The sequence below is a fragment of the Marinobacter sp. F4216 genome (assembly GCF_019931195.1).
GTDB classification, from domain to species: domain Bacteria; phylum Pseudomonadota; class Gammaproteobacteria; order Pseudomonadales; family Oleiphilaceae; genus Marinobacter; species Marinobacter suaedae.
This window is the reverse complement of sequence record NZ_JAIOUO010000009.1, coordinates 1-115,343: the sequence shown is the minus strand read 5'-3', so window position 1 is coordinate 115,343 and position 115,343 is coordinate 1. Positions and strand designations below refer to the sequence as shown.

Below are 115,343 nucleotides of genomic sequence, written 5' to 3'. Positions count from 1 at the left end.
TGCCCCTGAGCCGTGAACTGGCTACGATCAAAACCGATGTCGAACTGGACCTTGGCCTGGAAGAACTCAGCCCGGAGGATCAGGACGACGAGCAACTGCTGAGCCTGTTCAAGGAATACGAATTCCGCTCATGGGTTGTCGAGCTGGAAAGCAACGACAAGGCGCAAGCGTCGGATAGCTCGACCGACAAGACCGATACCCCTCTCGCTGAAAAGCGCTACAGCATCGTCACCGAGCAGAGTGAGTTCGATGCCTGGCTGAAACGCTTGAAGGAAGCAGAACGCTTTGCGTTCGACACCGAAACCACCAGCCTGCGCTACATGGATGCAGAAGTGGTCGGCGTATCCTTCGCCATCGAACCCGGGGAGGCGGCTTATGTGCCTCTGGGTCACGATTACATGGGCGCGCCCGAACAGCTGGACCGGGATTCGGTACTGGAACAGCTCAAGCCACTGCTTGAGTCGGCCGAACACCAGAAAGTTGGCCAGAACCTGAAATACGACAAGAATGTGCTGGCCAACCACGGCATCGCCCTCGAAGGCATTGCCGCCGACACCATGCTTGAGTCCTACGTACTGAACTCGGTTGCGACCCGACACGATATGGACAGCCTCGCCATGCAATACCTGGGCGAGAAAACCATCAGCTTTGAGTCAATCGCCGGCAAAGGCGCGAAACAACGCACGTTCAACCAGATTGATCTGGAAAAAGCCGGGCCGTATGCCGCGGAAGACGCCGACATTACCCTGCGTCTGCACCAGACTTTGGCACCGCAACTCAAGGCGACCGGCAAGCTGGCAGCGGTCTACCAGGACATTGATCTTCCGCTTGTTCCCGTACTCTCCCGTATGGAGCAGCGGGGCACTCTGATCAGCGCCAGCACCCTGCGGCAACACAGCCAGGAACTGGCAGAACGGATGGCGAAACTGGAAAAGGAAGCCCACGAGGTGGCGGGTGAAACCTTCAATCTCGGGTCTACCAAGCAACTGCAGGCCATCTTCTATGACAAGCTGGGCCTGCCGGTGATCAAGAAAACGCCGAAGGGCGCGCCGTCCACGGCCGAACCCGTATTGCAGGAACTGGCCCACGAGCACGAACTGCCCCGACTGATTCTGGAACACCGCAGTCTGAGCAAACTGAAGTCGACCTACACCGACACCCTGCCCGAGCTGATTCACCACCGTACCGGTCGGGTTCATACCTCCTATCATCAGGCCGTTACGGCCACCGGTCGCCTGTCATCGTCGGAACCGAATCTGCAGAACATCCCTATTCGAACGGAACAGGGGCGCCGCATCCGGCAGGCCTTCATCGCGCAGGATGGCTACAAACTGGTAGCAGCGGATTATTCCCAGATCGAACTTCGCATCATGGCTCACCTGTCCGGTGACAAAGGCTTGTTGACCGCCTTTGCGCACGGGGAAGACATTCACAAGGCGACGGCCGCCGAAGTTTTCGGGGTATCGCTGGAAGAGGTTTCAGCCGATCAGCGCCGGAGCGCCAAGGCCATTAACTTTGGTCTGATCTATGGCATGTCGGCTTTTGGCCTGTCCCGCCAACTGGGTGTGGAGCGTAAAGTCGCCCAGCAATACATCGACCGCTATTTCGAACGGTACCCGGGCGTTTTGAGCTATATGGACAACATACGGAAGCAGGCCCATGAGGATGGCTTCGTTGAAACCCTGTTTGGCCGGCGCCTCTACCTGCCGGAAATCAATGCCCGGAACAAACAGATGCAACAGGCTGCCGAGCGCACGGCCATTAACGCACCAATGCAGGGCACAGCGGCAGACATCATCAAACGGGCGATGATCGAGATCGATCACTGGCTGACCCAGGAGCATGCCGAGAAGGCCCGAATGACCATGCAGGTGCACGACGAACTGATTCTTGAAGTTCAGGAAGACTGTGTCGATGCAATCCGTGAAGGGTTGGTCGAGAGAATGTCTGCCGCCGCAGAACTCGATGTCCCGCTGCTGGTGGAGGCTGGCGTCGGCGACAACTGGGACGAGGCCCACTAGGACTGGAGCTCACCAAAACCGGGCAAAGTGATATAGGCGTGCACCGAAATTTGACAGGCATCGGTGCACCCTGCCCGCAACCTCTCTGCCCAACTGTCACGCAAAACCGCCCCACAACGGCCCTGCCGGCCTTTTTGTGAAAAGCGGCACACTTCCTGCCTTACTTACTGTGTCGGGTGACAAACGCTCAATTGGATGAGTGCATTCGCCACCCTTGTTGTGACACTAGAGACCGAGGCAGTATCCATGACATCACTGGCATCAGAACGCCACTGGTTGCTGGACCCGAGCCTGCTCAAACTGTTTCACCAATGCCGACGCCTGATCCAATCAGAGTTCGGCGTGAAACTGCACCTCACGGAAGAGCACCTCGAACAGCAACTGGCAAAGTACGCGAGCAAATCGCGCTCCTCTCACCTGACACGCGCCTTTGAGACCCTTCAGGAGAAGGTGCCGCAACTCAGCCTGCCGGAGGACGAGGAAACGTCCGAACAGCCTCCCAAGAGGATGTATCGCGGGCAAGTTCTTGGTGGTGAGGAGCCAGCTTCCTCGAGATCAAAACAGGAGGTATCAGAGTCACCTCCCCCGCAAAAATCCAAAAGAATGTATCGCGGGCAGGTCGTGGGCTGATCGGCAAACCGGTCAACCCACTTCGGCAGGTCGTTCCTAGAACGACTTGCTGACCTGTATGGACGCGCTCCATGCGCTCAGGTCATATTCAGCCTGGTAGTTGGCAGGGGTGCTCTGCACCGTCGGATTCTCATGGGAGTATTCACGGTCATCGACCTTGCCATCGTCAACAAAAATCAGGGTGCCCAGCGCCCCATCCACCGTCCAGCCGCTTTGCGCGTCCTTCCACTGGGCTCCCAGGGTTAGCCAGTGTCGGTCTTCTGAGGGGATGCGCGCAGTCACAAAGTCCTGAACCGGCGACTCATCCCATGCATAACCCGCCTTGAAGGCCCATGCCGGTGTAGCTTGCCAGATACCACCCAGATTGAACTGCCAGGTGTTTTTCCAATCTTCAGTAACATGGGAAATCGGATCGCTCTCGGTCTCTCCCGGCGTGAGTCCCAGAGCGGAAGAAACCTGCCCGGCATTACCCTCGCGACTGCGAATGTCCAATTCTTCGAACCGGCTCCACCTGGCGTAGGTCGCACCCGCTAACAGCGTCACGTCAGAGGTTAAGTCATGACGAGCGCCGAAGGTGATGCTCTCCGGGATGGCCGCCGGAACTTCAACCTCTTCCGTCAGGGTGGTGGTCGAGATTCCGGTCGGACTTACGACGGGAAAGTTCGACACGCTGATATCGCCTTCTAGCTTAAGCTCCGTCCCGGTCTGTGCGGTCAGACCAAATTGGGTGCGGTCCGAAAGTTCATAGAGGAAGCCCACTCGGAAAGTGCCCCCCACGTCGTCCCCTTCAACATCAGAGTAGGGCTCCGCCGGAAGGCTCCCCACAACGGCAGCTGCGGTTGCGGCGGCGGTTGCCGGATCAGCACCACCTGCGAGAGCCTGGCGAAATACTATCCCGCTCGGATCTGAGTATCGGGACAGCCTACCCTCTGCGTAGATGATATTCAGCCCAACCCCCATAGACAGGCCTTCACCGTTGCTGAGAGCGATCGACGGCGTAAATGCGATGGCAGTCAACTCAGTCTTATCAGCAAAAAAGCGCCCGGCGAAATCGTTCTGATAGTCCGCAGCCAAACCGTAGGGAGCATGAATACCAAATCCCACATCGATGGACTCATTCACTTCATGGGTGAGATAGAAATTCGGCAGAACGGCCAGATCAGCAATGTCCCCGCCGTTACCTGCCGGCTCAATAGGCACCTGAGGAACCTGACGCTGGGCGGAAATCGTGCCAGCCTTCGCTTCCGCATCAATATCCAGCAGCGCCGCACCAAACGAGAGATTGGTGCCCGAGAGCTGGCTCATGCCGGCGGGGTTAAACAGGACGGTGGTGGCATTTTCTGGATTGGCAGCGACACCGGCATTGGCTACCCCGATGGCACTGGCACTCTGCTCGTTCAGAGCAAAGCCGCCAGCCAGGGACGCAGTCGGGGCAACCAGGGCTGCCAGTGCGGTAAGGCGTAAGGTCTTATGCGGGCAGGAAGTTTTCATATGCGCAGTATCCTCCGGACAGTAAAGGGCGCGGAGTATACGCAGCACATGCCTTCGGCCTCAAATATGAAACCTACTGATTCAGAAACTACCGATTAGTGAGCTGAAATTAATCGTCCTGAATCGACAACCGGTCGACCGTGGATGACAACTTATCCGCACCTTGGGCATCAGCACCCAGTTTGATCATCAGACGCAGGTCGTTCGCCGAATCGGCGTGTGCCAGAGCGTCCTCGTAGGTGATCGATCCTTCAGCATACAACCTGTAAAGCGCCTGGTCGAAGGTCTGCATGCCGCCTTCATTGGATTTGGACATCAACTCTTTGAGCTTATGCACCTCGCCCTTTCGGATCAGATCCGCCGCCAACGGGGAATTAATCAGGACTTCCACCACCGCCTTACGTCCCTGGCCGTCGGGTGTCGGCACCAACTGCTGGGCCACGATGGCCTTCAGGTTGAGGGACAAATCCATCCAGATCTGGTTGTGCTGCTCGGCCGGGAAGAACTGGATAATCCGGTCCAGCGCCTGGTTCGCGTTGTTCGCGTGCAGAGTGGCCAGACACAGGTGCCCGGTCTCGGCAAACTGAACGGCGTATTCCATGGTCTGCTTGGTTCGTACCTCACCGATCAGGATGACGTCCGGCGCCTGGCGCAGAGTGTTCTTCAAGGCCACCTCAAAGCTCTCGGTGTCGATACCCACTTCCCGCTGGGTGACGATGCAGCCCTGATGCTGGTGCACGAATTCGATCGGGTCTTCGATGGAAATGATGTGCCCGCGACTGTTCCGGTTACGATGCCCCAGCATGGCCGCCAGCGAGGTGGATTTACCGGTACCGGTAGCGCCGACGAAGATGATCAGGCCACGCTTGGTCATTGCCAGATCCTTGATGACGTCCGGCAACGCCAGATCATCAATCTGCGGGATCTTCACCTCAATACGACGCAACACCATGCCGCACAGGTTGCGCTGGAAGAACGCGCTCACACGGAAACGCCCGATTCCCCGGGCACTGATCGCGAAGTTGCACTCATGGGTTTCTTCGAACTCAGCCCGCTGCCTATCGTTCATAGAGCCGTAGACCAGCTCCCGGGTCTGCTCCGGCGTCAGCGCGTTCTTGGTCACGGGAAGCACCTTGCCATTGACCTTCATGCTGGGCGGAACACCGGCCGTAATGAACAGGTCCGAGCCCCCTTTTTCCACCATCAAGCGAAGCAGCTTTTCGAATTCCATGAGAACACCTGTAGTACTTGTTTTAGTTCAATCTCAAATCAGAAATTATCCGGCATCTTGGCCTTGGCGCGCGCCGCTTCCCTGGAAATCAGTCCCTTCTGCAGCAACCGCTCGAGGCACTGGTCCAGGGTCTGCATGCCGATTGACCCGCCGGTCTGGATAGACGAATACATCTGGGCGATCTTGTCTTCCCGGATCAGGTTCCGGATGGCTGCGGTGCCGATCATGATCTCGTGGGCTGCCACCCGGCCGCCCCCCATCTTTTTCATCAGGGTCTGGGAAATAACCGCCTGCAGAGATTCCGAGAGCATGGAACGAACCATGGACTTCTCTTCGGCCGGGAATACGTCAACCACACGGTCGATGGTCTTGGCGGCGGAGGTGGTGTGCAGGGTGCCGAAAACCAGGTGACCGGTTTCCGCCGCGGTCAGTGCCAGGCGAATGGTTTCCAGGTCCCGAAGCTCACCCACCAGGATGATATCGGGGTCTTCCCGCAGCGCTGAACGCAGTGCTTCGTTGAAGCCCAGGGTGTCCCGGTGCACTTCCCGCTGGTTCACCAGACACTTCTTGGAATCGTGTACGAATTCGATCGGATCCTCGATGGTGAGGATGTGTTCGTACCGGGTATCGTTGATATAGTCCATCATCGCCGCCAGCGTGGTGGACTTACCGGAACCGGTCGGCCCAGTCACCAACACCAGACCGCGCGGTGTTGAAGCGATGTCCTTGAACACCTGTCCCATGCCCAGGTCTTCCATGGTCAGAACCTTGGACGGGATGGTCCGGAAGACTGCACCGGCGCCCCGGTTCTGGTTGAAGGCGTTAACACGGAAACGGGCAACACCCGGCACCTCGAAGGAGAAATCGGTCTCCAGGAACTCCTCGTAGTCCTTACGCTGCTTGTCGTTCATAATGTCGTAGATCAGCCCGTGCACCTCTTTGTGCTCCATGGGCGGCAGGTTGATACGACGTACATCACCGTCAACACGAATCATTGGCGGCAGGCCGGCAGACAGGTGCAAGTCAGACGCACCCTGTTTGGCCGAAAAGGCAAGCAGTTCAGTAATATCCATAGGGTTCCTCGGAAGGCATTATCTTTCTTATCTGGGAGCTATCGCCCGATGGAGTGTCCGCCTCAGATCACTTGGCAATTCAGCAACCTGCGGGTAACGTGTCACCCCCAAAAGTGACCGATCGGACCAGGCAAACTCGCACGATGAGCAGCATAGCAGACAACATCGGGAGCGTAACCCGACGCATACAAAAAGCAACATTACAGACAGGCCGCGAGCCAGGCGCCGTGCGCCTGCTGGCGGTGAGCAAGACCCGCCCTGCGGAGGACATTCGCGAGGCCGTTGCCGCCGGGCAAACCGCCTTCGGTGAGAACTACCTGCAGGAAGCACTCGACAAGATTGAAACGCTGTCAGATCTGCCGGATATCGAGTGGCATTTCATCGGTCCGATCCAGTCCAACAAGACCCGGCAAATCGCCCGGGCGTTCGACTGGGTGCACAGCGTCGATCGCCTGAAAATCGCCCGCCGGCTCAGCGAGCAGCGGGAATCTGATCAACCGCCATTGAATATTTGCATTCAGATCAATATCAATAACGAAGACACCAAGGCCGGGTGTACTCTGGACGCACTGCCTGAGCTGGCGAGGGACATCGGCGAACTCCCCAACATCGCCTTACGGGGCCTGATGGCAATCCCTGACCCGGATCAGCCGGAAGCCGATCTGCGGCTGAGCTTCCGTCAACTCGCCAATGCACTGCGGGAACTGAAGCACTCATTCCCGGAGGCCGGTCCGCTGGACACACTGTCCATGGGCATGTCCGGCGACATGGAACTGGCGGTGGCTGAGGGTTCAACCTGGGTCAGGGTGGGGACCGCTATTTTCGGAAAAAGGCCAGCCAAGGACTGAGGCCAGTCGTTCCTGCTATGATCAGCACCAACGACGCTATCGATTTACACGACCAACCTGTGGAGTAAACCTTGAGCAAATCACCAACCATCTCGTTCATTGGTGCCGGCAACATGGCCAGCGCCATCATTGGCGGCATGCTCGATCACGGCTACAAAGCCGAAAACATCTGGGTCAGCGCTCCGGACGACGGCCACCTGCAGTCCGTTCGCAAACAGTTCGGAGTGAGCGTCACCACCGATAACCGTCACTGCGCCCAGCAGGCGGATATAGTCATCCTCGCCGTCAAGCCACAGGTGATGGCCGACGTGTGCCATGACATCGCACCGGTGGTCCAGAACACTCGACCGCTGATGGTTTCCATCGCCGCCGGCCTGACCGCCGACACACTGGATCAATGGCTGGGCGGCGGACTCCCTGTCGCCAGGGTGATGCCCAACACCCCGTCCCTGGTCGGCAAAGGCGCGGCAGGCCTTTACGCCAACGACCGCGTTAGCGATGAACAAAAGACCATGGTACAGAAGGCCTTTGAGAGCATTGGCATTGCACTGTGGGTTGAAGAGGAAAACATGCTCCATGGCGTAACCGCGCTGTCTGGCTGTGGCCCGGCCTACTTTTTCCTGATGCTGGAAGCACTGGAAGAGGCGGCGAAGAATGCGGGCATGGCGGATGACACCGCTCGCTCACTCGCCATTCAGACCATGGCGGGCGCCGCCGAGATGGCCGCCCGCAGCGAGCACGACCCCGCACAACTGAAACAGAACGTCATGTCCCCGGGCGGCGTGACCGAGCGCGCCATCCACGCGTTTGAAGAGGGCGGTCTTCGTGACCTGTTCCAGACAGCCTATACCACGGCCTTCAAGCGATCAGAGGAAATGGCGGAACAACTGGCAGGCAAACAATAACCGTTAACGGAGATACGGCTACATGCTGGCAGAAATCCTGATTACCATCCTGCTGATTGCATCCACGTTCTACATGACCATCGTGCTGCTGCGCTTTCTGCTGCAGCTCGCGCGAGCGGACTTCTACAACCCCATATCCCAGTTTGTGGTGAAGGCCACCAATCCGTTACTTCGGCCCTTGCGACGGATCATACCCGGCTGGGGTGGTGTTGACGGCGCTGCGCTGGTGTTGGCGATACTCATTCAGGCCCTCACATTCTTCCTGATCCTCATCGCCATGAACGGCGGTATCCCGGCGATCAACCCCCTCACCTTGCTGGTCTGGGCCTTCCTGAACGTGCTGGACCTGATTGTGAAGATCTATTTCTGGTCAGTCATTGCCGTGGTGGTGGTGAGCTGGATCGCCCCGGGCAGTTCACACCCGGCCATCCAGCTTGTTGCCCAGATAACCGAGCCGGTGATTCGACCGATCCGGAACATCATGCCGTCCATGGGCGGTCTGGACCTGTCGCCGATCCTGGTGTTCCTGATCCTCAACGTGGTCTCGGTGGTGATCAAGCACATGAAGCTGGCCGCCGGCCTCGGCTCAATAGGGTTGGGAATGTAAACAAATTCTCAAGAAAACAATTTGTTACAACTATTCCCGCCGAGTTGAACTCTCGCAAGCTGCATCATCATGCCTATGATTTTGCAGCTTTTTTACGCTCCCACCGACAAAAAAGCCAATCATATCCGACAATTGACGACCTTCCATGCGCTGCAGAACCGGATATTATTGCCATTAATTAATCCGTCACCCGTGAGTTGTCGCCAGCACGCACTTGGAAGTCGCGCAGAAGGATAGTCCAATGAATCAACAGGGAACTCTCTCGCAGCAGGTCGAGGCGTACCATAACTGGAAGAAAGATCTGATCCGGCAAATTGGCCGGTACCGGCTCTGGCTCCAGGATAACAACCTCTTCTCCGACGATATCAGCACCCGAATCCGTCATGGTCTGGAACTGTTGATTGAGGACGAACTGACCATCGCCTTTGTGGGGGAGTACTCCCGGGGCAAGACCGAACTGATCAACGCCCTGTTTTTTTCCGAGTACGGCCAGCGCATGCTGCCTTCCCAGGCCGGCCGTACCACCATGTGCCCGACCGAGCTCTTCTTCGACCGCAACGCCAATCGGAACTACCTGCTGCTGCTGCCAATCGAAACCCGCACCGAAGAGCAATCCCTGCAACAATTGCGCAAACAGCCTGACCTGTGGATTCGCCACGAGCTGGATGAAAGCGACCCGCAGGTGATGCGCGAAGTGCTGGCCGAGGTAGCCCGCGTCAAGAGCGTGTCCCCCGAGGAAGCCCGCCAGCTCGGCTTTGAAGAAGACATGCTGGAGCACGACCGGGAGACCCCGGGCAACGTGTTGGTGCCAGCCTGGCGCAATGCCCAAATCAGCATCCGCCACCCGCTGTTCGAACGGGGCCTGCGGATTCTGGACACGCCGGGGTTAAATGCCCTGGGTTCGGAGCCGGAACTGACCATCAGCATGTTGCCACGGGCCCACGCGGTGATCTTCGTGCTGAGCGCCGACACCGGTGTTACCGCCAGCGACATGACGATCTGGAAGGATCACATTGATACCGAGCACGCCGACCACCGGGCCGGCCGGTTTGCCGTGCTCAACAAGATCGACGTGCTGTGGGATGATCTGCAGGGCGAGCAGCACACCCTTGATGCTATCGAGCACGTCCAGTCGTACACTGCCGACCATCTGGACATCAACCGCAAGGACGTCATTCCGCTGTCCGCCAAGCAGGGCCTTCTGGCCCGGGTTCGCAAGGACGAAGAACTGTTTGAGCGTGCCAACATCGGGCACCTGGAAACCCTTATTATCCAGCGCATTCTGGCCCACAAGGAGCAGTTGATCACCCAGAACCTGATTAACGATCTTCTGGGCATGCTGCAAAACAGCCAGGCGGCCATGAAGAGCCGCCTCGCCGGCTTACAAGAGGAGCTTCAAGCCTGCTCTGGCGCCACCATGGACAAGCAGGCACTGAGCCGTCTCGCCGAGCGCGCCCAGAAAGACTATGACTTTTACTACAAGAAGCTGATCACCCTCAGGTCCAGCCGCCGGCTGATGGATTCCCAGGGTGATCTGCTCAAAAAGCTGGTCAGTGAAGAACGTTTTGAGGAACACGCCAGACAAATCCGCCAGTCCATGAGCAAGAGCTTGACGACCGTCGGCATGAACCGGGCCATGGACCGGTTCTTCGAGTTGCTTGAAAGCGACCTGACCAATCTGCTGAGCGAAGGCCACCTGGCGGAGAAGATGGTGGGCGCCATTTACCGACGCTACAACGAAGACACCCGTGCCCGGCATCTGGAACCCATTCCGCTGCGCGCCGGGCGGCATGTGATCGCCATCCGGGAGCTGCGCAAGAAAGCGAGCCGATTCCGCATCAGCCCCAAGAACCTGCTGACCGAACAGTCCCTGCTGGTGCGGCGTTTCTTCAACGTCATGGTCGGCGAGGCCCGCACCCTGCACGCCCGCGTCCGGGCGGATGTGGAACGCTGGCCGAACGAAGCCCTGCTGCCCATCATGCAATACTCCATGGAGCAGAAACAGTTGCTGGAACACCAGATCCGGCGCCTGCGCGACATGGTGCGCAGCGACCGGGACAGCCGTGCCGAACGCACTCGCCTGAACCACACTATTTCTGACCTTCAGCGGCAGCTGGAACTGGCGGATGCAATGCAGCGCCAGATCCGCAAACCCGCCCCGACCCTGATCCAACAGAAAGTGGTCACCATCTCCGGCGCCGTCTGACGCTTCTCGCTACGAGACTCGCTCAGTTGCAGCGATGCCAGCCCAGCTTTAAACTGCTGGGCTGGCAATGGATCTATCATTGCTGTTCCCGCTTATCACGGACTGAACCAGGAACCTGTCGCGCCAATGACCGATTCGTTGCCCGCTGACTCTGTTGGGGTTGTCACCCCTCAGACCTACCGTTTTGATTCGCCTCTGGACCTCGCCTGTGGCCAGACCCTGGACAACTACGAGCTGGTGGTCGAGACCTACGGCACCCTGAACGAAGACGCCAGCAACGCTGTGCTCATATGCCACGCTCTCAGCGGGCATCACCACGCCGCGGGCTATCATTCGGAAGAAGACAAAAAGCCCGGCTGGTGGGACAGTTGCATCGGCCCCGGCAAACCGATCGACACCAATCGTTTCTTTGTCGTCAGCCTGAACAATCTGGGTGGATGCCACGGCAGCACCGGGCCGAACAGCGTCAATCCAAAGACCGGCAAGCCCTTTGGCCCGGAATTCCCGGTGGTTACCGTCAGGGACTGGGTAAACAGCCAGGCTTGCCTGGCTGATCGGCTGGGTATTGAGTGTTGGGCCGCCGTCGTTGGTGGCTCGCTCGGCGGCATGCAGGCCCTGCAGTGGAGCCTGGATTATCCGGACCGCCTGAAACATTCGGTGGTGATTGCCTCCACACCACGGCTGACCGCACAGAACATTGCCTTCAACGAAGTGGCCCGGCAGGCGATCACCTCCGACCAGGAGTTCCATGGCGGCCGCTACTACGATTACGGCGTGGTTCCCCGGCGCGGCCTGATGCTCGCCCGCATGGTGGGCCACATCACCTATCTGTCGGACGCCTCCATGGGCGAGAAATTCGGTCGAGAACTCCGGGATCAGGCCTACAAATTCGGATTCGACGCCGAATTTCAGGTGGAAAGCTACCTTCGGTACCAGGGCGAACGCTTCTCCGAGACGTTCGACGCCAACACCTACCTGCTGATGACTCGCGCCCTCGACTATTTCGACCCGGCCCATGAATACGGGGGTGACCTGGCCCGCGCCATGACGACCGCCCAGTGTGAATTCCTGGTGCTGTCGTTCAGCACCGACTGGCGTTTCAACCCGTCCCGTTCGGAAGAGATGGTCAACGCCATGATCGCCGCCCGCAAGCAGGTCAGCTACGCGGAAATCGACGCACCCTGGGGCCACGACGCGTTCCTGATCCCGACCCCGAGGTACACCGCCGCCTTCACAGCTTATATGGATCGGGTCGCACGGGAGGTAGGCGCATGAGACCAGACCTCGAAATCATCCAGAAGTGGATTGAGCCCGGCCACCATGTACTGGACCTGGGTTGCGGTGACGGCACCCTGCTGGATTTCCTTCAGCGGGAGCGTGGTGCCAGTGGTTTTGGCCTGGAAATCAATCCGGAACACATCACCGCCTGTATGAGCAAGGGTGTCGCGGTGATCGAGCAGAACCTGGACACCCAGGGACTGGACAATTTCGGCGACGACAGCTTCGATGTGGTGCTGATGACCCAGGCGTTGCAAGCCGTTCGCCGCCCGGACAAGGTGCTGGATGAAATGCTCAGAATGGGCCGCGAAGGCATCGTCACCTTCCCGAACTTTGCCCACTGGCGCCTTCGCTGGGGGCTGGCTCTGAGTGGCCGCATGCCCGAATCCGAGGCGCTGCCGTATAAGTGGTATAACACCCCCAACATCCGCCTGTGCACGTTTAAGGATTTTGAAGCCCTGTGCCGCCAGAAAGGCATTCGTATCAAAAGCCGGCGCGTGGTGGACGGCCAACACCAAAATAACTGGCTGGCCCGGTTATGGCCTAATCTGTTGGGAGAAATCGCCATTTATCGAATTACCCGGGAGAACGAGACATGAACACCGCCATCCCTCGACTTCTCACACGAATCGCCGTCATGGCCTTGGCCTGGCTTGCCCTCAGTTTCCAGGCCCAGGCTGCCGGCAAAAAGGACTTCGGCGACTACCGCGTGCACTGGAGCGTGCTGCCAAGCACCTTCCTGGCACCGGAGGTGGCCCGGGCCAATGACCTTAGGCGCAGCAAGGGCATTGGCATCATCAACATCTCGATCATGAAAGAGAACGAGGACGGCACCCTGTCCCCGGTGAGCGGACAGGTGGAGGGCAAGGCCACCAATGATGTGCAGCAGGTGCGCTTTCTGGCATTCCGTCGGGTGCAGGAGGGCGATGCCGTGTATTTCATCGCTGAGTATCAGTATTCACCGGGCGAGCTGATGACCTTCAACATCACCGCCCGACCGACGGGCGTACAGCAGGATATGCCAGTTCGTTTTTCTCACACCCTGTTCAGCGACTGACACGCCCATGAGCCAGAAACTTGTTATTGCCAGTAACAACCAGGGCAAAATCGCCGAGCTCACTGACCTGCTGGGTCCGCTGAACCTGCAGCCGGTGGCCCAGGGCGAACTGGGTATTTCAGAGGCCGAGGAGCCGGCCGTTACCTTTGTGGAAAACGCCATCCTCAAGGCCCGCCATGCGGCCCGTGAAAGCGGCCTGCCAGCATTGGCCGATGACAGCGGCCTGGCTGTGGACGCGCTGGGTGGCCAACCCGGCGTTCGCTCGGCGCGCTACGCCGGTGAGCAGGCCAATGATTCAAACAACATCACCGCCCTCTTACAGGCCATGGCGGACATCCCGGAAGGCCAGCGCAGCGCCCAGTTCCACTGCGTACTGGTCTACCTGCGCCACGCCGATGACCCCACACCGGTGATTTGTCATGGCCGCTGGCCCGGTGCCATCCTGACTGCCCCACGGGGAGACGGCGGCTTCGGCTATGATCCGGTGTTCTGGGTCGAAGACCATCAATGCAGCGCTGCCGAACTGACCCGGGAGCAAAAAAGCCGGATTAGTCACCGGGGGCGGGCCCTGGCCCAACTGATAGAACAGCTGAGAGCGGGAGCCTGAGCCGGTGACCGCCCCTACTCCGGTGGCGGTCAAGCCGCCGCTCAGCCTGTACATCCACGTACCCTGGTGCGTGCGCAAGTGTCCGTACTGTGACTTCAATTCCCACGCCATTCGGGGAGATATTCCCGAAGTCGAATACCTCAATGCCCTGATCGAGGACCTGGAGCAGGACCTGCTTTTCTGCAAGGACCGGGAAATCCAGACGATCTTTATCGGCGGCGGGACGCCCTCGTTGATGAGTGGTGGGTTCTATCAGAATCTTTTTCGGGCACTGAAGGCCCGGCTCGCCATTGCCAGTGACGCCGAAATCACCCTGGAGGCCAACCCGGGCACCCTGGAACAGGGCCGCTTTGAGGCGTTTCGGGAGTCAGGGATCAATCGGCTCTCCATTGGCGTCCAGAGCTTCAAATCCGAGCATCTCACGCAACTCGGGCGCATTCATACCCGGGAAGGTGCCCATACGGCCATCCACGCCGCCCGCCAGGCAGGCTTCGACAACTTCAACATCGATCTGATGCACGGCCTGCCCGGGCAAACACCCACCGATGCGCTGGCCGACCTGGAGGCTGCCCTGAGCCACCAGCCCCCTCATCTGTCCTGGTACCAGCTCACGATCGAGCCCAACACCGAGTTCTTCAGCCGACCGCCCACCCTGCCAGATGACGAACACCTGTGGGAGATTTACCGGCAGGGAGCCGAGTTTTTGCATTCACACGGGTTCAAGGACTACGAGGTGTCAGCCTGGTCCCGGCCGGGAATGGCATCACGCCACAACCTGAACTACTGGACCTTCGGTGACTATCTGGCACTGGGCGCCGGAGCCCACGGCAAAATCAGCCTGCCCGACGGTAGCATCCGGCGATACTGGAAAACCCGCCAGCCGGACGCCTACCTGAACCGAATTGGCAGCCGAACGGCGGGATCGGAAGCCATAGCTCCGGCTGACCGGCCACTGGAATTTCTGATGAATGCGCTGCGACTAACCGAGGGCGTAGACGAAAGGCTCTTTGCCGAACGCACCGGTTTCCCGCTATCCTCAGTTGAGAAAACCATCAACGAACTGCGTGATGAACAACTGCTGGCGCCCAGCCGGTTGCAAACCACCGAGCTTGGCCAGCGTTACCTGAACAGCCTGCTGGAGCGTTTTCTGTAATGGAAGAGAGTCGAGGATGGGCAGCTGTACCGCGGAACCTCAAGTCACTGCTGGTGGCAACATTGTTGTTACTGACGGCATTGTGGCTGATCAACCAGCCTCTGCAGACAGCCTCAGCACCTCAGGGCGTGGTTAGCTTCCAGGTAGCCGGCACCGCGGACCAGGCCCATGCCATCCTTCTGAGCTGGCAACGTGAAGGGGAAACTTGGGCGAAGAGCTATCTGTGGCTGAGCCTGCTGTTCGTTCCCGTTTACCTGATCACCCTGCTCCGGTTGACCGGCCACCTGATGCGAGACCGCCCCGGAGTCCGGGAGCGGACGGTCGCCCGCTGGGTGCGGGCGTTGTTTGTCGCTGCCGCCATGACTGATCTGGCGGAAAATGTTCTGCTACTGAACAACTTCAACCCGCCCAACGATACGGTCAGCCTTTGGGCGACCATCTTTGCCCTGATCAAATACACCGGCCTGATCCTGGGTCTGGCGGGGCTGATCATCATCCGGGCAGCCCGCCGTCACCCGTTGGAGCACCACTGATCGCCGTCGATCAGTTGGTCCGGTGGAACAACAGGTCCCAAACACCGTGGCCCAGCCGTTCACCGCGCTTTTCGAACTTGGTGATCGGGCGACTGTCCGGTCTGGGTGAATAGCCACCGTCTTCCTGGGTATTGGCGAAGCCCTCGGCCTCCACCATCACTTCCATCATGTGCTCGGCGTAGTTTTCCCAGTCCGTGGCCAAATGAAGGATGCCGCCAACCCTCAGCTTGTGACGGATTCTCTGAACAAATTCAGTCTGCACCAGACGGCGCTTGTGATGTTTCTTTTTCGGCCACGGGTCCGGGAAGAAGATCATCACCTGATCCAGACAGGCATCCGGCAGGCACAGATCGATCACGTCGTTGACATCGATGCTGTAGACACGAACGTTTTCAAGGCCCCGCGCTTCAACTTCCTTGAGCAGGGAGCCCACCCCCGGCAGATGAACCTCGACACCGATAAAATCCTGCTCCGGCGCCGCTTCGGCCATCTCGGCCAGGGACTTGCCCATGCCGAAACCAATCTCCAGGTTCAGCACGGCATCGCGGCCAAATACCTGACGCGGATCGATCATGCCCTGTTCACGAGTCAGACCGTATTTTGACCACAGGCGGTCAAAGGCCTTTTTCTGGCCCTCGGTCATCCGGCCCTGACGCAGGACGAAACTGCGAATCCCCCGACGCGTCGTGACCGGAGAATCCGACGCTTTGTCGTTCGGTTCCTGCGGTGTTTTCTGATCGGTCATTTGAAATCCTCAAACGCTGGCTGCGAGTTTAGTAAAGATAGACAAACGCACAGTTTACCAGAGTCCGCCGTATCAGGAGGACACCGGCGACCGGTTTGCCTGCTGCCGATCCAACTGTCGATAGCCCAGCGCCTCCGCCACATGCCGCTGGTTCACCGAGTCGGCGCTATCAAGGTCCGCCAGCGTGCGGGCAACCCGCTGGATCCGGTGCAAGGCCCTGGCTGACAACCCGAGCCGATCCATCGCGCCGGCGAGCATCTTCTGGCAGGCTGAATCCAGGCGACAGGCCTCTTGCAACTCACGCCCGGCCAGCCTCCCGTTGACGCAGCCTCGATAAACCTGCCGCTCTCTGGCCACCAGTACCCGCTCGCGCACTACAGCACTGCTCTCCGAAGCCTCTTCTATCTGCCCTGCTCCATGATTGTGCATGAGCACATCGGCACCCTGTACAGGCATTTCCACGTGCAGGTCAAAGCGATCCAGCAAAGGACCTGAAACTTTCGAGCTGTATCGCAACACCTGCTGAGCCGTGCACTGACACTCCCGGGTGGGATGGCCCAGAAAGCCACAGGGGCAGGGATTCATCGCCGCCACCAACTGGAAGCGAGCCGGAAACTCCACCTGACGCGCAGACCGGCTGATGGCAATGAAGCCGGATTCCATGGGTTCCCTCAGAACCTCCAGCACCCGTCGCTCGAATTCCGGTAACTCGTCGAGGAACAGTACGCCACCATGGGCCAGAGAGATTTCACCGGGGCGAGGATGGCTGCCCCCACCCACCATGGCGACGGCAGAGGCCGTATGGTGCGGTGCGCGGTAGGGCGGCTGTCGCCACACTTCGGGCGTGACCGGACGGCCGGACACCGAGTGAATGGCCGCCACGTCCAACGCGCTGTCCGGATCCAGCACTGGAAGAATACCCGGCAGGCGACTGGCGAGCATGCTCTTGCCTGTACCCGGGGGGCCAAAGAACAGCAGATTGTGTTGGCCGGCGGCGGCAACCTCCAGCGCACGGCGAGGCACATGCTGACCGCGCACATCCGCCAGATCCGGGATTCCACCGTGAAAGACGCTGGACTCCGCCTGGACTGTCGCAACGGGACTCAGCTGTTCCTGCCCGGTGAGGTGGGCACACACCGCGAGCAGATGGTTTGTCGCAAAGACATTACCCTGACTTACCAGAGACGCTTCAGAGGCGTTCTGCTGGGGCACCAACAGCCGCGTTCCCGTCTTGGTGACGGCAATGGCGGCCGGCAGCACCCCATTCAGTGGACGGAGCGCCCCATCAAGCGATAGTTCCCCGATGAACTCAAGCTGTGCAAGGGGCTCCAGCGGCAACTGACCAGAGGCGGCCAGAATGCCGATGGCAATGGGCAAATCGAAGCGTGCGCCCTCTTTGGGCAGATCCGCAGGCGCCAGATTAATGGTGATACGACGGGCAGGAAACTCGAAACCGGAATTCAGCAGGGCGCTTCGCACCCGTTCCCGACTTTCCCGCACCGCGGTTTCCGGCATTCCTACGATAGACAGCGCGGGCAGTCCGCCCGACAGATGGACCTCGACGGTTACGGCAGGGGCCGTAACGCCAACACTGGCCCTGGAATGAACAATAGCAAGCATGACAACCTTCCCTGGTTTCATGAATTATGAACATCTCTGGCCCGACGTCCTGTCAGGCAATGGCGACTACTTCGCCTTGAGCTGCTGCTCCAGCTCGGCCACGCGCTGCTCCAGTGCGTCGACTTTTTCACGGGTCTTCAGCAACACAGCCTGCTGGGCATCGAACTCTTCCCGGGTAACCAGCTCCAGGCGGGACAGCACCGACATGACGGTCGCCCGGGCATGAGTCTCAAAATCTTCCCTGGCAGCACGGGCCATATCCGGCACGAACTGGCCAAACTGCCCCTGCAACTGGGCGAAAATATCCTGTGGACCTTTCACAAGCGCTTACCTCTCTTATGGAACACTGACTACTGGTTCAGACGGATCCCGCCGGGCGGGCTCTGACACTGTAATGCCAAAGCCCGGAGTGTATCACACGGCGCCCGGGCAGCACTGAAATCAACGCCCCAAAGTCGACGCTCACACCCATCTTGACACCCATGGAAAATGGTGGTGCCAAATCGAGCCATTTGTGTGCACAATGCCCATTATTGGTGCGCCCTTTTGCGCCAATCTGGGACAAGCAATAATCAACATACTGATATACAATGTTTTTTTTGCGTTGGCACACCCAATGCTTTCACACCTCGTACGCAATCCGCACAGTTGATGTGCGAGGTGGCAGCATCCCGAACCCATCAGTTGGCCGTCTGGCCCCCACTGCTGGGACGGCTTTACCAAGGAGACAGCAATGAAACTTGTGACAGCGATCATTAAGCCTTTCAAGCTGGATGATGTCCGTGAGGCACTATCCGAGATTGGCGTTCAAGGTGTAACCGTCACTGAAGTCAAAGGCTTCGGTCGGCAGAAAGGACACACAGAGCTCTACCGTGGCGCGGAATACGTGGTCGATTTCCTTCCCAAGGTCAAAGTAGAAGTTGCCATCGGCGACAACCTGCTGGACCAGGTCATCGAATCCATCACCAAGGCAGCCAACACCGGCAAGATCGGTGACGGCAAAATCTTTGTAACTGAACTGGAGCAGGCCATCCGGATCCGGACTGGCGAAACCGGCGAAGAAGCGGTGTGATCCAGCTCTGAACAAAAGTAGCCAACGCAAAATTTTATAACCTGATCAAGCCTTGTGCGGAGGGCTTAAAATGGAAAGCAACCTTAATCATATCTTTGAATTGCAGTACGCAATGGATACGTTCTACTTCCTGATTTGCGGCGCGCTGGTCATGTGGATGGCCGCGGGCTTCGCAATGCTGGAAGCGGGTCTTGTCCGTGCGAAAAACACCACTGAAATCCTGACCAAAAACGTCGCCCTGTTCGCGATCGCCTGTACGATGTACCTGATCTGCGGTTACGACATCATGTACGGCGGCGGTCTCTTCCTCGACGGCATCACCACCGTTGCTGAAATGGATGACGCGGCCGTGGCCGGCGTTATCGCTGCTTCCACCGAAGCCGGCTTTGCCGACATGGGTGAGTACAGCGGTGCTTCCGACTTCTTCTTCCAGGTTGTGTTCGTAGCCACGGCCATGTCCATCGTGTCTGGTGCGGTTGCCGAGCGTATGAAGCTCTGGGCATTCCTGCTGTTCGCGGTTGTTATGACCGGCTTCATCTACCCGATGGAAGGTGCCTGGACCTGGAACGGTGACGCGGTATTCGGCATGTACGAGCTTAGCTACAGCGACTACGCCGGTTCCGGTATCGTTCACATGGCTGGTGCCGCTGCTGCCCTGGCGGGTGTTCTGGTTCTTGGTCCTCGTAAGGGCAAGTATGGTCCGAACGGCCAGATCAACGCGTTCCCCGGCGCCAACCTGCCGCTGGCTACCCTCGGTACCTTCATCCTGTGGATGGGCTGGTTCGGCTTCAATGGCGGTTCCACTCTGAAGCTGGGTGGCATCGGTGTTGCGAACGAAGTAGCTAACGTGTTCCTGAACACCAACGCTGCCGCTGCCGGTGGTCTGATCACCGCACTGGTTGTCGCTCGCATCATGTTCGGCAAGGCCGACCTGACCATGGCCCTGAACGGTGCCCTGGCTGGCCTGGTTGCGATCACTGCAGAGCCGGCTGATCCGTCTCCGCTGCTCGCTACCGTCATCGGTGCCATCGGTGGTGCGATCGTGGTCTTCTCCATCGTGTTCATGGACAAGATCCGTATCGACGACCCGGTCGGTGCCATCTCTGTACACGGTGTAGTGGGTATCTGGGGTATCTTCGCGGTGCTCCTGTCCGACGCCGACGCGACCTTCATGGGCCAGCTTGTTGGTACTCTGACCATCTTCCTGTGGGTCTTCGTCACCAGCCTGGTTGCATGGCTGGTCATCAAGGCGATCATGGGCATCCGTGTCAGCGAAGAAGAAGAGTACGAAGGTGTGGATCTGTCCGAGTGTGGTATGGAAGCCTATCCGGAGTGGGTAAACGGCCGTCAGTAATTGACGACCGGCATACGACAAGGGGCGCCCATCGGGCGCCCCTTTTTTGTCTGGTCGAACTGAGTGATTCAGAGATCCCCGGCTTCGCTCACTAAAAACGCGCCTCCTGATACAGCATGTCATCCGAATGGCGCAGGTATAGCAGCAAGACCTGCTGGGCCTCCTGATGAGAATCATACGGCCCCTCCACGGTTCCCTCGCGGGTCTGGAAGAACCACTTGCCATTCACCAGTGCATACCGGTCACTGCGAAACCAGTGACGCTCCCCTTCTCCTTTTCGCATTTCCATCGACAAATCCCCTTGCCTGACCAGCAGACTTTCCATCCGAGCGATCCCTTCCTGACCGCTCATTTTTTCAGTCTAGCCCGGCACGGGGCTTTGTCTAACGCGAGCGCTTTCAACCCTCGCCAGGCTGCACCGGATCCCCGAGAGCCTCAGCCATAAACTGAGGCATGGCCAGGGCGCCACGATGAATGCCAGCGTTGTAGTAACGGGTTACAAACGGGCGGTTGTCGGCGTCTTCCTCGCGGAAGTACTTTACCGGTTTGTCCTTGCCGGCCATGGTGCAACTCCACCATCCGGTGGGATAGACCGGCTGGGGGAACGGCAGCGTCTGAACGTGATCGAATCCGGCCTTGCGCAAATCCATGTGTATAGACTTGATGATGGAATCGGTATGCAACATCGGCGATTCGCTCTGCTGCACAATCAGCCCCCCGTCTTTCAAGGCCAGCAGGGCATCCCGGTAGAAGTCGAGGGCAAACAGGCCCTCGGCAGGCCCCACCGGGTCGGTGCTGTCGATGATGATCAGGTCCAGGCTGCCCGGCGCCACATCGCGAATCCATTGGATGCCGTCACCGAAAAAGAAGTTAGCCCGCGGGTCCTCGTTGGACTCACACAATTCCGGGAAATACTTTTCCGACATCTTGGTGACCCGCTCGTCGATCTCCACCTGCCAGGCCTCTTCCACCCCCGGATGTTTCAGGACTTCTTTCAGCGTTCCGCAGTCCCCGCCGCCGATAATCACCACTTTTTTCGGATCCTTGTGGGTGAACAGGGCCGGGTGGGTCATCATCTCGTGGTACAGGAAATTATCCCGGCTGGTCAGCATCACGCAGCCGTCCAGCACCATAAGGTTACCAAAGGTTTCGGTCTCGTAGATTTCCAGCTTCTGAAAGGGCGTCTGCTCTTCGTGCAGCTTTCGTTTTACCTGCAGGGAAAACGCTGTTCCCTCGTTCTGAAATATTTCGGTGAACCAACCTTCATTCAACGCTGACATAACAGTGCCTCCCTGAAATCCTTGGGTTTGTGAGTTGACGCTATTGTAGGAGTGCATTGCCCCCAGCTAAAGCGATAATGCCCCGCCACGGGTAGATTTTTTGTAGCCCAGGTGCTTTTAGCAACAGGGGTGAAGCCCTACAATGCGGACCATAAGCAGGCACGCCACGTACCAGCGTCCCCGGTTTCCTGACAGGATGACAAGCATGAGCGACACCAGTCGTACTCCGGCCCACAAGGTCTACAACATCGGCCACTGGAGTGATGGATACATCGATGTGAATGCCTCCGGCGAGGTACTGATCCGTCCTAATCGAAGCCAGGATGCCCCTGCCATCAATCTGCCGGAACTGGCGCATTCACTGGTTGCATCGGGCGTTGCGCTGCCTGTCCTGATTCGCTTCTCGGATATCCTGCATGACCGGGTGAATGCATTGTGCGATGCCTTCAATTCGGTGGCGGAGGCCCAGCAATACCAGGGACGCTATACCGCGGTCTACCCGATCAAAGTCAACCAGCAACGCCGCGTAGTCGAAGAACTGGTATCGGCGGAGCCAGCCGCCAGCAAAGGCCAGATCGGCCTGGAGGCCGGTAGCAAACCGGAACTCATGGCCGTGCTGGCCATGGCTCCCCAGTCCGGCTCGGTGATCGTCTGTAATGGGTACAAAGACCGTGAGTACATTCGGCTCGCTCTGATTGGCCAGACGCTGGGACACCGGGTCTTTATTGTGGTGGAAAAACGCTCCGAACTGCCGCTGATCCTGAGCGAGGCCAAAAGCCTCGGAGTGTCTCCGCTAATCGGCATCCGGGCCCGGTTATCCACCATCGGCAAGGGCAACTGGCAAAACACCGGTGGTGAAAAGTCCAAGTTTGGCCTGTCAGCACACCAGGTGCTGGACGTGGTTCGCACTCTCAGGGACGCGAATGCACTGGATACCCTGCAACTGCTGCATTTCCACCTGGGTTCCCAGATCGCCAACATCCGCGATATACAGACCGGACTGCGGGAATGTGCGCGGTTCTACAGCGAACTTCGCCAATTGGGCGTTCCCATCAACACCGTCGACATCGGCGGCGGGCTGGGCGTGGACTACGAAGGCACCCGCTCCCGCAGCAGCTGCTCGATGAACTACAGCCTGCACGAATACGCCGCCAACGTTATTCGCACACTGCAGGCGGAGTGCGAACGGCACAACCTGCCGCACCCTGACCTGATCAGCGAATCCGGACGCGCCCTGACGGCCCATCATTCGGTGCTGGTCACCAACGTGATAGACAGGGAGACCACGGAAAGCCAGTCCCTGTCAGAACCGCGAGCGGAGGCGCCCACCCCGCTGCAGGATTTGTGGCGGGACCTGCAAAGCCTTGAGGAAGCCGAGTCATCTCGCTCACTGCCGGAAATCTACCACGATGTTCTGCACGCCACTGCCGATGTAAACGCCCAGTTTGCCCACGGTGTTCTGTCGCTGCAGGACCGTGCCGATGCGGAGAAGCTCTACATCCGTTGCTGCAAGCTGTTGCGGGAGCAACTGGATAGTTCCAGCAGGGCCCACCGGGAAATCATCGACGAACTGAATGAAAAACTGGCCGAGAAGTTGTTCGTCAATTTCTCGCTGTTCCAGTCACTGCCGGATGTCTGGGGCATTGACCAGATATTCCCGGTCATGCCCATCAACGGCCTGAACCGGCCGCTCGACCGCCGGGCCGTGATTCAGGACATTACCTGTGATTCCGATGGCCGGATTGACCTGTACGTAGATGGCCAGGGTATTGAAACCACTCTGCCATTGCCGGAAGACAGCGCCGATGAACCCCTGCTGATGGGTTTTTTCATGACCGGTGCGTACCAGGAAATCCTTGGTGACATGCACAACCTCTTCGGCGACACCCACTCGGTGGATGTCCGGCTCAACGATCAGGGCGAATTCAAGGCCAGTACGCCGATGATCGGCGATACCGTCGCCAGCGTCCTGCGTTACGTGAATTTCGAACCGGACAGCCTGCTGGAAGCCTACCAGTGCAAACTGGCCAACTCGGATCTTCCCGAAGATCGCCGCGCCTCGCTCATGGCCGAGCTGGAAGCTGGTCTGGACGGCTACACCTATCTGGAAGACTGACCTTCGCCCTGGAATTTGAGGCTGGCCTGGCGCCAGACGCTGGGCGCCATCCCTTCCCATTTGCGAAACGCACGGGCGAAATTGGACGGGTCGCTGTACCCGAGCGCGTCAGCCACAGTATCGAGGGTGAGTTCCGGTCGGCGAAGCAGTACCAGCGAACGTTTGTGACGAATTCGATCCTGCAACTGCTTGAATTTGAGCCCTTCCTCAGCGAGCTGCCGGCGAAGCGTTCGGGGCGAAACCATTAATTGCTCTGCCACCTGTTCCAGTCCCGGCAACCGGCCCTCCCGCGTTGAGGCCAGCAGCCGTTCGACGCGCTCGGCCGCTGACGCCGCTGCCTCCATGGTGCGCATCTGCTCTTCGCACTGGGCTTCGGCAACCCGTCTGGTGACCGGATTCGACAGCACCAGGGGCAGATCAAGAAACTCTCGCTGGAAGCGCAGCTGGTTAGTCTCACAGCCAAACCTCACCCGCTCACCAAATAGGGCCCGATAGGGTGCCACATCCTCAGGCTCCGGAAACGCAAACTGGCAACGGCCACCCCGGGTCAGCTGGTTGCCGAACAGCAGTTGGTTCACGTCCATCAGCGATGCCATCAGGACATCCACGCTGAATCGGTGCAGATCATCCACCTCATGCATCACGTCCAGTTGCAGTACCGCCTCCTCACCGTCGGTAAAAAACGAAAGCGCCATATAGACGAACCGGATGCGACAATATTTGATGAGCACGGCAATCGCCTGCTTCAGATTCTCCGAACTGACCGCGGCCTGGGAAAGCGGGCCGTGGGTGGTGAATTTCAGTCGCAGGCCAAGTTCCAGTCCCAACGCAGGATCTCCGCTATGAGCCAGGCTTTCACGACACAAAGTGATGAACTTCGGCGCGGAAATCAGATTGTCGGGATGTTCAAGCATGGCAGGGCGAATGCCGGACCCCGTCAGTAGTGTCTGACGGGAGACACCCTTGTCCTCGGCCAGCTGGCAGAGAATGTCGGCGTAGTGGGCGTGAATGAATGGTTGACTGGCGGACGTGATCGGGGCGCTCATAACACGAAAGCCTCTCTGCTTATTGTTGTTTTTCTAGCCTAATGCCAGTAAGGAGCTTCGGCATTCTCCGGACCGACACAGGGGCTCGGGCACTTTTGTCACTCGGCTGTTACCGACATCCTATCTATCGCTCTTTTTCTGGCAATTTATGATCTGGCAACACTCGCTCACCGTAAATCCAGACACTGACAAATACGGGACGAGTGCATAGAATGACCAGAACAGTAGTTAACCATGCATCAGTCAAGGAGCGTCCAGTGAGTACACTGGAGCAATCGCCATCTGGCTCTGAGGGGCGCAAAGATCCCTGGAGCCAGTTGTTGCAAAAAGTGGGTAGCAGTCAGGATCGGGAGGCGTACCACAAGCTTTTCGAACACTTTGGCCCACAGATCAAGTATTACGCCATTGCGAACGGACTCGCCAGCCACGCGGAGGAGCTGGTGCAGGAGGTGTTCGTGTCTATCTGGCGTCGTGCGACGCTGTACGATTGGCGGAAAGCAGCGGCTTCCACATGGATTTTCACCATTGCTCGGAACCAGCGGATCGATATGCTGCGAAAAATGCAGCGGACGAGTGCAGAAATGGCGATGGAAACTGAGGATTTGTGGCAGATCCCAGGCGAAAACGAGGATGAACCGGTGACCTCCCTGCATCGCCTGATGTCAGAGCGACGTATCCGCGAATCCCTGAGCCATCTGCCGGAAGAACAGATTACCGTTATTGCCAAGGTGTATATGGAGCACAAGTCTCACCAGGTGGTCGCGGACGAGCTCAACATTCCCCTTGGCACGGTAAAAAGCCGGGTCCGCCTGGCGTTGAACAAGTTAAAAGTAATATTGCAGGACCAGAACGTATGACACGGCATCATCCCGACAGCTTGAGTTTGATGGATTACAGCGCGGGCAACTTGAGTGAGCCTCTGGCGCTGTGCATCCGTCTGCACCTGGACGAGTGTCCTGAGTGCCGGGGCCGGGTCGACATGCTGGAAAGTCTCGGCGCCGTCATGATGGAGCAGCAGCCCAAAGTGGCCATCAAGGAGGACATGTTCAGTGCCATTCTGGCGCGCATTGACGGTGATGACACGGAAGCGGACTCGCCGGACGGAAACGTAGGTGTGGCTCCGAAAATCACGCCCAAGCAAAGCGCCCTGCAAAAATTGCTGGGTGAAGACATCAACCAGCTTCCCTGGAAGCGCCAACTAGGGGACGTCAGCGTACTCGACATCTCCGATCGGTTCCCGGGCCAGCGCCAGCAAGTCGTGTTGCAGAAGCTTGCCGCAGGTGGCAAGGCGCCCGCACACACCCATCGCGGCGAAGAGACAACCATCGTGTTGCAGGGTGCGTTCGCCGACCAGAACGGGGTGTTCAACCAGTGGGACTATGTCGTACTGAACGAAGAACACGAGCACAAACCCGTGGCTGTGGGTTGCGAAGATTGCATCACGCTGTCCGTCCTCAGTGGACCGGTGAAGCTGACGGGCACCTTTGCCCGCATGCTCAATCCATTCATCCGGTAGGCACGTGGCCATTAAAGTCAGCAATTAAAAAAGGGGCGCCACAACGGTGCCCCTTTTTTGAGCTGTATCCCTTACCAGGGAAGCTCGGTCCCATCCCAGCTCAGGAAACGACCATTATCCTCAGCGGTCACGTTGCGGATCACCCTGAGCAGGTTGCTGGCGGTTTCCCCGGGTTTGTGGACCTGTAGCTGGGCGAGCGACTGCCGGAACGGCGCACTGAGGGCAGACTCGGTGGTGCCGGGATGAAGCGCAACACAGGCCACCGGTTTACACCGACGGGGCAGTTCCACCGACAAGGTTCGAACCAGCATATTCAGCGCGGCTTTTGAGCTCCGGTAGGCATACCAGCCCCCCAGCCGATTATCGGAAATCGAACCCACTTTGGCCGATATTGCCGCAATCCGTTTGAACTCCCGATGCTGCAACCAGGGCAGAAGCGCCTGCGCGAGGACCGCAAAGCCGGTGGCGTTCACGGCAAAGGCTCGGGCCATGGCCGATGCGGACACGTCCTCCAGGCGCTTCTCGGGAAACAAGTCCTCCGAGTGAAGCAACCCCGCCGCGTAGATCAACGTATCAATACCCTCTTTCGCGGGCATGACCGCTTCCAGTTCGCTCAACACATCCGCAGGCACCTCTTCCTCTTCGGCATTCCAAGCCAGCAGCCTGACTTTTCCGGAAGCCTGCAGCCTCTCGGCTGCCCGGTCCGGATTCCGGCATAGCCCCACCACGCGACTGTCCGGACTCTGATCCAGTATGGCTTCAGCCATTGCCCCACCAATGGCCCCGGATACTCCCGCAATCACGATACGATTCATAGCCTCCCCCGCTTCTGTCGCCCGTTCTGCCACGGGGCTCAGAGAAGAACGCCCGTGGGTAAACGCCCATCGCTCCAAGGTGATACGACAACTTTCGTCCACAGACCGCCAAGCGCGGTGAACCACAGAATTAAAACGGCCGTATGAAATGGTAGTTTAAATTCCTGACAACCCCGGGAGTTGATCCCGAACGCTTTAAAAAAACAGGTATGGTAAGGAGAGCAAGGCATGCAATATCAGGCTCCGGCGAACGACCTCCGGTTTTTGTTGTTTGATGTTCTGGGCGTGGACAAACTCCACGAACTGGAGAAATACGCCGATGCAACCCCTGATCTCATTTCAGCGGTCATCGACGAGGCCGGAAAACTGGCGGCGGAAGTCATACAGCCCACCAACCAGGTAGGCGACCGTGAAGGCTGCCAATACGATCCGCAAACCCGCTCAGTGACCACGCCAGACGCGTTCAAATCGGCCTACAAAACCTTTGTCGAAGGCGGCTGGACCGCACTGGACGCGCCGCTGGAGTTTGGCGGCCAGGGCCTGCCCCACACGCTGAAGTTCGTGGTGGACGAAATGGTGTGCTCCACCAACCTTTCCCTTGGCATGTATCCGGGCCTGACCCACGGAGCGATTAGTGCTCTTTATGCCCACGGTTCGGAGGAGCTCAAGCAGACTTATCTGGAGAAGCTCATTTCCGGCCAGTGGACCGGCACCATGTGCCTGACCGAACCCCACTGCGGTACCGATCTGGGGTTGATCCGTACCCGGGCAAAACCCAACGACGACGGAAGCTACGCCATCGAAGGGACGAAAATCTGGATTACCGGTGGCGAACATGATCTGGTGGACAACATTGTGCATCTGGTTCTGGCCAAGTTGCCGGGCGCACCGGACACCACCAAGGGCATCTCCCTGTTCGTCGTCCCCAAGTTCCTGCCGGACTCCGGTGAGCGTAACCCGGCGTTCTGCGGTGGGCTTGAGCACAAGATGGGCATCAAGGGATCGGCTACCTGTGTGATGAATTTCGAAGGCGCGAAAGGCTGGCTGGTGGGCGAGCCCAACGACGGCATGCGCGCTATGTTCACCATGATGAACGAGGCCCGCCTGATGGTAGGCATGCAGGGTCTCGGCCTCGCTGAGATGGCCTATCAGGAAAGTCTCGGCTTCGCCCGTGAACGCCTGCAGAGCCGCTCCCTGAGTGGCCCGAAAAACCCCGAAGGCCCCGCCGACCCCATCATTGTCCACCCGGACGTGCGGCGGATGCTGATGCGCCAGAAGGTCCTGAACGAGGGCATGCGCGCGCTGGCCCTGTTTACTGGCCACCAGCTGGACCTGTCGGTCGCCCATCCGGACGAGGATTCCCGTGAGGCTGCCGATGATCTTGTCCAGATCCTGACTCCGGTCGTAAAAGCGTTCCTGACCGACGAAGGATTCAACAACGCCAATACAGGCCTGCAGGTGCTGGGTGGTTCCGGCTTCACGACCGACTGGCCGCTGGAGCAGCTGGTTCGTGACGGACGCATCGCGCGGATTTACGAGGGCACCAACGGTATTCAGGCGATGGATCTGGTGGGCAGAAAGCTGGGGCTGAAAGGCGGCCGGCTGGTACGCACCCTGTTTGGCACCCTCGCCGGCTACCTGAAAGATAATCCGGAGGCGCCTCACCGGGATCAGCTCAAGGAAGCCATCCGCACCCTGGAAGAAGCCACCGGCTGGCTGGCGCAGAATGCGCCATCGGACCCGGAACAAGCCGGTGCTGCCGCTACGCCCTACCTGCGACTGATGGCTCTGACGGTAATTGGCTACCTGTGGTCCCGCATGGCGTCAGAAGCCAAAGCGCAATTGGACAACCAAACCGAGGGGAACAATCCGGCCTTGCTGGAAAGCAAACTGGTCTCGGCCCGTTTCTACTTCGAAAAACTGCTGCCGGAAATTCACTGGCTGCTGACCGACATCCGCAGTGGCAAGGACAGCATGATGGCCTTTGAGGACGACCACTGGTTTGCCTGAGGATCCCTTTCCGGTCACGGCAACAAGCCGTGACCGGAAATGACCGATGAATGGCTATTTGTGACCTTCAGAGGCCGGCGCCGGCGCGAAATAATAGATCCCGTTGATTAGTGTCTCTGAACTAGTCCAGCTCAGGCCCGTATCGGACTGGGCCTCTCCTTCTCCGCCACGCCCTGTCGTGGCTTTTTTTTGCCTGTTTTACTGTCCCCCGCGGGCGTGGGTTACAATTGCCCTCTTTTCACCGACACAACCGCGCACCGGACCGATACTACCGGAGACCTGATGAACGCCGACGATTACGCTTTCCGCTTTGGCGGCATTGAGCGCCTGTATGGCCGCCGCGCCCTGAATGCCTTTCGCAACGCCCACATTGCCATTGTCGGCTTGGGCGGCGTGGGCTCCTGGGCAGCAGAATCCCTGGCCCGGAGCGGCGTGGGCAAGCTCACCTTGATCGACATGGACGACATCTGTGTGTCTAACACCAATCGCCAGCTTCATGCCCTGGAGCAGCAATACGGTCGAACCAAGACCGATGCTATGGCGGAGCGCCTGCAGGCCATCAACCCCCACGCCACCATCAACGTTCACTTTGGCTTTCTGACTACAAAAAATGTCGCTGAACTGATCACGCCCGAGATGACGGGTGTGGTGGATGCAATCGACAGCGTCAAAGCCAAGGCCGCCCTGATCGCCCACTGCCAGCGCCGGAAAATTCCCATCGTCTGCGCCGGTGGCGCCGGCGGCCAGATGGATCCGACCCAGATTCAGGTGGCGGACCTGAGCAAGACCACCCAGGACCCCCTGCTGGCCAAGGTGCGCAACATGCTGCGGCGGGAGTACGGTTTTTCCCGCAATCCGAAGCGACGCTTCGGTATCGAGGCCGTATACTCGTTGGAGCAGCTGACGTATCCTGCCGGAGACGGCGAGGTGTGCCTGCAGAAGCCGGATTCCTCAGGCCCGGTGCGACTGGATTGTGCGTCGGGGTTTGGTGCCGCCAGCCCGGTTACCGCCAGCTTTGGTTTCTTTGCCGCCTCACGGTTACTCAATCGTATTGCGCGACGAGCCAACCAATAACCCAAAGGACTTGACCTGAATATGCCCGTCAGCACCGTGATGCTCCTTGCCAGCATTGGCATTCTTTCACTCTTCTGTCAGTGGCTGGCATGGCGGGTTCGTATGCCGGCCATCCTCTTTCTACTGGCCGGCGGCGTGGCAGCAGGCCCGTTGCTTGGATTCCTAGCGCCGGAGGCGGTGTTCGGCGAGCTCCTGTTCCCGGTTATTTCCCTGGCAGTGGCCATCATCCTGTTTGAAGGCAGTCTGACACTGCGCTTCGAGGAAATCCGCGGCCACGGCAAGATGGTGCGTAACCTGGTGCCTATCGGCACGATCGTGACCTGCCTTATCGGCACCCTGTCAGCCCGTTGGTTACTGGATGTGTCCTGGGCTGTGGCGCTGCTGTTCGGCGCCATATCAGTGGTCACCGGACCTACCGTCATAGCCCCACTGCTGAGATCAGTTCGGCCGGATGCCAAACTGGCCAACATCCTGCGCTGGGAGGGCATCATCATCGACCCGGTGGGCGCCCTGCTGGCCGTCCTCGTGTTCGAGGCCATCGTATCCTGGGGTCAGGGGGATGTGTTCAGTCATTCCCTGTACATTTTCGGCAAGACCATTGCCGTTGGCCTGCTGATTGGCGCGGTGGCGGGTTACCTGAACGGCCTCGTCCTGCGCAAGCATCTGGTCCCACAGTACCTGCACAACGCCGGCACACTCACGTTCATGCTTGGGGTCTACGCGGTTTCCAACGAAATGGCCCACGAATCGGGTCTGCTGACGGTGACCATCATGGGTATCTGGATGGCGAACATGAAGCAGGTGCCCATCGAGAGCATTCTGGAATTCAAGGAATCCCTCAGTGTTCTGCTGATTTCCGGCCTGTTCATCATTCTTGCGGCCCGCGTGGAGTTCAGCGCCATCGCGGCCCTGGGCTGGGAACTGGTTCTGGTGCTGGCGATCCTGATTCTCGTGGCACGCCCACTGAGCATCCAGCTGTCCGCCATTGGCACCAAACTGAACTGGCGGGAAAAGCTCTTCCTGAGCTGGATCGCGCCGCGGGGCATAGTGGCCGCGGCTGTGTCTGCGCTGTTCGCCTTCCAGCTGGAAAACCTCGGATACGAAGGGGCCGAGGCCCTGGTGCCGCTGGTGTTCGTCCTCATCATTACCACCGTCACTTTGCAGAGCCTGACCGCCCGACCGTTAGCCAAGTTGCTCGACGTGGCTTCACCTCCGGAATACGGCTTTCTGATCCTGGGCGCCAACCCGGTGGCACGCATGATTGGCCAGGCGCTGCATAAACAGGAAGTGCCCGTCACCCTGTGCGACACCAACTGGGAAAACGTTCGTCAGGCCCGGATGGCCGGTTTGCGCACCTACTTTGGCAATCCCATATCCGAGCATGCCTCCACCCACCTCGACCTGACCGGCGTTGGCAACCTGCTGGTGGTTTCGCCCTACAAGCACATGAACTCCCTGGCCACCTACCACTTCCTGGACTGGTTCGGCAACGGGCATGTTTTCAGCCTGGCAGAAGGCGACCAGGATCAGAAAGCCCGGCACCAGACCGCTGAGAAAATCCAGATGACACGGGGTCTGTTTGGCGGCGTCAGTTACGCCAAGCTGGCCAGCCTGGCCAGCCAGGGCTACGCGGTCAAAACCACTCAACTGAGCGAAGAATTCAGTTACCAGGGTTTCCTGACCAAGTACGAAGGCCAGGCGATTGTCATGTTCGTGTTCGATCAGAAGGGCCGGGTACAGCCGGTGATCAGCATGGACTCCTTCAAGCCTGAAGAAGGCTGGATGCTGATCAGCCTGGTGCCAGCCCAGGCGCCGAAGGAACGAAAGACCAAAGAAACTTCAAACGGGGACCGCCAGACCTCCGGGCCGGACGGGGAACCCGGAAACTAAGCGGTTCAAGAGGTAATATTCAGTGCTGGACCGAGGTTAGCGACAGTCCAGCACCAGCTTGCCGCGCACATGACCACCTTCCAGCTTTTCATGGGCATCCACCACACGATCCACCGAGAATGACTCGTCGATGTGCACGCGGACGTCGCCGTCTTCGATCAGTTCGGCGATTTCATCCAGATGAAAGGCATCTGGCCGTACGGTCATGCCGTGGGCTCGCAGCCCCATGTCTTCCGCGGCACTGACGATCTCGTCAGCGGTGACCGTGGGAATGGTCACCAGTACACCCTGTTCACCCAGCGTGTGCAGTGAGCGCTTGCCGGCTTCGCCACCCACCAGGTCCAGCACCACGTCCAGCCCGTAGCACTCCTCGGCGACATCCGTGGTGTGATAGTCGATGACCTCGTGGACACCCAGTTCCGCCAGGAAATCCCGGTTACTGGCCGATGCCGTGGCAATCACGTGTGCGCCGCGCTCAAGGGCAAACTGAACGGCAAAATGACCGACACCGCCCGCCCCGGCGTGGATCAGAATCTTCTGGCCAGACTCCAGCTTGGCCACCTCGAACAGCGCCTGCCAGGCAGTCAGGGCCGCCAGCGGCAGTGCGCCGGCTGTCATCAGGTCCAGCTCCTCCGGCACGATGGCCAGTTCATCCGCCTGGGCCAGTGCATACTGAGCGTAGGCGCCACCGACACCGGGAAAGCCGATCATGCCCATAACCCGGTCACCGGGAACCAGGGTGGTCACCCCTTCTCCGATCGCGATGACTTCGCCCGCCATATCGTATCCGGGCGTCCACGGCAGCGAATTCTCGATCTGGCGTGCCGCAAAGCCCAGTCCCTTGCGGGTTTTCCAGTCGATCGGGTTCAGGCCGGCGCCATGAACGCGAACCAGAACCTGTCCGGCATCGGGCTGGGGAATCTCGGACTCTACCACCTGCAGGACATCCCGCTCGCCGAACCGGTCATAAATGACGTGGCGCATGGTGGATTCTGGGAGGGTATCAGTGGAATTCGCCATGGAGTTCTCCGGACTTCTCGGGTGACGGAAACAAAACTCTGTTCAGACTAGCAGAAGATCTTGCCAAGGAGGCGTTAATCGACGCGAAGCCCCTGGCCACCCGCCACAACCGCCGAGGCAAGAATGTCACGAAAGGCATCGGGTGCCCGGGCAGGCCGTTGGGTTTTCAGGTTCACACAGGCGTGGGTGGAGGTGGCCCGGACCAGCGTTTTGCCATCGGCCGGGCGCACCAGCTGGAACCGGCGTTCTGAACGGAAGCGACCATCAAAGCCGGTGATCCAGGTGCCCAGGATCAGGTGATCGCCGGCATTGGCGGAGGCCAGGTAGTCGATCTCGGTGCGGGTAATGGCCATGGCTCGCCCGGTACTTTCGTGTACCTCCCAGGTCATGCCAAGACTCTCGATGTGGGCCCAGCTGATTTCCTCCAGCCAGCGAACGTACACCACATTATTGGCGTGCCCCAAGCGATCTGTATCCTGATCGGTAACCGTGATATCCATAGTGAACGGATCAGCAAGATCCCAGTTGATCGGCGCGTCAGCCGTCATGCGTCGTCTCCAAGTCCAGGTATGGCGTGTAAGGGCAGCCGGCCAATCCGATCATTGTGCAACGATCCGAAGTACAGATACCCCTCGTGCGGGTTGACCGAGGTGATCTCCTGCAAGTGAGTACCCCGTGTGTCATGCAGACTGGTGATCATATTCCCATCCCGGTCGAACGCCACCACCAGTCCGTACTCCTGGGGCTTGGGCTTGAGGCTGTCCGGCAACTTGGCGACCAGATCCTTGAGCCACGGAGTGCGATGCAAGGCATCGACCTGGGAATTACGAAGCGTGGGGAACGCCACCCAGTAACGCCCTTCGGAATCGACGGCAAGGTTATCCGGAAAGCCCGGCAGATTATCGGCGAAGACCTCAGCCTGACCGGCCTTGGGCCCGGTAATCCAGTACCTCAGAATGCGGTATTTCCAGGTTTCGTTTACCAGCACGAAGTCGCCGTCCGGGGATACGGCTACGCCATTGGCGAAGTGCAGGTTGCCCAAAAGCACCTCCGTCTTGCCGGTGCGGGGGGTGTAACGGAGGAGTCGACCCCAGGGGCGCATTTCCAGCAGATCCAGCCGATAATCCGGCTGCTGGAACCGGGAACTGGCATCACTGAAGTAGATGCGACCGTCGGGAGCGATATCCACGTCATCGGTAAACCGGAAAGGGGTCCCTTCGGCTTCGCGAGTGAGCACTGTGATCTCACCCTCTGGCGTTACCGAAAGCAGTCCTTTCCAGGCATCGGCAACAATCAAATCACCATTCTGGTCGAACACCATACCTAATGGTCGGCCTTCGGTTTTCAGCCAGGTTTCAATCCGGCCATCGGGAAACAGGCGGATAATGCGCCCATCCTGAGTGCCGGCATGCAGTACGCCTTCCTCGTTGACGGCGGTATCTTCGGGCCCATAGACCTTGCCACGGGCCAGGAGGTCCGCCAGCCTGAGCCGCTCGTTGGGTGTGAGGGGGCCGGTCAGCGGTGGCGGTGACGGGGGGGCCCAGGCCCGGCTATCAATCGGAGACGGAGCCAGGAGGAAACCCCCCAGCACCGCAAACAATACCAAGCACCCGATCATCAGCCATCTCATAGACCATCCCCGCCTGAGTTGTTCATTCCCTGCTGTTTGTCCCTGTACTTTAGCAGACTGAACTCACGCCCTGAACTCGCAGGCTATGATTTATCAAGCATTTTTGGCCAGGAAACGCCGGCTCAGGGCAGCAAAGGTATCGGCTTTCTCCGCGTGCAGCCAGTGGCCGGTGTCTTTGATAATGCGGAGTTCGGCGGAAGGAAACAGGCGCTGTATCTCATTCCGGTGTTTCTCCTGGATGTAGGCGGAGTTCTCCCCTTTGATAAACAGAACCGGCCCGGTATAGGGGCCTTCGCCTTCCGGCGCCCTGGTGAGGTTATCGTAACTGGCTTGAATCACCGGCAGGTTCAGGCGCCAACGGAACATAGCCCCCCCTTCAGACTGTTCTTCACGGGGTACCCGCTCCAGGTTCTTGAGCAGGAACTGGCGGGTCGGAGCTTCCGCTACATGAGCCGACAACGTCTGATCGGCGTCCTGGCGGGAACGAACCGCTGCCGGGTCGATACTGCCCAGACCTTCCAGTACAGCATCGTGGCGGGGATGGTAATCCACCGGCGCAATATCGGCGACAACCACCTGCTCCACCCGATCCGGCGCCATCAATGCAATTTGCATTGCCACCTTGCCCCCCATGGAGTGACCGAGCAGCGAGACCTTGTCCAGTCCCTGGCTGTCCATGTACGCGAGAACATCACGGGCCATGGATGGGTAGTCCATGCTGTCCGAATGGGGAGAGGCGCCATGATTGCGCAGGTCCAGAGCGTGAATGCGCCATTCGTCCTGAAGCCGGCGGACAATCCCTCCCAGATTCTCCAACGACCCAAACAGGCCATGCATCAGGATCAGCGGCTTGCCTTCGCCAGTGATTCGGTGGTTCAGATCGACAGTCATCAGGGCTTGGCCTCCGGTTGGGATTGGGTCTGCGCGAGAGCCGATACATTACCATCCGCATTTCCATGGGCAAGCCCTACCAGGGTGGTATTTCACCCACAAAAAAGCCGGGGAAGTCCCCGGCTTTTGATCGGTGCCTGATTCGAGCGATCAGCAGTAGAAGATGCTGTTCAGGTACTCGGCCAGCGCCATGACGTTTTCACGTTCTGACTGGGTGTGCGGTACAAAAATTTCCTGTTCCATTGTGACCTCCTGCTACGGCTTGTCCATTGCTTCAACCTGATACCCATAATGCTATCGTTAGAGGCATGACAAACCGTTGACAGGCTGTCCCAACTATTTGACATTTTGTACCAATCTGCGGGGCAGACTGTTAACGTGGGGATACATGACCATGAACGCGCACCTGGCTGAAAACAATGACAAACCGCTGGTTGCCGCTTCCAGCACCCTTGCTCTGGTTCACTACCTGGAGCGCCAGGGTGTTCTGGACGCCGCAAAGGTGGAGACCATCCTTGGCCGGTCTATCCAGGACTTGTCCGCCCCTGACCTGCGCATTCCCGCCGAAGATCACTACCGGCTGTGGGAATACGCCGAGCAAGTCACCGGGGATCCCGGGGTGGGACTGCACGCCGGCCAGCTGGTTGACCCCGAGCGCATGGGGCTGGTCGGCCATGTCTTCTTCAATTGCGATACCCTGGGCGAAGCCGTTACCCAGTATGTCCGCCTGCACCGGCTGATCAACGAGTCGGTGACCCTGAGCTTCGAGCAAACCGGCAACGAGGCCATCCTGACCTGGCAACCGGACTGGCCAGACCATTACTGCCGGCAGGATATGGATCGCACCCTGGCCTCGGCCCTGTGCCGTACCCGACACTTCATCCACCAGACCATCACTGCCCAGTGGGTCGAACTGGCCCACCCCAAGCCCAGTTACGCCGACGAATACGAGGCCCTGCTGGGGGGACCGGTGAGCTTCGACTGCCCGACGACCCAACTGGCGTTCAGCAGTGAACACCTGAGCCACCCCATTCCCAGGCGCAACCCCTACGTGTATTCGGCCGTCCTCAAACAGGTCAACGGCCTGCTGGCGCGGCTGGGATCACGTCGCTCGTTCGGCCGTAAGATTCGCCGCCTGATCTCGAAGCAGATGTCCACCGACAAGATCGACGCCGACACCCTGGCGAAGAAGTGCCACATGAGTCGTCAGACCCTTTACCGTCGGCTCAAGCGGGAAGGCCTCAGCTTTCACGAATTGGTTGAGCAGGTGCGACAGGATAAGGCCATGCGTTATGTGGCTGGCGATCATTACGCCCTCGGGGAAATCGCCTTCCTGCTGGGATTTTCCGAACTGAGCGCCTTCAGCCGGGCATTCAAACGCTGGACCGGCCAGTCTCCCGCCAGCTATCGCGCCAGTCACCAGACACGAGAGGCCTCAAACACCGGGCGGCCCCGCTCCAACCGGGGCTCACGCTGACATGGTCGATTCCTGGTGGGTCATCACGACCATCGCAGCTGTCTACCTGGCAGCCCTGGCCTGCATCTACCGCATCCTGCTGACCTACCGCACCGCCCAGGGCGCCATTGCCTGGATTATCGGCCTGCTTGGCCTGCCCTACCTGACGGTCCCCCTGTTCCTGCTGATCGGACGCAACCGATTTGGCGGCTACGTCAAAGCCCGGCGCATGGGCGATGAATCGCTCACCAGCCTGCTGGACTACTTCGAGCAGCAAACCACGTCGATTACCGAAGCCACCGACAGCCACTTTACCGATGAACTCCAGGTGCTGTGCAGCCTGGGGCGGCAACCCTTCACCGAAGGCAACCAGTGCCAGCTGCTGCGCGACGGTAACGACACCTTCGACGCCCTGTTTGAAGCCATGGAAAACGCCCGCCGGTATATCCTGCTGGAGTTCTACCTGGTGCGCTCGGATAAAGTGGGCCAGCGCATCAAAAGCATACTTGAGCGGAAACTGGCCGACGGTGTGGAAGTCTGGTTTCTGTACGACGACATCGGCTCGGTGTCGCTGCCGAAAAACTACCTCAAAGAGCTAAGCAAAGCCGGCGCCCACGTGGCCTCATTCGGCGATGGTAATGTTCGCCGGCGCCGTTTTCAGATCAATTTCCGGAATCACCGGAAGCTGCTGGTTTGTGACGGGACGGTGGGCTTCGTCGGCGGCATCAACCTTGGTGATGAATACCTGGGCACTGTCATGGACCAGGAGCCCTGGCGTGATACCCACTGCCGGATTAAAGGCCCGGCGGTGACCGGCCTGCAACTGGCCTGGCTGGAAGACTGGAACTGGGCCAGCGATGAGGTGCCGACGCTGGGCTGGGATCCCCACGAAGCCACTCCCGGTAATGACAAGGTACTGATCCTCCCCACCGGCCCGGCCGATGATTGGGAAACCTGCACGTTGTTTTTCCTCAACTGCATCAACAACGCCCGGCACCGCCTGTGGATTTCCTCTCCCTATTTTGTCCCCGATGTTCAGATCATGCATGCCCTGCAACTGGCCGCCTTACGGGGTGTGGATGTACGCATCATGATTCCGGAGAAAGCCGACAGCCGGATCATTGGCCTGGCGGCCTACTCCTATCTGAGCCAGGCCTCACAAACCGGCATCAGGATCTACCGCTACCAACCGGGCTTCATGCACCAGAAGGTGGTGCTGGTGGACGATCGCTATGCCGCCGTGGGAACGGCCAACCTGGACAATCGATCCATGCGGCTCAACTTTGAAATTTCCATGGTCACCACCGCCCGACACTTTGTCGAGGAGGTGACCGCCATGCTGCAAGACGACCTGGATAATTGCCGGCAAATGACCGAGCAGGACTACAAGGAACGTTCGATTCTGTTCCGGCTCACCTGCCGGGCGGTCAGGCTGCTCGGGCCACTGTTCTGATCCTGCTCGTCACGACTGGTTTCTTTGCCTCGGAATATGCGAGTATTCCGTAACAAAACAGTGGTGCAGTAGCGATATAACAATATGAATGCGTTCAAGCCCAGAGAAACCCTGACCGAGCAGGTCGCCCGCCATATCGAGAACCTCATTGCCTTCGGACAGCTTCACTCCGGCGAGCGGATTTACGAGGCAGCCATGGCCAAGGAAATGGACGTCAGCCACGGATCCATCCGCGAGGGCCTGCTGCTGCTGGAGAAGCGTCACCTGGTCAGGAACGTGCCCCGCAAGGGCGCCTTCGTGACCCCGCTGGATGAGTTTTTTGTCCGCAGCCTGTACGAAACCCTGCAACTCTACCTGACCCACACGGGCAAGAAGCTCACCCGGAACAGGCAACCGGAAGACATGGAACGGCTGGAATCACTGCACGCTCAAATGCAGGACTGCTATGACCGCAGTGACCTGATGGCGTTTCTGAACCTGGGCATTGAATACACCAAGGCGTCGCTGGCATACGCCGATAATTACTTTATCGTGGCGGCCATCGAGGATCTCTGGCCGTCTGCCAGGCGATGTGCCTTCGTTGCCTTCCAGCAAGGCGGCAAGCATGTTTTGGAGGACAACCTGGAACACATGCGCGAGTCCATTCAGGCCATCCGGGACCGGGACGAACGACGCCTGGACGATATTCTTAGCCGCTACGCCCTGCAGCAGTGCCAGCAGGTGCTGGAAGCCCTTCGCAGTAGTGACCGCAAGGGCGCCTGATCAGGGCGAATCGTAGAACAGCTCGGTAAACGAATAGCCGATATTGAGATAGACACTCCAGGTGTCGAGGTTGCTGTATGCGGCCGCCACCTGAACCGGCCCCAGGAAGGTGTCCACGCCGGCAAACAGGCTCCAGGAACGCACCGAATTGCCCCAGCTTGCGTCGCTCAGTGATTCCCAGGCATTACCCACTTCAAAGCCTGCACCGGCAAAAACCGGCACCACCGGGCCACCAAAGTTTTTACGTCCGAACATGGCGGCCATCAAGGCGTTGTCACCCGAGATCTGGCCAGGCCCCAACGCCGACAGCCGCCGGAAGCCACCCAGCCGGGCGGCATTTTCGATGCCCGGTTCCCCCCGGGTGACGATCTCACCATAGAACAACCCGGTCAGGTTGAAGCCCTGCCAGGTATCCGTGCCCAAACCAATCCCACTGATGGCATCGAAGCTGCGCTCAGAGCCCAGACCGTCTCGGTCCATTCGCCCCCGCAGGCCGGCGAAGGCTCCGGAATACGGATAAAAGGAATCATCCAGGGAATCGTGCACCCACTGCAGGCTGATACCACCTTGCTGGATGTCATCGTCTTCGATCGCTACCTGGCCAACCACATTTTCAATGGAGGCGTCGCCGCGAAAATACTTCAACCGGACTTCGTGCTCGGAGCCAAATTCCATACCCAGAGCCACATCCACCAGCCGGTAATTCACCTCCAGCTCGGCTACCGGATCACTGCCACCGTCGTAGACGCCAAAGATGTCCCGGTCGTACTCACCGCCAACCACCAGGAAGCGCTCGTAGCCGTAGTTCAGTGGCTGATACCACTGGGACCGGATCCAGGGTTCCGTGCCCACCTGCAGACCGGTCGCCCATTCCGCCCCAAGATCGTTTAACTCGGTCAAGGTCAGGCCACCGGCCAGATTGAAACGGGTATCGCCGTCCACACTGTCCTCATACCCAAGTCCAAACGACAGGTAATTGGGGCCCCAGCTTTTCTCCTGAATCAGGATATTCAGAACATTGCCATCCGGGGACGGCGACACCGAGTAGGACACGGTTTCGTAATATCCGAGGCCGTAAATCCGCTTCAGATCCTCTTCAAGAAGCCCCACCTGCAACGGCATACCTTCCTGCTGACGGATCCGCTCCCGAATAAACTTCGACGCCAAAGCATTGCCATGAATGATATTGATACTGGCGACCCGCCCCACCCGAAAACTCCCGGAGTCACGACGCTCCTGGTACTCCGACCACTGTCTCTTTGATACCGACAGAGGCCGCAGCTCAACCGCATGCTCCCGGGCAGCGCTGGCCCCCAGCTCGAACAAAACCAGACCATCATAGAAATCGGCGGAGGTGTAACCCTCAAGGTCGGGCTGAATCAGCACATCCCTTTCGCCCAGAAAGGTTAGCTGCTCGTCGGTATTGCTGCGGGTCATCATGGTGGTGAGCTGCCCAACCACCGAGAATGCGCCGGTGAGCTCATCCCGCCCCATCAGCGCATCACTAATGTCCACCGCGATGATGATCTCGGCTCCCAGGTCCTGGGCAACGCTGATCGGGAGATTGTTCGCCACACCGCCGTCCACCAGTAAACGGCCATCCCGGCGCACGGGCGCGTAAACCCCGGGAATACTCATACTGGCCCGAACGGCTTCGGCCAGGTTGCCCTTACCCATGACAACCTGCTCTCCGGTCTCCAGATCGGTGGCAACGGCGCGGTAGGGAATAGCAAGAAGATCAAAATCTTCCACCAGAGCATCATCGCGGGTCAGTTCGTTGAGGATAAACCCGAGGTTCTGGCCAGCGACGATGCCCCCGCCAACCCGGAAACCATCAGCAGCCACCCCGATACCCGGCATCAACGGCAGGCGCACTTCTTCCATTTTTCGGCGCACAGGTTTGTAAATCCGGCCCGGGTCGTCTTTGAAACTGGAAACCCAATCCAGCTTGAGAAAGCGGGTCTCGATTTCCTTGACCGACATGCCCGACGCATACAGGGCGCCTACGGCGGCACCCGCGCTGGTGCCGACCACCACATCGACGGGGATGTTCATCTCTTCGAGCACCCTGAGCACACCGACGTGGGCCATGCCCTTGGCGCCACCGCCGCTGAGCACAAGGCCAACCTTGGGCCGCTCTGCTGCAGAAAGAACGGGCGCCAACCATGCGCCCGTGAGGAATATCCAAAAAAGAATGCGTTTTACTGGCATGAGATTCCTTTCTTCGCTCGGCCAGGGAGTGGGCGCTAAGACTTGCCGCCAGTCTCCTCATGAGCCAGGGACAGGTGGGACACATCGGGAACCATTGGCGGCGGAAGGTCTTCCTTTATTCCGATATCACTACCGGTCGGGGCCAATGACCACTCATCCAGATGCTCAAATTCAGGTGCCTCGACGTCCTGAGTCTCAACCAGTCTCACGCCTGCCGGATCCAGGCCCAACCCCGAGCCGCTCAGTATGTCATCCACTTTTTCACCCGCCACCGGCAGCCGATCCCCCGGTTCGGTGTCGGGCACCCTGCCCGCTGCGGAGCTCGTCGGCCGGGCTGCTGGCTCAGTCTCCCGCGCAGGTTGAGCGGGAGCCGCCGCTTGTGGCCTGGGAGCTGATTCGGATACCGGAGTCGTGCCCGGCATGGGCTGCACATAAGCCACCATGCCGTGTTTGCCCAGTACGGCGCGGTATTTTTCGGCTTGCGCCTCTTCCAGCTTGTTACGGATCACCACGGGTTGACCACTGAACATCCGGTCGACCTGCTCGACACTGGCCTTGAACAGGGCCCGTGCATTGTTTCGCGCAGTCTGGGTATCGGTACCCGGAACGCACTCCCCTTTGAAGACAAGCTGAAACATGCCACTACCTCTTATAACGTCTGTACTGCTGTTGTTGTTAAGAATAGTTGAAAACTTCATGAGCAGCGCCGCCGGCAGATAACCCCCGAGGTGCTGACAACCGCAAAAAATTGAAAAAATTTTCGTCCGAATTCTTTAAAATGCCAACCGGTCTGCAAAAATGGACCGCGACAAGCACTTACACTTTGTTACACATGACAAAAAAGTCACCAGGTAACCAACCATGAAAACGTCATTCATCCACAGCCTACTGGCCTCAGCCCTTCTGCTGCCTGCCCTTCCAGCGCAGGCCGAGAATCTTGACCTGCTGATGAGCCAGGTGTTTGCCCGGGACGAAGCGACCTACATCGGTTACGAAAGCGTGGAGCGGCAGGACATTCCGGTCTCGGCCGACATTGAGCGCAAATACCTGATTGTCGACTTTCGCCTGCAGGCAACGCAACCACCTATGGAGCAGCTTCAGGCCAGCGTTCACAAGGTCTGCATGACCCTGCTGAAGGATCGGGACCTGATTCGTGAGCTGTCTGATTCCGGGTACGACATGGTCTCGGTTGCCTTTGACCGCCGTTCCCAGTTTGATTGCCTGTAAGCTTCGCCTCTAGTTCTCTCGTCCCAGCAATCTCGGGAACACATCCAGCGCACCGTTGACCGCATCCAGGTTGAACGCCTCCACATCGGCCAGCAGCTTTTCCCCGTACTGGGTCACCGACGGTGACCGGAAACGCTGCCCCCAGGCCAGCACCCGCCGCGCAAAGTCTTTCATAGCCTCCGGGTCTCCGCTCTCCCTGACATCCTGCCACTCATCGCCGAAGTCCTTGGCCAACTGTTCACGCAACCAGCCACGTTCCTGAATACTCAGCTCCTGGGCGAGCAGAGTCTCCGCTTCTTTCGGCTTACCCGGATCTTCGACTATTTCACCGGTCGCGGCGACCTCTGGCAACACCACAGTAAACACAGAGCCGACGTTGGCTTCGCTCTCAACTTCCAGCTCGCCCCCCATCATACGCACCAGTTTTCGGCTGATGGCCAGCCCAAGGCCTGTACCTCCATAGCGGCGTGTGTTCTGGCCTTCGCGTTGTTCAAAGGCTTCAAAAATGCGTTCCCTCTGGTCTTCAGGCACGCCGATGCCGGTATCTTTTACGGTAATCACCAGACGATACCGCTGAATATCGGGCGTGGGGGAGTCATGGTTCTCCTCTTCCCCGGCTGGCTCCAGGGGCGTTGCTGTTGCCCGAACCGTCACACCGCCTTCGTGGGTGAACTTGATGGCATTGCCCACCAGATTAAACAGCACCTGCCTCAGCCGCGTTTCGTCCAGCATCATCGCCGCGGGCATGGCCGAGTCAACGCTCACTTCCAGGGAAATTTCCTGTTCCCGGGCACGCAGATCGAAAATGTGCCGAACGTCATCCAGCATACGGCGCAGGGACACCGCCGAATAATCGAGACGAAGTTTACCGGCCTCGATGCGGGACAAATCGAGGATGTCGTTGATCAGCATCAACAGGCTGCGGCTGCCCGCCCGGATCGCCTCCAGGTAGTTGCGCTGCTGGGGATCCTTGACGGTATTGGTCAGCAAGTCGCTGTAACCGATCACCGCATTCATGGGGGTGCGGATTTCGTGGGACATGTTGGCCAGGAATTCACTCTTGGCGCGACTCGCTGCCTCAGCTTCCCGGGCCAGGCGTTCAGCCTCGAGTTTGGCGGCCCGGAGTTCGTCTTCACTGCGGCGCAGGGCGTTCTCGGACCGGATTCGCTCATCCACCTCCCGCGACAGCTTGCGGTTCCAGTACAGGAAGATCAGTACCACCACGATGGCTATCAGAATCACCCGCCGCACGACGGTGTAGTCCGGCTCCTGCTCGATATCCAGGTTGATCCACTGGTTGTAGATGGCCTCGGTTTCACTGGCATCCAGGCTGTTGAGCGTCTGATTCAGGATTCGGTGCAGATCGGGCCGGTCGGCCTTAACCGCCAACCGCAGGTCGTAAGCATAAGGAGTGATACTGGTGATCCTGAGATTCGCCAGGCCGAGCCTCGCGACGGTGTAACTGACCGCCGGAATGTGCGTCACCATCACATCCAGGTCGCCATTGGAGAGAGCCAGAAGCCCCTCTTCCACCGTGCTGACCGGGAACAGGTTCAGTTCCGGATGGTTGATCAGCAGGTAATCGTGTGCCGCGTGGCGATTAACCACACCAACACGTTCCCCCTGAATCTCCCGTAAGTCACCAATAAACCGCCCCTCGTCCCGTATCGCGAGGGCAATGGGGACCGTCAGATAAGCCCGGGTGAACAGAAAATCCTGTTCGTTGCGAGGCGTTCGAGCCAGTCCGGGGAGAATATCCACCGTACCATCCCGCAACTGCTCCTCTGCGGTCATCCGATCCGATACCAGGGTCCGCTCAAAGCGCAGGTTGAGTTTGCTTTCCAGCCGGGTCATCAGGTCGGCCACGAGGCCTCCCGGACGACCATCCTGGGCGAATTCGAAGGGTGGCCAATCGGATCGGAATGCCACCCGAAGATCCTCATTGCGTTTTAACCAGTCCTGGTCGGCGCCAGACAGCTCAAAACCGTTCCGCTCCAGGGCGGGCACATCGGTCTGTAGCCAGGAATGCCGGATGGCGCGGTGCTCGTAATGATTGATGGCCAGAACGGCCTGTTCCAGCACCCGGAACAGCTGATCCTTGTCGGCATCCACCTGCAGCACCACATCTGCAGTGCGCTCATCCAGCAATTCCGACAAGCCGATTCCATCGATCATCGCCGACTGGAGATACTCCGACACCACCAGCACCGGTCCGAGAAACGCGTCAGCCCGGCCAGAGAGCACACTGCTGACCGCCTCGCTCAGGTTTTTCACCTCCACCGGCGTGAAGTTCTGCACCGGGTCCAGCATGGGGAACTGGTTCGGGTCCGTCTCGATGATCGCGATCCGGGTGTTCTCCAGATCCTCAAGACCACGGATGGCCAGGTCTCCGGCACCGATGAACAGGCCGTAGGTCAGTGACATCAGGGGTTCGGTGACCTTCTGGCCTGGGGGCACCGGCGTATCGGGCAGGCGGGCGGTTAACAGAGCGTCGACCGACGGGACCTCAACACCACCTGTGCCTCCGACAACGACGGCCTCTACCGGCTTATCCAGCTTTTCCGAAAGCCGGTCCAGGTAATCGACGAAGATACCGGCCATGGTGCCATCGCCGATATCAAACATCAGCGGGACCCGCGGCTCCCGGATGCCAATCCGAAAAGTTTCCTTCGTATCCAGCCAGTCCAGATCGTCGCTGCCAAGCACCGGCGCAGGGGACTGCTGCGGAGGATCCGCCCGCAACGATGCGCTGGCCAGAGACAACAGACAAAGCAACAAAAGTGGAAGCGCGGCCTTCACTGGATATCCTTAAGGGTTCCGCTACATTTCAGGGAACCATACCTGCAATCAGAGACAATTTCATTCGGGCAAACAACGTCGGGAGCGCCGTAGTCATGGATACCAGCAAGCACACTATCAATACCCTGTTTGAGCAACTGGGACTGCCTTCCGATGAGGCCAGTGTGGATCAGTTCATCAGCGAGCACTCGCCGCTCCCGGCCGGCACCGCGATCCAGGATGCGCCCTTCTGGTCCGAAAGCCAGTCCAACTTTCTGGAGGAAGGCCTGGAGCAGGACAGCGACTGGGCTGAAATAATTGATGAACTGGATGCCAGAATGCGTCATTGAGACACCGATTCAATCACAACCGAGTCTTTGCCGGTATCCGCTGAGTGGACAATCGCCCTGGACGGAAGCACGGGCATCGTAAACGCCTGAAGACCCTGAGACCGCACATCGATTGCGATCGTTCTGATCATCACCTATTTCCGATCCTCACAGCCCGGGCCAGAGTGCTGGTCCTGCCGACGTCTGCGAGCCCGCGGATGGCTCTGGTCATACACCTGGGCCAGGTGCTGGAAATCCAGATGGGTATATACCTGGGTGGTTGCGATATCCGCGTGACCGAGCAATTCCTGTACCGCCCTCAGATCGCCACTGGATTCCAGCATGTGGCTGGCGAAGGAGTGCCGTAGCATATGAGGATGCAGTCTCTGGTCGGCCCCTTTCAACACACCCCACCGACTCAGGCGCGACTGGATACTTCGATGGCTGAGGCGGTCACCGCGCTGACTGACAAACAGCGCCGGTTCCGCGTCTCCAGTCAGTCCGGCTCGCACCGGCAACCAGGCCTGGATCGCCGCGACGGCCTTGCGGCCAACAGGGAGATCCCGCTCCTTGCCCCCCTTACCCAACACGCGTAACTGGCCACCTCGAAGATCCACCGAATCCACATTCAGCCCAGCCAGCTCAGACAGACGCAGACCGGATGAATAGATCAGTTCAAACATGCACAGATCACGCACTTCGAGGGGATCGTCGGGGTTGGCATCAAGGAGGTGGTTCACCTGGTCCACGTCCGCAACCTTGGGCAGCCGACGGCCGCTCTTGGGGGCTCGTATATCCAGGGCTGGATTATCGGTGGCCAGTTTTTCCCGCACCAGGAACCGGTAAAAGCGCCGGATCGACGACAGGTGGCGGGCGATACTGCGGCCGCTCAGACCTTGCCGGGCCAGGTCGGCGGAATAGCGTCGAACGTCATGGGCGTTGAGTCGATGCCACTGGTCAAACTGGCGCTGATGGAGCCAGCCCGCCAGACGATCCAAATCCCTCCGGTAACTGTCGCAGGTGCGCTGGGAGTGACGGGTTTCCGAGGCCAGATGCTGAATGAAGTCAGTTAGAGGGGCAGCCAGGGACCCCGGCAGACTATCAGCCATCTGCTCCCCGGGCACTCAAGAGTTCTCCGCGGTCCGCCCGGTGGTCTCCACCACCGTGCTGTGGCGTTCAAGCATGGGTGGCAGCAAGCGACTGAGGGTATCGCTGATATAGCTCAGGAACATGGACCCCATGCTCTGATCGAAGTAACCCGGTTCGCAACTCCCCACCGCAAACACGCCAACCAGGCCCTGGCTGCGCAGGGGCACCAGCGCAACCGAGGCGATGGGATCGTCCCGGTCGGGGAACAGGAATTCCCGCTCGTTCTCGCGGAACTGGCCGCATACGGCACGGTCACCTTCCAGAAGACTGCCCAGGCGTTCCCGGGCGTCCTGCGGACTGACCACATGCAGCGCGCCTTGCGATACCTCAGGCAAGTCGCTGTCGGTGAAGAGCAAGACCGACGCCGCATCCAGGCCGAAATCGCCCCGGATGCTGTCATCAATCACCGCCGCCATATCATTGACGTTACGCGCCTCAATCACCTGCAGCAGCATTCGCTTGCTCTTCTCGAACAGACGGTCATTCTGGCGGGCAATGGACACCAGTTCGCCCAGCTCACCCTGGAGCATATCCCGCTGTTCGCGGAACAGGTGCACCTGTCGCTCCACCAGGGAAATAGCCCGGCCACTGTCGTGTGGCAGCGTCAATACGCGCAGCAGGTCGTCCTGACCGACGAAGAAGTCCGGATTGTCTTTCAGGTACTGGACCACCTGTTCGCGGGTAATGTCATCGACCTTCTGGTGGGCCGTCTGTTCTGTCATTCTGTGTCTCCTGACGGTCAGGACCGTTTTCGTGCGGGCTTTCCGTGTTTCGGACGACGGCCCGGTTTGTCTCCACCCGGCAGTCGCATCTGGCCTTCAAAGACCGTGGTTACAGGGCCATCCATCATAACAGGGGCCCCTTCCCCCTGCCATTCGATGACCAGCCGGCCACCGCGCAGTTCGACCTCGACCCGGCTATCCAGCAGCCCCCGGAGGCGACCGGCCACCACTGCGGCACAAGCCCCGGATCCACAGGCGAGCGTTTCCCCGGCACCCCGTTCATAGACACGCAAGCGGGCACGCTTACGATCGATGACCTGCAGGAAACCGATGTTGGCTTTGGCGGGAAAACGGGGGTGGGATTCGAGCAACGGGCCCAGGGTTTCCACCGGCGCCGTGTCGACATTATCCACTACCAGGACACCGTGGGGGTTGCCCATGGATACGGCACTCAGCTCGACGGCCTGGCCTTCCACTTCCACGGTGTATACGGTTTTCTGCTGATCCGCGGCAAATGGAATGGCCGGGGGATTCATCTCCGGCACCCCCATGTTCACGGTCACCATGCCCTGCTTGCCCAGTCGCAGCTCGATCACGCCCTTAGCGGTCTGAACCCGAATCACTTTCTTGTTGGTCAGGCGCTGGTCCCGGACGAAGCTGGCGAAACAACGGGCGCCGTTTCCGCACTGCTCCACCTCGGAACCATCGGCATTGAAAATACGGTAGCGAAAATCCACGTCCGGCAGACCCGGCGGTTCTACCACCAGCAGCTGGTCAAAGCCGATGCCGAAGTTCCGGTCGGAAAGTTTGCGAATCATCTCCGGGCGCAGGCGAAACGGCTGGCTGATGGCGTCCACCACCATGAAATCGTTGCCCAGGCCGTGCATCTTGGTGAAACGCAATGCTGGTCCCTGTCCCTGTCCGCGTCGGTGCTGACTCATGTCCCGCGACTCCCTCATTCCGGCAGACAACTCTCGGGTGCCAGCTGGTCGTCGAGGGTTTCCCGTCGCCGAACCACGTGCACCTGATTGCCATCCACCATCAGCTCGGGAGGACGGTTGCGGGAGTTGTAGTTGGAGCTCATCACGAATCCGTAGGCGCCCGCCGATCGCACCGCCAGCAAGTCACCCGGCTGCAGGCTGAGGCTGCGGTCCTTACCCAGGAAATCACCGGTTTCGCACACAGGCCCAACCAGGTCCCAGTTCTTTTCTGCGCCATCCTGACGCGGCTTCGCCGGTATAATCGCCTGCCAGGCACTGTACAAAGCCGGACGAATCAGATCGTTCATGGCCGCATCGATTACGGCAAAATTCTTGTGCTCGGTGCACTTCAAAAATTCGACCCGCGTCAGCAGGATACCCGCGTTCGCCGCAATCGACCGGCCCGGCTCCAGCACCAGCTCCAGCTCCCGGTCACCAAGGCGCTCTGCCAGAGCGCGGACGTAATCCGATGGCTGGGGCGGCTGTTCCTGATCGTAAGTGACGCCAAGGCCTCCGCCCATATCCAGATGCCGGATGACAATGCCCTGCTCCGCCAGGCTATCGATCAGTGCCATCACCCGGTCCAGCGCATCCAGGAAAGGATCCACAGAGGTCAGTTGCGATCCGATGTGACAATCAACACCGATAAGGTCCAGATTCGGCAGTTTGCTGGCCCGCGCGTAAACCCCGGGCGCCTCCGCGATATCGATGCCGAACTTGTTCTCTTTCAGGCCGGTAGAAATGTAGGGATGGGTACCGGCATCCACATCCGGATTCACCCTCAGGGACACCGGCGCACGCACGCCCAGCTCGCCGGCCACGGCATTCAGCCGGTCCAGTTCGGTGTCGGACTCCACATTAAAACAGCGCACGCCGGCTTCCAGGGCGCGTTTCATTTCCCATTCCTGCTTGCCGACGCCGGAAAACACCACCTTGGCGGCCGATCCGCCGGCCCGGAGCACCCGTTCCAGCTCGCCGGCGGAAACGATATCGAAGCCAGCACCCAGGCGAGCCAGCACGTTCAGCACCGCCAGGTTGCTGTTGGCTTTGACCGCGTAGCAGACCAGATGTGGCCGACCGCTCAAAGCCTGGTCATAGGCCCGGTAATGGCGCTCCAGGGTGGCCCTGGAGTACACGTAGGCCGGCGTTCCGAAACGCTCGGCAATCTCTGAGACAGGCTGATCCTCGGCGAACAGTTCACCGTCGCGGTAATTGAAGTAATCCATGGCTTCCCTACATCGTCCTACAGGTACAGAGGTGACGGACTAACGTTCAGTGTCTTCGTTATCGCGCGCTGGCTGGCCATACGTTCCGGTCCCGGCACGCTCATCGGACGGAACCGAATCCTGCAGATACAGGTCGCCTTTCTGGCCGCAGCCATAAAGCACCGGCGTTAGGGCCAGACTGACCAACAAAAGAATGGTGGCGCGCATTCCTGCAACCTCTGAATGTGTTTTCGCCCGAGTATACCCGACAGGCATCCTGCCCGGCGAGGCCACGATCGCAAGCTGGCGAACAGGGAGGAACGATCTCATCCTGTTCGTCCCATACCGGCAACCGATCTCGAGAGGCGCAGGAGCGCAATACGACCAAGCCCCTCGTCAAAATCGAGGATGATCGGGGCATGAGGACAGACAAAACGGTACTTAGGAAAGGTTCTTTTCAGCGACAGGATCAGTATTATGTGTGCTGAATCGTGGCATCCCCCAGAAAAATAAAAACATATTGTCACGCTCGCCAGATCACCGGCACATCCGACACCAAGATTACCGAGGCTCATCCATCGTGAAAGAGTTCGTCATCCGTCGCCATAGAGCAGACCTGTCGCAGAATTCCGACCGAAGAACCCTGTTGCGTATCGACGACGAAGGCAAGGTGATGTTCGCCGACCGATACGTCGAATCAGTATTGGGCTACGACGCCCGGGAGCTGCAGGGGCGACCTGTTCACAGCATCCTCGCATCCAGGCAGGACGACCCTTTCGTGCCGTCTAACTGGAACCGGATTGAGAGGGGCCAGAACGTTCTGGTGACCTTCCGGCACAAGGAGGGATTCTTCTTCACGGCCAGCCTGAGCATGCGTGTGAGTATGCGGGATTCGGACACCGCCGCCTCCGCCACCATTTCCCACCGGGATATTGCCTCCATCGACCCCCTCCTGCTTAAACTGGCCGAGGACACCGCCAGCGCCGGTATCTGGGAGCTGGATTCCCAGAACAACGAAATGACCTGGACCGATGGGCTGTTCAAATTGCTGGAGCTGCGAACCGACACAGAACTCACCCCGGAGCAGGCCCTTTTTTATTGTCAGACGGGCCAGCCCCGGGTTCGGGCCATGTTTCGTCGCTGCATTCAATCCGGCCGGTCGTTTTCGCTTGACCTGGACATCCTGACCTCCCGACAGAACGTCCGAGGCGTAACCATTCATGGTCGTGCTCTCAAGCAATCCGGCCGGGTCGGCGGTACGCTTGTGGATCGCACCCGGGAAATGCAAAGGGATCTGGCCCGCCGGGATGCCGAACGGATACTGGCAGCCACGACCCAGTCCACGCCGGATGTCGTCGCGGCGGTTGATCTCAAGCTCAACCTACTGCATTGCAACCACGCCTTTGTGCAGCAATTCGAAACCATCTTCGGTGTCCGACCTCGACCGGGCGACAGTCTGACAAGCCTGCTTACCGAGCATCCCAACGAACGACGGCTGATTGAGCGCCTGTGGCAACGAGCCTTTGACCGGGACAACTTCGTGGTGGAAATGCCACTGGCCCAACAAAATCGGGAATTACCGGTCTACGAATTCCATTACCAGCGCCTGACCAATGATCAGGGCGATCCCATCGGCGCAGTCCATGTCGGGCGGGAGATTGCCCCGCGAGCCAGCCACAGCGCCAGCAGCGAATACCGTATCCGGCACGACCCGGTGACCGGCCTTATGAACCGTCGAGCCTTCATTGCCCGCCTGCTCAGGACACTGGAACACAAGACCCACCGGGAATCCTGCGATAGCCTGCTCTACCTGGACCTGGACAAGTTCGAGCGTTTCAACGACCTGACCGGCAGTGGCACCTGCGACCGTTACCTGCGGGAACTGGCAGGCAATCTGGGCATTCGCGTGCGCCAGAGAGACGCGCTGTCACGCCTTTCGGGCGATACCTTTGTCCTGCTGATTGAAAACTGTCCCGAGTCCCGGGCCCGGAAAATCGCCGACAACATTCTCGATGCCATATCCGAGTTTGTATTCCAGTGGCAAGGCGAAAGCCTTCAAACAACGGCGTCCGGCGGGCTGCTTATCATGGACAACGATGCGCCGAATGATCCGGAGCTCTTGCTCAGCCAGGCCGCAGACCTGTGCCATACCGCCAAGATTTCCGGCCGCAACCGGATTCACACAGCTCGTGCCGCAGGAGAGCATGTCGACGAGAGCGAAGCCTGGAAGGAAGCGGAACAGATTCGCGAGGCACTGGACAACGAACGGCTGATTCTCGAGTTCCAGTCCTTCAAGCCGGTTGCCAGCGCTACCTGGGGCGATCATATTGAAATCCTGGCCCGGATCCCTGCCAACAATGCCACCCAGGACACCCTTGGACCGGATCAGTTCCTGCCCATTGCTGAGCGCTTTGATCTGGCCAAGCGCCTGGACCGTCAGGTTATCCGACAGACCTTCATCTGGCTGAATTCTCAGCCCCTGCTGGAACCCCGACTCAAGTACTGTGGCTTCAACCTGTCGCTTGCGAGTGTACTGGACGATACCTTCGCCGACTTCATCGAGAGCCTGCTGGACGACTCACCCTTTGACTCGGACTGTTTCTGCTTTGAAATTCGCGAAGCCCACGCCACCCAGTACCCCGATGAGGTGGCAGTCCTCTGTGATGCACTGAACAAGGCAGGGTGCCGGGTGGCCCTGGACGGTGCCGGCGCTTCGGTGGAGAGCTACAGTCTGGCCGCCAGGCTGCCGGTAGACATCATCAAACTGGACCGCCGGTTGGTGGAGGATCTGGAGAAAGATCCGGTTCAGCAGGTGATGGTTGAGGCCTTGCACCGGATCGCCGAAGTGGCGGGCAAAGTCACCGTCGCGACCTGCATCGAAAGTGAAGATACACTCCGGAAGGTTCGTGCCCTGGGTATCCATTACGGTCAGGGTTTCCGGTTTTCTCGCCCGAAACCCTTGGCTGAACTGACGCCAGCAACCGTGCAACTGACGACCGGGCGCATCGGCGGTTAACCCCGCGCCCGGAAATCCTGCCTGACTCAGCCTGCCAACCGGGCGCGAGCGCGAGCCACCGCGGCGCGAACCTGCTCCGGCGCGGTTCCCCCCAGATGGTTCCGGGCCTGAACCGAGCCTTCCAGCGTCAACACATCGAAAACATCTTCGCCGATGACATCAGAGAACTGACGCAGCTCTTCCAGGGACATCTCGGACAGATCCCGACCTTCCGCCACACCGAAAGCGACGGACTTGCCAACGATTTCGTGGGCATCCCGGAACGGTACCCCTTTCTTGACCAGGTAATCCGCCAGATCGGTCGCCGTTGAGAAGCCCTGTTTGGCGGCCACACGCATGTTGTCAGCCTTGGAGCGAATGGCCGGAATCATGTCGGCGTAGGCTTTCAGACAGCCCTTGATGGTATCCACGGTATCGAACAGGGGTTCCTTGTCTTCCTGGTTGTCCTTGTTGTAAGCCAGGGGCTGACTCTTCATCAGGGTGAGCAGACTGATGAGGTGACCATTCACACGGCCGGTTTTGCCCCGCACCAGTTCCGGCACATCCGGATTCTTTTTCTGCGGCATGATGGAGGAACCAGTGCAAAAACGATCCGGCAGATCGATGAAGTCGAACTGGGCGGAGGTCCACAAGACCAGCTCCTCGCTGAATCGGGACAGATGCGTCATCAGCAGGGACGCAAAGCTGCAGAACTCAATGGCGAAGTCCCGGTCGCCGACCGAGTCCAGCGAGTTTTCAGTGGGACGGTCAAAACCCAGCAACCGGGCGGTCATGTCGCGGTCTATGGGATAGGTCGTGCCCGCCAGGGCGGCCGCGCCCAGCGGCATCACGTTCACCCGCTTGCGGCAGTCCTGCAGGCGGTCTGCGTCACGCACCAGCATTTCGTACCAAGCCATCAGGTGATGACCAAAGGTTACCGGCTGGGCCGTTTGCAGATGGGTAAAGCCGGGCATGATGGTGTCCGCTTCCCGCTCTGCCAGATCCAGCAGTCCGGCCTTCAGGCGGGTCAGCTCCTCGGCGATCACATCGATCTCGTCCCGCAGGTACAGGCGGATATCGGTGGCCACCTGGTCATTCCGGCTGCGGCCGGTGTGCAGCTTTTTACCGGTGATGCCGATACGGTCGGTCAGACGTGCCTCCACGTTCATGTGCACGTCTTCCAGGCTGACCGACCACTCGAACGCTCCGGATTCAATATCCGCCTTAACCCCGTTCAGCCCCTCGATGATGGCATCCCGCTCCTGGTCGGTCAGAACACCGACCGAGGCAAGCATGGTGGCGTGGGCAATGGAGCCAGTGATGTCATGGTGGTACAGGCGCTGATCAAAACCGACAGATGCGGTGAATCGCTCAACAAAGGCATCGGTGGGTTCGCTGAAACGTCCACCCCAGGGTTTTTCGGAGGTTGTGCTCTGTTCAGATTTTTTCTGATCCGTCATGATCTATCTTTCCTGCAAACAGCCCGGCATCATCTGGCGGGGAATAATAAGGTACATTGGATGTGGCGCGAGTATAGCATTCCGACCCCTGTAAGGAGCCACCCCTGAAAGGCGACAAGGCAGTAACATCCAACGAGTTTTTCGTTCCGGACCTGTGCCGGGTGCGGGCCGTTTTCATGCTTCTGGTGACCAGCGAACTGCTGGTGCTTGTATTGGCCATTGTTCAGGCCGAGTCCGGCTGGATTGACTGGAGCTTCTTCGGGCTCCTGTCCCTGTTCGTGCAATGGACCACGCTCACCAGCGCCGCCCTTATCTGTGTGTTCCGGGCGAAACTGGCCCAGTTATCCATTCCCATGGCCACCCTGTGCATTGTCGGGATCGTCCTGCTGGACGTACTGGCCTTCAGTCTATTCGCCGATAGCCTGCTGCAACCGAATCAGGATCTGGCTGCTTGGCAAAGCATCGCCAAGAAAATGCTGATGGCACTGCTGATCGCGTTGATCGTGCTTCGGTATTTCTACCTTCAGCATCAGTGGCAGGAACAACGGGAGGCGGAAATGCAGGCGCATCTGGCGGCACTCCAGGCCCGGATTCAGCCTCACTTCCTGTTTAACAGCATGAACACCATAGCCAGCCTCATCGCCATCAATCCGGAACAGGCCGAAGAAGCCGTTCTCGATCTGTCCGAACTGTTCCGGGCCAGCCTGCGCAACACGGATCAGCTGGTGCCACTGGGGCGCGAGCTCGAGCTGTGCCGGCGCTACCTCGGCATCGAAGCGCTTCGCCTGGGGGACCGGCTGCACGTGGAATGGGACATCGCGCCGGGACTGGAGCACCAGGCCATTCCACCGCTGGCCCTGCAGCCTCTGGTGGAAAACGCCATTTACCACGGCATCCAGCCCTGCGCCGCCGGCGGCACGGTGCGGATCGAAGCACAGGCCCGGGGCCAGTTTGTCTACCTGCTGGTGCAAAATCCCAAGCCCGACCAGAGCGGTCGTCAGCATGAAGGTAACCGTATGGCACTGGGCAATATCCAGTCGCGCCTGGCCGCCCTGTTCGGGGAACCGGCCGTGTTGAAACACAGCCAGCAGAACGATACATATACGGTCACACTCCGGCTGCCGCGCCGGAAGTTGCCATCGCAATCCAGCGCCGGCTCAACTCTATGAACCGAAAAAGGTGCCACCTACTGCCATGACCAACCGCCGCATCCTGGTTGCCGACGACGAACCCCTGGCCCGCGAGCGCCTTCGGCGCCTGGTAGAAGCCCTGCCGGGCTACGAGGTTTGCGGTGAGGCGTCCGATGGTGATAGCGCACTGGCCCAGGTAGCTAAGCTGGAGCCGGACATCATGCTGCTGGACATCCGCATGCCGGGGCTGGATGGCATGGCGGCGGCCGGCCGGCTCGAAAAGCTGGCCAATCCACCCGCGCTCATTTTCTGTACCGCGTACGACCACTATGCCATCGAGGCCTTTGGGGTACAGGCCATCGCTTACCTGCTCAAACCTGTCCGAAAGGAAGCGCTGGCCGATGCCCTCAACCGTGCCGGACGGGTCAACCGGGTGCAGGCCCAGACCCTCGGTGCCCTGAACCAGGGAAGTGACGAGCAACTGGCGGTTCGGACCCATCGCGGTACCGAGCTGATTGATCTGGTCAACATCGTCTACTGTGAAGCCGACCAGAAGTACGTCACCCTGCACCACTCCGAGGGTGAAACGGTCTGTGATTACACACTGAAGGAGCTCGAGAGCACCTACCCGGGCCACCTTTTGCGCATCCACCGGCAGACCCTGGTGGGGGTTCGGTTTATCCAGGCGCTGACCCGCACGGATCAGGGCCAGGCGGTGGTCGAGCTCAAGGACGGACGAGGGGCACTTCCGGTCAGCCGCCGCCACGCCAGCAGCGTGCGCCAGTGGTTGCACGACCATCAGCCGGGCTAGGTTTTTCCCGAACAGAAGACCCACCGGCACGGGACATTTGGCCCATCAAAAGGTACCCTTGGCCCACCTATTTCGAACCGACTGAGAGAGTCATGTCCAAACGAACTCTTCGCATCGCGACCCGCAGCAGCGCCCTGGCGCTCTGGCAGGCAGAATTCATCAAGGCCGAACTCGAGCGCCTGAACAGCAACGTGACTGTCGAACTGGTGAAAATCAAAACTCAGGGCGACAAGATTCTGGACGTTCCCCTGGCCAAGATCGGCGGCAAGGGCCTGTTCGTCAAAGAGCTGGAAGAAGCCATGCTGGATGGTCGGGCGGACCTGGCCGTTCATTCCATGAAGGATGTGCCCATGCACTTCCCGGACGGTCTGGGCCTGGTCGCCATCTGTGAGCGGGAAGACCCCACCGACGCCTTCGTCAGCAATCATTATGACAATGTCGATGCCCTGCCGGAAGGCGCCGTGGTCGGCACCGCCAGCCTGCGACGGGAGGCCCAGCTTCGGGCCTATCGTCCAGACCTCAACATCCATGTGCTCCGGGGCAACGTCAACACCCGCCTCGCCAAGCTGGATGCCGGTGAGTTTGACGCCATCGTTCTGGCCAGCTCCGGCCTGAAGCGGCTGGGATTCCACGATCGCATTCGTTATTCCATGCCGGATACCGTTTCCCTGCCTGCAGTCGGTCAGGGCGCGCTGGGCATCGAATGCCGCCTGGATGACACGGAACTGCGTGCCATGCTGTCCGAGCTGAACCATGAAGACACCTGGGACCGGGTTTCCGCCGAACGTGCCCTGAACCGCCGGCTGGAAGGCGGCTGCCAGGTGCCGATCGCCGCGTACGCGCTACTGGAAGAGGATGACACCCTCTGGCTGCGTGGATTGGTCGGTGCCGTTGATGGCAGCCAGATTTTCAGAGTGGAAGGTCGCGCTCCCCGGAAAGAGGGCGAACGACTGGGCAAGGAACTGGCCGAAGACCTGCTTGCCCTGGGAGCAGACAAGGTGCTGGCAGACATTTATGGCCACACCCCACGCTGATTCAGCCCCACTAACCGGCCGGCGCATCCTGATTTGCCGGCCGGAACCGGAAGCCTCACGCCTGGCCGGATGTTTCCGGGCTGCGGGGGCCGAGACCCGCACACTCCCCCTCATTGAACGCCAGCCCCTGCCCGAAACACCCGAGAGGCGCACCCTGATCCTGAACCTGGATCAATTCACCCACATCCTAGTTGTCAGCCCTTACGCGGCCCGGCTGCTGCTCGAAGAGCTGGACAACTGGTGGCCGCAGTTACCGACGGGCATTCAGTGGTACGCGGTCGGCTCCGGCACCGCTTCGGTACTCACCAAGCACGGCATCAGCACCCGCAAACCCAGCAATGGCTGGACCAGCGAAGCGTTGTTGGCGCTGCCCTCCCTGGCCAGATTCAGTGGAGAGCAAGTGCTGCTGGTGCGGGGTGAAGACGGGCGGGAGCTGATCCGTCAGACCCTGGAGCAACGAGGCGCCAGGGTAACGGCTCTTGCGCTTTACCAGCGCCGCGTTCCGGACCACACTGAACAGGAGATCCAGAGCGCCATCAAGGACTTCGCTCCGGATGCCGTCATTGCGCTATCTGGCGAAACCTTGAACAATCTCATCGCACTATGCGGAAATAGCAGCCATAATCTACACGACAGGTTATTGATTGTTCCCGCCGCCCGAGTCGCCGAGCAGGCCCGAGCAGCAGGGTTCGTGAATCCGTGCATACCAGGAAGCCTTGCCGATACTGACATCGTGGCCAGTGTTGCAGATCAACTTCACGGCCGGGACGGTGGCTTCGGTTCAGCCAAGTAAGGACGCCCGTGACTGAGACAACTGAAGAAGCAAAAGAACAACTGCCCGCTCCCATCTCCAAAGACAAACCCGCGCGACCGCGACTGTGGCCGATATGGCTCATAGCGTTACTGGCCCTGGTCGCTGCCATCGCACTGGGGTTGTGGAACTGGCAACAGTGGAACAACAATCAGGCGCTGGTACAGGCCGTAGCAGACCTCAAAACTGATACCTCGCAGATGGCGGATCGCCTGGGCGACGGGCGCAGCGAACAGAGCCAACGCCTGCAAAGCCTGGAGAGCAAGCTGAGCGAACAGCGCGAACTGATTGCCACCCAGCAGCGACAAATCGACCACAACGCCCGCGAACTTCTGGAATCCGGCAACCGCACCCGCACTGACTGGCTCCTTGCCGAGGCCGAGTATCTGCTACGCATCGCCAATCAGCGCCTGATCATTGAAAAGGACATCAAAGGGGCCCTGTCGGCGCTGCAAGCGGCCGATGAGGTCCTTAAGGAGTCCGATGACATCGGCGTTTTTCCGGTACGCCAGCAAGTCGCCAAGGAAATGCTCAGCCTCAAGAGCATCAGTGATGTGGATCGCACAGGGCTGTACCTGACCCTGGAGGCCGCTATCGAGAGCGTCCATCAACTGACCGATCAGGCCCTGATCAACAGCCAGGCGCCGGACTTCAACATTGAGGATGGCGGAGAACCGGCAGCAGAAGGTACCGAGGAACCGGATGCCCTGGACCTGGCCTGGAACGACTTCAAGGAAACCATGATGCAGGTGGTGGTGGTGCGCCGTATGGATGAGCCGGTCAAACCGCTGCTGTCACCGGACCAGAGCGCCTATGCCCGCCTGAATCTGCAGCTGATGCTGGAAGAAGCCGAAATGGCCGTACTCAGGGGCAATCAGACCCTGTATGAGCGCGCCCTGGCCAAAGCCACGGACACCATCGATAACTGGTACGACGACAGCCATCCGCGGGTGAACGCCCTGGCAGAGACCCTGGCTGAACTGGCGGGCAAGGACGTTGATCCCGAGGTGCCGGATATCAGCAAATCACTCTCTTTGCTCAAACAGCGTCTGGCAGGCCGCCTGGCGCCGGAAGGCGACTCGGAACAGAACTCCGGAGGCAGTAACGGAGGCGGCAATTCATGATTCGCGTGTTACTTATTCTTCTGGTTGCACTGCTGATCGGTACGGGTCTGGCATTGGGTCTTCAGTACGACCTGGGCTATATCCGGGTCAGCTTTGGCAACTACCTTGTCGAAACCAATTTCTGGGTTGGGCTGGGCCTGCTGGTGGTCATCACTCTGCTCATCCAGCTGTTCATCGGCCTCGTGCGTCGGATGGGCCGCAGCGGTGGCGCAGTGAAAGGCTGGCTGTCCCGGGGCAACAAGCGCCGGGCCCAGCGGCGCACCACCAACGGACTGTTGGCGCTGGCCGAGGGCAACTGGCCCCGGGCCCGCAAACTGCTCACCACCTCCGCCAACAATGCCGACACGCCGCTGATTAATTATCTGGCGGCTGCCCAGGCCTCCTTCGAGTGCGGCGACTACGACGGTGTTGAGGAGCTTCTGCGCAGAGCCTTTGAGAGCACCCCCGGATCAGACATGGCGGTGGGCATCACCCAGGCGCAGCTGCAACTGGCGGGTAACCGTTACGAACAGGCGCTGGCGACATTGGTCAGGCTGCGCAAGCAATCGCCTAACCACCCATTCGTCCTCAAACTGCTGAAAAGCACCTACCTCAAGCTGGAGGATTGGAAGGAGCTGGCCAGACTCCTGCCAGAGCTGAAGAAACACGATGTCTTGCCGGAAAGCGAGTTCCACGAACTTCAACGGCAGGTGTGGCACAACCTTCTGGAAACCGCGGCTGAGGAGTGTCGGAAGCGTCGTCAGGATGACCCTGGCGCGTCACTGGAACCCCTGACCCGCCTGTGGGACGAACTGCCGGGCTATCTGCGCCGGGATGAACATACCATCAAGGACTACGCCCGACTGCTGGCAAACCTGGGCGACGAGGCCCAAACCGAAACTCTGCTACGCAAGGTACTTCGGAACCACTGGAGTGATGAGCTGATCAATCTGTATGGCCGGATTGAAGGTCAGAATCCGGACGAACAGCTGATTATGGCCGAACAGTGGCTGAAGGATCGACCAAACAATCCCGAGCTTTTGCTGGCCTTGGGGCGTCTGAGCCTGCGTAACGAACTCTGGGGCAAGGCCCGAGAATATTTTGAAACCAGCCTGCATCTGCGCAGGAGTAGGGAAACCCTGGCCGAACTCAGCCGATTGAATGCTCACATGGGCGAGGAAGAGGTCAGCATCAAACTGATGATGCAGGGGCTGGCAAAGGACAACAGTCTGCCGGAACTGCCGATGCCCAAGGCCTGAGGAACCGGGCCGGAACCGATCATCCGGCCCGGCTACCGATCAGTTTCTGGGCGCATACTCCAGTACATCCGAGAAAAACGCATCCGTCGGCAAACCCGCGTCCAGAAGAGCATCCATCAGGGTGTACACCATGGTAGGCGAGCCGCTGGCGTGTACCTCTACGTTTGACCAGTCACCACCGGCAGCCAGCACCGCCCGTACAAGCTGGTCGTGATGGCCGCTCCAGTCGTTATCCTCGTCGTCGCCAACCACCGGAAGGAAAGTAAAGTTGGGCAAGTCGGCTTCCCACTGCTGGGCCATCGAGCGAAGATACATGTCTTCATGGCGACGCACTCCCCAGAAAAGCTTGATGGGCTGGTCGTAGGACGTGCCATCGAGAAAATCCATCAGACTTTTCATCTGGGCAAAGCCCGTGCCCGCAGCCACCAGAAATAATGACTTGCTCGGCGCGCCCGCCAGGCAAGCCTTGCCATAGGGCACATCAAGGGAAACCTCGGCGCCGGGTTTCAAGGCGTCGATGACTTTCTGGGCTGAGCCCCAATCCGGGGATGCCTGAATGTGCAACTCCAGATTCTCGGCCGCCGGGCCACTGGCAATGGAGAAGAAACTGGGGCCCTCACCGGGAAGGTTCACCGACAGATATTGGCCGGCGTGGAAGGTCAGATCCCGCCGGCGCGGGAGCTGGAGCTCAACACGATAGACATCGTGATTGATGGATCGCACATCGACCACCTTGGCCTGAAATTTACTCGGCTGAATCGCTCCGGCTGCCATAACAGCGTCTATCTCCAAAGTTAGGTCCTCGAGCGGCAGACTTCTGCACATCATCAGACGCTCGCCAACCTGTATTGTGTGTTGATTTCGGGTATTCAGGACGGTGCCGGCCCGTACCCGAGCCTCGCAAATTTCGCATACCCCATTGCGACAGGCCTCGGGGACGGCAATGCCCGCCCGCTTGGCGGCACTGAGCAGGTTGTCCTTAGGCGCCGCCCGATAACTAAGCCCGGAAGGCTCAAGAATGACATGATACACCCGGCTGACCTTATCAGTCGGGGCTATTGGCCGAGGTTTCAAGGCCCAGCTGATCCCACAGTTCGTCCACCCGCTGACGAATCTCGTCAGTCATGGTAATGGGGGTGCCCCATTCCCGATCGGTCTCACCCGGCCATTTATTGGTAGCATCCAGCCCCATTTTCGATCCCAGTCCGGCGACCGGCGAGGCGAAGTCCAGGTAATCAATCGGTGTACTTTCAATCAGCGTGGTGTCCCTGGCCGGGTCCATCCGGGTGGTCATGGCCCAGATGACGTCCTTCCAGTCCCGGGCGTTCACATCGTCATCGGTGACGATCACGAACTTGGTGTACATGAACTGCCGCAGGAAGGACCATACCCCCATCATCACGCGCTTGGCATGGCCAGGGTATTGTTTCTTCATGGTTACTACCGCAAGGCGGTAGGAACACCCCTCGGGCGGCAAATAAAAATCCACGATTTCCGGAAACTGCTTTTGCAAGATGGGGATGAACACTTCGTTGAGCGCCACCCCAAGAATCGCTGGCTCATCGGGCGGACGCCCGGTGTAGGTGCTGTGGTAGATGGGGTCCTTGCGATGGGTAATCCGCTCCACCGTAAACACCGGGAACTGCTCGACTTCATTGTAGTAGCCGGTGTGGTCCCCGAACGGGCCTTCCGGCGCCATATCGTCCGGATAAATAAATCCTTCCAGCACGATCTCGGCGCTGGCCGGCACCTGCAGATCGCTCAGCTGGCAATCCACCAGCTCGGTCCTGCTGCCGCGCAGCAAACCCGCAAAGGCATACTCCGACAACGTATCTGGCACCGGGGTCACTGCGCCCAGTATGGTTGCCGGGTCAGCGCCCAGCGCGACAGCTACCGGGTAGGGTTCGCCCGGATGAGCCTTCTGAAACTCCTGGAAATCCAGCGCACCACCACGATGGCTCAGCCAGCGCATGATCAGGCGATTGCGCCCGATCACCTGCTGGCGATAGATCCCGAGATTCTGACGCTCTTTGTTGGGGCCACGAGTTATGACCAGCGGCCAGGTTACCAGCGGACCAGCATCTCCAGGCCAGCAGGTTTGCACCGGAATCTGGTACAAATCCACCCTGTCCTTTTCAATCACCACATCCTGACAAGGCGCCGATCGGAGCACCTTCGGGCTCATCCGCATGACCTGGCGGAACACCGGCAGCTTCTCGATGGCATCCTTGAACCCCTTGGGGGGATCGGGCTCCTTGAGAAACGCAAGCAATTTCCCAATATCCCGGAGCGCCGTGACATTGTCCTGCCCCATGCCCAGCGCTACCCGCCGGGGCGTGCCAAACAAGTTGGCCAGCACCGGCATGCCATACCCCTTCGGATTTTCGAACAGCAATGCGGGACCTTCTGCTCGCAAAACGCGGTCACAGATTTCCGTCATTTCCAGCTTGGGTTCAACCTCTGCCGAGATGCGTTTCAGTTCGCCCAGTTTTTCAAGCTGGTCAATAAAGTCTCGCAGGTCGCTGTATTTCATGAAGGGCTCCGAAAGGTTCGGGCATGTTTACGGGATAAAGGGCTAATCAGATGTTCAGACTCTCGTACCAAGTCAGAATGGGAAGGAGTACTTGCAGGAGTCTGGAAAAATAGCCGGGATGGTCTGCCCCGAACTGTGTCTTGCCAGGGATGGCAAGACCAAGCGTACAGGGACGTATCCACAGCGTGTTCGGGATAGGGCATCCCGGCGGGCCAGTCTCAGAGACCGGCGCGCCGTGGCTGACCGATATTCCGTTTTAACGACGCTTCATCGATTGGAAGAATTCGTCGTTGGTCTTGGTGTCTTTGAGCTTGTCCAACAGGAACTCGATGGCTGCTGTGTCATCCTCCATGGAGTGCAGCAGCTTGCGCAGAATCCATACGCGCTGAATGTCCGCCTCGCTCATCAACAGGTCTTCACGGCGCGTGCCGGAACTGCGGATATTCATGGCCGGGTAGGTCCGTTTCTCGGCAATCTTCCGGTCCAGGTGCACTTCCATATTGCCGGTACCCTTGAACTCTTCGTAAATCACTTCGTCCATCTTGGAGCCGGTGTTTACCAGCGCGGTTGCCAGAATGGTCAGGCTGCCGCCCTCTTCCACGTTACGGGCAGCACCAAAAAACCGCTTCGGCTTTTCCAGCGCGTGGGCATCCACACCACCGGTCAGTACCTTACCGGAGGACGGAATAACCGTGTTGTAGGCACGGGCCAGACGGGTAATGGAGTCCAGCAGGATCACTACGTCTTTTTTGTGTTCAACCAGACGTTTGGCCTTCTCGATCACCATCTCGGCGACCTGGACGTGACGGGCGGGCGGCTCATCGAAGGTGGAGGCAATCACTTCGCCGCGTACCGTACGCTGCATCTCGGTCACTTCCTCCGGACGCTCGTCGATCAGCAGAACCATCACATAGCATTCGGGGTTGTTGCGGGTAATAGACTGGGCAATACCCTGCATCAGCAATGTTTTACCTGCCTTGGGCGGCGACACGATCAGGCCACGCTGGCCTTTGCCAATCGGTGCCACCAGGTCGAGCACCCGCGACGACAAGTCTTCGGTACTGCCGTTACCGGCTTCCAGTATCAACCGTTCTTGGGGGAACAGGGGCGTCAGGTTTTCAAACAGAATCTTGTTGCGCGCGTTGTCTGGCTTGTCGAAGTTGATTTCGTTGACCTTCAACAACGCGAAGTAGCGCTCGCCATCCTTCGGAGGTCGGATTTTGCCAGCGATGGTGTCGCCTGTACGCAGGTTGAAACGACGAATCTGGCTCGGTGACACATAAATGTCGTCCGGCCCCGCCAGGTAGGATGCGTCAGCGGAGCGAAGGAAGCCAAAACCGTCCTGCAGAATTTCCAGTACCCCGTCCCCGTAGATGTCCTCGCCGCTCTTGGCATGCTTCTTCAGGATCGTAAAAATCACGTCCTGCTTGCGCGAACGAGCCAGGTTATCGAGGCCCATTTCTTGCGCGATTTCGAGCAATTCGGGCATGGATTTCTGCTTGAGTTCAGTAAGATTCATAATTTTGTTGGATTTTCAGGAATGGAAGTAAACGAATAATGGAATGACAGGGGTGCCCCTGATCAGTTTGGTCAAAGCTTATCGTCGTTGAACGTGATGCTGGCCAGATGAAGCAACCGGTTGTAAGTGGAATCCGGTGTATATGGGACTGGAGCCGGGAGTGGAAACAACCGTTTGCCGAGCAGGTTTGATATTCGGCCACTTGGGCCGCGCATGTCAAGTGCACTGTCCAAAATAACATCGATTTCATACTGCTGACACGGGCAGACTCCTCTTTCTCCAAACATTTTCCGTATCCATCCTACTTCCATTCACCGGAATTCACACCGATACTGTGTAAAAAACAACATTGATTGAATGTTCGGAGTGCCCACCATGAGTAGTGACATCACCAGCGAACTGATCCCTCTCAACGTCGCCCTTCTGACGGTGTCGGATTCCCGGGGGCCTGAGGAGGACACGTCCGGCCAGTTCCTGGAGGATCAGGTCATCGCAGCCGGGCACCGGCTGCTCGCCCGCAGGCTGCTGCCCGATGACGTGTATCTGGTACGAGCGTTGATTGCCAACTGGATTGCTGACCCGGTCATACACGCGGTAATTATCACCGGTGGCACCGGCTTCCACGAACGGGATTCCACCCCGGAAGCCGTGGCGCCGTTGCTGGACAAAACCATTGAAGGGTTTGGCGAGGAATTCCGCCGGCTGTCGGCTTCCGAAATTGCCTCATCGACGATTCAGTCCCGAGCCTTCGGTGGTCTGGCCAACCACACGGTCATCTTCTGCCTGCCCGGTTCCACCGGAGCCTGCCGGACCGGATGGGAGCACATCCTTAAATCCCAGTTGGACAGCCGACACGCCCCCTGCAACTTCTCAGGGCTGACCCTGAAAAAGCCGGAACGGGCATTTGACCGGCTCCAGGACATCATCGGGCAACAGGCTTCCCGCTAGCGCCGCTTTCAGAACAAAAACAAGGAGCTTCAACGCATGGCCGCACCCCAGTTGACACCGCTTGAAGAGGCCCTCAGTCACCTTCTGTCACAGGCAAAAGGCCTTGATACCAGGGAAACGGTAGAACTGCCCGATTCCCTGCACCGGATACTGGCGGAAGACCAGCATGTGCCGGCCGACGTTCCGCCGGCGGATAACAGTTCGGTGGATGGTTACGCGGTACGGTTCGAGGACGTTCACCCGGGTCGTGCAATACCTGTGTCCATCCGAATACCAGCCGGACACCCACCCGGAGAACTGGCACCGGGAACCGCCGCACGAATCTTTACCGGTTCTGAAATTCCTGCGGGTGCCAACGCCGTGGTGATGCAGGAACGCGTGGACGCTTCGGACGACGGCATCGTGATCCACACGGACGTCAGCGAAGGCCAGAACATCCGCCGCCGCGGCCAGGATCTCACCGAAGGCAGCATGGCCTTGCCACAAGGAACCCTGATTCGCCCCCAGGAAATGGGACTGCTGGCTTCCATGGGGTTCGCCCGGGTTCCTGTACAGCGCAGACTCAGGGTCGCCATACTCACTACCGGTGACGAACTGGTGGATCCCGGCAAACCGCTCGCTGCAGGGCAAATCTACAACACCAATCGCTACACTCTGCTGGGCCTTCTGGCCCAAGCCGGCTGCGAAGTTACCCTGTGTGAGTCTCTGGCCGACGATCGCACGGCAACCCGGGACACGCTGTTCCGCGCCGCTGACGCCTCCGATCTGGTCATCACCACGGGCGGCGTGTCGGTCGGGGAAGAGGATCACGTCAGGGTAGTTCTTGAAGAGTCGTCCACTCTGTCCCTCTGGCGCCTTGCCATCAAGCCTGGCAAACCGCTGGCCTTTGGCCACATGAATGACACACCGGTCATTGGCTTGCCCGGCAACCCGGCCTCGGTACTGGTCACGTTCCTGATGGTGGCCATGCCCTTTATCCGGAAATGCCAGGGACGCGCACGATTGACACCCTCAGGCGAAACCCTACCGGCGGACTTCTCGGTGGACGAACCCTCGATTCGGCGGGAGTTTATTCGCGCTCGCAAGGCCTGCTTGCCGGATCGATGCACACTGGAGGCCTACCCGAACCAGAACTCCGGCGTACTCAGCTCTGCCTGCTGGGCGGGCGGTCTGGCCGTGGTGCCCGAAAACACTCGGGTCAGCCCGGGAGATCTGCTAACGTATTATTCATTCGAAGAGCTTTTGGCCTGAACATGAGCAACGACAGCATTACCATCCGATTCTTTGCCCGTCTGCGAGAAGAACTCGGCACGGAACAACTGACGCTTCCGGCATCGCCAGGTCTGACGGCCGGTGACATCCTCGCGGATCTCGCCCTGCGCTCCGGCCCCTGGGCCCAGTTGGACGGGGACCAACCGATCATGATTGCGGTTAACCAGACCATGTCAAAAGCCACCACACCGGTGCAGGCTGGCGACGAAGTCGCGTTCTTCCCCCCGGTGACCGGAGGCTGAGATGATCTCGATCCAGACCAACGACTTTGACCCCGGTGCTGAATACGCCAGTCTCAGGGACAGCGGTTCGGGCACCGGCGCCATCGCCACGTTCACCGGCCTGGTTCGCGACCACGGCGACCAGCAAGGCGTGACAGGCCTCTATCTGGAACATTACCCCGGCATGACCGAACAGGTGATTGCAGGGCTGATTGACGAGGCGTCCAAACGATGGGACGTTCGCAAAACCCGGGTCATTCACCGTGTCGGACGGCTCAGCCTGAACGATCAGATTGTCTTCGTTGGGGTCTGCAGCGCACACCGAAGCGATGCGTTTGCGGCCTGCGAATACATCATGGATGCCCTGAAAACATCCGCGCCCTTCTGGAAGAAGGAACTCGCGGAATCCGGGGAGCACTGGGTGGAGCAGAAAGAAACCGATCTGGCCCGGACGAAAACCTGGAAGTAACAGAACAAAAAAACCGCCCGAGGGCATAGCCCAGGGGCGGTCTGAACCGTCTGATCCGTAATCAGAGGTTGCTGTCGAGGAAGGCCGCCAGCTGAGACTTGGACAGTGCGCCGACCTTGGTGGCGTCCACGTTGCCGTTCTTGAACAGCATCAGGGTCGGGATACCACGGATGTTGAACTTGGGCGGAGTCTGCTCGTTCTCGTCGATGTTGAGCTTGCAGATCTTCAGCTTACCCGCGTACTCGTCGGCGACCTCTTCCAGTACCGGAGCAATCATCTTGCACGGTCCGCACCACTCAGCCCAGTAGTCCACCAGAACCGGGACATCAGACTGGAGCACGTCCTGCTCAAAAGAAGCGTCGGTTACGTTTACGATATTTCCGCTCATTACAGTTTCCTGTTCAGGACACCCTGCATGCACAGCCTGCCTGCCGTGCTTCCCCGGGCATCATTGGTTTCACCGATAAAGCTGCTCTTATCTTGTACAGCTCATCACCGTATTGGATTGCCATACTTTACGCGATTGGTCTCGTGGATGTGAAGCCGTAGCTCCCCCTACCCGTTACTGACACACCTCAGGAATTTCGCTTATAGTTACCGCAACCCTCCGGACGAAAAGGACTTGGACCAACGTGACGTCGACATCCACCGCCGAAAACGTGAGACCGGCATCGTCCAACGACGTGCTGGCCGCCATCGACATGGGTTCCAACAGCTTTCACATGGTCGTTGCCCGCGTGGTTCACGGCGAAATTCGCACGCTGGAAAAAATGGGCGAAAAGGTCCAGCTTGGTGCCGGCCTGGACGACCAGAACCGCCTGACGCCAGAAGCTCAGGAGCGGGGACTCGCCTGCCTGAGCCGGTTCGCCCAACGACTCAAAGGCTTCCCTCCGGAGTCTGTCCAGGTTGTGGGTACCAACGCACTCCGGGTCGCCCGAAACACCGGCGAATTCATTGCCCGCGCCGAAGAGATTCTTGGCTACCCGGTCGAAATCATTGCAGGCCGCGAAGAGGCCCGGCTTATTTATCTCGGGGTGTCACACACCCTGGCAGACGATTCGGGTCGTCGCCTGGTCATCGACATCGGCGGGGGCAGCACAGAGTTCATTATCGGCAAACGCTTTGAACCTCAGCACCTGGAAAGCCTGCACATGGGCTGCGTGTCCTTTCGGAACAGGTACTTTCCGGATGGAAAAATTACTCGCAAGCAGATGGAAAAGGCCGTCACCCATGCCAAACAGGAATTGCTGAACATTAGCAAATCCTATCGTTCCACCGGCTGGAAAAGCGCAGTGGGGTCTTCCGGTTCCATAAAGGCCATCGCCAATGCCCTGGCGACGCTGAAGATATCCGATGGCACGATTACCCGTGCCGGTATGGAGGAGCTTCGACGCCGCCTGATCAATATGGGAAGAACCGACAGGCTAGGGGAAATCGGCATCCGGATTGATCGGCAAAGCATTTTTCCGGCCGGATTCGCGATATTGATGGGCGCGTTTGAATCCCTGGGTATAAATGACATGGCCTTTGCCGACGGTGCGCTGCGCGAGGGCCTGTTGTACGACATCCTTGGCCGGATCAAACACGAGGACGTACGCGAGCGGACCATTTCTGCGCTCCAGGAACGCTATCATGTGGACCAGGTCCACGCCGAAGCCGTCGAGGAAACCTGCATTTCAGCCTGGAATCAGGTGGCCAAAGCGTGGGGCATTCACACCAGCGCCGACGAAGATGTGCTTCGCTGGGCCTGCCGACTGCACGAGATAGGCCTGACCATTTCCCACAGTCAGTACCACAAGCACGGTGCCTACCTGTTACGCTACTCTGATTTGCCCGGTTTTACCCAACAGTTCCAACGGGATCTGTCTGTGCTTGTTCGGGGACACCGGCGCAAGTTCTCACCCGCTATCTTCGAAGACCTCGACAAGGATGATGAATACCGGCTCAGGCATCTGTGCATCCTGATCCGGCTGGCCAACATCATTCAGCACCCCCGGAACATGGAGCCACCTCCTGCCTGGACGCTGCACGCGCACCCCAACCGCCTGGTGCTGGTGTTCAAGAAAGGCTGGCTGGATGATCGGCCACTGACCCTGGCCGACCTGGAAAACGAGAAGGAATTCCTGGCCAGGCAAAACTTCACCCTGGAAATTGTGGACAGCTAGCGGCTCAGCCAGCCAGTTCCGCTTCCAGGGACTCCACGGTTTCGCTCACTGACATCCATTCGGTCTCGACGTCGTCGAGCCGCGCCTTAGCCGCCGCCTGCTGACCCAGGAGTTCTTTGAGCCGAACCTTGCCTTCTGCCAGGTAGAGCGACGGATCGGCCAGTTCGGTTTCAAGACGACTCAACTGCCCGTGCAGCTTTTCCATGTCCTTTTCCAGTGTGGACAGGCGCTTCCGGTACGGACTCAGTTTCTGCCTCAGTTCCGCCTGAGCCCGCTTCCGGGCCTTGCGGTCTTCCGCGCTCTCACCAATGGCCCCATCGCTCTGACCGCTATCGGCTGCAGCGGGTGCCCCGCCATTCCGGGAGCGAGGAGGCTCCGAATCCTCTTTCCGGCGTTCCGCCAACCACCGCTCGTAGTCTTCCAGATCGCCTTCATAGGGTTGCACCTGCCCCTCGTTCGCCAGCCAGAACTCATCCACGGTGTTGCGCAACAGGTGCCTGTCATGGGAGACCACCACAATGGCCCCATCAAAATTCTGCAACGCCAGGGTAAGCGCCTGACGCATTTCAAGATCCAGATGGTTAGTCGGCTCATCCAGCAGCAACAGATTCGGCCTCTGCCAGGCGATCACCGCCAGGGCCACCCGGGCCTTTTCGCCACCGGAGAAAGAGCGAATGGGAGCCAGCGCATCATCCCCATGAAAATCGAAACCGCCGAGAAAATTCCGGATGCTTTGCTCTGAAGCCCGGGGGCTGAGCCGCTGCAGATGCAGGAAGGGACTGGCATCCAGATCCAGAGACTCGAGCTGATGCTGGGCGAAATAACCGATTGCCAGATGTTCGCCGCAGACCCGGTCACCGGCCAGCAAGGTTCCCTCGCCCCGGAGCGCATCCATCAGAGTGGATTTACCGGCCCCGTTGGGCCCAAGCAAACCTATCCGACTGCCGGGTAACAGCGTCAGGTTGACGCCCTGGAGTATGGGTACGGATCCATGGCCGGCCTGGCCATTTCGAATGGTCAGCAAGGGGTTAGAGACCTTCTCGGCCACCGGAAATTCAAAGCTGAACGGTGAATCGATGTGGGCCGGCGCTATGCGCTCCATGCGTTCCAGGGCCTTAACCCGACTCTGCGCCTGCTTGGCCTTGGTGGCCTTGGCCTTGAACCGGTCGATAAAACGCTGAATTTCGGCAATGCGCGCCTGCTGACGCTCGTACCCCGCTTGCTGCTGGGCCAGCCGCTCGCTGCGCTGAGTCTCGAAAGCCGAATAGTTACCGGTATACAGTTCCAGCTCCTGCTGGTCGAAATGAACCACGTGGCTGGCCACCCGGTCCATGAAATCCCGGTCGTGGGAAATAAACAGCAGGGTGCCGCTGTACCGGCGCAGCCAGCTCTCCAGCCACAGACAGGCATCCAGGTCGAGGTGGTTGGTGGGCTCATCCAGCAACAGAAGGTCGGATGGTCGCATCAGGGCCTGGGCAAGGTTGAGCCGTATCCGCCAACCGCCCGAGAATGACGACACCGGGCGGTCTGCATCGGAATCGGCGAAACCAAGCCCCCTCAGCAGTGCTTCTGCGCGGCGCGGTGCCGACCAGGCCTCGTGCACGTCCAGTTCGCCATGAATGCGGGCCTGGGCATGATCATCCCCGCGCGCCTCGGCGTCCGCCAACTGGGCCTCCAGCCGCCGCAGCTCGAAATCGCCATCAAGCACATAATCCCGGGCACTGCGCTCGGAAGCCTCGACTTCCTGAGCCATGTGGGCAATGCGGCAGCCCCCGGGCAGGCTCACCTGGCCCTGCTCCGGCGCCAACTGGCCCAGAAGCAACTGAAACAGACTGGACTTACCGGCACCGTTGGCTCCGACAATAGCCACCCGCTGGCCGGGCTGAACGGTGAGGCCGGCTGACTGTAGCAACCATACGCCACCGCGTTGTAAACTGAGATCGGTTATCGTTAGCATCGGTCCATTTTATCAACGTAACGGTGTCAGGAAAGGCTCTGAGTCATGCCGATTCGGTCTGAAAATCATGACCCCGCAGAGGAAATACCTCTGACACTGCCCAATCAATTGGAACCCGATAACCCTCTCTGGCGTTTTGCTATTGGTTTCTGGAAACAACCAGGCGTTAAGGAAAGCTGCCTGGCGTTACAGGAACAAGGCTGGAGTGTTACGAGAATCCTCTGTGCCGGATGGCTGGCCCTTAATGGCCATCGCTATTCGGGCGACGAGGATGATACGCTAAAAGTGTGGCGAAAGCGTGTCACCACAGCATTACGCAGTGCCAGACAGGCTTTACCGAAACATCACGAGGCATGTCAGTCATTTAGACCAGGCGTGGCCAGTCTTGAACTGGAGGCTGAACGCATAGAACTGGCACTGGCATGGCATTCCCTGATGAAGAACAACTCTGAAACGTGCGACATGCACGGACGTGACGGACTGATTCAGAGGAATCTTGAGGCTGCGGCTCCGGTAACGGGATTGTCCCGGTGCATTACACCCTATTTGAACTCATTGGCCAGGACGCTGGCCAACTTCCCCAAGGGAGAACCCTTGCCATGATAACGAAGTGGCTGCTGCGACTCTCGTTCCCGGCGCTCGGGCTGCTGATGCTGTTGATCTTTTTCGGCCTTGAAGCCCCAGAGCAGGTCACCGAGCCCGTCGCAGAAGAAAAGCAGACCGACATTCCGGCTTTTGAGGGCCTGGTTCCCACCCCCGTGTCCATCGATGGGCCGGACATCATCTTCAAGTGGCGCGATAACAACGGCCACTGGCACTTTGCCGACCAGCCGCCAGAGAACGATCCATGGAACAGCCTGGCCATTGAACGGGTCAGTGACAGTGGCACTGCCGCTGCGCCGGAAACGGACTGGCAGGCCCCCTACCACGCTCCTTTCGCCATGAGCCCAACTCCGGGAAGTAACGGCAGCTGAGAGAAAGGGTCCACTTTCTTAACACATGTTCAGTGGCATCCACAGCCATAACCCGTTACCTTCTGCGTTCCGAATACACGATCCGGGGGCAGGAGCCCCTGCAACATGGTGAAAGGTGAAGTGATGAAAAAAACAATGCTAGCGCTGGCAGTGGCAGGTCTGGTTGCCGGTTGTTCAGCCCCCCAGGAAACACCCGAAGACCCGAAGCTGGATTCCACCAATGAAAAAGTCAGCTACGGCATGGGTCTGGTGCTCGGCGAGCGCATGAAGAACGACCTTCCCGACCTGCAGATGGATCAGTTTCTCCAAGGCATCCAGCATGGCCATGCAGGTGACGAGGAAACCCAGCGCATGACCCGCGAGGAAATCCAGGAAGCCCTGATGACCTACCAACAGGATCTTCAGGAGCAACAGGTCAAGCAGATGGAAGAGTTGGCCCAGAAGAATAAGAAAGCGGGCGAAGCTTTCCTGGCTGAGAACAGCGCCCGCGAAGAGGTGACCACGACCGAATCCGGCCTGCAGTACGAGGTGCTGGCAGAAGGTGACGGCGACAAGCCGGCCGCTACCGACACCGTTCAGGTTCATTACACCGGCGAACTGCTCTCCGGCGAGGTATTTGATAGCTCACGCGAGCGCGGCGAGCCGGTAACCTTCGCCCTGAACCAGGTGATTCCGGGCTGGACAGAAGGTCTTCAGCTGATGAGTGAAGGCGCTCGCTACAAGCTCTTCATCCCGGCTGAACTGGCGTACGGCCCTGGCGGCAACAGGGCTATCGGCCCGAACGAAACCCTGGTGTTTGACGTTGAACTGCTCGACGTTAACCCGGGCGCCGACGAAGAAAGCGAAGCTGACAGCGAATAAGCTGCCGGCATCAAAAAAGCCTCAGCCCGGTTTCCGGTGCTGAGGCTTTTTTGTGACTGTTGGAAGCCTGATCAGATCAGACCGGGGCTTCTTTGCCAGCGTGTACGTTGTGCAAGTGTTCGATCAGGAAATCCTCCACTTCGAACCGACTCTCCAGAGCCTCGCCCAGTTTGGACAGGTCGTCAAACATGGACTTCACACCTTCGTCCGTTGCCTCGCAACCGTCGAGCTTGTCATTGAAGTTCAACGCAACTTCTGTGGTTTCCTCAAGGCGGGGATAGACCTTCGCTGCCAGTTCGATGCCGCCATCATTGAACTCCTTCGCTTCTTCGATCAGCTGCTCATAGATCTCGAAATGACCGGCCGATACGTAGTCAACCAGAACCTCGCACAGGCGGACCAGCTTGTGGCGCAGGATCTCCGGCTCGACGCCTTCGCTCTCGCCTGACAGCTCGCAATACAGAACCAGTAATTCCTGACGTTCCTTGAGCCAGCGATCAATCAATTCACTGACGCCACCCCAACGTTCCCTGGCATTCCGGCAGTTTTCCAACATGACCCCTGGTCTCCATTCGCCCGGCCAGCGTTCTGAACTGACCCAATTATTCTTGGTTAATTTTCAAATTACTCCAAGGCGAGGGCCCTCGCAACCTTATTCACAGAGCCCTGCGCTCCTGTCCCGATCCGCGTAAAAGCAGCACCAAACCGACAACTATCAATACGCAGAAAAAGACAGCTGTCCAGCCGGGAATACTCAGGCCGAGAAAGCGCCAGACTACCTCAGCGCAGTCTCCCGTGCCACGTATCGCCGTTGACAACACTTCGAAGAACGGCAATACCTCCAGCATGTAATCCACGGACGGGCCACACGCCGGGACCTGATCCGCCGGCAGGCTTTGTAACCACAGCTGCCGGCCCGCCAGCGCCAGGCCCACGCCCGACATAACAGCCAGCATGAAACCGTATATACGAACGCCCAGGCCAGAAGGACCATGCAACAAGCCGAGCAAAGCAACCAGCCCGGCGCCGATGAAACCAAACCGCTGCAACCAGCACAGCGGACAGGGCTCCAAACCCATCACGTACTCCATGTAGAAGGCCACACCCAGCAGCGCGGCACACACCAGACATACCAAGCCAAACACGGTCCTGCTCGTCAAAACACATCCTCAAGCCAGTGAATTTAAACTGCATCGTCGCACCGGGCTGTTGTGCTCCGGCCATCCAAATGCGCGACATGCCGTCGCCACTAAACCCTAAACCATGACCAACATCAAGGCTATGACACAGCAACTGACCTCGTTCCTGCCCCTGATGGCGCTTACGCTCTTTCTGCTCCGGCTGCGCCACGAACGGGTGAGGTTGTTTGGTGAACAGGACCGGGACCGGGCAACCAACCTCCATCAAGGGTCAGCAGGCGTTGCGTGACAAGGCAAAAAAGCCGGATCCATCGGGTATACGAAGAGCAGCAGACCGGCGAATCCGTCACCGGGGTTCTGTTAACTTGAGTTTGTGGTGCAGAGATAGCGCAGGATGCGCTGGAGAGGGTCAGGCGATGCAGGAGAAAAAGTCGTCGTCCTGGTTCTTTTGCTGGCTAACCGCCTCGGAAGCATCGTCCCAGCCAGCTTCCCAGGCGGCAATGACCACGTCACCACGGTAGGGACAACGGCTTTTGTCCATACCCATGGACGCCGCCATATAACCCTGTCGATAGGCCTTATTCAGCGCTTCTACGTCCCAGCCGAGCTTGATATCCCTGGCCATGCCACCACTCTCCTTGTTCGGTCGTGACGTAAAAACTAACAGTCGGTTCCATCCCCCACAAACCTGCACTGTGAATTTGTGATACAGGTCCATGGGAGTTGGAATGGAGTTCTGATTAAGTCTGAACGTAGCGCTCCAGGAACTGGTCAAAGGGCTCGTTATCCTCTTCTTCCATCTGCCGCTGTTCGGCCAAAGAAGCCTCGGACATCGCCTGAAATTCCGACAGAACCTCTGCATCGAGTCCTTCCTGTCGCAGCGAGTCCTGATGCTGACGGGACATGGCCAGTGCCCACTCCCGGTGTCCCATACGCTGACTATCCATGGCAGCCAGCACTTGGGCGGAAGGCACTCCGGAGAGATCGGGCGCCTCCAGCTTGCGGCGCTGGTCTGCTAGCGCAGACCGGTAAGTCGTGCCGTCGCCCCAGCCATCAAGCAACTCTGCCAACGGCTCGAGTTGGTCCAGCAGTTCGTTGGCCGTATTCATCATCGATTCCCGCGAACCACCGCTACACAGTTTCAGTTCCGGATCGCGCCCTCGGGCAACCACATCCTTGTAGTTGTCATCCAGCCGTTCGCACTCGTCGTCGCCGATACGTGGACTGTCTTCCAGCAGGCAATCCAGCAGGAACAGGTCCATAAAATCGATCTGACTGGCATTCACGCCCACCGGTGAGAACGGATCCAGGTCGAGACAGCGAACCTCGATGTATTCCACACCCCGCGCATCCAGAGCCTGAATGGGCTTTTCGCCGCGCTCGGTGGTGCGCTTTGGCCGGACCGCACTGTAGTATTCGTTCTCAATTTGCAGCACGCTGGTATTGATCTGAATGAAGTCGTCACCACGACGGTTGCCAATGGTTTCGTACTCCGGCCAGGGCGTATGAATCGCCCGGTGCAGTGTTTTGGTGTAGGTGCCCAGTTCGTTGAAACAGATGTTCAGGGACGACTGGGCGTTGTTGTGATACCCAAGATCCCCCATCCGCAACGAAGTCGCCTGCTCACCAAACCAGGATTGATCATCAAACCGTGAAAGATTGTGACTGACATTCGCCACAAAGCTCGCATCCAGGGCCGGCGAGGCCCCGAACAGCAACATCAGCAACCAGCTGCGACGACGGAAATTCCGTACCAGCCAGAAATACTGATCCGACTTGAAGTCCTTCAGCTTCTGCTGATTCCCCAGCGCTGCCTGCCAGGTACGCCAGAACTCGTCCGGGAGGGACAGGTTGTAATGTGCACCGGCGATGCTCTGCATCATGCGGCCATAGCGAACCGCCAGCCCCTGCCGATAAACATGCTTCAGGCGACCGATGTTGGAGGTACCGTATTCCGCGATGGGGATACTGGGGTCGCCATCCAGCGCGCTGGGCATGCTCGCAGCCCAGAACACCTCGTCACCCAGATTCTGCTGCACAAACTGGTGGATCTGCCGGAGCGACGTCAGCAGGTCGCTGGTCGTGCGACAAACCGGGGTAATCAATTCCAGCAAGGCTTCCGAGTAGTCGGTGGTAATCCGGGGATGGGTCAACGCGGAACCCAGGGCTTTCGGATGAGGCGTTTGCGCAATAAAGCCGTTGCGGTCTACCCGCAGACCTTCTTTTTCCACCCCTTTCAGAAAACCATGCCAGTCACTTTCGGCAAACTGGCGCAAAACAGAAAAGCGGGATCCAGCCATCGTGAACTCCTGCTGCCGCCGGCACGCTCAATGAAGCGGTGCCAGCTGGTGAAAAGAGAATGGGGTTAGCGACCACCTTTGCGAGCAGAGGCCATGGCCTGCGCAAGAGCCCCGGCCATCGCTCCCTGCGGTTTCTGCGCGGGCGACGACTGGCGCGCTCCGCGACCGCCGGCTTTTTGTTCGCTGCGAGAGGAACGGTTGGCTGGCGCATCTTTCTTTTCGCCAGGCTGATCGTCCATCCGCATCGACAGGGCAATACGCTTGCGGGGGATGTCCACAACCATCACCTTGACCTTGACGATGTCACCCGCTTTGACGACGTCTCGCGGATCGTTGACGAAAGTATGGGACAGGGCGGAGATGTGCACCAGTCCGTCCTGATGGACGCCAATGTCTACAAACGCGCCGAAGTTAGTCACGTTGGTGACCGAGCCTTCCAGGATCATGCCTGGCTTGAGGTCGCTGAGGGTTTCCACCCCTTCCTCGAAGCTGGCAAACCGGAACTCCGGACGCGGATCCCGCCCAGGTTTCTCCAGCTCGGTGAAAATGTCCTTGATGGTCGGAAGGCCAAACTGCTCAGTCACGTAATCCTGCGGATTCAGGCCGCGCAGGAAGGCGGCGTCGCCAATGATGTCCTCAACCTTGCGGTTGTTCTTGGCGGCAATGTCCTCCACCACGACGTAAGCTTCCGGGTGCACCGAAGAACGATCCAGAGGATTCTCGCCACCGTGGATACGCAGGAAGCCGGCCGCCTGCTCAAACGTGCGATCGCCAAGGCGTGACACTTTCAGCAACTGCTTGCGGCTGTTGAACAGACCGTTCTGGTTCCGGAAATCCACAATGTTCTGGGCAATGCTCTGGTTCAGGCCAGACACCCGTGAGAGCAGAGGAACCGACGCGGTGTTCAGGTCCACACCCACACCGTTTACACAGTCCTCGACCACCGCATCCAGGCTTCGGGACAGCTGAACCTGGGATACATCATGCTGGTACTGGCCCACCCCGATGGACTTGGGTTCGATCTTCACCAGCTCCGCCAGCGGGTCCTGCAGACGACGACCAATAGACACGGCGCCACGGATGGTGACGTCGAGATCCGGCAGTTCACGGGCGGCAAATTCGGACGCGGAATAGATGGACGCACCAGACTCGTTGACCACAATGCGAGCCAGCTTGAGTTCCGGGTAACGTTTGCACAGATCGCCCACCAGTTTCTCGGTTTCGCGGGAAGCTGTGCCGTTACCGATCGCGACCAGCTCTATCTTGTGTTCACGACACAGGGCAGCCAGCTGCTCAATGGAACGATCCCACTGGTTCTTTGGCGCGTGTGGGAAGATCGCACCATGGCCGGCCACCTTGCCGGTGCCGTCGATCACCGCCACTTTGACTCCGGTACGCAGGCCAGGATCCAGACCCAGCGTCGGGCGCGGCCCCGCCGGTGCCAGCAACAGGAGGTCTTTCAGGTTGGCGGCAAACACGTTGATGGCCTCGTTTTCGGCGGTTTCCCGCACCTGCCCCATCAGATCGGTTTCGATCTGCGTGGACAGTTTTACACGCCAGGTCCAGCGCACCACTTCAGACAACCACTTGTCAGCGGCGCGGCCGGCGTCACGGATGTTCCAGTGGGCGGCAATACGCTGCTCAGCCGGGTGGGGCTGACGGCGATCATTGCTTTCCTCCTCCATCACGATGGCATAGGTCAGGATGCCCTCATTGCGACCCCGCAGGATCGCCAGCGCCCGGTGGGAAGGCACCTTCTTGAGAGGCTCAACGTGATCAAAGTAATCCCGGAATTTCGCCCCTTCGTTCTCTTTGCCTTCAACTACGGTGACCTTCAACTGGCCACCATTCCAGATAAAGTCACGGAGGCTGCCGAGCAGTTCGGCGTCTTCGGCAAACCGCTCCATCAGGATGTAACGGGCCCCATCCAGCGCGGCTTTGGTGTCGTCGATACCGGCATCGGCATTGAGATAACCCTGAGCGGTGGCTTCAGGCTCCAGGGTGGGATCGTCAAAGAGAGCGTCCGCTAACGGCTCCAGCCCAGCCTCACGGGCAATCTGCGCCTTGGTACGACGCTTTGGCTTGTACGGCAGATACAGGTCTTCCAGACGGTTCTTGGTGTCTGCCTCGTTGATGCTGGCTCGAAGCTCGTCGGTAAGCTTGCCCTGCTCGTCAATGCTGCTGAGGATGGCGGCCCGGCGATCTTCCAGTTCGCGCAGGTAACGAAGCCGCTCTTCCAGAGTCCGCAGTTGGGTGTCGTCCAGTGAACCGGTAACTTCCTTACGGTAACGGGCAATAAACGGAACCGTTGCGCCCTCGTCGAGCATCCCGATGGTGGCGTTGACCTGCTGTTCGCGTACGCCCAGTTCTTCGGCAATACGGCTGGAAATACTGTTCATGCAACCTCTGTTCACTTGGCTCGGTAAAAAACGGAAAGGGGGAAAGGTACAGCGGCCAAGGGCATCAGGCAAGCGGCCCTTGAGGAGGACGAACCAGGGACCGCAGTATCATCCACAAGGTACTGACGCCTCCGCTCGTGTAAAATCACCAGACGTTATTCATTCTTCCTTGCAAGGCCAGACCCTAACCCTGTGAACAGACTCAATCCCAGACAAAGTGAGGCGGTACGCTACGCCAACGGCCCGCTCCTGGTGCTGGCAGGTGCCGGCAGTGGCAAGACCAGCGTCATCACTCGCAAGATTGCCTACCTGATTGAGGAAGTCGGCATCCCCGGCCGCCACATCGCCGCCGTTACTTTTACCAACAAGGCCGCCCGGGAAATGAAAGAACGGGTGACCCGCATTGTCGACCGGACCATGGCCCGGGGGCTGATTGTCTCGACCTTCCACAACCTTGGCCTGAACATGATCCGGGAGGAGCACGAGCACCTGGGCTACAGCCCCGGTTTCTCCATCTTTGACGCCGAAGACGCCAAGGCCCTGCTTCAGGACCTGATGTTCAGCGAAGGCAGCGCCGAGGCCGGCGACGAAGTGGGCGACGTCCAGATGACCATTTCTTCCTGGAAGAATGCCCTTCGAACCCCCGCTGAAGCCCTGAGCAAGGCCGCCGACGAACGGGAACAGCGCATTGCCCTCGTCTACGGCAAGTACAACGAATACCTGAAAGCCTACAACGCGGTGGATTTTGACGATCTGATCCTGCTGCCGGTGCAGCTGTTCCAATCCAATTCCGAGGTGCTGACCAAGTGGCGGAAGAAAATTCGCTACATGCTGGTGGACGAGTATCAGGACACCAATGTGTGTCAGTACGAACTGGTCAAACTGCTGGTCGCCGAGCGGGCCGCCTTTACCGTTGTTGGCGATGATGACCAGTCCATCTACGCCTGGCGTGGTGCGCGTCCGGAAAACCTGGTTCAGTTGAAGGAAGACTTCCCCAGCCTGAGGATCGTCAAGCTGGAGCAGAACTACCGCTCCACCGGCCGGATCCTGCGCAGTGCCAACACGGTCATTGCCAACAACCCGCACGTGTTCGAAAAGACCCTGTGGAGTGACCACACCATTGGTGACGAACTGCGGGTGATCCGGTGCCGCAATGAAGATGCGGAAAACGAGCGTGTTGCCGCCGAGATTCTGGACAAAAAACTCAAGCAGGGCCTGGAATTCCGGGACTTCGCAGTGCTGTACCGGGGCAACCACCAGGCCCGCTTGCTGGAAATGAAACTGCAGGCCTACCAGATTCCCTACCGGCTTTCCGGCGGCCAGTCATTTTTCTCCAAAAACGAGATCAAGGACGCCATGTCCTACCTGCGCCTGCTGATCAATCCGGACGACGACGCCGCCTTCCTGCGGGTTGTCAATGTGCCACGGCGCGAGATTGGACCCAAAACCCTGGAGCAGCTGGCCACCTACGCACGCACTCGTAATGTCAGCCTGTTCCGCTCCCTGCACGACATGGGTGCCGAAGCCCACGTGGCGGAAAAGGGGCTGGACCGGTTGCGGCGTTTTGCCCACTGGGTCGATGCCACCTGCGAACGCCTGCACAACGAAGATCCGATTCCGGTCATCAAGCAGCTGTTCACTGACATTGAATACGAAGAATGGCTGCACCAGCACTCCGGCACCCCCAAGCAGGCGGAGCGCCGTATGGAAAACATCTGGTATCTGGTGGATTCCATTCAGCGCATGCTGGACGACGGCAAGGGCACCGCGGACGAAATCGGCATCGAGGACGCCATCACCAAGCTGATCCTGCGGGACATGATGGAACAGCGGGAAGAGGAAGACGACAGTGACAAGGTCCAGCTACTGACCCTGCACGCCTCAAAGGGTCTGGAATTTCCCCATGTGTTCATCATGGGACTGGAAGAAGAGATCCTGCCCCATCGAAGCAGCATTGAAGAGGGCAACATCGAGGAAGAGCGCCGCCTGATGTACGTCGGCATCACCCGCGCCCGGGAGACCCTGGCCATGACCTATGCGGCATCACGCAAGCAATACGGGGAGAAAATCGAAACCATCCCGAGCCGCTTCCTGGATGAACTGCCCGAAGAAGATGTGATCTGGGAAGGCAAAGGCGACCTGGACGCGGAGGCGAATCAGAAGAAGGGCAAAGCCACCCTCAGTGCCCTGCTCGGCGACCTGGGCGACTAGCCGCGCTCCGGCAGGCAACAAAAAACCCCGCGGTGCGGGGCTTTTTCTGCTTTTAGCCGGTGAGCTTATTTGCTCTCCGCCACAATGTGCTCGACCGCAGCAGCAATCTCTTCATCCGGGCAGTTAGCGCAGCCGCCTTTGGCCGGCATGGCGTTAAAGCCATTGATGGCGTGCTCGATCAGGGTGTCGACGCCCTTCTCAATACGGGGGGCCCAGGCACCCGCGTCGCCGATCTTGGGCGCGCCGGCAGCACCGGTGGTGTGACAGGCCATACAAACCGCATCGTAAACTTCGGAACCGGAACGCGGGCCAGAGCTGGCAGCCTGGGTCGGCGCTGCCGCTTCACCACACTCCTCGCCCTGGAGACAGACTTCTCCGACCGGCTCGATGCGTGAACGAATCTCATCTTCAACACTTGCCATCACAGCACCGGCAGTAAAACCGAAGCCAAGCAGCATGACAGCCAGGACTCTCTTCATCTTCACAATGCACCTCGCATTAGCGCGTTATAATCGTCAGTGGTCGCATTATAGCGACTGAACCCTGGCAAAAAAACCAAGTGGCTGAATCAAGGTAAAATCCTTCCATAAATTCATTGCCATTTATTCAGCCTGAAAGCACCCGAGCGCCTGTCACGCTACCATACCCCCTGACGACCAACCCCCTTTTCCGGAGCCACTATGATGCAACCCAACGCCCCCTCACCTCACCCACTTCGCAAGGCCCTGTTGATTGCTGAGTTCGGTGCGCTGGCGATACTCCTCGGCTCCATGGCCTGGTTTTCCAGCCACACGGCGGACGGAGGGACGCTGCAGGCGGGCTGGCTGCTGATCCCCGCACTGGCGAGTCTGGTGGTTTTCCTGAGCTTTATCGGGCTGATGTACCTGCGCTGGGTGGCAGCGGCGGATGCCAGCAGTCGCGTTAAACACAAGATTATTTTTGGCCTGCTGGCTGCGACCCTGATGGGGGTCTGGCTGTACGGAATCACAAACACCTGGCTGAGCATCCAGGCTGGATGAGCAAAATGATCGCGAAAGGATCTAGCGCAATGGTACTGGCGACGCTGTTTGCGCCGACCCTATCGAGCGCACAGGAATTGAGCAATAGCAATCCATCCGGCGAACTGAGCATGCAGGACTGCGCCCTGATCGAAAACGGTGTTCAGCGGTTGGCCTGCTACGACCAACTTCAGGATCCGAAAGCAGCTCGTGAATCTGTACCTCCAGAGCGACTGGAAGACGTTCAGCAGGAGGCTGCCGAGGCCATCCCTTCACCGAAAACGGATTCAGCTGATCCGGCGACGGCCTCGGACGAAGGAGTAATGGATGACGTTCTGGATCGGTATCTGGCCGCCGAAAAAGCCATATTTTCCTTTTCCGGCAGTTTCGTCGGTTACCGCCCGACCTACATCCTGCCGATCAGTTACGTGATTGATCCCAATCCGGCTCCCGCCAGCCCGACGCTGGGAACCACTCGGTACGACTACGACCTGGAAAAGGAAGAGGCCAAGTACCAGATCAGTTTCAAGGTTCCCCTGCTGACCGGGCTGATGCATGAGCGCACGACGCTCTGGTTTGGCTACACCCAGAAGTCTTTCTGGCAAGTCTACAACCGGGATTCGTCGGCACCCTTCCGCGAAACGAATTACGAGCCGGAGGTTTTCGTCCGGTACCAGGCCGACTGGAAGCTTGGCAAAGGTAACCTGAACGCCATGACCCTTGGTTTCAATCACCAGTCCAACGGCCAGTCAGAGCCCCGGTCCCGCAGCTGGAACCGCTTGATGGGCTCTGCCGGATACAGCTACGGTCGCTGGCTGTTCCTGGTACAGCCCTGGTACCGGATTCCGGAAGACAGGGATTCCGATGACAACCCGGACATCGAGCGGTATCTGGGCCACGCCAATTACATCACCGTGTACAAGCTCACCGAAGACCGAACGTTGTCGATGCGGTTGATGAACAATCTCCGCTCGGAGAACAACAAGACCTCGGTCGAGCTTGGCTACAGCTTCCCCATGGGCGACACCGTGCGATGCTTTATCCAGTATTACAACGGTTACGGGGAAAGCCTGATCGACTACAACCAGCGAATCCAGCGATTTGGCATCGGCGTGATGCTGAACGACTGGCTGTAATCTTCAGGGAAAGACAGTAATGGATCGCCCGCTCGGCCAGCGTATATATGGACCGAACGGGCTGGCAGGAATCGCCTTAGTGGTTAAGGCGATCCATCTCGGCGAGCAGTTCTTCAGTTTTTGCTTCCATCAACGCTTTGTCGCCCCGCGCTTCCACGTTCAGCCGGACCACCGGCTCGGTGTTGGACATGCGCAGGTTAAAGCGCCAGTCATCGAATTCGATGCTCACGCCATCCACCTTGCTCACGCTACCACCCTGTTCGCTGTACTTGGCTTCAATGGCCGAAATAACCGCTTTTGGGTCAGCGATGGTGCGGTTGATTTCACCACTGGCGGGATAAGCCTCAATTCGGGCGTCGATCAGGGAAGACAGTGACTGGCCGGACTGGCACAGACGCTCGGCCACCAGCAGCCAGGGAATCATGCCGCTGTCGCAGTAGGCAAAATCCCGGAAGTAATGGTGGGCGCTCATTTCGCCACCATACACGGCGTCTTCGTCCCGCATCCGCTGTTTGATGAAGGCGTGGCCGGTTTTGCTTTCCACCGGCGTGCCACCCGCCGCTTTGACGAGGTCCAGGGTATTCCAGGTCAGGCGCGGATCGTGGATGACGGCGCCACCGCCAGTCTTGCGGAGGAACTGGTCTGCCAGCAGACCAACAATGTAATAGCCTTCGATAAAGCGACCGTTTTCGTCAAAAAAGAAACAACGGTCGTAATCACCATCCCAGGCAATACCCATGGCCGCTTTTTCCGCCACGACCGCCTCCGCGGTGGCGGACCGGTTTTCCGGGAGAATCGGGTTGGGGACCCCATTCGGGAAGTTGCCATCGGCCTCGTGGTGAACTTTCACGAACGTGAACGGCAAATGCTGTTCGAGCTGGTCAATCACCAGGCCTGCGCCACCGTTACCGGCATTACACACGATGCTCAGAGGTTTCAGGGAGCTGGTATCGATGTACCCCAGAAGATGCTGCACGTAGTCGTCCATGGCATCGATCGTGTCGTAGCGACCCTTCTGCGGCGCGTCGGTAAAGGGTTCCAGAACCCGGTCACGAATGTCGTTCAGGCCATTGTCGGAACTGATCGGGCGGGATTCCGGCCCCACCATTTTCATCCCGTTGTGGTTTTTCGGGTTGTGACTGGCGGTGACCATAATGCCGCCGTCCATACCGTAGTGGCTGGTCGCGAAGTACACCTGCTCTGTGCCGCACAGACCGATATCGAACACATCGGCACCGGCCGCCATCAGGCCGTCACTCAAGGCCTTGGCAATGTCCGGGCTGGACAGCCGGATGTCGTAACCGACGATGACTTTTTTCGCCCCGGTGACTTCCACGTAGGCGCGCCCGATACGCTCGGCCAGGTCCGGGTTCAGTTGTTCGGGTACCTGGCCACGCAGGTCATAGGCTTTAAAGCAGGACAAATCCATTATCAATCTTACTCCGCAGGTGCTGACTGTAGCTGTATGTAGTTCTGTATGCCCATCTGGGCAATCAGCTCGAGTTGGGTTTCGAGCCAATCAATGTGTTCTTCCTCGCTGTCGAGGATGCTCCGGAATAATTGCCGGCTGCCGTAATCCTGAACCTGCTCGCAATAGGCAATGGCTTCTTTCAGCTCAGCCACCGCAGCCACCTCAAGTTTCAGGTCACAGGAGATCATTTCCTCAACGTTTTCACCAATCAACAGTTTGTTCAGGTCCTGGAGATTGGGCAAGCCTTCCAGAAAGAGGATCCGCTCGATCAGTTGATCGGCATGCTTCATTTCATCAATGGATTCCTCGTATTCCTTGTCCGCCAGCTTGGTGATGCCCCAGTCCTTGTACATGCGGGAATGGAGGAAATACTGGTTGATCGCGGTCAGTTCGTTGGCGAGGACTTTATTAAGATACTGCACAACCTTCTTGTCGCCTTTCATCGTCGGGGCTCCTTCTCAGGTTTGTGTACCGTCAGCAAAGGATAGCCGGTTCCGGGTCAATAAAAAATTGCAGACGGGAAAGAAGTGCAGACAGGAATCAGTTAAAGCAAAGCCGGCAGGCCTGCCGGCTTTGTTGGCTGAGGGACATCGGTGATCAGGCGGCAGGCTGAGCCAGCATATCGGCCAGTGCGACGTAATCGGGAGTGGTGCATTCATCGAGAATGTCCCGCGCCATGCGGGCACAACGGCCACACTGGCGCGCCACGCCAAGCTCCATACCCAGCTCACGCATGGAGGTTACGCCGTTCTCGGCAGCTTCACGGATGGCCCGGTCGGTGACGCCCTGGCAGAGGCAAACGTACATACTCACTCCCACTGACAAAAATATCGTTAGTGATAATTATTGTCATTTGCATCCCGAAGTGCAAGGCCCTGGCGTTTCGAATTGTTATCAGGCCGCCAGTTCCCGGGTCAGGTTCCGATGACCGTCCTCGGTGACGACCACGTTATCCTCAATCCGAATGCCGCCACAACCCCGAAGCTCCTCAATCACCGGACGGTTGAAGTGATCAGCCAACGGGCCTTCCAGGACCGGATCCAGCAGGGACGGGATGATGTACAGGCCCGGTTCGATGGTTACCACCATGCCTGGCTCCAGGGTGCGGGTCAGGCGCAGGAACGGCGCATCGTCCGGAGACGGCGTGCGTTTGCCGGCCACATCATGAACCTGCACACCCAGGAAATGCCCGATGCCGTGGGGGAAGAAGGCACGGGTAACGCCTTCGGACACCAGGGTTTGCTCGTCCAGTCCCTGCACGATGCCCGCGGCAATCAGCAGTGCGGCAATGCCTTCGTGTGTCTTGCGGTGAATGTCCACATACGCCACGCCCGGCGCCACCATCTCGCACAAACGCTTCTGCAGTTGATCCAGCCCATGAATCAGTGCCGCAAAACGGTTTTCGCCCGGCGCGGCGGTGGTACGGGTAATGTCCGAACTGTAGCCACGGAAGCGCACGCCGGCATCGATCAGCAGGCTGCGCGAGTTTGTGGGGGCATCCACGTCGTAGTACTGGTAGTGCAGGGTTCCGGCGTGCTCATTCAGGCCAATGATGCTGTGGTACGGGGACTCCGCCTCACGCTGGCCGGTGGCCTGCTGGTACGCGAGGCTGATGCCAAACTCACTTTCGCCCGCCAGAAATGCATCCCGGGCCGCACGATGCCCTTTGACCGCCAACGCATTGGCCCGGGCCAGACAGGCAATCTCATACGGTGTTTTGCGGACGCGGGTCTCTTCAACGGCCTCCAGCAGGGCAGACGGGTTGTGTTCGCCGGCTACATCGCCCAGATAGGCGGGGTCACCGATGACTGCCATCTTGCCCGCCTCATCAATAGCCGGTATCTCTCGCTGGGGGATAAACCGGATATCCACGAGCTGGTGCCAGGGCTCTTCCGGGAATTCCGGGTTGGCGTGCCAGAAGTCCACCGGCTGGAACAACCAGAGCACCGGTTTTTGATCCGGGCGAATCAGCAACCAGCTGAATTCCTGATCCACCAGCCCTGTCCAGTGCACGAAGGGGCCATAGCCGTGGAACACCCAGCCCTGATCGTCCGCGTAACGCATTGGGGCGGCGCCGGAGCTGATCAGCAGGCTGTCGTAGCCCTGTTCGGCCAGGGCCTCTTCGTATCGGTGCTGAAGAGTCCGGATGTGGTCGACCTGGAGGGCCAGTAATTCAGAATCAGACATGGTGTTGCTCTTCCAGTGTTTTCCAAAGCGTTAATAGATCTTGTGAGCGCGGCTCTCGCAGGCGAATCAGGCAGATATCCACGGGGATGTCCCAGTGTTCCTCTCCTGCCCGGACCAGGCGGCCAAACTGCTCACTTTTTTCCGTCATACGTTGCGGCAGCCAGCCCATGCCAAACCCCTGCTTGACCAGTGCCTTGATGCTCGCTGAATGAGGACTCTCATTGAGTGGCAACAGGTTCGCCGACACCTTGCTCTGACCCAGGTGGGTTTCAATGGCCGAGTAGAGAAAGCCGCGGGGATGATGGGCGATTAATGGCACCGGCTGCTCTGGACTGCCCGGTAACGCAAAACGGGGGTTACCCTGTTCGTCGGCCACGCTGACCGGGACCAACAATTCCTCGCCGAGCGTCAGCCACTCGTAGCGTTCGGGCGACAACCGCTCCCGCCAGGGCAAATACCGGTGCCAGTAGCACAGCACCAGCTCGCACTCGCCATCGTCCAGTGCATCCAGGAACTGCTCACCCAGCCAGTTGGTAGACTTCAGGTTCAGTTGCAGGCCGTCCTCCACCCCGGACGCAGCCAGCCACTCCTGGTAGAAGTGGGAAAACAGGCTCTGGGTGGACCCCACGCTGATCCGGGATTCGGCTGCTTCTTCAAGGGCCTGGATCCGCTCGCGGGTCTCGCGAACGTCACGGGTCGCCCGCTCGCAAAACTCGAAGAACACTTCCCCTGCCGGCGTCAGCGTGAGAGGCAGGGTCTGACGGTCAATGAGCGTCGTCCCCATGGCCTCTTCCAGCAGTTTGATGCGTCGACTGAACGTCGGTTGGCTCACGTGCTGCAATTCAGCCGCACGTGAAAAATGGCGGGCCCGGGCCAGTGCCATAAAATCTTCAAGCCAACGTAAATCCATCATGCCACCAGAAGCTGTTCATTCTGATGGCATGATAGCGTATCGGGCGCACCGATTCGCTTAAAGGCGGCCCTCTTCCACCGCGTGGCAAGCCACCTGAGCACCACCGTCGGTGGCGATCAGCTGGGGAATCTCCTGCTTACAACGTTCGTTGGCGTACGGGCAGCGACCGTGGAACACACAACCGGACGGCAGGTTGACCGGGGTCGGAACCTCGCCCTGCAGACGGATGTGGTTCGGACGGTCATCTTCCAGCTTGGGAATCGCCGACAGCAGCGCCTGGGTATATGGATGGCGCGGGGTGCTGAACAGGGTCTTGGTATCCGCCAGCTCGCACACACGTCCCAGGTACATCACCGCAACACGGGTACCGAAATGCTCAACCACCGCCAGATCGTGGGTGATGAACAGGTAGGTCAGGTTGCGGCTTTCCTGGGCATCCATCAGCAGGTTCAGAACCTGGGCCTGGATGGACACATCCAGCGCGGAGATCGGCTCGTCCGCCACGATGAACTCGGGGTCTACGGCCAGAGCACGGGCGATGGCGATCCGCTGGCGCTGACCACCGGAGAACTCATGACCGAAGCGGGCGCCCCAGTCCGGATTGATACCGACGGAGTGCATCACCTCGTGCACCTTGTCGCGGACTTCCAGTTCGGACCACTCGGGATGATGGAAACGGATCGGCTCTTCCAGGGTCTTCTGGATGGTCATCCGCGGGTTCAGGGACGCGTACGGATTCTGGAAGATCATCTGCATCTTGCGTCGGTACGGCAGCACCGCGTCGCCGCTCAGGTTGTCGATCCGCTGGCCATCGTAATGAATCTCGCCAGCCGTCGGGGACAACAGGCCCATGACGGTACGGGCCACGGTGGACTTACCACAACCGGACTCGCCCACCACGCACAGGGCTTCACCCTTCTGAACCTGAAGGTCGACGCCGTTGATGGCATGCACGGCTTCCTGGCGACGCTGGAATTTGCCGTTCTTGAAGGTAATCTGCTCCAGCAGGCCACCGGTCAGATCAAACTTCTTTTCCAGACCCTGGATGTTTACCAATGTGGATGACTGGGAGGTCATGATTCGGCCTCCTGCATGCGTTTCTCCTGCTCGATGAGATTGCTGACTTCATAACAGGCCACATCGACGTTGCCGGAGCGCACGTACTGTGGCATTTCGCGCTTGCACTGTTCAGTAGCGAATTTGCAGCGCGGGTTGAACGGACAGCCCGTGGGCACGTTCTTCAGGGATGGCATGGAGCCGGGAATCTGGAACAGGCGGCCACCGGGCTCGCCCATCTGCGGCAACGCGTTGATCAGCCCCTGGGTATACGGATGCTGGGCGTCGTTGATGATTTCCTTGGTCGATCCCTGCTCGATGATGCGCCCGGAATACATGACCAGCATGCGCTGGGTCACCTGGGACACCACACCGAGATCGTGGGTAATCAGCATCAGGGCCACGTTTTCCTGCTCACACAGTTCCAGCAGCAGGTCCATGATCTCTGCCTGGATGGTGACATCCAGTGCAGTGGTCGGCTCATCGGCGATGATGATTTCCGGATCCAGCAACAGCGCAATGGCGATGATCACACGCTGGCGCATACCGCCGGACAGCTCGTGCGGATACTGGTCCAGACGCTTCTCCGGCGACGGAATGTAGACCTTGCGCAGTTTCTCCAGGGCAATCTCGCGCGCGGCCTTCTTGCTGATCTTCCGGTGCGCCAGGATGGCCTCAACCATCTGCGTGCCGATGGTCAGCACCGGGTTCAGGGTCATCATCGGGTCCTGGAAAATCATGGCAATGCGATTACCACGGATCTTGCGCAGTTCCCGCTCGCTCATGGCCGCCAGGTCCTTGCCTTCGAACAGGATCTGGCCACCGGCGATGTAGCCGGGGCGGGCGATCAGATTCAGGATGGAGAACGCAGCAACGGATTTACCGGCACCGGACTCACCCACCAGGCCCAGGCGCTCACCCTTGTCGAGAGTGAAGCTGATACCGCGCAGCGCCTTCAGGTCGCCGCCACGCACCGCAAAGCGGACATCAAGGTTTTTAACTTCCAGCAATGGCATGACGTTACCCCTTGTACAGCCGTGGATTCATGACATCCCGCAGCCAGTCACCCAACAGGTTGATGACCAGTACGAGTACCACCAGCACGAGGCCCGGGATCAGGGTGATCCACCAGGAGCCACTCTGGATGTAGTCAAAGCCGGACTTGATCAGGGAACCCAGGGAAGGCTGGGTTTCCGGCATACCAAGGCCAAGGAATGACAGCGCCGCCTCGGAAATAATCGCGTTGGCGATCTGAACCGTGGCGATAACAAAAATCGGTGACAGGGTGTTCGGCAGAATGTGGCGGAACATGATCCGCGGGGTGCCAAAGCCCATGACTTTCGCGGCATCCACGTACTCTTTCTTCTTCTCCGCCAGCACGGAGGCACGCACTGTCCGGGCAATCTGCGGCCATTCGGACACACCGATGATGAAGATCAGCATGTAGATGGCGATTTCGCCAAACATCAGGCTACCGAAGGTAGCCTTGACCACCGCACCCACAATGATGGCAACCATCAGGGTGGAGAACGACAGCTGCACGTCCGCGATGCGCATCAGGATCGCGTCCACCCGGCCACCGAGGTAACCGGCCAGCAGGCCAAACAGGATACCCAGGGCAGCCTGCAGGACAACGGCACCGAAGCCGATCATCAGGGACACCCGGGTGCCGTACAGGATGGTGGACAGCAGGTCACGCCCCTGGGCGTCGGTGCCCAGCGGGAAGGCTGCGTCAGAGCCCGAGAGGCCAACCGGTGGCAGTTCGGAGTTCATGATATCGATCTGGGTCAGATCGTACGGATCGGTCGGTGCCAGCAACGGTGCAAACACCGCCGCAAACACCATCAGCATCAGAACCAGGAAGCTGGCAATCGCCACCTTGTCGCGCTTGAAGCTGTACCAGAAAAAGGAGTCGCGAAAGCGATCCCAGCGGGAAAGAGTCGCCGTCGTCATGCTTTCTTACCTGTCAGTTTTACCGTCGGGTTTACCAGTCCGTAGATCAGGTCGACCAGGGTATTGGTAATTACGAAAATCAGACCCACCACCATCAGGTAAGCCACGATCAGAGGAATATCACTGCGGGTAATGGCCTCGAGGAACATCAGGCCCACGCCCGGCCACTGGAACACGGTCTCGGTCAGGATGGTGTAGGCCACCATGATCCCGATCTGTACGCCGCCAACAGTAATGACCGGCAGCATGGTGTTCTTCAGGGCATGCAGGAAATTAATACGCGGAGCGGCCAGGCCCTTGGCACGGGCGTAGCGGATGTAATCGCTCTGCAGCACTTCCATCATCTCCGCACGAATCAGACGGATAAACAGCGGCAGCATGATAGAGGCCAGGGAAATCGCCGGCAGCAACAGGTGGAGCAGACCATCCTGACTGAAGAAACCGGACTCCCAGGTACCGAACAGATGGGTCAGCTCGTCACCACGGCCGTAGGACGGAAGGCCACCGTTGGTGGACAAAGCACCGTTCAGCCAGCTGCCCCAGCCGGTGTCTTCCGGGAAAAGCGTTACCGTGACACCGATGGAAAACAGTTGAATCAACACAATGGCCGTCAGGAATACGGGAATGGAAATACCCACCGTACTGACACCCATAAAGAATTTGGACAGCCACGCCTGCGGTCGGATGGCGGCGTATACGCCAATGGGTACCGAGAACAGGACGATGATCAATGTTGCGCCGATGACCAGTTCCAGGGTCGCCGGCAGGTTCTCGAGAATGACATCCACGGTGGGCTTGCCGTAGAAGTAGGAGTTACCGAGGTCGCCCTGCAGGGCATTACCGGCAAAACGGAGGTACTGAACCACAAACGGGTCGTTCAGTCCCAGTTCGTCACGGAGTTTTTCCCTCTCCTCTTCGGAGACGGACATTCCTACCATCTCTTGAAGCGGGTCACCCAGGTTATCCTGAATGCTGAAGGCAATCACACTGATCACAAACATGACCAGCAGCGCCTGTGAAATCCGCTGAACCAAAAACGCTAACATGAGTTATTTCCGGAGATTACTGAAAACAAAAGGCCGGCTCCGGTCACCCAAAGCCGGCCTGCCCATAGAGACGATTACTCTATGACGAGGTCACCCAGGTACGGGAAGTTCATCACGTTGAGAACCGGCTCGATCTTCACGTTCTTCTTCGCAGCCCAGGCAAGATCCTGCCAGTGCAGCGGAATGAAGGCCGCGTCTTCGTACAGGCGCTGCTCAACGGTCTGCAGCATCTCTGCACGCTTGTCCAGATCGGTCTCGACGTTGGCCATTTCAACCAGCTTGTCGAGTTCCGGGTTGCAGTAGTTACCAGCGTTGTACTGGCCTGCACCGGTTTCGGAATCCGGACAGAAAGTCAGGAACTCGTAGAAGTTCGCTGAATCCTCGGTGTCGGCGTGCCAGCCGATCATCATCATGTCTGCCGCACGGTCATCAAACTCCGGCCAGTACTGGGCCTTCGGCAGAGTCTTCAGATCTACCTTGATGTTGATGCGGGACAGCATCGCGGCAACCGCCTGAGCGATCTTGTCGTCGTTCACGTAACGGTTGTTCGGCGCCATCATGGTGATGGTGAAGCCATCTTCATAACCGGCTTCTTTCATCAGCTCCTGGGCCTTGGCGATGTCGTAACGCGGCTTCAGGTTGGGGTTGTGACCCTGGTAGCCTTCCGGAGACATCTGGGCAGCCGGGGTTGCGAACCCCTTCATGATCTTGGCGGCAATGCCTTCCTGGTTAACCGCGTAGGCGATGGCCTCGCGAACCTTCGGGTTCTTGAACGCTTCAACACGCTCCTGATTGAGCTGGAACATGATGATTCGGGTACCGGTCATGGTGACCAGGTCCACGTTCTTGTCGTTGCGGATACGGTCCAGATCGGTGGGCGGTACCGGCGCGATGTAATCAACACCGCCGGACAGCAGCGCAGACACACGGGTGTTGTTTTCTTTGATCGGCGTCAGCACAATCTTGCCAACGTTACCCGGAGACTCGGTGTCCCAGTAGTCGTCAAAGCGCTCGAACTCAACGCGAACGCCCTGCTGGCGATCGGCAACAACGAACGGACCAGTGCCGGACATGTTACGGGATGCGAAAGAACCGCCTTTCTTGTCGATCAGGTCCTTGGCTTTGCCATCTTCGGTTTCGCCGCTGTAGAACTCGCTATCCATCGGGAAGATGTAAGTCGCCGCGTTCAGCAGCAGCGGGTACGGCTTCTCGGTGACCAGCTCGAAAGTGTGGTCGTCAACAATCCGCACTTCAGTGAACGGACGGAAGATCGCCTTGTAGTCAGGGCTGGACTTGAGACGTTCAAAGGTGAACTTCACGTCTTCAGCAGTCAGCTCGTTACCGGAATGGAACTTGACGCCCTCACGCAGCTTGAAGCGCATGGTGGTTTCATCAACACGCTCCCAGCTCTCGGCCAGACGCGCCTCGAAGCCAAGATCCTTGGTCCAGCGCAGCAAGGGATCGAACGTCATGTGGCTCAGCTGGAGCATGCCACCGGAGAGCTGTTCATGAATATCGAGGGTCACGGGGTCGGCGTCATACGCCATTTTGAGTTCCTTGGTCGCCTCGGCAGACATTGCCATTGGCGCGGCCGAAAGGGCCATGGAACCAACAAATGCTGTCAACAGTTTTTTCATCGCGTTTTCCGTCGCAGTTTTGAGAATTTTATTGGTACTTCGGCACCTGGCGGCGCCCAAAGACTGCGCAAAAACTAGTCTCGGAAAACCATTACAGCAATCGAAATTGCAAAATTACGCTATGCGCGAAGTGAATGACAAAAATTAAGTATTATTAAAACAAGGTGTTATAGAGACAAGCCGACGACGCAGACAGTGACTAATTTTTAATCCCGGACCGGTTTCGCGCACGAAAAACGAGTTCAGATGTCATCAATTCAAGGTAATTGCTCCGGCTAACTGCGATAATCTGACCTGAATTCGACCGCTCCGGAAACAGCATGGCACTCAAAGCAACCATCTTTAAGGCGTCCCTGAACATTGCGGACATGGACCGCCATTATTACCAGGACCACCACCTGACCATCGCCCGCCACCCATCGGAGACCGACGAGCGCATGATGGCACGGGTTCTGGCTTTTGCCCTGAATGCCAGCGAACACCTGGAGTTCACCAAAGGGCTGAGCACCGACGATGAACCGGAGCTGTGGCAAAAGAGCCTAAGCGACGAGATCGAACTCTGGATTGAACTCGGATTGCCGGAGGAGTCCCGGTTACGCAAAGCCTGCAACCGGGCAAAGAAGGTCCTTCTATATACCTATGGGGGACGAGCGGTGAGCCTGTGGTGGGAAAAGCACCGGCACAAACTGGAGCGATTCAGCAACCTGAGCATCGTCAACCTTCGCCCGGAAGACACCGGTGCCCTGGCGGAGCTGGCCGAGCGCACCATGAATTTCCAGGTCACGATTCAGGATGGCGAAGTGACCATCAGCAATGAAAACGCTCTGGTGAATATTACGCCTGAGCCATTGCCAGCCTGAGGAACCACCCGCCACAAGAGGGACTGGACAGCGCCCCGCTCCACACGTAAGATTGCGCACTCGAAATTGACGCACCGCGTTACATTTCACCCGCCCGTAGCTCAGCTGGATAGAGCGCTGCCCTCCGGAGGCAGAGGTCAGAGGTTCGAATCCTCTCGGGCGGGCCATTACTTTCAAAGGCTTGCGTGAAAACGCAGGCCTTTTTTGTTTGGCTGTGTCCAAATTGTGTCCATGGTGTGTCCACAGCTTTAGGTCGGTATTTCACGAGTTGAAAACTTTGACCTTTGCACCGACGGCCAAGAAAACCAAATTGGACACAAAGCAAGAAGTTGCCTGACAAACTATTAGCGTACCTACCCCCAATCATCTCAAGGTCGAGTTCCACCGGCCTTCTGTTAAGGCGACAACAGATCGTACAACCTGAAAGACCAACCAAATCATGAAGGGCAATAGCGCCCATGAGAAGGGCTCCACAAGACCATATACAATACGTTGCCTAGGATCCAGTGAAAGGGCTGCATGCCTGGATGAACTAAACCATCGAACATTAAGCGAGCCAGCACAGAAAAATAATTATAAAACAACACTTTACCTGATCAAACGCCGGGCTTTGCAACCAATATTCCAACGATTAGCACTCCTACAAAGTCATGAAGTTGATCGTGAGCTGGCAGGGGTTGACCGGTGAGGCCAGCCTCAATGAATCACCGACCGAGTCTATCGTTCTCTGATTAGCTCCCAGCGGATCAGGGAAGCCCAGTCAGAGTCGCTGGCACCCGAGGAAAAAGAAAAACCGAAGCGGCAGTTTATTCAGTCGTTTGACATGTAAAAAGGGCTCCAAATCTGGAGCCCTTTATCAAGCGGATATGTTAGTCGAAGATTATAAGTCTTCGTAGTATGTGCTGCGATGATTGCTCATCCGGTACAAAAAAACGGGTAGCCCAGTAGCGAACCACATCACCCATGCGCGCTGTAGCCAATCTTCGAATCGCCCATTTCCAAGAAATCGAAGTTTTCGAAATCCGTCAGCTATCCAGTCGAATGGAGCGCCAATCCAGTCTAAACCAAGAGAGCTGAAAAGCATGTCGGTTTTTGCGAAAAACGACACGAAGAAATCGACAATCCCCTCCAAAGCATAAGCTTCGAGAATACACCAAAAAATGACCAAAACGATGGTCTCCGCCACACCTGCGTAAACTGCATCCTCAACACGCTCGTAGTTATCTAAGGTTCTGTAAAACACGGTACTGCTCCTATCCGTTTAGACAGATCATAGTGACAAAAACACCCTATCAACAACCGCTTGACAGGGCATATTTAGTATTTGGTTTGGTTTAACGCCCCCCAATATCCAGGGTCTTGTCGCTCAGAAGCTCGGGGATGGGGCGTTGCTTCGCTGCATCTTGTGAACCAGCTTTCGATAGCCGTGGTCTACCCCGTTTCCACGGACGGTTTTAAAACGGCGGACAGCTTATGATTCTTAATGGCAACCCTACATCGCATTCTGGGATTATGGAACCGCTCAATGTAATCAAATACATCAGCTCGCGCTTCGTTCCGAGTGCGGTAACGCTGGTGGTGAACCCGCTCCCGTTTGAGCGTTCCGAAGAATCCCTCGCAGGCAGCATTATCACCACAATCACCGGCTGCACTCATGCTACTCACCAAGCGGTTACTACCGAGATATCGCTGGTAGTAACCACTGGTGAAGGGGCATACCAACTGCCCCACGGAAATTAAATTCAAAGGCAAACGATTCCCAACCAATCAAGCTCACGGCGCTGTCCGTATTGATCAATGCCGACAAAGATTCGCTGCCATCGAGCGCACACGACGCGATTCCGATGGGATAGCTGTCATCATCGAGCACATCAGCCTCAACATAGAGAAGGCACATAGATGCGTTACTCATCTTCTTTCAAAGAACACTCGGCCTGATCTGGTCGGGCGTTGTCTCTCGGTCTGCAATGCATTGCCTTGTCCGGATCCGACGTCACATAAAGCCAATGGCCCGCTTTTTTACCTCAACCTCGGGAATATGGTCCGGAGATAATCGGAAGCAAGTGTGCTCCGGAGCCTCCGCCACCGCACGAGTAATGGCGCGCTCCAGATGCATCTTCATGTCTCGAATCGAACCGCTGGTCAGGCGCTGGAGCACCTGATGCGTCAGTAGATCCGGAAACCGATCTGCCATGTTGAGCTCCCTGAGGAGTTGACTGTAGATATTCTGCGCCAGTATCCGCATCTCACCATTCGATGGGGCGTCGATTTCAAAGGACGCCAGACGAGACCGCAGAGCAGGACGGAGCCGCTCAATGTTGTTGGTTGCCGAGAAGGCGAGGACGAAGCTGGTGTTGATGGGAACATCCAGGAACAGATCCCGGAAATACTCGCGACTATCCCGGTCAAACAAGGTATACAATGGATGAATGACAGAATGGTCCGCCGTGTCCTTAGCCATGCACAACTCATCGAACAACAAAACCGGCTGGCCCTCATGCGGTTCATCCACCAACAGCATCTTGGCGATCTGTCCAACAGCGGCGTTCCTCCAACCCCGGGACATGCCCGCTAGCTCAAACCGCTCCATCATCTGCGACACCTTTATGTCATGAAACGGTTGCCCGAGGGCTGCCGCGACCGCTCGCACATAGGTTGTCTTGCCAATTCCCGGTGGTCCCTGCAGATTGATCACCGGCAGGGTAAATGGGTGGCCACCGAGCAGGGCAATCCGGTAACGGCCGATGATTTCCAGAGTTACATCCCTAAAATTCGGGAATTGGGTCAGCAGCGTATTGAGCCCATGCCATACTCGCTGCTGCGGAATATGCAGGTGACGCTCCGAACCGTTGTCAAAAATCCCCTGCAATAACGCAAACTCGTACTCAGACTCGACCTCGGATGGCTTGAGACGACGCAGGTCCTCGGGAGAGATCACATCGAAAGACGACTTGAACCGAACCTCCCGAGCATTGTGACGCTGCGTAGCATTCAACTGGTCCCTCGTAGCGGGCAAAAACAACGACTCGTTGCCGGCCGTCTCCTGAATTCCGTCCTGGACGGTGGATAGCGGTAGCGGGTTTGCACTCATTCACGATCTCCCGATGGCGTGGCACGTGTTCGGCCTTGGATCATCCCAAGGTCCTATTGATGCATTTTTCCTGGTCACGGTATCCGACCACATTTGAATCTCAGGCGCGGCTATCGCGCTTATCGACCGTCAGATCTCTCCGGCTCTCTAGTTGATCGAGAGTACTCAGAATCTTGGTGAATATCCGGACTTCATAGTTAGAGATCGAATATCGTCCCCCGGTCTCCTTCGCCAACAGGTATCGATTGACTTCCGGCAACCGATCCCGGACTTCAAACATGATCTTGGTCGTTGCAATCCCCTCGAAGAACCAATCGGGGGGGGGCTGTCAGATACTCAAGCCACTCACGCTCCCGGATCACCCGCCCGCTTTTTCTTGCGATCAAAATGAGGGCCAGCAGCACCGCCGCGAGGGTAATCAGTCCGTGCACGTAAAGGCCCAAGAACACAGCCCAGGCGAACAGGATCACCTGCAAGGCCGCATCCCACGGGGACATGATCCGCAATGAGTTCTTGCGCTCAGTCAACGCCGACCAAACCGCCGGATCATGCAGTTGTTGAGCCCAGAGCTCGGTTAGCAGCCCCTTGAGACGCGCCTGCAGCTGCGCCCATTCCAAGCTAGGTTGATCCATTCCCACACTCCGTTGCTCATTCATGGGGGCAAGCGACAGTGACTTGCGGTGCCGTCTTCGACCGAACCTAGCGGGGACTACGCCTCTGCAAGGACGCTCTCGAGCAGCTCATCGTCCGGGAAGTAATCAGAGTCCCCGTCATACTCTTGCAGAGACACCTGACCATACATCGCCTCCAGATGCCCCAGACAACGGCAGACATACGACCAGTACCCCCAGGAAAACGTCAGCGAAACGGATTCAGTGTGGATCCGGAGAACCTTATCCGAACTTACCCCTCCCCTCTCGGGCGGCTCCACCCTGATCAGCGAGGCTCGGTCGCTCACCGCCTTTGCCACCTCAGAGAGATCGAACCCGATGGCTTGGCGATGGCGATCACAGGTGGCCCGATCGGCCTTGGTCATGAGTTGCTCTACGTGGGGCATCACCTCGGCCATCGGGAGCCAACATTCCCAGCCATCAGAACCCCGTTGGGTAATGACAAGGCTCAGGTAGCGCTGCCACAAGGTAGGCATTTCGCCCTGCAAGTCCCCATACAAAGCAATTTCGAGTTCCTCGTCCTCCATGAGCCTCACGAATGGCGTCATCAGCACGTCCGGCGGACACTCCTGCGCCTGAGCCTGCGCCAACGACTCCACAACTTCCTCCTGGCGCTGCTCAAAAGACATCCGCAGCTCATTGATCCCTGCAGATTTAAGCTCTGCGCCCTTTTTATGGAAGGGGTTCGTAAGTAGCTCCGGTTGCTGACTGAATGCCGGTACCCGAAATGGCTCCGGCATGCCGGCGAAGTATCGGCTCATGTAGGGCGCGCCCGGAATTGCTGTCGCCTGGATCCGAGCCACGAGGGTCGCATCAACATGGCGGCGCAACGACCGCCCAAGGACATACGCATGTCCAGCAGGCAAATCGCTGCGAACCACCGAGCTGATCTGCTCCGCGTCCAGCGCCGACACCCGTCCCGTCAGGACTTGATCGGTCGCAGGGTCGGACGAAGAGAACACCACCACGGTACCAATATTCTGGAGCAAGCAGTCGATGCCTCGCTCCGCCGAATGAGCAGGCACTTTCGCCCTTAGTGCCGACACGCTCTGGGTGGCAATCAAGTTGATGTGGCCATAGCCCCGACACCGATCAAAGAAGGTGGTATCGTCATACAGACCGCCGGTGGACGCCCGTTCATCGACGTTTACCAAGTGCTGATATTCATCGGCCGCAAAGAAGGTGTAAAAGTGCTCACCGCAGCCAATTTGCTTGTGACGCCGGAACCCGGTAATGGCCGAAATCATCCGAATCCGCAGAAGCTTGGAGATCACGTGGGCGGTACTACCGAAGCGATCAAGCGGTACATCCATAAGCAACACCTTCCGATCTCGATAAAGCAGGTCCCGCATTGACGAAAGGCCCGTGTCCTCCGTCTCCTCGCCCGGTTCAAAAGCTGGACAGAACTTCGCCCGCAAACACGGATCCACCGAAAACGGTGCCAATGCACCGACAATGCCGTTGGTTTGCCAGCTGTATTGCTTCTGAACTTCCTCCATGCTCGGCGCCTCTAGCTCAAGCAGCTCAGATTCTCCCATGGCCAGGATGCTGAACCGATTGGCCTTGACCGCCGACAACAAGCTCAAATAGTCTTTGGGCAAGGTCTTTTTAAATCGCACAAAGGCGTCGCACCGTTGTACAAAGGCTCGAGGCTCCTTTAGTGCATCGACAATGTCGGCCAAGGTCGCTTCCTGCCCCATCAGCTCATAGGTCTTCCGAACAAATCGAGCATCCTGAACCCCCATCATCCCCCAATAGGGTTCTTTAAGGTTCGTTCGGTGTTCGTTCAAAAAGGTGGCAAACTGATCGTCTGACATCCCCTGGATCAGGTTGTACGGCGTCGCATCATCGTCGGCACCAATCACCACGACCCGGTCAGGGTACTCGTCGTACAGGTGTCGATACTCACCCTTCACGTCAATCACTACACCGGAACAACCGGTTTCAATCAGCCGTACAATGGCCGGTGCCTGTACCGAGGTGGTCTTGCGCGAACCGGTAGCCCCCAGGGTGATCAGGTGCCGATTGGCATCGTCAAAGGTGATGACCACGGATTTATCGAGTCCCTCATGAATGGCGGACGGCGAGCCGTCAGCCGAGCCCGACGAGGCGTAGCATCCATGCATTGGTGCGGACTCCACACCGTTGAAAACCAGCAGCGGTTGGGATTTGAGGCTCATAGGCATCTCCTTTTGGGCACAGTTCGCAAGGGATTGTTTTATCATTCACCAGCGACTCATCCGGAGTCATTGCTGTTATCAATCGTGGCTATGTCGTCGACGTCAGGTGTTGCCCTCCCCTCATGGCTGCCAGTTTCAGCATCAGAAACAGGTCCGGATACTGCTTTTCAAGCTCAGCTAACACCGGCGTCAACAGAATAGACGGAATGCCCCAAAACCCTTCGGATAGTCCACCAGCCATCGCGCACACCGAGTCCACATCCCCGCCCGCGGCAACGCACTCGCACATGCAGCTCTCAAAGCTGTCGGTTTGGCAAGCGATCTCAATGGCCGTCACCACCGATTCCCAGTGATACGCCTGCCCGGAACGCGGACGCCGATACAGCAAGGGACTTTGAACCCGTGCGAATTGGAGTATCGCTGCCGGGCTATGTCCTCGGTGGGCCAGATAGGTGGCCCCGCCAACGACCGTGGCCAGTTGAATGGCATGTTCGTGATAGTGAGTGGCCGAGGCCGATGTAGCTGCCAGATCAAGAGCCTCATGGAGACTGTTGGCAAACAGGACCACGGGACTCACGCGAATAGCCGCTCCATTGCCGACGTTGAAGTGTTGCTGCTCATCTTGTCCCTCGGCCCATTTCAGCAGGGCCTCCGAAAACCCCAGGCTCCAGTAATCCAGGATGCTCTCCCGGTACTTCGCTCGCACATCTTCGCCCACCGCCCATGCATAAGCAGTTGTAATCGTCAGAACGGTATCGTCAGTAAAACCACAAGAGGGGCGAAGCAGCGCTCCCCGGAATTCGAAAGGATCCCCACCTTCCCAAGGACTCCCAATGAAATCACCCACAATGGCACCAAGCATGCGCTCTCCTCTTTCCCATCGATAAGAATTCAGACCACTGACGATACAAAAGGCCTCAACACCAAGGCGTGGACCACCATCTCTTTAGCTCCTCACCCGCGATAGAGAGCGAGGCAGCTATCAGCCGCGTGACAGTCGATACATCAGTTCAGGCATTCCGGTGAAGAGCCACGCATAAAAGCCGCGCTCGAACCAGTTAGCGAAGTCGCCACTCCCAAAAAAGGACAGCTCTTTTACCTGGTCGTGCACCCACCAGAAGGGCGCCCCAATCCATTCCAGTCCCAATGAATCAAACAAATGACCCGTTTTTAGGAAATGACCAGCGAAGAGGGGAACGATCCCTTCTAGCGCGTAAGCCTCCAACACGCACCAGAAAAGAATCCAACTCAAGGCGACAACCCCGATGTTGATTGCCCAAGCCTCAACATCACCCTGAAATTGATCCAGTGCGGTATAAAACATGACGCTCTCCACTTCTTCCGTTGAACCGCAACGCCACCCAGTCAACTTCAGGTGACGCGACTCTACGCTCCGGACGAAGAGGCACACTTACCCATCACGCCAAACCGAACGCTTGGCGACAACACACAAGTATGACTTTGGACGGAACGATCCTAAGTCCCAGTACTGGGCGAATTCGTTGCTAGCTGTTTATTTCGAAAGAAAATAATTGAGGCCATGCACAGACGGAGCTCTGAGCCCGTCGGCCTGATATATCTGAGATGTGATAAAAGAGAAGTACTGCAAAAAAATAATTTACCTTCAAAAAAAGGTACGGGGTGAATTATAACAACGGGAAATGTTTTGTCAAGCAAAACATGGTGCTAGGGAGGGTCTCGAAATGAAAGATCAATCCACACATTCACCAATGCAAGAGACATGAGGCTTACCTTTCCCGGGAGAAAATAATTTATCGGCGCTACCACACCAAAGTGCAGCGGAGTCAGAGGCATAGCTTAAGCCCTATTTATGCTAGAGCTCACCCGGAAGGTCGAAGTTAAGGCGCTTTTGTTATATACGATCAACCAGACGTTTTACTGAAATAATTTGAAATCTGGCCACGTGCGTCCGCATTCCATTAGCTCGTCCGAACTCGAAATTACCGTCAGATAACTACCATCTGGGTGCCTTTTCAGGCGGGTCAAGCGTGTATAAAGCAGCGCTAACGATTTTTCCGATATCTTGTCACCGATGTAGAGAACAAGAGATCGGGATTCCCAGCCTTTAAAGCGGTCCAAAGTCGTTGCCTTAACCCGAACAAAGCTAGTCCTTGATTGTTTCTCACTTAGCATGAGAGCGGGGCCGCCTAACCACATGATTTTATGCGTCATACTGGTTCACCCCGAGCTCATGCCACCGTTTGCTCATCTTTGGCATCCGACATCAACTTTTCATATGCCTCTTTCGCCTGCTCAAATGCTTCAATGGCCTGTTCCCTCTCTAAGTTTGAATACTCATCAGAGGAAAACTTATCCGGATGATGCTTTTGAGCTTTTTTTCGGAAGCCTGCTTTGATTTCTTCCACAGAAGCATCAGACTCAACATCGAGAGCTGCACAAAGCTTCTGCCGTTCGCTCAGAGGCATTTCCGACTTTTTTTGCACGGGCATACCTGGGTCCTCGGCTACTGATAGATGCCGACGAAGCACACTGAATCCTGCTTGTTTCTCCCAAAGCTTGAGCGGACCAATCACGTATAGATGTTTTTTCGCTCGGGTGACCGCAACATTTAATATGTTTGGCGAACTACTCGCCCAATTAATCGCACCCTTTCGGTTTTCGTCGCAGCCAAGAACCATAATTACGGTGCTGTTCTCTCTTCCTTGGAAAGTATGAATGGTTCCAATATATCCATTTGCCCAACTGAAAACATCTGGCACAGGAATCTCGTCTACGTCACCAGATCTTGCGAGCAAGGCAGCATTGGTAAGCACATTCTGGTTTTTTCGGACATGGGCCTTAAGCCCATTGGATATGGCTTTAAAGGGAGTAATCACAAAAACATCATCGAGCGATGTTCCACTTGCCAAGAGATGCGATAACACATTAACCAATATGACGGCGTCTTCCGGGCGAAACTGTTTATCCCTTGCGCCCGCGAACTCGGGCCTTGAGACGTTTGTGGAATCGAACCAAGTCGCGTTGTCAAACACCGGATCAGTCGCAGGCTCATGAGACTCGTTTCCATGCACCATGCGATTGTCGTAGGCAATTTCATTGGCAACGCTGAACATTGGATCCACACAACGTCGATGAACCCACAATGGAATCCCAACCCGCGTCGGAGCCTGTCCTCCTTCCATCATGCAGTGATAGGGATTAACTCGATCAGCCAAGGTCTGCACTGATTGCTTCCCCGGATTCCAATCCGTCTCAACTCCAGGCTCTATATCATGCCCCATGATTTTCTCAAGCAGCTTTGTAGGTGCAGTCACGACAGGTTCAACTTGCAGGGGATCCCCAACGACCAAAACATTCCTCGCTCGCAACAATCCTCCAATGGCCTGCTGCGGCGGGGCTTGACCGGCCTCGTCAATCATCAACCAACCTAAACTGCTAGACGGAACGGATTGCAGCATACGCCCAAGGGAGGCGAACGTGGTGGACATGACAGGAACAATCATAAAGAGCAACTGCCAATCCTTGAGCGTTACTGCATCGCCATTGCCTAGTTTCTGGCTCAATTCAAACAACCTGTCACGTGCTTCTTTTCGTTTTAAGACTTCAATTAGCCATACCGCATGTAGTTGCAATGCCTGCTTCAAAAGATCGCTGCGAGCAGCGTTAATCTTCGCATCCTGCCAGGGGGCTTTACGCTGCACCGTTTCGCCCTCTACTTGATCCTTCACTCCCGGAAGGCGCATTTGCGGATGGTCGTCTACAAATGCCCGAACCTGCGCCCGAAGAGCTTCGCGTTCATCCTCAACCGCTCCCAACTCATCAACAAACCGTTTTTGCCACTGCAACAGCTGCCTCGCGCATGCTCTTTCCCTTTCGCATGCCTCGCGAGTTCGTTGTGACAATTCGACTAACCGGTGTTTCAGACGATCTAGGTCTATTTGGGCAGCATTAACCTGATATTCATAGGCGCGCCAGGTTCGAGTGTTAAAGAAACGTTGCAAAGGGGCCCAGAATGGATGCTCCCATTGCAGTTGATTGATGCGATCCTCAGCAAATTGCCGATCACGCTCCACGCTCCATGTTTCCGACTTCAAACTCGATAAATTTTGATTTAATGCATCTAACTCCACTTCCAATTCTTTGACTTTGACTTCAGCACTCGCTCGCTTGGCAAGCAGCTCCTTCTCTTGCTGATCAAGCTCGATAAGCCTTTTATTATTGGCACAGAAAGCATCAAGGCTATCGAGCTGTTCTTGATAATTCTTCAGTGCGTCCTTAAATTCGGCTTTTGCCTCAGTGAATGAAGGTGCAATCTTCCGATACGCCTCGCGCCACTTCCAAAAAGAACCCGCGAGTAAACGACCACTCTCTTCCTCTCGGCTCTCGTGCTTTGAAAAGAAAAAACGATCTTTGAAGGCATTTATATTGCCTTTTTTGCCCATAACCGCGGCAATGAGCCCCCAATTCCTATCTTCTTCATCGGGAAGAGCGAGCTCCTTTCCGTCCGCCAAATCCGCTTGAAGCATTGTCGCCACAGGTTTGAGGTAATCCAGGCTCCGGAATTCCTTGCCCAGCTTTTTGGCCAAGGGTATTTCTGTAGAAATGTTTTCGACCGCGGTGTTATTCGACGAAGCAACGATCATTTCAAAGCCCGTGAGGTCTCGATGAACAGAACCGTCGGAACTAATTGTGTTCTTCGCTGAGGCAAATTCAGAAATGGCCACTGCCCTTCGCACAATATTGGAAGCTACGACATCACCGAGCAGCGTGGTTTTGCCCGTTCCAGGGGGGCCGTTGACCGATATAATCCCACCCTGCTCGTCAAGAGTTTTCCCCTCCACAAGATCCCGAAAGGCAACATTAACGGCAAACTGCTGCATAAGGGCCATACCATGCTCAGGCTCGTTAAACCAACGACCTAGAGGGTTTCGCCTGTAGTGGACTAACTCGTTAATTAGTCGTAAACCTTCAGCAGAATATAAATCTGGCTCGTGCTTCGGGGGAACATTGGACAGGTATTGCTGAAGAGCTTTACTGGCCGAATTATTCTCCAGTGCCTCGATCGCCCGTTCCAAATCTTCCGCAAAGAAGCTATTCAATATAGGGAGGGACGGTTCTATGGCCTCAGCAGATGACGAGGCCGAATTAACCGCTACGCCCTCGTCCAGGCTTTCAACAACTTCTCTTTCTTTACGCAGTACGAGCTCTTTGCTCTGCTTCGATGAGTCAGGCTCATCTTTTTTGGACAGCGCGCTTTTCGATTCCTTGGCCTTCTTTGTTTTTTGGGGTTTTGCATCGATGCATACAGCGAAGACTCGATCCAGGGCAGGATCCGGTTGAAAACCTGCCCATTTAATAAGGGTTCTTAGCAGGGTCTCTAGCGACTCAACACTTACATGTTGCGAAGATTCTGCTTCAGAATCGCCTCCAGACAATTCCATTGCCAAAGTCTCGTTGTCGTCACAGAGATTCGAATAGGTCAGTTTTTGAAGCGAACCCGCTCGCAGCTTTCCTAGCGCCCACGGCAGCGTACTGATTGAAATTTGGCTAAGGTCTGATGTGCCATCGGCCTCAACTTTAATTTGAGCAAAGCATGTATATTCCGGATCAGCATTCCGCTCCTCATACACCATCTTGTCTTGCGCGTCTTCAGTTGCGGGCAAGTGCTCGGAAAGAACCCGAGTAGCCGCACTCATAGAAAAAACACCGAGGTGTACGTAATAGAAGTATTCCGTTCCCACCGTTTTTGATTCCCCAGCCATCCAGGGCAGTTTGTTGGGATCAGACTTTATGTCATTCCACTTCAGGTATTCACACCATTCCTTTTTCTTGTTCAGTTTCTGAGGTGCGGGAAGCGTAAACGGCGTAAAGAACTCAATCGCCTGCCAACGCTCTAGTATCTTTCTAGAAAACTCAATGTCTTTTTCGCTCATTTAATTTCCCTGCATTGAATCGCGACCAGCTCTTTAGACACTTTCCAACCATTCGTGGTGAAGCTGCTCACACCCTACTTGCGACAAGTGGCCATTAAAACCATTGCGGCGGCGATTGTTATAAAACAGCTCGATGTAATCGGAGATATCGGCCCAGCCCTCATCCCGAGTGTTGTAGATTTTCCATTTCACACGCTCGCGCTTTAGTAGCTGGAAAAGCTTTCGGCCACCGCATTGTCATAACATTTTCCGAGCAGGCTCATGCTCATCTCCAAACCATGGGCTTTCAGGTATGCACCCCAATCATGGCTGGTGTACTGGCTACCCTGATCAGAACGAATGATTACCTTGCCTGCCGGCTTGCGACGCCAAACCGCCATCAGCAGTGCATCCAACACCAGTTCTTTTGTAATCCGTGACTACATGGACCAACCGATGACGCGACGCGAGAACAAGTCCAATACAACGGCCAAATACCGCCAGCCTTCGTGAACACGGATGTGGGCAATATCCGTCACCCAACTCTCATTCGGCGCACCCGAGTTAAATTGGCGTTTCAACAGATTCGGTGTCACCTTATGCATTTGTCCAGCCTTATGACGAGGCCTTAGGTAACCCACTTGGGCAGGTAAACCCACGCTGCGCATTAACCGATGAACACGATTTGGGCCGCATCGCTCACCACATTCGCGCAAGTCGCTCTGAATCTTTCGGTATCCATACACCGCCCCAGATTCCAGCCAAAATTGTTTGATCAGCCCAGACAAGCACTCATCTTCCCGGCATCGCCTGGATCGTAGTGATCGTTTCCAGGCATAGAAGCGGCTGGGATGAACATCCAGCGAACTGCAAAGCCTGTGAACCGGCCACTACTCACTGTAATTTGCGATGAAGGCGTACCTCACTCGGACTGTTTGGCGAAGTACGTCGCGGTTTTTTTTAGGATGTCGCGCTCCTCGGTGACGCGCTTCAACTCTTTCTGCAGCCGTCGAATTTCAGCTTGCACATCCGCCTTAGCTTGATGCTGATTGGCTTCAGGGCCGTACTTTCTGATCCAGGCGCATAGGCTGAGGGAGGTAACTTCCAGTCGGTTGGCCACTTGGGCCTCACTGCGGCCTCGATCCCTCACCTGACTCACACCTTCAATTTTAAATTCTTCGGGAAAAAGATTGTTGCCTCATAGGCACTTCTCTGACTGCCATTTTTGATGGCTGAAAGGCGTCTAGCAAACTGGTGGCGATTCAGTATTACTACTCCTCGATGAAATAGTCGAGATCCACTTGTTTCACTTCGTAGACTTCCTTGACGTTCACTCCTAGGTTGCTCTCTATCATCAACTGCGCCAGCTCCCTTCCGTCGATCAGAACGACTTTCATGTCGAGACCGGCAGCAGCATCACGAGCCCCCGAAGAAAAGTCAGACGTAGTCAGGAAGACCCCTTTGCGCGCGCGCTGACGGGTCAACGCACCAATAAACTTGTCAATTTCAGGGCGATGGACCGTATTCGTCCAGCGTTTGGCTTGCAGATAGATGGTGTCCAGGCCCAGCTTGTCTTCCTTTATGATGCCGTCAATTCCATCATCATTGGTGGCCTGCGTTGCTTGCCCGGCTTCTTTTCTAGAACCCCCGTACCCCATGGATATCATGAGATCCACCACCAGTTTCTCGAAAAAGGTGGGAGAGGCCTTCCGAATGCTATCCAAAACCTCATCTGCGAGGTTTTCCATCAAGGACTGATGGGCCGAAGCTAGCTGCTCATCGGGCGTAACCTCTTCGATCTGCTCATCGTCAGATATCGAGGGATCAGCTGCCGCCTTGGGTTTGTGGGTATGGAACTCATGGAATTCCGGAAACTGTTTAAGCCAAGCTACGCTTATCCGTTCCGGGCCTTGCTGAAGGGCACTTTGTCCGCGTTCAGTGATCTGAACCATCCCTCTTTCCGGGATGCTCAGAAGGCCAGCTTTATTCAGATAAGTACGAGCCCAGCCCACTCTGTTGTTTATCACCGTTTGATTGCCAGAGGGCAGTCGTTCTTTCCTTTCGTCCTCAGAAAGACCAAAGAAATCTTTCACCGCCTCCTTCACGTCTGCCAGTGACCTGGGCTGGCCATCGCTTACAGCCTGGAGGACGGGTCGCATTACCGATTGGAAGTCCGGGATGGCCATGGAAAGAACAGCTCCTTCTGAATACTTATTTTTCGTTTACGTACTCGAACAACTCACCAACCTCGCAATCAAGATACCGACACAAGGCTTCAATCACGTCTAACTCAACTCGACTGGCTGTCTCGTGATAGAGGCGGGTAATCGTTCCCCGATTCACCCCGGTTTCTCTCGCCACATCAACAATTTTGAGCTTCTTCTCACCCATCAACCTGGATAGATGGCACTTAATCATTCGGCCCACCAAAGAACAAATTAACCCGCAGGAGATCAAAAAGACTTGCAAGAGGTCTTTATGAGTGCATAATGATCTTCAGGAGAACATTTTGGTTAATTAAAAACTCTTTTGTCCTCCAGTAAACGAAGATACCAAAGGAGCATTCTTATGTCACAGGAATACCTCACCACCCAAGAACTGGCAAAGCGCATCAAGTACGACACACGAACGATTCGTGAACGCCTGAAAGACTCCGTTCTCCTGGAGGGGGTGCATTACATCCGCCCGTTTGGTGGCCGAAAGATTCTCTATATCTGGGATGTTATTGAGCAGGACATGCTGAATCATTCCAGTGCCCACGCGTTCGCTGTGCCAATGGCCGCAGGAGGGGTGTGCCGTGGGTAAAATCGCCGAGCGTCCGGAGACGGGCAAACTCTTTTTCGATTTTCGGTTCGGCGGTAAACGTTGCAGGGAGCAGACCGCTCTCGACAACACCCCAGCAAACCGAAAGAAACTCGAAAACATCCTCAAGCGCATTGAGGCCGAAATCACCCTCGGAACCTTCGAGTATCACAAGTTCTTCCCGAACAGCCCTCGGGCCAAGGAGTTCACGAAACAGGCGGAGCTGATGCGGACCAGGGAAGCACATGACACGCCGCTGTTCTCGACGTTTGCTGCGGATTGGCTGGGTGAGATGAACATCCAGTGGCGCAGGTCACACGCCAGCACGGTGGAAGGAACACTGAAGAACTACCTCAATCCCCATTTCGGGGAGAAGGAAGTTGGCTGCATCACCAAGAAAGACATTCTCGATTTCCGGGCCTCACTCGCCAAAGTTACAACCCGGAGCGGAAAACATCTTTCAGCCAGTCGAATCAACCGAATCATGACGCCTTTGCGCATGATCCTTAGCGAAGCAGCCAACCGGTTCGAGTTTAGCTCACCCTACCATGGGATTAAATCGCTGAGGGTGCCGAGGACGGACGTGGAACCGTTCGGCATTGATGAGGTTAAGCAGATCATCGAGACCGTTCGCGCCGACTTCCGGAACTACTACACCGTGCGGTTCTTCACCGGTATGCGTACCGGCGAGATCGACGGGCTCCAGTGGGACCATGTGGACTTCAAGCGCCGTCAAATTCTGGTCCGCCAATCACTGGTTCAGGGGCGCCTGGAGTACACAAAGAACGATGGTTCTTTCCGCACTATCGAGATGTCTCAGCCAGTTATGGACGCACTGAACGATCAGAAGAAAGCCACCGGGAACATGGAGTTTGTGTTCTGTACCCGAACAGGCGGGCCGCTGAATCACAACAACGTGACGAAACGGGTCTGGTATCCCTTGCTCCGCCACCTTGGGCTACGCAAACGGCGGCCCTACCAAACGCGCCATACGGCAGCCACGTTGTGGCTGGCTGCAGGGGAAAACCCGGAATGGATCGCCCGACAGATGGGGCATACCACCACAGAAATGCTGTTTCGGGTCTACAGCCGGTACGTACCGAACCTCACCCGTCGAGATGGCAGTGCTTTTGAGCGGCTGCTTCTGACCGAATTTGACGCGAAAACTGATCCCAGCAAGGAGTCTGACTAATGAACCAATCTCACACCTTTTCCATTAGCCGAAAGGCTTTCGCACATCGGCTGGCCGGCGCCCTTGCCTTCTCCCTGTGCATCCCTGAAGGGAATAACCTTGTCTACCTGCTTGGCGATGGGGATGAAAGTTCCAACCTCGTTGCGCTCACTCACTGGGTGGAAAACGAGCTTTCACTGATGCATAGCGAAGCACGTCAGGATCCACTGCCCGAATTGCTCAAGCGTTTGGAGCGTTTGCTTGTCACCACACAGGAGGCCTTCGCATGAGCGTGATCGTCAATACCGACTGGCAAAGCGAACCCGAGATTTTCATTGGTACCATCACGTCTCTGACAGAAATCCCAACAGAGAACAAACTCCCCGTGTTGGAACTGACTATCGAAAACTCGTTCGAGACCTATCAGGTGGTGATGTTCCAACCGCATTCAGAACTTCAGCTCACCGAAATCCCGGATTTGGCGGTGCAACTGGTGCTCTGGAAGGGGAAACCAGGCGCGGCCGTCTCACGGTCCGACTCGGTGATTCTGTTGGACAGTCCGTACACGTTGCTGCATCTGCCGGAATCCAAGCTCCACTATCCCGACATCCCGCTCGACATTGAGCAGTTTATCGAAGACTGCCCGCAACAAGCCCTCATCGAATTTGTCCGGCGGGTGCTTGGCCGACCCTCGGTGGGCCTGCGATTTATGAACGCTCCCATGTTGGAACGAGGCTATCAGACACCTGGAAGTCTGGCCCTTCACAGCCTGGATGTAGCGATGAGGTCGTTTGATGCGTGCCACGGATTCACGGAAGAAGAACGCTGGCAGACCGCCATTGCGGGGCTTCTTCAAGGGGTGGGTCGTATCGAGCTTGAAGGCGCGGCCCAAACCGACCCGTTCAAAGTGGTTCTGAAAACTCTGGACATGCTTTCCAAAGAGCTCGATTGGTTGAAAGAAACCAACCGGGAAGCGGCCCGAATGATCCAGTTGGTCATCACGTCCATGCACCGGATCGGGAAGTATGATCAGCCCCATCCATCAGCCATGACCGTTCAGATGGCCCACATCATTACCGATCATCTCCGGTCAGAACGGGTCAACCCGGCAACCCGATACAGGACTGACTCGTCCTCAAGCCCATTCACGCTGTAGCGACGACAAGACGCTGCCCCTCATCAGGGATGAAAGATCTCAGGCCAGGGAAGGCTGATGATCGACCTCCTTACTGAATGTCTTTTCAATCGTGGAGTCCCCGGCACAGGACAGCATCAGCGTAAACACCGCAAACCTCAGCGCATTCATCGTGTTCTGCGCCCCACTCTTCCCGAGTTTTGGCTCAGGCTTAACCTCAACCTGGGCACTCCCAAACGGAAAACGATGCCCCCTCGAAACCTCGGACGCAATCACGACCCGTGCTTTGGGAACCTTGAACTGATCCGACCAATGAGCCTTCACCACTCTGTCTGGTAATTCCCTTTCTGGCGCCCTCACCCGGACTCTGGTCAAGTGTTTGAGTCCGGCCCGCTCAAGGAATTCCAGGTACGCTCGCTTATCCCGATCCTTAGTAAATGAGATCTGTGTTTTGCTGCTCGAAATCGCGCCGGTTACGGTTCGCAATGCAGCATAAGCCATTTCAGGCTCTTCACGCAGCCACCGACCAACCCGCTCAAAAATGTCTTCCACAAGCCCTCGGGCCACTTCAGCCTTAGGGGGCGCAAGGCACTCCGGGAGTTCCGGCATCCGAACGCCACCAAGACCGTCCTTGAACGCAACATCTTGCGCGTCATTTAGGGGATTTCTTGAGAACCTACTGCGATGGGTTCCCTCATGAACCGGCTGCTGCATGAGATGCTTGCCCCGATTGAGCCAAGCATCAAGCGTAGCGACCGACAAGTTCAGGGTTTGAGCAACGCTGGAAACCGCAGCCTCTCGGTTCAGGCCGTCTGCAACCAGCCAGTTAAACCGAAAGAGCGCATCGTAAATCATGAATGCCGTTTGGGGTTCAGGTTCCAACCGATCAGAGATCGCCAAGTGATCAGGCATCGTGAACACGCTCAGATTCTTACCGGCCGTGAGACAAACACCTGCAGGCCACCGTCGATGGGAGACATCGGCCAACTCAAGAGCCGTTGTCGGGCCTTTGAGGCCATGTCGATTCCGAAACACCTCCACGGATCCGGGCGATACCCTCAGCAGGTTGGCCTGCGCCTTCAGGGTCAGTGTCGGCAGTTGGCGCTCACGCTGTCGCATGCCACCAATGTAATCCATCAAGTGGGCATAGCTTTGCAGAGTCTGGCTCGGGGACGCGTGGCCAGCCAATAAGGCCAAAAACCATAACTTATCTCGGGTAGGGGCCCACTCTGCTGACCGGTTGGCAATCGCAAACATATCTCGCCCCCAGTGAGGCATCGCCATATTTCCAGAGGCATCGCCATATTTCCAGAGTCATCCCTTGCCCATTTTTCTTGCATGAGTTCCCCTGGGCGTCGCTCAAACAAACGCAGCCCGGTGAGCGTGACACAGGCGTGTCGAAGGTGATGGAACCGCAGACTGGGCGTGCCCGAGGCCATGCGCATTGCTTCCTGGATGGGCGTAAACAACTCGCGCTGAGGAATAAGTTCACGGCCTCGCTGGGGGGCACAGAACAACAAATCGCTACCGGTGGTGTTGGGCTCTTTCAGTCGGTACTGATACCAGTCCGCTAGCTGGTTCAGCTCAACTTTAGTCAACAGCGCCCAAAGGGGCAGCCGTCTGGTGCCACTGCTGCTTTTCTGGCCAGCGAACTTGTTGCCTCTCGTAAACAGCTCGGGGCGCTTTGATACTGGGGCCATCAGCCCCTGAACATCTTTGATAAGAATCTTTTGAACTTCTGTACGGCGCAACCCGCAGCGGAATCCGAGCATCAGCACCAACTTCTGAATCTTTATCAGGCGGGTACTCGCATCGGAGTGTTCCAGCATACTCTGAGCCCGAACGTACTCTGCTGGCGTCAGAAGATTTGCATCTGTTTCCCCGTTGGTGGTGGCACCCTCGATTTCCACTTCCGGCATTCCAAACTGCTCAACCAGAAATTCATGGAACCATCCGGCAACAACCGCCCGATCGGCGCGCCGTTTACGGCAGGATGCACCAGAGCACAGTCGATCGTATAGCTCTTGCCATTCATCCTCCCCCAACGCATTCAAATCATCCGTTGTTGCGAGAAGGCTAACCAGCGGGTTGGCTATCGTCGTCAGGTAACGTTGGATACTGCTAATCACCAAACGCTTCTGCTGGCCACCAAATCGACGGAGATGGGCGGTCCAGCGTGCCAGCACACGAACAATAGGGGCCCACGAGTCATCCTCGGCAATAGCCGTCAAGTGCTGATAGGTTTTGTCCCGTTCACCCGCTTCACTTATGCGGGTAGCCTGCCTCAATACCGCCTGAATGGCTCCCACGCCGGCAAAAGCGTCCGAATCGCATCGACCGGTCAAGGGACGGAGAGCCGTGGCTGGATTAGCTCCTTCGTATCTCTCTATTTCGTGTGCTTGAAACGCAACCTGCCTGGTCAATAACCGTGCCCATGCCTCCTTGGGCAAAGACACGATGGCTCCGTGGGTGTGCTGGATATGATGAAAGACACCCTCCAGCCAGGTCGCGTCTCGCGTGGCGGATGCATCGATCAGTTTTCGGAACACAACCTTTGGCCTAGTTTCCGCCTCAGGAAGCCGATTGAGGAACTTTAGAAAATGGAAGATAAGCCGTGGCGCATCGGTGTTGTTTGCACGGGGCCAGTGCCCCACACCGTAGGTTTTGTACCAGCGCTGAAGCAGCAAAGTTGACACAGGATCGGGGAACCAGCGCCACAACCCTGTGCTGGTCTCAACATCCATCCAAGTGAGCTCCTCCAAATGCCAGACACCCTTTGGAATGGCGTCTACCAACAGCTCCAATTTCTTCCGGCTATGCACCCCGCCGAATACGATACAACTGAACAGGAGACGCCCGGCATCGAGTTTTTCCGTATCGAACCCGTCGCGGCTGAGCGGGTTTTCGATGTCGTCCCAAAAACCGTCCACCCAACCGTGGCTAGTCGCCAACTCCTCGAACCCTGCAGGCGTCGCGGGGGCAGACTCTCCATGCAGTACGAGCATCCGCTGCTGATTGGGCAAATCCAGATTATGCTCGCGTGCAGCCTGCTGCAGTCTGTGCACGAGGTAGTTGTGCCGGATTTTTAGCTTGTTCCCAGAAACACCCTCTTTTACAGCCGCAAATAGCTGATCAATCCTATGCTCGGAGAGCGTATTCGAACATTGTCCCGTCAGAATGTCCTGACAGCGCTCTTCGAGATACCGATCCACGGCTTGACGTTCTCGCTCCACAACTCGACCACGGTTCTCGGCGCGCACTTCATCGCCATAGGCGCGATCTTCAACCGGAACATAACGACTCATGACAGTCCTTCCTCAACCGTCCAGCCCATGTCATCCAGGATGTCACTGACCACCGGTTCAATGCTTGAGGCAAACTCGACAGGACTAAGCGTTGAATAGCGCCCCATCGGTTCCTGACCGTCCAGCCAGTGTCCCATCCAGGCGTCTACCAGCCCTGCATGGACGTTTCGACGACGCAGTTCACTGCGCAAATAGTGCTGTAAACACCCCTGTTTCAGTTGCACCGCTGATTAGAGTTTTCCGCCCGTTGGTGTTTCGCCAGGTATTCCCATGGC

105 protein-coding genes, 1 tRNA gene and 2 pseudogenes (1 of these 108 running past the window's edge) are annotated in these 115,343 nt (G+C 57.9%); 50 read left to right on the top strand and 58 right to left on the bottom strand.

Translation table 11 applies throughout. The features are described 5' to 3' along the window. Both polA and K8I84_RS16500 read left to right on the top strand, forming a co-directional pair. Positions 1-2,021 carry the 3' portion of a DNA polymerase I gene (polA, locus tag K8I84_RS16505; RefSeq protein WP_223795870.1) on the top strand. The gene continues 706 nt to the left of window position 1, outside the view, so the window shows 2,021 of its 2,727 coding nt (coding positions 707-2,727); its start codon lies off the left edge, out of view; its stop codon occupies positions 2,019-2,021. A gap of 246 nt (positions 2,022-2,267) precedes the next feature. Next, positions 2,268-2,651: a hypothetical protein gene (locus K8I84_RS16500; RefSeq protein WP_223795869.1), complete on the top strand. Its 384-nt coding sequence runs from the start codon at positions 2,268-2,270 to the stop codon at positions 2,649-2,651. Positions 2,652-2,687: 36 nt separating this feature from the next. Here K8I84_RS16500 and K8I84_RS16495 read toward each other — a convergent pair whose 3' ends face one another. From K8I84_RS16495 to K8I84_RS16485, 3 genes are all read right to left on the bottom strand, one after another. After that, the gene (locus K8I84_RS16495) at positions 2,688-4,142 is read right to left on the bottom strand and encodes an OmpP1/FadL family transporter (RefSeq protein ID WP_223795868.1); all 1,455 of its coding nucleotides are present in this window, start codon (positions 4,140-4,142) and stop codon (positions 2,688-2,690) included. A 109-nt stretch (positions 4,143-4,251) separates the two neighbouring features. Continuing rightward, positions 4,252-5,373 (bottom strand): PilT/PilU family type 4a pilus ATPase, encoded by a 1,122-nt coding sequence (locus K8I84_RS16490; protein WP_223795867.1) that lies wholly within the window; start codon positions 5,371-5,373, stop codon positions 4,252-4,254. Between the two features lie 38 nt (positions 5,374-5,411). After that, entirely contained in the window at positions 5,412-6,446 is a 1,035-nt protein-coding gene (locus K8I84_RS16485) for a type IV pilus twitching motility protein PilT (protein WP_223795866.1), read from the bottom strand. A 143-nt stretch (positions 6,447-6,589) separates the two neighbouring features. Between K8I84_RS16485 and K8I84_RS16480 the strand changes: the two genes are divergently transcribed. From K8I84_RS16480 to K8I84_RS16435, 10 genes are all read left to right on the top strand, one after another. Next, positions 6,590-7,294 (top strand): YggS family pyridoxal phosphate-dependent enzyme, encoded by a 705-nt coding sequence (locus tag K8I84_RS16480; RefSeq protein WP_223795865.1) that lies wholly within the window; start codon positions 6,590-6,592, stop codon positions 7,292-7,294. Positions 7,295-7,365: 71 nt separating this feature from the next. Further along, positions 7,366-8,199, top strand: coding sequence for a pyrroline-5-carboxylate reductase (proC, locus tag K8I84_RS16475; protein ID WP_223795864.1), 834 nt, complete (start codon positions 7,366-7,368; stop codon positions 8,197-8,199). A 22-nt stretch (positions 8,200-8,221) separates the two neighbouring features. Beyond that, positions 8,222-8,806: a YggT family protein gene (locus tag K8I84_RS16470; RefSeq protein WP_223795863.1), complete on the top strand. Its 585-nt coding sequence runs from the start codon at positions 8,222-8,224 to the stop codon at positions 8,804-8,806. 241 nt (positions 8,807-9,047) lie between these two features. Further along, the gene (locus tag K8I84_RS16465) at positions 9,048-11,012 is read left to right on the top strand and encodes a dynamin family protein (RefSeq protein WP_223795862.1); all 1,965 of its coding nucleotides are present in this window, start codon (positions 9,048-9,050) and stop codon (positions 11,010-11,012) included. A 126-nt stretch (positions 11,013-11,138) separates the two neighbouring features. Then, positions 11,139-12,287, top strand: a complete 1,149-nt coding sequence (gene metX, locus K8I84_RS16460; protein ID WP_223795861.1) for a homoserine O-succinyltransferase MetX — start codon at positions 11,139-11,141, stop codon at positions 12,285-12,287. Beyond that, entirely contained in the window at positions 12,284-12,889 is a 606-nt protein-coding gene (gene metW, locus K8I84_RS16455; RefSeq protein ID WP_223795860.1) for a methionine biosynthesis protein MetW, read from the top strand. The genes metX and metW overlap by 4 nt, the downstream gene beginning before the upstream one ends. Beyond that, on the top strand, positions 12,886-13,347 hold the full coding sequence (locus K8I84_RS16450) for a DUF4426 domain-containing protein (RefSeq protein ID WP_223795859.1): 462 nt from the start codon (positions 12,886-12,888) through the stop codon (positions 13,345-13,347). The genes metW and K8I84_RS16450 overlap by 4 nt, the downstream gene beginning before the upstream one ends. A gap of 7 nt (positions 13,348-13,354) precedes the next feature. After that, positions 13,355-13,954: an RdgB/HAM1 family non-canonical purine NTP pyrophosphatase gene (rdgB, locus tag K8I84_RS16445; protein WP_223795858.1), complete on the top strand. Its 600-nt coding sequence runs from the start codon at positions 13,355-13,357 to the stop codon at positions 13,952-13,954. Positions 13,955-13,958: 4 nt separating this feature from the next. Next, positions 13,959-15,107, top strand: coding sequence for a radical SAM family heme chaperone HemW (gene hemW / locus K8I84_RS16440; protein ID WP_223795857.1), 1,149 nt, complete (start codon positions 13,959-13,961; stop codon positions 15,105-15,107). Beyond that, a complete protein-coding gene (locus K8I84_RS16435) occupies positions 15,107-15,640 on the top strand; it encodes a hypothetical protein (protein ID WP_223795856.1) in 534 nt (177 codons plus the stop codon). Before hemW ends, K8I84_RS16435 begins: the two co-directional genes overlap by 1 nt. 10 nt (positions 15,641-15,650) lie before the next feature. Here K8I84_RS16435 and trmB read toward each other — a convergent pair whose 3' ends face one another. The 3 genes from trmB to K8I84_RS16420 form a co-directional block, all read right to left on the bottom strand. Then, positions 15,651-16,385, bottom strand: a complete 735-nt coding sequence (gene trmB / locus K8I84_RS16430) for a tRNA (guanosine(46)-N7)-methyltransferase TrmB (RefSeq protein ID WP_223795855.1) — start codon at positions 16,383-16,385, stop codon at positions 15,651-15,653. A gap of 72 nt (positions 16,386-16,457) precedes the next feature. Continuing rightward, entirely contained in the window at positions 16,458-18,005 is a 1,548-nt protein-coding gene (locus K8I84_RS16425; RefSeq protein WP_223795854.1) for a YifB family Mg chelatase-like AAA ATPase, read from the bottom strand. Positions 18,006-18,071: 66 nt separating this feature from the next. Then, positions 18,072-18,326, bottom strand: coding sequence for an accessory factor UbiK family protein (locus K8I84_RS16420; RefSeq protein WP_223795853.1), 255 nt, complete (start codon positions 18,324-18,326; stop codon positions 18,072-18,074). Positions 18,327-18,738: 412 nt separating this feature from the next. Between K8I84_RS16420 and glnK the strand changes: the two genes are divergently transcribed. Both glnK and K8I84_RS16410 read left to right on the top strand, forming a co-directional pair. Further along, positions 18,739-19,077, top strand: coding sequence for a P-II family nitrogen regulator (glnK, locus tag K8I84_RS16415; protein ID WP_004578958.1), 339 nt, complete (start codon positions 18,739-18,741; stop codon positions 19,075-19,077). A gap of 70 nt (positions 19,078-19,147) precedes the next feature. Next, positions 19,148-20,431 carry an ammonium transporter gene (locus K8I84_RS16410; protein WP_223795852.1) on the top strand — a complete coding sequence of 428 codons (1,284 nt, stop codon included), beginning with the start codon at positions 19,148-19,150 and terminating at the stop codon, positions 20,429-20,431. Between the two features lie 91 nt (positions 20,432-20,522). On the opposite strand, the gene K8I84_RS16405 is transcribed toward K8I84_RS16410, so the two are convergent. Both K8I84_RS16405 and speE read right to left on the bottom strand, forming a co-directional pair. Beyond that, positions 20,523-20,756 carry a DUF6316 family protein gene (locus K8I84_RS16405; protein ID WP_223795851.1) on the bottom strand — a complete coding sequence of 78 codons (234 nt, stop codon included), beginning with the start codon at positions 20,754-20,756 and terminating at the stop codon, positions 20,523-20,525. Between the two features lie 73 nt (positions 20,757-20,829). Next, a complete protein-coding gene (gene speE / locus K8I84_RS16400) occupies positions 20,830-21,711 on the bottom strand; it encodes a polyamine aminopropyltransferase (protein WP_223795850.1) in 882 nt (293 codons plus the stop codon). A gap of 205 nt (positions 21,712-21,916) precedes the next feature. On the opposite strand from speE, the gene speA reads away from it, so the two are divergent. Then, entirely contained in the window at positions 21,917-23,827 is a 1,911-nt protein-coding gene (gene speA, locus K8I84_RS16395; RefSeq protein ID WP_223795849.1) for a biosynthetic arginine decarboxylase, read from the top strand. Here speA and K8I84_RS16390 read toward each other — a convergent pair. Continuing rightward, a complete protein-coding gene (locus K8I84_RS16390) occupies positions 23,812-24,873 on the bottom strand; it encodes an AraC family transcriptional regulator (RefSeq protein ID WP_223795848.1) in 1,062 nt (353 codons plus the stop codon). The genes speA and K8I84_RS16390 overlap by 16 nt on opposite strands. Before the next feature lie 257 nt (positions 24,874-25,130). Between K8I84_RS16390 and K8I84_RS16385 the strand changes: the two genes are divergently transcribed. Continuing rightward, positions 25,131-25,730: a sigma-70 family RNA polymerase sigma factor gene (locus tag K8I84_RS16385; RefSeq protein ID WP_223795847.1), complete on the top strand. Its 600-nt coding sequence runs from the start codon at positions 25,131-25,133 to the stop codon at positions 25,728-25,730. Continuing rightward, positions 25,727-26,389: a ChrR family anti-sigma-E factor gene (locus K8I84_RS16380; RefSeq protein ID WP_223795846.1), complete on the top strand. Its 663-nt coding sequence runs from the start codon at positions 25,727-25,729 to the stop codon at positions 26,387-26,389. Before K8I84_RS16385 ends, K8I84_RS16380 begins: the two co-directional genes overlap by 4 nt. A gap of 71 nt (positions 26,390-26,460) precedes the next feature. On the opposite strand, the gene K8I84_RS16375 is transcribed toward K8I84_RS16380, so the two are convergent. Then, positions 26,461-27,204, bottom strand: a complete 744-nt coding sequence (locus K8I84_RS16375; RefSeq protein ID WP_223795845.1) for an SDR family NAD(P)-dependent oxidoreductase — start codon at positions 27,202-27,204, stop codon at positions 26,461-26,463. A 228-nt stretch (positions 27,205-27,432) separates the two neighbouring features. Between K8I84_RS16375 and K8I84_RS16370 the strand changes: the two genes are divergently transcribed. The 3 genes from K8I84_RS16370 (at position 27,433) to K8I84_RS16360 (ending at position 32,178) form a co-directional block, all read left to right on the top strand. Beyond that, positions 27,433-29,214, top strand: coding sequence for an acyl-CoA dehydrogenase C-terminal domain-containing protein (locus K8I84_RS16370; protein WP_223795844.1), 1,782 nt, complete (start codon positions 27,433-27,435; stop codon positions 29,212-29,214). Between the two features lie 282 nt (positions 29,215-29,496). Continuing rightward, the gene (gene tcdA / locus K8I84_RS16365) at positions 29,497-30,288 is read left to right on the top strand and encodes a tRNA cyclic N6-threonylcarbamoyladenosine(37) synthase TcdA (protein ID WP_223795843.1); all 792 of its coding nucleotides are present in this window, start codon (positions 29,497-29,499) and stop codon (positions 30,286-30,288) included. A gap of 21 nt (positions 30,289-30,309) precedes the next feature. Continuing rightward, on the top strand, positions 30,310-32,178 hold the full coding sequence (locus tag K8I84_RS16360) for a cation:proton antiporter (protein WP_223795842.1): 1,869 nt from the start codon (positions 30,310-30,312) through the stop codon (positions 32,176-32,178). Positions 32,179-32,214: 36 nt separating this feature from the next. Here K8I84_RS16360 and K8I84_RS16355 read toward each other — a convergent pair whose 3' ends face one another. The 4 genes from K8I84_RS16355 to K8I84_RS16340 form a co-directional block, all read right to left on the bottom strand. Further along, positions 32,215-33,198, bottom strand: a complete 984-nt coding sequence (locus tag K8I84_RS16355; protein ID WP_223795841.1) for an NADP-dependent oxidoreductase — start codon at positions 33,196-33,198, stop codon at positions 32,215-32,217. Positions 33,199-33,272: 74 nt separating this feature from the next. Then, a complete protein-coding gene (locus tag K8I84_RS16350; protein WP_223795840.1) occupies positions 33,273-33,746 on the bottom strand; it encodes an acyl-CoA thioesterase in 474 nt (157 codons plus the stop codon). After that, positions 33,743-34,828 (bottom strand): SMP-30/gluconolactonase/LRE family protein, encoded by a 1,086-nt coding sequence (locus K8I84_RS16345; RefSeq protein ID WP_223795839.1) that lies wholly within the window; start codon positions 34,826-34,828, stop codon positions 33,743-33,745. The genes K8I84_RS16350 and K8I84_RS16345 overlap by 4 nt, the downstream gene beginning before the upstream one ends. A 93-nt stretch (positions 34,829-34,921) precedes the next feature. Further along, on the bottom strand, positions 34,922-35,719 hold the full coding sequence (locus K8I84_RS16340; protein ID WP_223795838.1) for an alpha/beta fold hydrolase: 798 nt from the start codon (positions 35,717-35,719) through the stop codon (positions 34,922-34,924). Between the two features lie 394 nt (positions 35,720-36,113). Between K8I84_RS16340 and K8I84_RS16335 the strand changes: the two genes are divergently transcribed. From K8I84_RS16335 to K8I84_RS16325, 3 genes are all read left to right on the top strand, one after another. Continuing rightward, the gene (locus K8I84_RS16335) at positions 36,114-37,196 is read left to right on the top strand and encodes an AraC family transcriptional regulator (protein WP_223795837.1); all 1,083 of its coding nucleotides are present in this window, start codon (positions 36,114-36,116) and stop codon (positions 37,194-37,196) included. A 1-nt stretch (position 37,197) separates the two neighbouring features. After that, positions 37,198-38,628, top strand: a complete 1,431-nt coding sequence (cls, locus tag K8I84_RS16330; RefSeq protein WP_223795836.1) for a cardiolipin synthase — start codon at positions 37,198-37,200, stop codon at positions 38,626-38,628. An 84-nt stretch (positions 38,629-38,712) separates the two neighbouring features. Further along, positions 38,713-39,390, top strand: coding sequence for a GntR family transcriptional regulator (locus K8I84_RS16325; RefSeq protein ID WP_223795835.1), 678 nt, complete (start codon positions 38,713-38,715; stop codon positions 39,388-39,390). Here the strand turns inward: K8I84_RS16325 and K8I84_RS16320 are convergent, their stop codons facing one another. Both K8I84_RS16320 and K8I84_RS16315 read right to left on the bottom strand, forming a co-directional pair. Then, entirely contained in the window at positions 39,391-41,601 is a 2,211-nt protein-coding gene (locus K8I84_RS16320) for a patatin-like phospholipase family protein (RefSeq protein WP_223795834.1), read from the bottom strand. A 35-nt stretch (positions 41,602-41,636) separates the two neighbouring features. Next, the gene (locus tag K8I84_RS16315; protein ID WP_223795833.1) at positions 41,637-42,239 is read right to left on the bottom strand and encodes a hypothetical protein; all 603 of its coding nucleotides are present in this window, start codon (positions 42,237-42,239) and stop codon (positions 41,637-41,639) included. A gap of 223 nt (positions 42,240-42,462) precedes the next feature. Here K8I84_RS16315 and K8I84_RS16310 point away from each other — a divergent pair, with 223 nt between their 5' ends. Then, positions 42,463-42,828, top strand: a complete 366-nt coding sequence (locus K8I84_RS16310; RefSeq protein WP_223795832.1) for a hypothetical protein — start codon at positions 42,463-42,465, stop codon at positions 42,826-42,828. A 9-nt stretch (positions 42,829-42,837) separates the two neighbouring features. On the opposite strand, the gene K8I84_RS16305 is transcribed toward K8I84_RS16310, so the two are convergent. After that, positions 42,838-45,627 (bottom strand): ATP-binding protein, encoded by a 2,790-nt coding sequence (locus K8I84_RS16305; RefSeq protein WP_223795831.1) that lies wholly within the window; start codon positions 45,625-45,627, stop codon positions 42,838-42,840. A 95-nt stretch (positions 45,628-45,722) separates the two neighbouring features. On the opposite strand from K8I84_RS16305, the gene K8I84_RS16300 reads away from it, so the two are divergent. Then, positions 45,723-45,956: a DUF2789 domain-containing protein gene (locus K8I84_RS16300; protein WP_223795830.1), complete on the top strand. Its 234-nt coding sequence runs from the start codon at positions 45,723-45,725 to the stop codon at positions 45,954-45,956. A gap of 134 nt (positions 45,957-46,090) precedes the next feature. Here K8I84_RS16300 and xerC read toward each other — a convergent pair whose 3' ends face one another. Genes xerC through lptM form a run of 5 tightly spaced genes read right to left on the bottom strand, consistent with a single transcriptional unit; the run spans position 46,091 to position 50,219 of the window. Next, positions 46,091-47,044, bottom strand: a complete 954-nt coding sequence (gene xerC / locus K8I84_RS16295) for a tyrosine recombinase XerC (RefSeq protein ID WP_223795829.1) — start codon at positions 47,042-47,044, stop codon at positions 46,091-46,093. Positions 47,045-47,059: 15 nt separating this feature from the next. Continuing rightward, positions 47,060-47,806, bottom strand: coding sequence for a DUF484 family protein (locus K8I84_RS16290; RefSeq protein ID WP_223795828.1), 747 nt, complete (start codon positions 47,804-47,806; stop codon positions 47,060-47,062). 17 nt (positions 47,807-47,823) lie between these two features. Then, the gene (gene dapF, locus K8I84_RS16285) at positions 47,824-48,747 is read right to left on the bottom strand and encodes a diaminopimelate epimerase (protein WP_223795827.1); all 924 of its coding nucleotides are present in this window, start codon (positions 48,745-48,747) and stop codon (positions 47,824-47,826) included. 14 nt (positions 48,748-48,761) lie between these two features. Continuing rightward, positions 48,762-50,012, bottom strand: coding sequence for a diaminopimelate decarboxylase (gene lysA / locus K8I84_RS16280; RefSeq protein ID WP_223795826.1), 1,251 nt, complete (start codon positions 50,010-50,012; stop codon positions 48,762-48,764). A gap of 39 nt (positions 50,013-50,051) precedes the next feature. Further along, the gene (gene lptM, locus K8I84_RS16275) at positions 50,052-50,219 is read right to left on the bottom strand and encodes an LPS translocon maturation chaperone LptM (protein WP_223795825.1); all 168 of its coding nucleotides are present in this window, start codon (positions 50,217-50,219) and stop codon (positions 50,052-50,054) included. Positions 50,220-50,571: 352 nt separating this feature from the next. Here lptM and K8I84_RS16270 point away from each other — a divergent pair, with 352 nt between their 5' ends. Continuing rightward, the gene (locus K8I84_RS16270) at positions 50,572-53,007 is read left to right on the top strand and encodes an EAL domain-containing protein (protein ID WP_223795824.1); all 2,436 of its coding nucleotides are present in this window, start codon (positions 50,572-50,574) and stop codon (positions 53,005-53,007) included. 26 nt (positions 53,008-53,033) lie between these two features. On the opposite strand, the gene argH is transcribed toward K8I84_RS16270, so the two are convergent. Then, on the bottom strand, positions 53,034-54,446 hold the full coding sequence (gene argH, locus K8I84_RS16265) for an argininosuccinate lyase (protein ID WP_223795823.1): 1,413 nt from the start codon (positions 54,444-54,446) through the stop codon (positions 53,034-53,036). Between the two features lie 176 nt (positions 54,447-54,622). Between argH and K8I84_RS16260 the strand changes: the two genes are divergently transcribed. The 6 genes from K8I84_RS16260 to K8I84_RS16235 all read left to right on the top strand — a co-directional run bounded on the left by K8I84_RS16260 (position 54,623) and on the right by K8I84_RS16235 (position 60,594). Next, complete coding sequence (locus K8I84_RS16260) at positions 54,623-55,615, top strand: sensor histidine kinase (RefSeq protein WP_223795822.1); 993 nt, start codon at positions 54,623-54,625, stop codon at positions 55,613-55,615. Positions 55,616-55,640: 25 nt separating this feature from the next. Beyond that, a complete protein-coding gene (locus K8I84_RS16255; RefSeq protein ID WP_223795821.1) occupies positions 55,641-56,387 on the top strand; it encodes a LytR/AlgR family response regulator transcription factor in 747 nt (248 codons plus the stop codon). Positions 56,388-56,479: 92 nt separating this feature from the next. Next, a complete protein-coding gene (hemC, locus tag K8I84_RS16250) occupies positions 56,480-57,421 on the top strand; it encodes a hydroxymethylbilane synthase (protein ID WP_223795820.1) in 942 nt (313 codons plus the stop codon). Further along, positions 57,402-58,214, top strand: a complete 813-nt coding sequence (locus K8I84_RS16245; protein ID WP_223795819.1) for a uroporphyrinogen-III synthase — start codon at positions 57,402-57,404, stop codon at positions 58,212-58,214. Before hemC ends, K8I84_RS16245 begins: the two co-directional genes overlap by 20 nt. Positions 58,215-58,222: 8 nt before the next feature. Further along, positions 58,223-59,356 carry a uroporphyrinogen-III C-methyltransferase gene (locus K8I84_RS16240; protein WP_223795818.1) on the top strand — a complete coding sequence of 378 codons (1,134 nt, stop codon included), beginning with the start codon at positions 58,223-58,225 and terminating at the stop codon, positions 59,354-59,356. Next, positions 59,353-60,594, top strand: a complete 1,242-nt coding sequence (locus tag K8I84_RS16235) for a heme biosynthesis HemY N-terminal domain-containing protein (RefSeq protein ID WP_223795817.1) — start codon at positions 59,353-59,355, stop codon at positions 60,592-60,594. The genes K8I84_RS16240 and K8I84_RS16235 overlap by 4 nt, the downstream gene beginning before the upstream one ends. Positions 60,595-60,633: 39 nt before the next feature. On the opposite strand, the gene K8I84_RS16230 is transcribed toward K8I84_RS16235, so the two are convergent. The 3 genes from K8I84_RS16230 to rho form a co-directional block, all read right to left on the bottom strand. Continuing rightward, on the bottom strand, positions 60,634-61,626 hold the full coding sequence (locus K8I84_RS16230) for a 2Fe-2S iron-sulfur cluster-binding protein (protein WP_223795816.1): 993 nt from the start codon (positions 61,624-61,626) through the stop codon (positions 60,634-60,636). A 13-nt stretch (positions 61,627-61,639) separates the two neighbouring features. Then, complete coding sequence (gene ubiD, locus K8I84_RS16225) at positions 61,640-63,127, bottom strand: 4-hydroxy-3-polyprenylbenzoate decarboxylase (RefSeq protein ID WP_223795815.1); 1,488 nt, start codon at positions 63,125-63,127, stop codon at positions 61,640-61,642. A 256-nt stretch (positions 63,128-63,383) separates the two neighbouring features. Then, positions 63,384-64,646 (bottom strand): transcription termination factor Rho, encoded by a 1,263-nt coding sequence (rho, locus tag K8I84_RS16220; protein WP_223795814.1) that lies wholly within the window; start codon positions 64,644-64,646, stop codon positions 63,384-63,386. 375 nt (positions 64,647-65,021) lie between these two features. On the opposite strand from rho, the gene moaB reads away from it, so the two are divergent. Genes moaB through K8I84_RS16200 form a run of 4 tightly spaced genes read left to right on the top strand, consistent with a single transcriptional unit; the run spans position 65,022 to position 67,556 of the window. Then, positions 65,022-65,594 (top strand): molybdenum cofactor biosynthesis protein B, encoded by a 573-nt coding sequence (moaB, locus tag K8I84_RS16215; protein WP_223795813.1) that lies wholly within the window; start codon positions 65,022-65,024, stop codon positions 65,592-65,594. 36 nt (positions 65,595-65,630) lie between these two features. Next, complete coding sequence (gene glp, locus K8I84_RS16210) at positions 65,631-66,845, top strand: gephyrin-like molybdotransferase Glp (protein WP_223795812.1); 1,215 nt, start codon at positions 65,631-65,633, stop codon at positions 66,843-66,845. Between the two features lie 2 nt (positions 66,846-66,847). Then, positions 66,848-67,108, top strand: coding sequence for a molybdopterin converting factor subunit 1 (moaD, locus tag K8I84_RS16205; RefSeq protein ID WP_223795811.1), 261 nt, complete (start codon positions 66,848-66,850; stop codon positions 67,106-67,108). A 1-nt stretch (position 67,109) separates the two neighbouring features. After that, positions 67,110-67,556, top strand: coding sequence for a molybdenum cofactor biosynthesis protein MoaE (locus K8I84_RS16200; protein ID WP_223795810.1), 447 nt, complete (start codon positions 67,110-67,112; stop codon positions 67,554-67,556). Positions 67,557-67,617: 61 nt separating this feature from the next. Here the strand turns inward: K8I84_RS16200 and trxA are convergent, their stop codons facing one another. Continuing rightward, entirely contained in the window at positions 67,618-67,944 is a 327-nt protein-coding gene (gene trxA / locus K8I84_RS16195; protein WP_223795809.1) for a thioredoxin TrxA, read from the bottom strand. A gap of 244 nt (positions 67,945-68,188) precedes the next feature. Between trxA and ppx the strand changes: the two genes are divergently transcribed. Then, a complete protein-coding gene (gene ppx, locus K8I84_RS16190) occupies positions 68,189-69,721 on the top strand; it encodes an exopolyphosphatase (RefSeq protein ID WP_223795808.1) in 1,533 nt (510 codons plus the stop codon). Positions 69,722-69,725: 4 nt separating this feature from the next. Here ppx and abc-f read toward each other — a convergent pair whose 3' ends face one another. Continuing rightward, entirely contained in the window at positions 69,726-71,678 is a 1,953-nt protein-coding gene (gene abc-f, locus K8I84_RS16185; RefSeq protein WP_223795807.1) for a ribosomal protection-like ABC-F family protein, read from the bottom strand. 45 nt (positions 71,679-71,723) lie between these two features. Here abc-f and K8I84_RS16180 point away from each other — a divergent pair, with 45 nt between their 5' ends. The 3 genes from K8I84_RS16180 (at position 71,724) to K8I84_RS16170 (ending at position 73,513) form a co-directional block, all read left to right on the top strand. Further along, on the top strand, positions 71,724-72,281 hold the full coding sequence (locus K8I84_RS16180) for a TIGR02444 family protein (RefSeq protein WP_223795806.1): 558 nt from the start codon (positions 71,724-71,726) through the stop codon (positions 72,279-72,281). Continuing rightward, on the top strand, positions 72,278-72,652 hold the full coding sequence (locus K8I84_RS16175) for a DUF4124 domain-containing protein (RefSeq protein WP_223795805.1): 375 nt from the start codon (positions 72,278-72,280) through the stop codon (positions 72,650-72,652). The genes K8I84_RS16180 and K8I84_RS16175 overlap by 4 nt, the downstream gene beginning before the upstream one ends. Before the next feature lie 123 nt (positions 72,653-72,775). Further along, positions 72,776-73,513, top strand: coding sequence for an FKBP-type peptidyl-prolyl cis-trans isomerase (locus K8I84_RS16170; RefSeq protein WP_223795933.1), 738 nt, complete (start codon positions 72,776-72,778; stop codon positions 73,511-73,513). Between the two features lie 76 nt (positions 73,514-73,589). Here K8I84_RS16170 and rsd read toward each other — a convergent pair whose 3' ends face one another. After that, entirely contained in the window at positions 73,590-74,069 is a 480-nt protein-coding gene (gene rsd, locus K8I84_RS16165) for a sigma D regulator (protein ID WP_223795804.1), read from the bottom strand. A 100-nt stretch (positions 74,070-74,169) separates the two neighbouring features. Continuing rightward, complete coding sequence (locus tag K8I84_RS16160; protein ID WP_223795803.1) at positions 74,170-74,673, bottom strand: disulfide bond formation protein B; 504 nt, start codon at positions 74,671-74,673, stop codon at positions 74,170-74,172. 121 nt (positions 74,674-74,794) lie between these two features. Between K8I84_RS16160 and K8I84_RS16155 the strand changes: the two genes are divergently transcribed. Beyond that, positions 74,795-74,941 carry a hypothetical protein gene (locus K8I84_RS16155; RefSeq protein ID WP_223795802.1) on the top strand — a complete coding sequence of 49 codons (147 nt, stop codon included), beginning with the start codon at positions 74,795-74,797 and terminating at the stop codon, positions 74,939-74,941. 120 nt (positions 74,942-75,061) lie between these two features. On the opposite strand, the gene rmf is transcribed toward K8I84_RS16155, so the two are convergent. The 3 genes from rmf to K8I84_RS16140 form a co-directional block, all read right to left on the bottom strand. Next, complete coding sequence (rmf, locus tag K8I84_RS16150) at positions 75,062-75,277, bottom strand: ribosome modulation factor (protein ID WP_223795801.1); 216 nt, start codon at positions 75,275-75,277, stop codon at positions 75,062-75,064. A gap of 115 nt (positions 75,278-75,392) precedes the next feature. Further along, the gene (gene gshA / locus K8I84_RS16145; RefSeq protein ID WP_223795800.1) at positions 75,393-76,952 is read right to left on the bottom strand and encodes a glutamate--cysteine ligase; all 1,560 of its coding nucleotides are present in this window, start codon (positions 76,950-76,952) and stop codon (positions 75,393-75,395) included. 65 nt (positions 76,953-77,017) lie between these two features. Then, positions 77,018-79,351 (bottom strand): Tex family protein, encoded by a 2,334-nt coding sequence (locus K8I84_RS16140; protein WP_223795799.1) that lies wholly within the window; start codon positions 79,349-79,351, stop codon positions 77,018-77,020. 192 nt (positions 79,352-79,543) lie between these two features. Here K8I84_RS16140 and rep point away from each other — a divergent pair, with 192 nt between their 5' ends. Beyond that, the gene (gene rep, locus K8I84_RS16135) at positions 79,544-81,562 is read left to right on the top strand and encodes a DNA helicase Rep (RefSeq protein ID WP_223795798.1); all 2,019 of its coding nucleotides are present in this window, start codon (positions 79,544-79,546) and stop codon (positions 81,560-81,562) included. 65 nt (positions 81,563-81,627) lie between these two features. Here the strand turns inward: rep and K8I84_RS16130 are convergent, their stop codons facing one another. Then, a complete protein-coding gene (locus K8I84_RS16130; RefSeq protein ID WP_223795797.1) occupies positions 81,628-82,041 on the bottom strand; it encodes a c-type cytochrome in 414 nt (137 codons plus the stop codon). 201 nt (positions 82,042-82,242) lie between these two features. On the opposite strand from K8I84_RS16130, the gene K8I84_RS16125 reads away from it, so the two are divergent. After that, positions 82,243-82,581, top strand: a complete 339-nt coding sequence (locus K8I84_RS16125) for a hypothetical protein (protein WP_223795796.1) — start codon at positions 82,243-82,245, stop codon at positions 82,579-82,581. A gap of 29 nt (positions 82,582-82,610) precedes the next feature. Next, a complete protein-coding gene (locus K8I84_RS16120) occupies positions 82,611-83,696 on the top strand; it encodes a phospholipase A (protein ID WP_223795795.1) in 1,086 nt (361 codons plus the stop codon). 76 nt (positions 83,697-83,772) lie between these two features. Here the strand turns inward: K8I84_RS16120 and K8I84_RS16115 are convergent, their stop codons facing one another. The 10 genes from K8I84_RS16115 to K8I84_RS16070 form a co-directional block, all read right to left on the bottom strand. Next, positions 83,773-85,125: a phosphomannomutase gene (locus tag K8I84_RS16115; protein ID WP_263283196.1), complete on the bottom strand. Its 1,353-nt coding sequence runs from the start codon at positions 85,123-85,125 to the stop codon at positions 83,773-83,775. 8 nt (positions 85,126-85,133) lie between these two features. Continuing rightward, positions 85,134-85,610, bottom strand: a complete 477-nt coding sequence (gene bfr / locus K8I84_RS16110) for a bacterioferritin (protein ID WP_223795794.1) — start codon at positions 85,608-85,610, stop codon at positions 85,134-85,136. 154 nt (positions 85,611-85,764) lie between these two features. Next, positions 85,765-85,974, bottom strand: coding sequence for a bacterioferritin-associated ferredoxin (locus tag K8I84_RS16105; RefSeq protein WP_223795793.1), 210 nt, complete (start codon positions 85,972-85,974; stop codon positions 85,765-85,767). An 87-nt stretch (positions 85,975-86,061) separates the two neighbouring features. Further along, positions 86,062-87,354, bottom strand: a complete 1,293-nt coding sequence (pepQ, locus tag K8I84_RS16100; RefSeq protein WP_223795792.1) for a Xaa-Pro dipeptidase — start codon at positions 87,352-87,354, stop codon at positions 86,062-86,064. Beyond that, on the bottom strand, positions 87,347-88,264 hold the full coding sequence (locus tag K8I84_RS16095) for a LysR family transcriptional regulator (RefSeq protein ID WP_223795791.1): 918 nt from the start codon (positions 88,262-88,264) through the stop codon (positions 87,347-87,349). Before K8I84_RS16095 ends, pepQ begins: the two co-directional genes overlap by 8 nt. A gap of 60 nt (positions 88,265-88,324) precedes the next feature. Continuing rightward, complete coding sequence (locus K8I84_RS16090) at positions 88,325-89,344, bottom strand: ABC transporter ATP-binding protein (protein ID WP_223795790.1); 1,020 nt, start codon at positions 89,342-89,344, stop codon at positions 88,325-88,327. Beyond that, positions 89,341-90,339 (bottom strand): ABC transporter ATP-binding protein, encoded by a 999-nt coding sequence (locus K8I84_RS16085; protein ID WP_223795789.1) that lies wholly within the window; start codon positions 90,337-90,339, stop codon positions 89,341-89,343. Before K8I84_RS16085 ends, K8I84_RS16090 begins: the two co-directional genes overlap by 4 nt. 4 nt (positions 90,340-90,343) lie before the next feature. Next, positions 90,344-91,276: an ABC transporter permease gene (locus K8I84_RS16080; protein WP_223795788.1), complete on the bottom strand. Its 933-nt coding sequence runs from the start codon at positions 91,274-91,276 to the stop codon at positions 90,344-90,346. Further along, positions 91,273-92,322: an ABC transporter permease gene (locus tag K8I84_RS16075; RefSeq protein WP_223795787.1), complete on the bottom strand. Its 1,050-nt coding sequence runs from the start codon at positions 92,320-92,322 to the stop codon at positions 91,273-91,275. Before K8I84_RS16075 ends, K8I84_RS16080 begins: the two co-directional genes overlap by 4 nt. A 74-nt stretch (positions 92,323-92,396) precedes the next feature. Continuing rightward, on the bottom strand, positions 92,397-93,959 hold the full coding sequence (locus tag K8I84_RS16070) for an ABC transporter substrate-binding protein (RefSeq protein WP_223795786.1): 1,563 nt from the start codon (positions 93,957-93,959) through the stop codon (positions 92,397-92,399). A gap of 320 nt (positions 93,960-94,279) precedes the next feature. Here K8I84_RS16070 and K8I84_RS16065 point away from each other — a divergent pair, with 320 nt between their 5' ends. Next, positions 94,280-94,819: a YaeQ family protein gene (locus K8I84_RS16065; RefSeq protein ID WP_223795785.1), complete on the top strand. Its 540-nt coding sequence runs from the start codon at positions 94,280-94,282 to the stop codon at positions 94,817-94,819. Positions 94,820-94,909: 90 nt separating this feature from the next. Further along, positions 94,910-94,986 (top strand) — tRNA-Arg (locus K8I84_RS16060). A gap of 713 nt (positions 94,987-95,699) precedes the next feature. Here the strand turns inward: K8I84_RS16060 and K8I84_RS16055 are convergent. From K8I84_RS16055 to K8I84_RS16005, 11 genes and pseudogenes are all read right to left on the bottom strand, one after another. Next, entirely contained in the window at positions 95,700-96,062 is a 363-nt protein-coding gene (locus tag K8I84_RS16055; protein WP_223795784.1) for a hypothetical protein, read from the bottom strand. Between the two features lie 188 nt (positions 96,063-96,250). Beyond that, a pseudogene (locus tag K8I84_RS16050) lies at positions 96,251-96,529 on the bottom strand (IS3 family transposase); the annotation flags it as partial. A 283-nt stretch (positions 96,530-96,812) separates the two neighbouring features. Further along, entirely contained in the window at positions 96,813-97,910 is a 1,098-nt protein-coding gene (locus K8I84_RS16045) for an AAA family ATPase (RefSeq protein ID WP_223795783.1), read from the bottom strand. 272 nt (positions 97,911-98,182) lie between these two features. Next, the gene (locus K8I84_RS16040; RefSeq protein WP_223795782.1) at positions 98,183-98,542 is read right to left on the bottom strand and encodes a hypothetical protein; all 360 of its coding nucleotides are present in this window, start codon (positions 98,540-98,542) and stop codon (positions 98,183-98,185) included. A gap of 77 nt (positions 98,543-98,619) precedes the next feature. Further along, entirely contained in the window at positions 98,620-100,761 is a 2,142-nt protein-coding gene (locus tag K8I84_RS16035; protein WP_223795781.1) for a helicase HerA domain-containing protein, read from the bottom strand. Between the two features lie 88 nt (positions 100,762-100,849). Beyond that, positions 100,850-101,623, bottom strand: coding sequence for an ADP-ribosylglycohydrolase family protein (locus K8I84_RS16030; protein ID WP_223795780.1), 774 nt, complete (start codon positions 101,621-101,623; stop codon positions 100,850-100,852). Between the two features lie 120 nt (positions 101,624-101,743). After that, the gene (locus K8I84_RS16025; RefSeq protein ID WP_223795779.1) at positions 101,744-102,085 is read right to left on the bottom strand and encodes a hypothetical protein; all 342 of its coding nucleotides are present in this window, start codon (positions 102,083-102,085) and stop codon (positions 101,744-101,746) included. A gap of 886 nt (positions 102,086-102,971) precedes the next feature. Then, positions 102,972-106,676, bottom strand: a complete 3,705-nt coding sequence (locus K8I84_RS16020) for an AAA domain-containing protein (protein WP_223795778.1) — start codon at positions 106,674-106,676, stop codon at positions 102,972-102,974. A 33-nt stretch (positions 106,677-106,709) separates the two neighbouring features. Beyond that, positions 106,710-107,823, bottom strand: a pseudogene (locus K8I84_RS16015) (IS3 family transposase). Between the two features lie 103 nt (positions 107,824-107,926). Then, positions 107,927-108,841 (bottom strand): restriction endonuclease, encoded by a 915-nt coding sequence (locus K8I84_RS16010; RefSeq protein WP_223795777.1) that lies wholly within the window; start codon positions 108,839-108,841, stop codon positions 107,927-107,929. A 25-nt stretch (positions 108,842-108,866) separates the two neighbouring features. Beyond that, on the bottom strand, positions 108,867-109,073 hold the full coding sequence (locus tag K8I84_RS16005; protein WP_223795776.1) for a helix-turn-helix domain-containing protein: 207 nt from the start codon (positions 109,071-109,073) through the stop codon (positions 108,867-108,869). Positions 109,074-109,223: 150 nt separating this feature from the next. Between K8I84_RS16005 and K8I84_RS16000 the strand changes: the two genes are divergently transcribed. From K8I84_RS16000 to K8I84_RS15985, 4 genes are read left to right on the top strand one after another with little or no spacing between them, the layout of a single operon-like run. Continuing rightward, positions 109,224-109,460, top strand: coding sequence for a hypothetical protein (locus K8I84_RS16000; protein ID WP_223795775.1), 237 nt, complete (start codon positions 109,224-109,226; stop codon positions 109,458-109,460). Beyond that, positions 109,453-110,649: an Arm DNA-binding domain-containing protein gene (locus tag K8I84_RS15995; protein WP_223795774.1), complete on the top strand. Its 1,197-nt coding sequence runs from the start codon at positions 109,453-109,455 to the stop codon at positions 110,647-110,649. The genes K8I84_RS16000 and K8I84_RS15995 overlap by 8 nt, the downstream gene beginning before the upstream one ends. Continuing rightward, the gene (locus K8I84_RS15990; protein WP_223795773.1) at positions 110,649-110,918 is read left to right on the top strand and encodes a hypothetical protein; all 270 of its coding nucleotides are present in this window, start codon (positions 110,649-110,651) and stop codon (positions 110,916-110,918) included. The genes K8I84_RS15995 and K8I84_RS15990 overlap by 1 nt, the downstream gene beginning before the upstream one ends. Then, a complete protein-coding gene (locus K8I84_RS15985; protein WP_223795772.1) occupies positions 110,915-111,784 on the top strand; it encodes a hypothetical protein in 870 nt (289 codons plus the stop codon). Before K8I84_RS15990 ends, K8I84_RS15985 begins: the two co-directional genes overlap by 4 nt. Positions 111,785-111,823: 39 nt before the next feature. Here K8I84_RS15985 and K8I84_RS15980 read toward each other — a convergent pair whose 3' ends face one another. The 3 genes from K8I84_RS15980 to K8I84_RS15970 are packed head-to-tail and all read right to left on the bottom strand — an operon-like array spanning position 111,824 to position 115,292. Then, positions 111,824-112,903 (bottom strand): hypothetical protein, encoded by a 1,080-nt coding sequence (locus K8I84_RS15980; RefSeq protein ID WP_223795771.1) that lies wholly within the window; start codon positions 112,901-112,903, stop codon positions 111,824-111,826. Beyond that, complete coding sequence (locus tag K8I84_RS15975; RefSeq protein ID WP_223795770.1) at positions 112,900-115,068, bottom strand: site-specific integrase; 2,169 nt, start codon at positions 115,066-115,068, stop codon at positions 112,900-112,902. Before K8I84_RS15975 ends, K8I84_RS15980 begins: the two co-directional genes overlap by 4 nt. Beyond that, on the bottom strand, positions 115,065-115,292 hold the full coding sequence (locus K8I84_RS15970; RefSeq protein ID WP_223795769.1) for a hypothetical protein: 228 nt from the start codon (positions 115,290-115,292) through the stop codon (positions 115,065-115,067). The genes K8I84_RS15975 and K8I84_RS15970 overlap by 4 nt, the downstream gene beginning before the upstream one ends. Positions 115,293-115,343: the final 51 nt, after the last annotated feature.

Excerpts from the sequence above, each read along its gene's own strand:
- K8I84_RS16320 (WP_223795834.1), bottom strand. The coding sequence starts at position 41,601 with ATGCCAGTAAAACGCATTCTTTTTTGGATATTCCTCACGGGCGCATGG.
- cls (WP_223795836.1), top strand. The coding sequence starts at position 37,198 with ATGGTCGATTCCTGGTGGGTCATCACGACCATCGCAGCTGTCTACCTG.
- K8I84_RS16290 (WP_223795828.1), bottom strand. The coding sequence starts at position 47,806 with ATGACAGAACAGACGGCCCACCAGAAGGTCGATGACATTACCCGCGAA.
- K8I84_RS16350 (WP_223795840.1), bottom strand. The coding sequence starts at position 33,746 with ATGACGGCTGACGCGCCGATCAACTGGGATCTTGCTGATCCGTTCACT.
- hemC (WP_223795820.1), top strand. The coding sequence starts at position 56,480 with ATGTCCAAACGAACTCTTCGCATCGCGACCCGCAGCAGCGCCCTGGCG.
- K8I84_RS16485 (WP_223795866.1), bottom strand. The coding sequence starts at position 6,446 with ATGGATATTACTGAACTGCTTGCCTTTTCGGCCAAACAGGGTGCGTCT.
- gshA (WP_223795800.1), bottom strand. The coding sequence starts at position 76,952 with ATGGCTGGATCCCGCTTTTCTGTTTTGCGCCAGTTTGCCGAAAGTGAC.
- K8I84_RS16175 (WP_223795805.1), top strand. The coding sequence starts at position 72,278 with ATGATAACGAAGTGGCTGCTGCGACTCTCGTTCCCGGCGCTCGGGCTG.
- glnK (WP_004578958.1), top strand. The coding sequence starts at position 18,739 with ATGAAACTTGTGACAGCGATCATTAAGCCTTTCAAGCTGGATGATGTC.
- trxA (WP_223795809.1), bottom strand. The coding sequence starts at position 67,944 with ATGAGCGGAAATATCGTAAACGTAACCGACGCTTCTTTTGAGCAGGAC.
- K8I84_RS15990 (WP_223795773.1), top strand. The coding sequence starts at position 110,649 with ATGAACCAATCTCACACCTTTTCCATTAGCCGAAAGGCTTTCGCACAT.
- lysA (WP_223795826.1), bottom strand. The coding sequence starts at position 50,012 with ATGGATTACTTCAATTACCGCGACGGTGAACTGTTCGCCGAGGATCAG.
- K8I84_RS16355 (WP_223795841.1), bottom strand. The coding sequence starts at position 33,198 with ATGGCGAATTCCACTGATACCCTCCCAGAATCCACCATGCGCCACGTC.
- K8I84_RS16370 (WP_223795844.1), top strand. The coding sequence starts at position 27,433 with ATGCAATATCAGGCTCCGGCGAACGACCTCCGGTTTTTGTTGTTTGAT.
- argH (WP_223795823.1), bottom strand. The coding sequence starts at position 54,446 with ATGACGGATCAGAAAAAATCTGAACAGAGCACAACCTCCGAAAAACCC.
- K8I84_RS16235 (WP_223795817.1), top strand. The coding sequence starts at position 59,353 with ATGATTCGCGTGTTACTTATTCTTCTGGTTGCACTGCTGATCGGTACG.
- K8I84_RS16045 (WP_223795783.1), bottom strand. The coding sequence starts at position 97,910 with ATGAGTGCAAACCCGCTACCGCTATCCACCGTCCAGGACGGAATTCAG.
- K8I84_RS16390 (WP_223795848.1), bottom strand. The coding sequence starts at position 24,873 with ATGAGCGCCCCGATCACGTCCGCCAGTCAACCATTCATTCACGCCCAC.
- K8I84_RS16405 (WP_223795851.1), bottom strand. The coding sequence starts at position 20,756 with ATGGAAAGTCTGCTGGTCAGGCAAGGGGATTTGTCGATGGAAATGCGA.
- K8I84_RS16000 (WP_223795775.1), top strand. The coding sequence starts at position 109,224 with ATGTCACAGGAATACCTCACCACCCAAGAACTGGCAAAGCGCATCAAG.
- K8I84_RS16425 (WP_223795854.1), bottom strand. The coding sequence starts at position 18,005 with ATGCTTGCTATTGTTCATTCCAGGGCCAGTGTTGGCGTTACGGCCCCT.
- K8I84_RS15975 (WP_223795770.1), bottom strand. The coding sequence starts at position 115,068 with ATGAGTCGTTATGTTCCGGTTGAAGATCGCGCCTATGGCGATGAAGTG.
- rmf (WP_223795801.1), bottom strand. The coding sequence starts at position 75,277 with ATGGCCAGGGATATCAAGCTCGGCTGGGACGTAGAAGCGCTGAATAAG.
- K8I84_RS16120 (WP_223795795.1), top strand. The coding sequence starts at position 82,611 with ATGGTACTGGCGACGCTGTTTGCGCCGACCCTATCGAGCGCACAGGAA.
- K8I84_RS16470 (WP_223795863.1), top strand. The coding sequence starts at position 8,222 with ATGCTGGCAGAAATCCTGATTACCATCCTGCTGATTGCATCCACGTTC.
- K8I84_RS15985 (WP_223795772.1), top strand. The coding sequence starts at position 110,915 with ATGAGCGTGATCGTCAATACCGACTGGCAAAGCGAACCCGAGATTTTC.
- K8I84_RS16325 (WP_223795835.1), top strand. The coding sequence starts at position 38,713 with ATGAATGCGTTCAAGCCCAGAGAAACCCTGACCGAGCAGGTCGCCCGC.
- metW (WP_223795860.1), top strand. The coding sequence starts at position 12,284 with ATGAGACCAGACCTCGAAATCATCCAGAAGTGGATTGAGCCCGGCCAC.
- K8I84_RS16155 (WP_223795802.1), top strand. The coding sequence starts at position 74,795 with ATGACACAGCAACTGACCTCGTTCCTGCCCCTGATGGCGCTTACGCTC.
- K8I84_RS16035 (WP_223795781.1), bottom strand. The coding sequence starts at position 100,761 with ATGAGCCTCAAATCCCAACCGCTGCTGGTTTTCAACGGTGTGGAGTCC.
- dapF (WP_223795827.1), bottom strand. The coding sequence starts at position 48,747 with ATGAGTCAGCACCGACGCGGACAGGGACAGGGACCAGCATTGCGTTTC.
- K8I84_RS16380 (WP_223795846.1), top strand. The coding sequence starts at position 25,727 with ATGACACGGCATCATCCCGACAGCTTGAGTTTGATGGATTACAGCGCG.
- glp (WP_223795812.1), top strand. The coding sequence starts at position 65,631 with ATGGCCGCACCCCAGTTGACACCGCTTGAAGAGGCCCTCAGTCACCTT.
- rho (WP_223795814.1), bottom strand. The coding sequence starts at position 64,646 with ATGAATCTTACTGAACTCAAGCAGAAATCCATGCCCGAATTGCTCGAA.
- K8I84_RS16030 (WP_223795780.1), bottom strand. The coding sequence starts at position 101,623 with ATGCTTGGTGCCATTGTGGGTGATTTCATTGGGAGTCCTTGGGAAGGT.
- K8I84_RS16260 (WP_223795822.1), top strand. The coding sequence starts at position 54,623 with ATGCTTCTGGTGACCAGCGAACTGCTGGTGCTTGTATTGGCCATTGTT.
- K8I84_RS16130 (WP_223795797.1), bottom strand. The coding sequence starts at position 82,041 with ATGAAGAGAGTCCTGGCTGTCATGCTGCTTGGCTTCGGTTTTACTGCC.
- K8I84_RS16495 (WP_223795868.1), bottom strand. The coding sequence starts at position 4,142 with ATGAAAACTTCCTGCCCGCATAAGACCTTACGCCTTACCGCACTGGCA.
- tcdA (WP_223795843.1), top strand. The coding sequence starts at position 29,497 with ATGAACGCCGACGATTACGCTTTCCGCTTTGGCGGCATTGAGCGCCTG.
- K8I84_RS16070 (WP_223795786.1), bottom strand. The coding sequence starts at position 93,959 with ATGAAAAAACTGTTGACAGCATTTGTTGGTTCCATGGCCCTTTCGGCC.
- bfr (WP_223795794.1), bottom strand. The coding sequence starts at position 85,610 with ATGAAAGGCGACAAGAAGGTTGTGCAGTATCTTAATAAAGTCCTCGCC.
- speE (WP_223795850.1), bottom strand. The coding sequence starts at position 21,711 with ATGTCAGCGTTGAATGAAGGTTGGTTCACCGAAATATTTCAGAACGAG.
- K8I84_RS16410 (WP_223795852.1), top strand. The coding sequence starts at position 19,148 with ATGGAAAGCAACCTTAATCATATCTTTGAATTGCAGTACGCAATGGAT.
- K8I84_RS16335 (WP_223795837.1), top strand. The coding sequence starts at position 36,114 with ATGAACGCGCACCTGGCTGAAAACAATGACAAACCGCTGGTTGCCGCT.
- K8I84_RS16115 (WP_263283196.1), bottom strand. The coding sequence starts at position 85,125 with ATGGATTTGTCCTGCTTTAAAGCCTATGACCTGCGTGGCCAGGTACCC.
- xerC (WP_223795829.1), bottom strand. The coding sequence starts at position 47,044 with ATGGCTGATAGTCTGCCGGGGTCCCTGGCTGCCCCTCTAACTGACTTC.
- K8I84_RS16010 (WP_223795777.1), bottom strand. The coding sequence starts at position 108,841 with ATGGCCATCCCGGACTTCCAATCGGTAATGCGACCCGTCCTCCAGGCT.
- K8I84_RS16255 (WP_223795821.1), top strand. The coding sequence starts at position 55,641 with ATGACCAACCGCCGCATCCTGGTTGCCGACGACGAACCCCTGGCCCGC.
- K8I84_RS16375 (WP_223795845.1), bottom strand. The coding sequence starts at position 27,204 with ATGAATCGTATCGTGATTGCGGGAGTATCCGGGGCCATTGGTGGGGCA.
- K8I84_RS16105 (WP_223795793.1), bottom strand. The coding sequence starts at position 85,974 with ATGTACGTTTGCCTCTGCCAGGGCGTCACCGACCGGGCCATCCGTGAA.
- K8I84_RS16345 (WP_223795839.1), bottom strand. The coding sequence starts at position 34,828 with ATGAGATGGCTGATGATCGGGTGCTTGGTATTGTTTGCGGTGCTGGGG.
- K8I84_RS16480 (WP_223795865.1), top strand. The coding sequence starts at position 6,590 with ATGAGCAGCATAGCAGACAACATCGGGAGCGTAACCCGACGCATACAA.
- speA (WP_223795849.1), top strand. The coding sequence starts at position 21,917 with ATGAGCGACACCAGTCGTACTCCGGCCCACAAGGTCTACAACATCGGC.
- K8I84_RS16340 (WP_223795838.1), bottom strand. The coding sequence starts at position 35,719 with ATGACTGTCGATCTGAACCACCGAATCACTGGCGAAGGCAAGCCGCTG.
- K8I84_RS16435 (WP_223795856.1), top strand. The coding sequence starts at position 15,107 with ATGGAAGAGAGTCGAGGATGGGCAGCTGTACCGCGGAACCTCAAGTCA.
- pepQ (WP_223795792.1), bottom strand. The coding sequence starts at position 87,354 with ATGTCTGATTCTGAATTACTGGCCCTCCAGGTCGACCACATCCGGACT.
- K8I84_RS16085 (WP_223795789.1), bottom strand. The coding sequence starts at position 90,339 with ATGCCATTGCTGGAAGTTAAAAACCTTGATGTCCGCTTTGCGGTGCGT.
- K8I84_RS16020 (WP_223795778.1), bottom strand. The coding sequence starts at position 106,676 with ATGAGCGAAAAAGACATTGAGTTTTCTAGAAAGATACTAGAGCGTTGG.
- K8I84_RS16090 (WP_223795790.1), bottom strand. The coding sequence starts at position 89,344 with ATGACCTCCCAGTCATCCACATTGGTAAACATCCAGGGTCTGGAAAAG.
- moaB (WP_223795813.1), top strand. The coding sequence starts at position 65,022 with ATGAGTAGTGACATCACCAGCGAACTGATCCCTCTCAACGTCGCCCTT.
- moaD (WP_223795811.1), top strand. The coding sequence starts at position 66,848 with ATGAGCAACGACAGCATTACCATCCGATTCTTTGCCCGTCTGCGAGAA.
- K8I84_RS16025 (WP_223795779.1), bottom strand. The coding sequence starts at position 102,085 with ATGTTTTATACCGCACTGGATCAATTTCAGGGTGATGTTGAGGCTTGG.
- rsd (WP_223795804.1), bottom strand. The coding sequence starts at position 74,069 with ATGTTGGAAAACTGCCGGAATGCCAGGGAACGTTGGGGTGGCGTCAGT.
- K8I84_RS16095 (WP_223795791.1), bottom strand. The coding sequence starts at position 88,264 with ATGGATTTACGTTGGCTTGAAGATTTTATGGCACTGGCCCGGGCCCGC.
- K8I84_RS16075 (WP_223795787.1), bottom strand. The coding sequence starts at position 92,322 with ATGTTAGCGTTTTTGGTTCAGCGGATTTCACAGGCGCTGCTGGTCATG.
- K8I84_RS16170 (WP_223795933.1), top strand. The coding sequence starts at position 72,776 with ATGAAAAAAACAATGCTAGCGCTGGCAGTGGCAGGTCTGGTTGCCGGT.
- K8I84_RS16300 (WP_223795830.1), top strand. The coding sequence starts at position 45,723 with ATGGATACCAGCAAGCACACTATCAATACCCTGTTTGAGCAACTGGGA.
- K8I84_RS16315 (WP_223795833.1), bottom strand. The coding sequence starts at position 42,239 with ATGTTTCAGCTTGTCTTCAAAGGGGAGTGCGTTCCGGGTACCGATACC.
- K8I84_RS16125 (WP_223795796.1), top strand. The coding sequence starts at position 82,243 with ATGATGCAACCCAACGCCCCCTCACCTCACCCACTTCGCAAGGCCCTG.
- ubiD (WP_223795815.1), bottom strand. The coding sequence starts at position 63,127 with ATGAAATACAGCGACCTGCGAGACTTTATTGACCAGCTTGAAAAACTG.
- K8I84_RS16065 (WP_223795785.1), top strand. The coding sequence starts at position 94,280 with ATGGCACTCAAAGCAACCATCTTTAAGGCGTCCCTGAACATTGCGGAC.
- K8I84_RS16040 (WP_223795782.1), bottom strand. The coding sequence starts at position 98,542 with ATGGATCAACCTAGCTTGGAATGGGCGCAGCTGCAGGCGCGTCTCAAG.
- K8I84_RS16245 (WP_223795819.1), top strand. The coding sequence starts at position 57,402 with ATGGCCACACCCCACGCTGATTCAGCCCCACTAACCGGCCGGCGCATC.
- K8I84_RS16490 (WP_223795867.1), bottom strand. The coding sequence starts at position 5,373 with ATGGAATTCGAAAAGCTGCTTCGCTTGATGGTGGAAAAAGGGGGCTCG.
- lptM (WP_223795825.1), bottom strand. The coding sequence starts at position 50,219 with ATGCGCGCCACCATTCTTTTGTTGGTCAGTCTGGCCCTAACGCCGGTG.
- K8I84_RS16005 (WP_223795776.1), bottom strand. The coding sequence starts at position 109,073 with ATGATTAAGTGCCATCTATCCAGGTTGATGGGTGAGAAGAAGCTCAAA.
- K8I84_RS16180 (WP_223795806.1), top strand. The coding sequence starts at position 71,724 with ATGCCGATTCGGTCTGAAAATCATGACCCCGCAGAGGAAATACCTCTG.
- K8I84_RS16450 (WP_223795859.1), top strand. The coding sequence starts at position 12,886 with ATGAACACCGCCATCCCTCGACTTCTCACACGAATCGCCGTCATGGCC.
- metX (WP_223795861.1), top strand. The coding sequence starts at position 11,139 with ATGACCGATTCGTTGCCCGCTGACTCTGTTGGGGTTGTCACCCCTCAG.
- K8I84_RS16500 (WP_223795869.1), top strand. The coding sequence starts at position 2,268 with ATGACATCACTGGCATCAGAACGCCACTGGTTGCTGGACCCGAGCCTG.
- K8I84_RS16310 (WP_223795832.1), top strand. The coding sequence starts at position 42,463 with ATGAAAACGTCATTCATCCACAGCCTACTGGCCTCAGCCCTTCTGCTG.
- K8I84_RS16465 (WP_223795862.1), top strand. The coding sequence starts at position 9,048 with ATGAATCAACAGGGAACTCTCTCGCAGCAGGTCGAGGCGTACCATAAC.
- K8I84_RS16140 (WP_223795799.1), bottom strand. The coding sequence starts at position 79,351 with ATGAACAGTATTTCCAGCCGTATTGCCGAAGAACTGGGCGTACGCGAA.
- K8I84_RS16200 (WP_223795810.1), top strand. The coding sequence starts at position 67,110 with ATGATCTCGATCCAGACCAACGACTTTGACCCCGGTGCTGAATACGCC.
- rdgB (WP_223795858.1), top strand. The coding sequence starts at position 13,355 with ATGAGCCAGAAACTTGTTATTGCCAGTAACAACCAGGGCAAAATCGCC.
- abc-f (WP_223795807.1), bottom strand. The coding sequence starts at position 71,678 with ATGCTAACGATAACCGATCTCAGTTTACAACGCGGTGGCGTATGGTTG.
- trmB (WP_223795855.1), bottom strand. The coding sequence starts at position 16,385 with ATGACCGATCAGAAAACACCGCAGGAACCGAACGACAAAGCGTCGGAT.
- K8I84_RS16360 (WP_223795842.1), top strand. The coding sequence starts at position 30,310 with ATGCCCGTCAGCACCGTGATGCTCCTTGCCAGCATTGGCATTCTTTCA.
- K8I84_RS16080 (WP_223795788.1), bottom strand. The coding sequence starts at position 91,276 with ATGACGACGGCGACTCTTTCCCGCTGGGATCGCTTTCGCGACTCCTTT.